A 115,343-nucleotide genomic window follows, 5' to 3' on the forward strand; every position below is an offset into this window, starting at 1 on the left:
CCTCGACCGCATGGGCCCTCATCGCTTCCATCCGAATGATCACCCGGCGAACCGCAACCTATTGCCTTGCTTGAGAAACTTCCGAATCAGGCACTAAGCTGCAATTTTTTTTAGATCAAAATGTTCCAGATTCGATCGGCCGATATCTTCAAGGGAGAGGGCACAGCGTCCTTAGGCTTCGCCATCATATTCCGCCAGACTCACCCGATCAAATAGTGGGCGTGACAGCATTGAAAGCTGGTCGCATTCTCATTTCATGCGATAAAGATTTCAATCGACAGCGCTTTCAGCAAGACCGTTTTGCCCAGTTATCGAGGATTGCCCTTAGCGGCGCTGGACCCGATCTCCTTCCAGCCATTAAAGAGCATGTAGAGGTAATTGAGTTCCAGCTTCAGCGGATACCCAGCAATGGACGCATGGTCGTCCATGTCGCGACCGGCCAGGTGCGGTTCCGTACTAATTAAAGGCCTAGCCAAGCCTGTGTAGACGCCTGCCAGTGCGATATCAATTCTAGTTTTGGTCGAAGGATGTTTCGGCCCAGCAAACTATCGCCAGGTTTGACTTCGTGAAAAGCTCTGCATGTTTGCAGCAGCCCGTTCATTTCGCTGCTTGGCGCGAGTTAAGCCGGGTGCGACGAACGAGGGAACTGGATCAAATGTCGACTTGCATCGCGGGCACAATGCTGCGTCCCGGCGCCCCGTTTGCACCATGATGGTAACGATTTTCGCTGTCGCGATGCAAGTTGGGCAAGAGGGCCAGCCAGTTGGACTGCCTGAATTATCGGGCAGGAAAAGGTATCCTTCGAACGCTATCAAATCGCTAATTTTGCTATCTGCTTCAAGTAGGCGTTGATTTTCCTTCTCAAGGCATGAGTATCGTTCAGCCAATTCGATATGTTCGATTTTTATCTCTGCAAGACTCTCCATAAGTTCTGCTAATTTCATCTTAAAAGTCGCAGCGTCGTATTGGTGCTCTATACCTCGAAGCGCTTTCGCAATTCCAAATGCGTTGTTGATCGCGGTAATCGCCGCAAACGCTTCCATGTCTGCCTCACTGTGAAATCCGGCTTATGCCAACATCTTTTCTCAGGCGCCTGCCTCTAGAGTCCGAGCACTATGGGCGCGTTTAGGCTCAGAGTGCAAGAACTGCGCGTTAAGGCTGCCTGCGCAAAAGTCGATGCTGAATGAGGAGGCTGTAAATGCGTGGCGTCCGAACACGCGACCCAAGGAGCAGTCAGCGCGCTCCGCGTCCTCCTATTCTGCATCTATTGCTACTGTTTATCAGCCGCGCTTTCCGCCTCAGCTGCTGCTTCCTTCGCTCGATCCGCCGCCTCTGCCGCATCATCCGCCGCGTCTCGCGCATCAGGAACGACGTCACGCCAGTTTTCGCTCCTGAACCGTTGGGCCTGACTTTGGGCGTCCGCAGCGGCAGCATGAGCCGACTCTGCGGCATCCTGCGCATCGACTGCCTTGGAGTGCGCCTCTTCCAGTTGCGCACGCAGCGCTTCGTTTTCGCTCTCCAGTTCGGAAACGCGCTCTTCCAGCTCTTGGCGGCTGGGTTCATCGGAACACCCGGCAAGAATCAACAGCAGCCCAGCCGATAGTGCCCGCATAAAAACCCCCATGCCGCCTGCGCGGCCAGCGTCAGGACGCGGGGTTCATTTGGCGCCTGCACGAGCGCCGCGGTGATGGCCTTGGTGGCAGAAGCCCGGTCGTCTTTGGCAAGAAACGCCAGCGCGCGAAGCCGTTGCGAGGCAGCGTCTGACGTGGCGCCGAGATCGGCGAGCGTGCGATCGGGCAAGCCGCGCTGCAAATCGGCCTCGGCCACGAGCTGCGCCATGTCCGCCGGCGCATGGCCTGATTTTGCCAGCTTTTCGAGCGAGGTCGCTGCCGCTTCGCCGTTGCCCAGCGCCAGCGCATTGCGGGCATGCAGTTCCAGCAGCTGGGGATCGTCGGGCGTGGCGGTCATCGCGATCGCCAGATCGCGTTGCGCGGCGGTAAAATCATGCGCGGCATATTCGCGCATGGCCCGCTGGCCGGCAGCCTTGGGATCTTCCCCGCAACCAGACAACAGCGCCGCGCCAAGGCAGAAAATTGCTAGCGAACGTTTCGTATGGGCCATTAACGCTTCCCTCCGCGCTCGCTTCTACGCGTGGTCCATTGCGTTTGTCCTAACCGATTTAGGCGGACGAGGGGGAGCCAGACGATGTTGCAGGGCGCGCTCCATCCCGGCGTAACCGGGCCTGGCCCGCGTCTATGCCGCGCGTGATTTTCGTGAGCACGATCGCGCAATGATGGTGTGGCCTTAGCGCGACTGCAACTGCAGCGCGTGATCGGCGGTTCAGATTAGAAAATCCGCAGCATCGTGCGGTTCATCGCGCCCAGCATCGGCATCAGCCAGCTTCTGGGCATCATTGGCGGCCTTGGCCGCGGCGGTCTTGCCGGCGCGGTCGGCCAGGGCTTGCCAGGCGGCCTGGGAGCGCAGGTATTTGTCGCGCTGGTTGGCCAGGCCGCTGTCGCTGGCAGCCTTGGCGCTGAGGGCAACCTGCCTGAGGTAGAAGTCCTGTACTTCGGACATGGTCTTTTCCTTCGGGCGAGGTTGCCGGTTTGGCGTTCAGCCTACCATCTGGGCGACGATGTCGCGCAGTTGCTGCCGGCTCAACCCACAAAGGGCAGGTTGCGGGCGCTGGGCGCCGCGCGGAGAGGGCAGGGGGTAGGTGGTATGCAGATTGGAAGTAGAGAACGTATATTGCGTATTCATGATAGTCCCGGGCGCCTGTTAGGCGCCTTTTATAATTGTTGGGCGTCTACCGCCGTTTGCGCATGGCGGCCGGGCCGCCAGCAATCTTTTCACGATAGACGATACGGCCCTTGGTAAGGTCGTAGGGGGTCATCTCGACCCGGACGCGGTCGCCCACGATCGAGCGGATGCGGAATTTGCGCATCTTGCCCGCGGTGTAGGCGATGATCCGGTGATCGTTTTCCAGAAGGACGCCGAAGCGTCCATCTGGAAGGATCTCGTCGATTTGGCCTTCAAGGGTCAGGAGATCCTCTTTGGCCATGGGCTTAAACCGACTGAAGGTTGACCGCTGCTTCCTTGCCGCGGCGATCGGTTTCCAGTTCGAAGCGGACGCGCTGGTCCTTGGACAGCGTGGCCATGCCCGAGCGCTCAACGGCGCTGATGTGGACGAAGCTGTCTGCGCCGCCGCCATCGGGGGCGATGAAGCCATAGCCCTTGTCGGTATTGAAGAACTTTACGGTGCCGGTCAGCATGAGTGTTTCCTTTTCACGAAACAGGGGATCCCGCCAGCAACAGCGCTGGCGGAGCTTGTAGCGAGAGAAAGGAAGGATCGGCTTGCCCGTATGAATGACGCGCTTGGCGCCAGGCGTGAGCTTCAAAATCCGTCGCAGGCGACGTTAGCAAAGCAGCATATGGCAAATGGCCGGCGATTTGTCAATGTCGGTGCCACGCCTGGCAAACTACTTGGCGCCTGCCAAGTAATGCCGGCGATTTTGTCGCGGTGCCGGGCTGCATTTCATCGCGAACAGCCCGGCCCACGCCGCTCAGACGATTCGCCTGCCGGTTCAATCGGCCAGCATGCCGGCCAGGCGCGCGGTGATGATCGCCTTGGCATCGCCCATGATGCGGTCCACCAGTTCGGCCACGGTCGGCACGTCGTGGATCAGGCCCTGGACCATGCCGGCGGTCCAGATGCCGTGTTCGGGATCGCCCGAGATCAGCCCCTCGCGCCCGCGCGCGCCCTTTACCAGATGCGCGATTGCCTCGAACGGCTTGCCCTCGCGCTCGATCCGCACGGCTTCTTCGGCCACGCTGTTGCGCGCCACGCGCGCCGTGTTGCGATAGCTGCGGAACAGAAGGGCAGTGGCGCGTTCGTCGTTGGCCACGATCGCCTGCTTGATGCCGTCATGGATCGGCGCTTCCTGCGTGGCGCAGAACCGCGTGCCCATGTTGATGCCTTCGGCGCCCAGGGCCAGCGCGGCAGCCAGGCCGCGCCCATCGCCAAACCCGCCCGAGGCAATGATCGGAATCTTCACCTTGTCGGCTGTGGCGGGAATCAGGATCAGGCCAGGCACGTCGTCCTCGCCAGGATGGCCGGCGCATTCGAAGCCGTCGATCGAAATGGCGTCCACGCCCATGCGCTCGGCCGAAAGCGCGTGGCGCACTGCCGTGCACTTGTGGATCACCTTGACCCCGGCCGCCTTGAATGCGGCGACGTGTTCATCGGGGCGATAGCCGGCGGTTTCCACCGCGGTGATTCCGCTTTCGATGATCGCTTGGCGATATTCGGCATAGGGCGGGGGGGTGATCGCCGGCAGGATCGTCAGGTTCACGCCAAAGGGTTTGTCGGTCATCGTGCGGCAGCGCGCGATTTCCTTGACCAGCGCTTCGGGAGTGGGCTGGGTCAACGCGGTGAGAAAGCCCAGCGCGCCGGCATTGGCCACCGCTGCTACCAGTTCGGCCGTGCCTACCCATTGCATGCCGCCCTGGGCGATCGGGTGTTCCACGCCGAACAGTTCGGTAAAGCGGGTCTTGATCATGGCGGCAGGCAATCCTCTTGGCATGTTTGCCGGGCAATCTGCCAGCCTTCCGGCACCCTTGTCAATTAACCAACCAACTAAAGGGGTGTGTGGAAACGGCGGCGCGCTCGGCCAATAGTCCAATATCGGCATGGCCGGCATCATGGCAGGGCTGGTGCAAACAGATTGTGGAGTGGAGGAGTTATGTCGAAACGCCTGATTGCCCCGGCACTTGCTGCCATGTTCCTGATTGCTGGCAGTGCCCATGCCGCCCCGCCGCCGGCCCCGGCCAGCTGGGCCCGCTGCGCCATATGCCATGACAACACCAAGGGCGGCCCCAACAAGATCGGGCCCAACCTCTATGGCGTGGTGGGCAAGAAAGCCGGCACGCACGCGGCCAACTTCCGCTATTCCGATGGCCTCAAGAAATCGGGCCTGACGTGGAACGCTGCCACGCTCGACAAGTGGATCGAAAACCCCCGCGCGCTGGTGCCGGGCACAATGATGTCGTTCCCCGGCCTGAAGGACCCGGCCAAGCGGGCCGAACTGGTCGGCTATCTCACCAGCCTCAAGTAAACGTCGCCTTTCCGGGTCGCAACCGGACCGGGCCGGGTAGCAAGCCGCTACCCGGCCTTTTTCGTGCGCATCAGTTCAGCGGAAAAAGGGACGGGCAAAAAAAGGCCGGACAGGCCCGGGGAACTGGGCTGTCCGGCCAATGTCCCGGCGCCTGGAGAGCAAGCGCCGGGGCGGTGATGATCGGTACCGGGTAAAGGCCGATCAGAAGAAGAGGATGCCGCCCAGGGCGACCGTGTCGGACTTGGCGCTGTTGCCATTGTGCGCCTGCGCCTTGGCCGAGACATATTCGCCGATCAGGGTGACCCAGCTGGTCAGGCCATAGCGGACCTGGCCGACATAGCTGCTGTTCTTCTTGACCAGCGTGGGCGTGGTGGCAGCGTCGACCGCGTTGGCAAAGTCGAGCCGGCTTTCGCCATAGCTGCCGCCGACCGAGACCTTGCCGAACGTGGCCAGGGCCTGGGCATAGAAGCCGTGGCTGTCGCGGGCATGGCCAAGGCCATCGCTATCGAGCAGGTTGAGCACCGTGGTGCCCAGGCCCTGCGCGGTGTAGTAATAGCCCACGGCCGTAACCGGGCCGACCGTCAGCTTGGCGCCCACGTCGAGGCCCTTGCCGGTATAGCTATAGGCGCTGGCCACGGTATCGTGCTTTTGCGTAATGCCCGAGAGCCACAGGTGCGCGCCCACGGGGCCCAGCTTGCCATCATAGGTCAGCTTGGCCTGGAAGCCGGGGCTGGCGTTCTGTTCGGCCGGGCCGGTGAGCGAGCTCAACGGCTGGAACACGCCAAATGCCGCCTTGAAGCCCGAGAAGCCGGGCGTGGTATAGGTAATCTGCGGCTGGAAATCGGTGTAGATATAGCCCGATCCGATACGGCCCAGCGTGGTGTTGGCGGGCGCCACGTTGCCACCCGGCGCGCCGGACGAGAGCAGCGTGATATCGTTGAGAATGGCGTCAGAGCCGAACAGGCCGATATCGCGGCCGATCTTGATCTCGCCAAAGCCGGCGCGGCCAAACGTGAGATAGGTCTGGCGGAAATCGATGCCCGAGGTGGCGAGCGCGGTGGGCTGGCCGCCGTTGTTGGCGCCCAGCGCGCCCCATGCCGCGCTGTTGATGCCCGGATACATGCCAAAGTGCGCGCCCACATCCCAGCCGCCCTGGTGCGTGGTGGCTTCCACTTTGAGGAAGCCCGGCAGCAGGCCGTTGCGCACCGAAGAGGTGCTGTTGCCGCCGACATTGGCAATGCCACCGGCCACCGCCGTGCGGGCCGAGGGCGACTGTGGATTGTCGTGCACGTAAAAGCCGTTGACCGAGCCCGAGAAGCTGAGCGTTACATCGCCCACTTCCAGGCCGACGCCGCTGGCGGTGCGGCGCACGAAGCGGTCGCTGTCCGGTGCGGCTGCGGCGGCTACCGGTGCCGGTGCCGCGGTAGGTGCCGGCGCGGCATTTTCGGATTCATCTTCGCGCAGCAGCTGCTGGTATTCCTCGTCAGAGAGGATGCCCTTCTCATGCAGTCGCTTGAGCAGCGCGGCCGATGTGCCGGCCATGGCGGGCGCAGCGCCCAACGTCATCCCAAGCGCGGTCGTCGCGACGAGCAAAGCGCGCGCCAGCCCCTTTTTTCCCTTCATTGGTCCATCCCCTGCCATCGTTTTCTTGCCCCAAAGGGCAGGCGGAACGATGCGCCGGGGCGGCCCGCAGCGAAATTGGACTATGGTTCTCGTTCCAAGGAACTACGCAAGTTTGCGGTATAAGATCCTCTCCCACCCCGTGGGGGAGGTGCCAGCCCGCAGGGCTGGCGGAGGGGGCTTGTAGAATTTCGCGCAGAGGCGCTGAGGCGCAGAGAACATAGAATCTCTGCGCCTCAGCGCCTCTGCGCGAACCCCATCTCCGTTTCAGTTGACGGGAAAGGTAAGGGTACTCAATCCCCCACCACGGCTCCCCAAGGCGCCACACCCGCCGGCACCGTGGCAATGGTCTGCCCCGCCATCAGGTCCACCACCGAAACATCGTTCGACAGCCCATTGGCGGTGTAGGCCCGCGTACCATCGGCGTTGAGCGCGAGATGCCACACGCGCTTGCCCACCGGGATCGTGGTCTTGACCGTGTGGCTCGCCACATCGACCAGGGCGATGCGATCGGCACGGCCGAGCGCGACCACGGCGGTCTTGCCATCGGGGGTGAAGCGGATGCCGCAGGGCATGATCTTGTAATCGGCCACGCCGGGGATCGCGAAGTGGATCGTGGCCGTGATCGCGCGCGTCTGCGGATCAGCGATCTGCACCACGCCGCCCACTTCGGCCGCGATCCACAGCTGCTTGCCATCGGCGGTGAATTCCACGTGGCGCGGGCGCTTTTCGGTTTCCATGGTGGAAACCACCGCATGGCTGGCCAGGTCGATCCAGCTGACCGCGTTGTCTTCTTCCGAGGTCACGACCAGCCACTTGCCGTCCGGGCTTTGCGCAATGCCTTCCGGCTCCTTGCCCACCGAAACCTGGAACGCCACGCGGCCGCTGGCGAGATCGATCGCGCTGACGGCGGCATCGTTTTCGTTGGCCACGAACACGGTCTTGCCATCCTGGCTCAGGAAGAACTGTTCCGGATCTTGCCCCGCGCCGATTTCGCGCAGAATCTTGCCGGTCTGTCGGTCGATCACTTTGACCGCGTTGTCGTTGCTCACGCAGACCAGCACGAAGCGCCCGTCCTTTGACAGGGTGATGCCGCGCGGCCGTTCGCCCACTGGCCAGGTGGCAAGGGACTTGCCACTCGCGCCGTCGATCACGCTGATCGAATTGCCGCGTTCGTTGCTGACATAGACGGTCTGCGCCTGCGCGGTGGCGAGCGGCAGCAGGGCGGCAATAGCGGCGAGCGCCGCGCGAGCAGTCAAACGCATGGGGCAGGATCCTCTTCCGTCATATGCACCTTAGGCGGTGCCTGCCCGCCTGGGCATTCGACCAAAGGTCAATTTCTCCCATGGCTTGCATGGTTCATCACCATCCGCAGTGTCACGGAGCTTGCCAAGCCCAAGATTCGTGCCAGACCATAAAACTGGGAAAGGGAATGACGCGATGAAGTTCACCGGACGACTGGCGCTCTGCGCGGCAGCCGGGGTTTTTACCCTTGCCGGCGCCACGCATCTCCTGGCCCACGGCGATGTGACGCCGCAGCCCGTCGATACCACGGCGCTGCCCGATATCCAGCCCAACAACGACACCTGGTTGCAGCACAATCCCTATCGCGGCAATGCCAAGGCGATCGAGATCGGCCATCACGCCTATGCCCAGAACTGCGCGCGCTGCCACGGCATCGATGCCATTTCCGGCGGTATCGCGCCCGATCTGCGTTACCTGGAACTGGGCGATTCCGGCGATGAATGGTTCGTTCAGCGCTATCACCATGGGTCGGTGCGCGACGGCAAGGTCTATATGCCGCCGATGGGCGAGATCCTGGGCCAGAAGGCCGGCTGGGCCATCCGCGCCTGGCTTGAAACCGTGCACGAGGAATAAGCCGGTGGCTGTCACGCGCCGCACCCTGCTGGCTGGCCTTGCCGCTGCTGCCGTCCTGCCCCGCGCGGTGGAGGCAGCCCCTCTGGCCAAGGTCAAGGCCAGCGGCATGCTGCGCGTGGCGATCTACCAGGACAACGCGCCATGGTCGTGGGACGAGGGCGGCCAGATCAAGGGCATTGACGCCGATCTCGGCCGCGCCCTGGCTGCGGCGCTCGGCGTCAAGGCCGATCTGGCAATCTTCCCGGCCGGCGAAAGCGTCGAAGACGATCTGCGCAATGCAGTGTGGCGTGGCGGGCTGCTGGGGTTCCAGGCAGCCGATGTCATGCTGCATGTGCCGTTCGATCCCGCCTTTGCCGCCGCGCAAGACCAGGTGGCGATCGTCGCGCCCTATGCGCGGGAGCGCTTCGGCCTGGCCTGCGCCACCGGCAAGGGCCTGGAATGCGAAGGCATTCCCGTCTCGTTCAAGGGGCACAAACTGGCCGTCGAAGTGGCCACGATCCCTGATTATTACCTGATGGGCCAATTCGGCGGCGCGCTCGCCAAGGATGTGGCACACTATCCCAATGGCGTGTCGGCGGTTTCGGCACTGGTCAAGGGCGATGCCGATGCCGCCATGGCGACCACGGCGCAGCTCGAATACGGGCTCAAAGGCCAGGCCAGCGGCTTTGCCCGGCGCAAGGGGCCCTTGCCGATGATGACCAGCCCCGGCTGGGACGTCGGCATGGCCGTGAAGGAATCAAGCCGCACGCTGGGTGATGCCCTGGAAGAGATCGTGGGCCAGATGCAGAAAGACGGCCGCCTGGCCGCGCTTTGCCAGCCCTATGGCGTGAACTGGCAGGCGCCGCTGGCGGGTTGAGGCCCACCCCTCCGTCAGGCCTACGGCCTGCCACCTCCCCACCATGTGGGGAGGATACGAGATCCTCCCTGGCGCGCAGCGGCGGGGAGGGGGACCGCGCGCGCAGCGCGTGGTGGAGGGGTAATTGTTGCGCAGCAAACCTAGTGCCAAGGTCCAATTGTGGCCCGCGCACGATGGAATAGGTTCCCAGATGTCAGGTGGGCGGGGCAGGGGGCACCGGCCGCAGCAAACCACCATCCGCCCCCCATAATCAGCGCAACGTGATCAGCCCGCACGAGAGGCTGCACGATCAATCGGAGGTGTGATGATGAAGGGATTTTTCAAGGCGACCGCAGCCTGTGTGCTGGCCATCGCCATGGCCGCTCCTGCGCTGGCCGATGGCGCGCCCGCTGCGGGCCCGGGCGATGCCGACCTGATGGCCGATGCCACCACCACGGGCGACGTGCTGACCTATGGCATGGGGCCGCAGGCGCACCGGTTCAGCCCGCTCACGCAGATCAACACCGCCAATGTCGCCAAGATGGTGCCGGCTTTCGCAGCCTCGCTCGGCGGGGAAAAGCAGCGCGGCCAGGAATCGCAGCCGATCGTCTATGACGGCATGATCTATGTCACCGGCTCCTATTCGCGCGTCTTTGCGTTCGATGCGCGCACTGGTGAAAAGCAGTGGGAATACGATGCCCGCCTGCCCGACGGCATCATGCCCTGCTGCGACGTGGTCAACCGCGGCGCGGCAATCTATGGCGACAAGATCATCTTCGGCACGCTGGATGCGCACGTCGTGGCGCTCAACCGCAAGACCGGCAAGGTCATCTGGAACAAGACCGTGGCCGATTACCAGGCCGGCTACAGCCAGACCGCCGCGCCGCTGATCGTCAAGGGCCTGGTCATCACCGGGGTATCGGGCGGTGAATTCGGCGCGGTCGGCGTGGTCGAGGCGCGCGACGTGAACACTGGCGAACTGGTGTGGAGCCGCCCGGTGATCGAAGGCCACATGGGCACTCTGCGTGGCCAGCCCAACGGCATGACCGGCAAGCTCAACGCCACCTGGCCGGGTGACTTGTGGAAGACCGGCGGTGGCGCCACCTGGCTTGGCGGCACCTATGACCCGGAAACCAACCTGATCTTCTTCGGCACCGGCAACCCGGCGCCGTGGAACAGCCACCTGCGCCAGGGTGACAACCTCTACACCGCCTCGACGCTGGCGATTAACCCCGACAACGGCCAGATCGTTTGGCACTATCAGACCACGCCGCACGATGGTTGGGACTTTGACGGCGTGAACGAATTCATTCCGTTCGATGCCACCGTCAACGGCAAGGCGATGAAGCTGGGCGCCAAGGCCGATCGCAACGGCTATTTCTTCGTGCTCGACCGCACCAACGGCAAGTTCATCAGCGCCAGCAAGTTCGTCATGCAGACGACCTGGGCCAACGGCTTCAACGCCAAGACCGGCCGCCCCAACTATATCGACGACAACCGCCCCGGCGCGCCTGACATGGCCGGCGGCAGCGAGGCCAAGGGCAAGACCGTGTTCGCCAGCCCTTCGTTCCTGGGCGGCAAGAACTGGATGCCGATGGCCTATTCCGACCAGACCGGCCTGTTCTACATCCCGTCGAACGACTGGGGCATGGACATCTGGAACACGCCGATCGCCTACAAGAAGGGCGCGGCCTATCTCGGCGCCAGCTTCACGATCAAGCCGATCGCCGAAGATCACATCGGCGCGCTGCGCGCGATGGATCCCAAGACCGGCAAGATCGTGTGGGAATACAAGAACAAGGCCCCGCTGTGGGGTGGGGTGATGAGCACCGCTGGCGGCCTGGTCTTCACGGGCACGCCCGAAGGCTATCTCAAGGCCTTTGACGCCAAGACCGGGCAGGAGCTGTGGAAGTTCAACACCGGCTCGGGCGTGGTCGGCTCGCCGATCACCTGGGAACAGGATGGCGAACAGTATGTCGCCGTGATGTCGGGCTGGGGCGGCGCCGTGCCGCTGTGGGGTGGCGAGGTCGCCAAGACCTTCAAGGAAATCAGCCAGGGCGGCGCGCTCTGGGTGTTCAAGCTGCCCAAGTCATGATGGGTCGGGGCGGAAGCTGGGGGGCTTCCCGCCCCCTGCCCTTCACCGGGGTGCTGGCAACAGCGCCCCGGGCCATCGTGGGGCCCGTTGTGGAAGGCGGCGGGTCCCGCACACCCTTGCGGGTGCGGAGCGCACCTTCCCCCTCTTGCTTTTCCCCGCGGCCGGCCGATAGTGCCGCTATGGCCAACGCCACGCCCGAACGCATCCTGGTTGTCGATGATCACCCGCTGGTGCGGGACGGGCTGCGCAGCCTGCTTGCCGTTACGTTCGAGCATTGCGACATCCTCGAAGCGGCCGGCGTCGAGGAAGCCTGCACGGTGCTCGCCAGTCATGGCGATTGCGATCTGGTCCTGCTCGATCTCAACATGCCCGATGCCACGCGCCTGTCGGGCCTGGTGCAACTGCGCGAAGCATTTCCGATGGTGCCGGTGCTGATGGTCTCGGGCAGCTTTGACCGCGCCCTGGTGCAAGAAGCGCTCTCTGCCGGCGCGGCCGGTTTCCTGCCCAAGTCGATGAAGCGCGATGGCATCGTCAATGCGCTGCACATGGTCATGGCTGGCGAAATCTACATTCCCGATACCGGTCTGGAAGAAACCCCCGCCAGCGCCGAGGAAGCGCAGATCCGCACGCGGATCGACAGCCTCACGCCGCAGCAAAAGGTCGTGCTGCACCATCTCGTGCATGGCCGGCTCAACAAGCAGATCGCGCACGATCTCGATGTCTCGCTCACCACGGTCAAGGCCCACGTCTCGGCCATCCTGCAAAAGCTGGGCGTGTTCAGCCGCACCCAGGCCGTGATCCTGGCCAACCGCGTCCATTTCGATTGACGGCATGCGTGGATTTCCATCACCCCCCGACCCCCTCCTCTGAAGAGGAGGGGGAGTTAAGGCATTGATCTGAAAAGCCCCATCCTCTTTAGAGGAGGGGGTTGGGGGCGGTGCGAAGCCTGAAACTACGGTCGCGCGCAGGGGCTTCGACAAGCTCAGCCCGAACGGATTTCAAAGGTAATTCAAAAACTCCGTTCGCCCTGAGCCTGTCGAAGAGCCTGTCCTGAGCCTGTCGAAGGGCGCCAAACTCCGCCCGATTCAATGCATCATCGTCTGCAAAAGCGCGCGCAGCTGCGCCGGCTTTACCGGCTTGCCCAATAGCGGCAGCTTCTGCCCAGCCAGGCGTTCCTTCAGTTCCTCGCTGCGATCGGCCGAAATGATGATCGCGGGCACGCTGCGGCCCAGGCTGGCGCGCACGTCGTGCACGGCCTGGTCGCCGGTTTCGGCGTGATCGAGGTGAAAGTCGGCAATGATCACGTCGGGCGTTTCGGCGCCCAGCCGGTCGATCGCGGCCGGCCCGCTGCCGGCAACCAAGACCTGGCAACCCCAACCGGTCAACAGCGTTTCCATGCCCAGCTGGATCTGCGTTTCGTTGTCGATTACCAGAATGCGCCGGCCCTGGATGGCGCGATCGCGCACCGGCTTGGCCGTGGTGGGAGCAGTATCGGCCTGGCTTTCGCCCAGGGGCACGGTGATGGCAAAGCACGCGCCCGCGCCCGCGTCCGAGGTCAATTCCAGCGGATGCTGCAGCATGGCCGTGGCGCGGCGCACGATCGCCAGGCCCAGCCCTTTGCCGGGAATGCGGTGGCTGTTGTCGAGCCGGCGGAACTCTTCGAAAATGCGCTCCTGCTGGTCCTTGGGGATGCCTGGGCCGGTATCGGCCACGCTGATCCGCACCTGCCCCGGGGTGGGGCTGTCGGTCGTCACGCGCACGTGCCCGCTGCCGGTATAGCGGATGGCGTTGGACACCAGGTTCTGCAGGATGCGGCGCAGCAGGCGCGCGTCGCTGCGCACCCATACCGGCGCGGTTTCCACGGCAAACGTCAGGCCCGCCGCGTGCGCGGTCGGGGCAAATTCGGTCTGCAAGGTGCCGAGCAGGCCGGCCAGGTTCACGTCGGTGAGGTTGGGGGTGATGGCGCCGGCATCGAGGCGCGAGATTTCGAACAGGGTTTCCAGCAGGTCTTCCACCGAATTGAGCGAGGTGGAGGCCTGGTTGACCAGCGCGCGGGTGGGCAGGGCAAGCCGCCGCTCGGTCAGCGCGGCGATGAACAGCCGCGCGGCATTGAGCGGCTGGAGCAGGTCGTGGCTGGCGGCGGCAAGAAAGCTGGTCTTTGACCGGTTGGCCATTTCCGCGGCGGTCTTGGCCTCCAGCAGCTGCGCCTCGATCGCGCGGCGTTCGGCCACTTCGGATGCCAGGCGGCGGTTAAGCGCGGTCAACTCGGTGGTGCGCTCGGCCACGCGGCGTTCCAGCGTTTCGGCGGTATTCTGCAGGATCTGCCGGGCGGTGGTCGGCTCTGTCACATCCAGGAAGCCCACCACCATGCCGCCCAGCGCCGTAGCGGTGGTGCGCACTTCCCAGATGCGATCGCCCACCGTGGCCAAGCGGTTGCGCACCGTACCCTCGGCCTCGGTGCGCCAGGCCAGCGCGTCGGCCCCGTCCATCGCCAGGGTCTGGGCGCAGAAGCGCACCAGGTCTTCGTGGTTGCCGATCGCCGCGCTCGCGTCGCCGGCCAGGCCCAGCAGGCGTTGCAGGGCGCCGTTCCACGCCGTCAGGCGGCGGCCGGCATCGAACATGCACACGCCTTCCACCAGGTTGTCGAGCAGGGCCTGCAACGCCAGGTTCTGTTCGGCCAGATCGCGGGCACGGGCGCGGGCATCCTCGGCCTTAGCCTCGGTAATGTCGGTATAGATGCCAACGATGCCGCCCTCGCTCGTGCGCAGCTCGTTGATCTGGATCCAGCGCCCATCCGACAGGGCCTGGACATGGCCGCCCGATGCCACGGCATGGCGCGCCAGCCGGTCTGACACCCAGCGATCGGGCGCCGACAGCGCGCCGGCCGGGCGGCGCTGCTGCGCCAGCAGACTGATGATTTCGTGGAACGTGGGATTTTCCGGCAGCAGCTCGGCCACTTCTGGCCAGAAGCCCATGTACGCCTCGTTGAACAGCACCAGGCGATCTTCGGCATCGAACAGGGCAAAGCCCTCGTTGATCGATTCGATCGCATCGCGCAGGCGCGTCTCGGCCGCTTCGGCCGTGGCATGGGCCTGGGCCAGCTTGGCGTTGACCGTGGCAAGCTCGCCCATGGCCTGTTCCAGCGCGCGGGTGCGATCGCGCACCAGTTGCTCCAGCGTGATCGCCCGCTCGAACATCGAAAACGCCGAATGCGACAGGTCGGTCGATCGCTCTACCCGGTCGATCAGCGTGGCGTTGATCTTGCGCAGCTTGCGCAGTTCGCCTTCCAGCCGCGCGATATGCTGCGCGGCATCTTCTGGCGCAGCCGTGGCAAAAGGCGCGCTATCCGTCATCGCCCGATCGCCAGCCCGCTGAACGTCTGGTTGACATGCAGTGCGTGGAATTGTTCGCCGTAGGTGTTGAAGCCCACCACGCCGTTGCGGCGATAGATTTCCGAAATCGGCCGGCCCAGCTGGCGCCGCTCGGCATTGATGCGGTTGAGCACGCAGTCGAACGCGATGATGTGATCGATTTCGCCCACCGCCTCGCGAATTTCCGCCATTGTCGCGTTCAGGCTTTCCAGCTGGTCGACCGGCTCGCCCAAGGTCAGCACGATGCCTTCGTCGATCGCGCAGTAAAAGGTCAGGCTGCCATCAGCGTGGGCGGTCTGCACCGCCCGCACGTGATAATCGCCCCCGGCGCGCACCATCGGCGGGCAGGCGGCAAACAGCGCCATGTCGGGCTTGCGCATGTCGATCCCGCCATAGACCGTGCTGGCCAGGCGCAGGTATTCCTCGGCCGCCGGCTCGGCATTGATCTCGGTCACGCGGCGGGCGCCGGCATCGGCGCCGGTCACCACCATCTTGACCGCGCCGGGCTTGTAGTGCTGGCGGCGGAACACGTGCAACGGCCGCGTGGTCGACACGATCGCCACCACCGCGCCGGCTGCATGAAACATGCCATCGGAATAGATGCCGGTTTCCTTGAACATCAGCCCATCGCCCGATGATCCCCCCACCAGCGGAATTTCGCCCAGCGCATCCTGCACGGTCATCGCCAGCAATTCCTCGCTGTGCGACAGGCCATCGACCAGGAACAGCGCGGCGTGGTTCACCTTGCGGCCCAAGGACTGGATCGAGAGGCGCTCGCTGCCCACTTCCGCGCGCGCCACCAGGTCGCGCACTGCCGCCCGCGCAGCGCTGGCATCAAAGTGCGCCAGATCGTCAAAGCGGTGGCTGACCATGTGGAAACTGTCGGCCGGAAACGCGATCAGGCTGATCGAATCCTCGTCATAGCCGGCCTCGGTCAACTCGCCCGAACTGGTGCAGCCGATCATCGGAAATCGTTCCATCGACCAGCCGCGCGCCGCCCGCGCCAGCATTTCCCGATCGTAGCGGTGGGAACAGAACATCACGGCCCCCGCCAGGTGTTCGGGCGCGATCGTTCGGCTGATCTGGGCAAAGGCCTCGAAAGGATCGGATGCATGGGATGAAGCCACGCCAACCTCGCAGGTGCGAATATCCAAGACCCTCTCCAATCGCCGCTATTGTCTTGTTATCGTTGCCTTCGCGCGCGCAGGGCGGCGATCAAGGCAGGGTCACAATACAATGGTTCGGCCGCTATCGGAAAGGGCGGCGATACAAAAATATGATGGCTTGCTCAGGATTCTCCGCGCGGCGGTGGCCCGCCTTCTTCCAGGGCCAGGGCCTCGGCATCGGTGAACAGCCGCGCATGGCCGAGAAAGCGAACACCTTCGGGCGTTTCCAACGACATGCCGGCGCCGCGCCCCGGCGCGACATCGATGGTAAGCTGGGTGTTCCGCGCATATTCGAACTGCGCCGCGCCGATCCACACCGGCACATCGCCGGCAATATGGCCCAGCAACACGTCCTGCCCGCCCACCTTGAACTCGCCGCGGGGATAGCACATCGGCACCGATCCATCGCAGCAGCCGCCCGACTGGTGGAACATCAGCGGTCCGTGCATGGCCGTCAGCCGGGCAATCCATGCATCGGCTGCCGGCGTTGACGTCACGCGGGGCGGAATATCTGCCATGGCATCGCTGCTCCAAGCCAAGCGGGGCGGGCGCTTGCCGCACCCGCCCCGGAAAATGCGCCCCTGTTGTCCGCCGGGGGCGCCTTTCATCGCGGCGCCTCAGAAGAAGCCGAGCGCCTTGGTGCTGTAGCTGACCAGCAGGTTCTTGGTCTGCTGATAGTGATCGAGCATCATCTTGTGGGTTTCGCGCCCGATGCCCGACTGCTTGTAGCCACCGAAGGCAGCATGGGCAGGATAGAGGTGATAGCAGTTGGTCCACACGCGCCCGGCCTGGATTTCGCGGCCGAAGCGATAGGCGCGGTTGCCGTTGCGGGTCCACACCCCGGCGCCCAGGCCAAACTGTGTGTCGTTGGCAATGGCCAGCGCCTCGGCTTCGTCCTTGAACGTGGTGACGGCCAGCACCGGGCCAAAGATTTCTTCTTGGAACACGCGCATCTTGTTGTGACCTTCCAGGATGGTGGGGGTCACGTAATAGCCATCGGCCAGGTCGCCCGAGAGCGTGGCGCGGCTGCCGCCGGTCAGCACCTTGGCGCCTTCGCCCCGACCGATGTCGATGTACGAGAGGATCTTTTCCATCTGCTCTTGCGAGGCCTGCGCGCCGATCATCGTGGACGGATCGAGCGGGCTGCCCTGGCGGATCTTCTGCACGCGGGCGACGGCGCGTTCCATGAACTTTTCATAGATCGATTCCTGCACCAGCGCGCGCGACGGGCAGGTGCACACTTCGCCCTGGTTCAGGCCGAACATGGCAAAGCCTTCGAGCACCTTGTCGAAATAGTCGTCGTCGGCGTCCATCACGTCGGCAAAGAAGATGTTCGGGCTCTTGCCGCCCAGTTCCAGCGTCACCGGGATCAGGTTTTCGCTGGCATACTGCATGATCAGCCGGCCGGTGGAGGTTTCGCCGGTAAACGCGATCTTGGCGATGCGCTTGCTGGTGGCGAGCGGCTTGCCGGCTTCGATGCCAAAGCCGTTGACGATGTTGAGCGTGCCTTCGGGCAGGATGTCGGCGATCAGTTCGGCAAACACCAGGATCGACATCGGGGTCTGCTCGGCGGGCTTGAGCACCACGCAGTTGCCGGCGGCAAGGGCCGGAGCCAGCTTCCACGCGGCCATCAGCAGCGGGAAATTCCACGGAATGATCTGGCCGACCACGCCCAGCGGTTCGTGATAGTGATAGGCCACGGTGTCGTGGTCGATCTCGCCCAGGGTGCCTTCCTGGCTGCGCACGCAGGCGGCGAAATAGCGGAAGTGGTCGATCGCCAGCGGCACGTCGGCGGCGGTGGTTTCGCGGATCGGCTTGCCGTTGTCGATGGTTTCGACCATCGCCAGCAGGTCAAGGTTGTCCTCCATCCGCTGCGCCACCTTGAGCAGGATATTGGCGCGATCGGCGGGCGAGGTGCGGCCCCAGGCTTCGCGTGCCTTGTGCGCGGCATCAAGCGCCAGTTCGATATCTTCGGCCGTGCCGCGCGCCACCTGGCACACCGGCTTGCCGGTTACGGGCGAGACGTTGTCGAAGTACTGGCCGCGAACCGGCGCGACCCACTTGCCTCCGATGAAGTTGTCGAACTTGGCCTTGATCGGGCTTTGGGCCGAAAACTTGGTCATGGCTTCCTGCAACATGGGGCCTCTCCTTGCATATGCTTTAAGGCGAATGACGTGTGAAACGGTGGCATGCTATGCGACCTGCCACGAAGCCCTGCGGCCCGTTCCGTGTTCTGGCCGAGAATGCGCAAAGGGGCCCCGTTCGGGCAATTGTACCTTGGGTCGAACGGGCGGATGCCGCCGCGGATTCCGCACGGTTGGCCTGTCCGAATTCGGCGTTTTTGTGCGGGGTTCCCGATTGACCGGCGCAACATCGGCGCTAGGGGGCGGATATGGGCGGACACCAACTGCAAAACGACATGACGCTGCACGGTTTTCTGGCGGCTGCGGCGGCGCGCCATCCACAGGCCTGCGCCATCTTCGTGCCGGCCGGCAAGGGCCGCGATATCGACCAGGCGATCAGCTATGCCGATCTCGCCGCGCAAAGCGACATTCTGGCGCACGCGATCCTGGCGCGCCTGCCGGCCGCTGCGCCCGGCGGCGAACTGGTCGTGGCGCTGCACCTGCCGCGCACCTCGCCACTGCTCTATCTGGCGCAACTGGCCGTGCTCAAGGCCGGATGTGCGTTCACCTGCCTCGATCCCTCGTTCCCCGATGGCCGCGTCGTCGATATCCTGGAAGACGCGCAGCCCGCGCTGATCCTGGCCGAACCGGCCGCCCTGGAACGGCTGGCGGGCCTGGCCCATGGCGCCTGCGCGGTGCATGATCCGGCGCAATTGCTGGCCCAAGCGCCTGCTGGCGGTGCGGCTCTGCCCCAGGTCGGCCCGGCGCAGCTGGCCTATCTGATCTATACCTCGGGCACCACGGGCAAACCCAAGGGGGTGATGATCGAGCATCGCCAGATCGCCAATCTGGTCGCGTCCGATCTGGCCGAATTTGCGCTGGGGCCGGGAGACCGAGTGGTCCAGGGCTCGTCGGTCGCCTATGACAGTTCGATCGAGGAAATCTGGCTGGCACTGGCCAGTGGCGCTACGCTGCTGGTGATGGATGATGCGGCCGCGCGGCTGGGGCCAGACATTGTCGCCTGGCTGGCCGATCATCGCGCCAGCGTGTTCTGCCCGCCGCCAACCCTGCTGCGCAGCAGTGGCTGCAGCAATCCCCAGGCGGCGCTGCCTGATCTCAAGCTGCTCTATGTCGGTGGGGAAGCCTTGCCGGCCGATATCGCCGCGCTGTGGGCGCAGGGGCGGCGGCTGGTCAATGGCTATGGCCCGACCGAATGCGCGGTCACCTGTCTGCGCGGCGATATCGTGCCGGGTGGGCCGATCACCATCGGCCGCCCCGTGCCGGGCATGCACGCCTATGTGCTCGACGATGCGCTGGACGATGTGGCTGAGGGCGCGCAGGGCGAGTTGTGCATCGGCGGCGCCGGGGTGGCGCGCGGCTATCGCCATCGCCCCGATCTGACGGCCGAGAAGTTCATCGATCATCCGCGCCACGGGCGGCTCTATCGCACCGGCGACCTGGTGCACCGCGACGAGACCGGCAACCTGTTCTATCACGGGCGCATCGATGCCCAGGTCAAGATCCGCGGCTATCGCGTGGAACTGGGCGAGATCGAGGCGCAGCTTGCCGCACTGCCCGGCGTGCGCGCGGCCGGAGCCACGGTGCAGGATCGCGGCGGCGTGCCCGAACTCGTCGCCTATGTCGTGCCGGTCGATCCCGCCGCACCGCCCCTGGGGGATACGTTGCGCCAGGCGCTGGCCGCCAGCCTGCCGCCCTACATGGTCCCGCGCCAGATCGGCCTGATCGCGGCACTGCCCACCACCGTGGGGGGCAAGCTTGACCGCAAGGCGCTGCCGCCGATGAACCTTGCGGCCCAGCGCAGCGGGCCGGGCCGCGAGGAAGAGGCGCTGGTCCTGCCCGAGGGCGAGCTGGAGGCATTGATCGCCCGCGCGATGGCCGATGTGCTCAAGCGCCCCGATGGCGTTTCGGTCACTGCCGATTTCTTCGAAGGGCTGGGCGGGGATTCGCTCAGCGCGGCGATGCTGGTTACTCTGCTGCGCGAAGACTGGCGCACCGATTGGGTGACGGTCAGCGACATCTATGATGCGCGCACCGTGCGGGCCCTGGCCCTGCGCGCGCCCGAACCGGCCGAAACCATTGCCGATGCGGCGCTGCCGCTGCTGCGCGAAGGCGTGGCGCGCCCGCTGCTGGCGAATCTGGTGCAGGGCGGCTGGCTGGCGATGACGGTGCTGGTGGCGGCCTGGGCTTCCTGGTTCGCCGCGTTCCGCGTGGCGCCGCTGGCCTTTGCGCACCTGGGCCTGGCCACGCTGGTGCTGGTGGCGCCGCTGATCGGCCTGGCCGGGTTCCTGGTCTATCTGCCGGTGTCGGTGGCCTTTGCCGTGGCGGTCAAGTGGCTGGCGATCGGCCGTTATCGCCCGGTGCGCGCGCCGGTGTGGAGCGCCTATTACCTGCGCCACTGGATGGTGATGCAGGCGGTGCGGCTGATCCCCTGGCCGCTGCTGGCCGGGACGGAACTCAACAACGCGATCCTGCGCCTGCTCGGCGCGCGGATTGGGCAGCGCGTGCATATTCACCGCAACGTCGATCTGCGCCGGGGCGGCTGGGATTTGCTCGACCTGGGCGATGATGTCGCGCTGGGGCAGGGCGCCCACCTGGGCCTGGTCGAACTCGATCGCGGCGATATCGTGGTGGCGCCGATCACCCTGGAGACCGGCGCTGCATTGATGGTGCGCGCCGGGGTGGAAGGCCCGGCGCGGATGGGCGCAGGCAGTGTGCTGACAGCGCTTTCCGTGCTCAATGCCGGCGGCACGGTGCCGGCGGGCGAAGTGTGGGACGGCGTACCGGCACAGCGCGTGGGCGTGGCGCCGCCGCCTCCGGTGATCACGCGCGCCGCCACGCGGCTCGGGCCCTGGCGCCATGGCCTGCTGCTGCTTCTCGGGCAGGGGCTGTTCACCGCGCTGGCCGCGCTGCCGGGGGAGTTGCTGCTGCTGGGCTTGTGCCTGGGCGGCGAAGTGAGCGCCAAGGCGATCTGGCACTGGATGGCAGCGCCCTCGCTCGATGGGCGGGTGATTGCGGCGCTGCTCGCCACCACGGTCCTTGCCGTGCCGCTCAACGTCTTCTGGTCGGCAGTCCTGCTGCGCGCGATGGGCCGCGTGCGGCCCGGCGTGATCGACCGCTGGAGCCTTGGCTACATCCGCCTGTGGATCAAGGCCGGCGCGGTCTTTGCCGCCGGAGAATGGCTGTCAGGCACCTTGATGTATAAACATTGGCTGCGCCTGGCGGGCATGAAGCTGGGCGACAAGTGCGAGATCAGCACGATCTTTGACGTCACCCCCGAACTCGTCAGCATCGGCGCGGAAACCTTCTTTGCCGATGGCATCTATCTCGGCGGGGCGGAACTCCGCCAGGGCACGGTGCGGGTCGCGCCGATTCGCCTTGGCCGCAATACCTTCCTGGGCAATCACGCGGTGATCCCGGCGGGCGAGACTTTGCCCGATGACATCCTGATCGGCATTTCCACCGTTGCCGATGCCACCTGCATCGCGCGCGGCCAGTCGCGCTTTGGCCACCCCAGTTTCGATCTGCCGCGCCGCCAGGTGGTGGAGGCCGATCGCAGCGTGACGCACGATCCCTCGCTGATCCGCCAGGCCAATCGCTGGTTTTGGGAACTGGCGCGCTTTTTCCTGCCGGTGGTGCCGCTGGTGCTGGGCGCCCTGTGGTTCGCCGCGATCGGTGCGGCTGCGGCGCGTGGGGCCAGCCTGGCACTGATGACCTGGGTGGTGGTGCCCGGTGCCACGCTGGTCACGATGGTGGCGCTGTGCCTGGTGGTGATGGTCCTCAAGTGGGGCCTGATCGGCCGGGTGCGGCCTGGCCAGCACGCGCTGTGGTCGTGCTGGTGCAGCCGCTGGGATTTCGTCTACGTGGCCTGGGCGCGCTATGCCAATTTCATCCTGCAACAGCTGGAAGGCACGTTCCTGCTGCTGGTCTACCTGCGGCTGATGGGCCTCAAGATCGGGCGCCGCGCCGTGCTCGGGCCGCTGTTTGCCCAAGTCGTTGATCCCGATATGATCGAGATCGGCGATGGCGCCACGGTCCACGCCAATTTCCAGGCCCACACGTTCGAGGATCGCGTGCTCAAGGTGGACAAGGTGCGGATCGGCACCGGCGCCACCGTGCACGCCGGCACCGTGCCGCTCTATGGCGCGGTGATCGATTCGGGCACCCGCGTGCTGGGCGGCAGCGTGGTGATGAAGCACGAACACCTGCGTCCTGGCCTTGCCTATCAGGGCGTTCCAGTGCGCGTGGTTGGCTGAAAACCGCAGAAAACCGGCGCTAAACCAGCGCGCGCTGCCGGGCGCCTATTGCTGGCATGTGTCTGCTTACCTGCCGGGCTGACAGAGTTTGCTGCAAGCGCCCGCTATTTGGCGCGCGAACAACTGCCAATTTGGATGAAATATTACACGAAAAACTGCGCCTCGATGGCCAAATTCAGTTTGCGATCAGTTTGATAACGTAAAAGTTTACCAATTGGAAATTGGCCGCCCGTAACCTCCTGTGCGTGGAGGGCGGATATGGTCGATGATCGTACCAGCAGTGCCAACGCGACATGCCATCGCGCTGCGGCCGGATCGGGCCACGGCGCAACGGCGGCGCGCACGCTCGCTGCCATCTGGCCCGCCGCCGTCCTGATGCTGGCCGGCGTGGCTGGCCTGGCCTGGGCCTCCGTCCCGCCGATCCAGCCGGGTGACCAGGTGGTGGTCATTGCTCCGCCCGGCACTCCACAGATGCAGACTTTGGCCATGGTTGTCGGCGCGCAAGGCGCGCTGGTGGCACCGGGCCGCTTTGCCAATATCGCTATCGCCACGTCCCCCCGTGTGGATTTTCCTGCCGCACTGCGCCGAGAAGGGGCCTGGTTCGTATTCGCTTCGCCACGTTTGGCGGGCTGCCTCGGCGCTGCCAAGGAAGAAACGGCCCTATGACGATCCCCCCATCGCCGCGTTTCGTGCCCACTGCGTTATCCGCTCCCATGGTTGCGGCCGTGCCGCTACCGGCCACTGAACTTGATGACGTGCGCCACCGCTTCGGCCATTTCCTGGTCTATCTGCTGTGGGCGCACGTGCCGCTGCTGGCGGTCGTCGCCTGGCTGGCGGGCCAGTCGCCGATCGGGGCGGGCGTTGCCGGCGGCGTTCTGGCGCTGGCCTACCACCTGATGTGGTGGCGCCACGGCATTGCCCGGTCCACGCGCTATCTTTCCGCCGTGGCGCTGGTGGGAGAGCCGGCGCTGCTGCTGTTCCTGATGCAGGGCCACGCCTGGCAGATGGACATGCACATGTACTTCTTTGCCATGCTGGCGCTGACCATTGCCTGGTGCGACCGCGGCGCCATCCTGATGGCGGCCACGGCCACGGCGCTGCATCACCTCGTGCTGCTCTATGCCTTGCCCTATGCGGTCTTTCCCGGCGAGGGCAACATTGCCCGCGTGCTGCTTCACGCCGTGATCGTTGCATTCCAGACCGCGGTGCTGGTCTGGCTCAGCGACCGGCTGGTCGAATCCGTGCAGCGTGTCACCGCCATGGGCGAGGAAATCCGCGCCAAGAACCTGGCGCTGGAAGAACGCACCCGCGAGGCCGAGGATGCCACGCGCGCCAAGAGCATGTTCCTGGCCAACATGAGCCACGAAATCCGCACGCCGATGAACGCCATCCTGGGCTTTTGCCACCTGGCGCAGCGCACCGCGCTCAATCCCCGGCAACAGGTCTATGTCGCGCGGATTGCCGATGCTGGCGCCTCGCTGCTGCGCCTGATCAACGACATTCTCGATTATTCCAAGAACGAGGCAGGCAAGCTCACGCTTGAGGCGCGGCCGTTCGATGTGCGCGCCACGGTGGAGCACCAGGCCCAGATGCTCAATCTCGATGCAGAGGCCAAGGGTGTGGCGCTGCGCGTTACCGTCGGCCCGCGCGTGCCGCAGATGGTGGTGGGCGATGAACTGCGCTTTGGCCAGGTCTTGCTCAACCTGCTCAGCAATGCGGTCAAGTTCACCGAAAAGGGCGTGGTCATGGTCGGCGTCGATCTGGTGGCGACGGGAGAGGGCACCGTCACCCTGGAATGCACCGTGCGCGATACCGGCATCGGCATGACCGCCGAAGCGCGCGACGCGCTGTTCACCTCGTTCACCCAGGCCGACAGTTCGATGACCCGGCGCTTTGGTGGCACCGGGCTGGGCCTGGCCATCTCGCGCCAGATTGTTGAGCAGATGGGCGGCGGCATCACGGTGGAAAGCACGCCCGGCATGGGCAGCGTGTTTACCTTCCGCGTGGTGATGGGCGATGCCGGCACGCTGGCGCGCGCCGGGCTGCTGCCGCCGCCGGGCCTGGCGGGCCTGCGCGTGCTTGCTGCCGATGACAATGCCGCCTCGCGCCAGATCGTGCACGAATTGTTGACCGGGTGGAGCATGGCGGTCGATCTCGTTGCCTCGGGCGAGGAAGCCCTGGCAGCGATCGATGCAGCGGCCGCCGCCGGGCGTCCGTTCGATCTTGTCCTGCTCGACTGGAAGATGCCGGGCTTGAGCGGGATGGACACGGTCAAGGCCATGCGCACCCGCGTGCCGAATGGGCGCCTGCCGGCAACACTGCTGGTGACGGCCTATGGCGCCGACGAGTTCCTGGGGTCGGTCGATCGCGCCGATGTCGATGCGTTTCTGACCAAGCCGCTGCAACCACGCGCGCTGATCGAAACGCTGTGCGATCTGTTCCCCGAACGGGCCGAACGTGCACCTGCCAAGGGCCTTGCTGCCACGCCTGCGCCGGCCGTAGTGGCAGACGCTGTGGCCGAAGCACCGCGCCTGCCACAGCGCTTGCGCGGCCTGCGCGTGCTTTTGGCGGAAGACAACGAGATCAACCGCGAAATCGCCATGGAACTGCTCGGCGATGCCGGGCTCGAGGTGGACTGCGCTGAAAACGGCCGCATCGCCTGCGCCATGGTGGCGGCGCAGAACGGGGCCTATGCCGCTGTGCTGATGGATGTGCAGATGCCCGAGATGGACGGCATCGAAGCCACCGCGCGCATTCGCCGCACCTGGAAAGCCGATGCCTTGCCGATCATCGCGATGACCGCGCACGCCTATGACGAAGAACGCCAGCGCTGCCTCGATGCCGGCATGAACGATCACATCGCCAAGCCGGTCGATCCCGCGCTGCTGGTGCGCACACTGGAACGCTGGCTGCGCCAGCCCGATGCCGCGCCTGCCGGCGCAGGGGCGGGCCAGGGGGCCGATGCCGCCTGGACCGGCCCTATCGCCAACGATGCTGGAGCCAACGATGCGGCCGGCGCGTCCGAGGCGGTCTTGCCCGATCACCTGCCGCCCTTCGGCATTCCTGCGGCCCTGGCGCGGGTTAATGGCAAGCGCACGCTGTTGCTCAAGCTGATCGGCGATTTCGGCGATATCTATGCCGCCACGCCCGGTGCGCTGACCAGCCTGGTGGACGAAGGCCGCCTGGCCGAGGCGCGGCGCCTGGCCCATTCGCTCAAGGGCGTGGCCGGTTCGCTCGAACTGCCGCAGGTCCAGGCCGTGGCCGCGCGCATCGAGCGCTTGCTGGCCGCCGAACAGACCTTTGGCCTCGACCGCGAGATTGCCCTGCTGGCCCGCGAACTGGCCCCGGCGATCGAGGCGGCGCGCAGCCTGGCGCCACCGCTTCCGGCTCATGTCCCGTCGATCACGGAGGCAGATGGCTCGTGCGCAGATGCCGGCGCCGTTGCCCAGGCGCGCGACGGGCTGATCGATCTGGTGCAGCGGCGCAGCCTGGCGGCGCGGGCTGCCTTTGTCGTCTATGCTGATGCGCTGGGCCTGCCCGAGCCGGCGCGCCAGGGCCATCCGGTGCGCCAGGCGCTGGAACGGCTCGACTATGGCCGCGCGCTGGCCCTGCTCGAAGCAGAAGGCAGCCTTGCCGATGATGCGCCGATACAGGGGGCCGTTGCCTAATGGGCCAGGCGCTTCCCCCCTTGTCGCGGCGCGGTCTGGTGATGATCGTCGACGATGAAATCGCCAATATCGAGATCATCAATGCCGTGCTCGAAGACGAATACGACGTCTGCTTTGCCCTGTCGGGGCAAGAGGCGCTCGATCTGGCGCGCACCGCGCAGCCCGATCTCATCCTGCTCGATGTGCTGATGCCGGGCATGGATGGCTTTGCCGTCTGTGCCGCGCTCAAGCAGGATGCCACGCTGACCGATGTGCCGGTGATCTTCACCACCGGCCTGGGGGACAGCGAGGACGAGATGCGCGGTCTGTCGCTGGGCGCGATCGACTATGTGACCAAGCCGGTGCAGCCGCCGATCCTGCGCGCGCGGGTGGCCAATCATGTTGAACTCAAGCGCCTGCGCGACCAACTGGCGCAGATGGCGGTGACCGATGCGCTCACCGGCTTGTCCAATCGCCGGCACCTGGAACGCACGCTGGAGGTGGAGACCGCGCGGCTGGCGCGGCAGCAGGAATGGCTGTCGGTGGTCATGCTCGATATCGACTTCTTCAAGCAGTTCAACGATGCCTATGGCCACCCGGCCGGCGACCGCTGCATTGCCATGGTCGCCGCCGCGCTCACCCGCGCGGTGCGCCGTGCGACCGATCTTTCGGCCCGCTATGGCGGGGAAGAGTTCGTCTGCGTGCTGCCCGGCGCAGACCTGGCCACGGCCCAATCCGTTGCGGCCGAGATCGGGCGCCAGGTGCGCCAGCTGGGTATTCCGCACGCGCGATCGGGCGTGGATGCGTTCGTCACGGTCAGCATCGGCATCGCCAGTGCGCGCAGCGTCGCCGGGGCCAAGCCGCAGGAGTGGATCGATATGGCCGATGCGCAGCTCTATCGCAGCAAGAGCGAGGGCCGCAATCGCATCACCGCGACCGTGTTCGAACATGGCCTGCCCGGGCATGGTCAACCCGCGGGCAACGATCGCGCGGCCTATCCGACCGCGCAACTTGGCCTTCGCGCCACAGGCTGATCGCCGCGGCGCGGGCGGCGCACTGTCCAGGCCGCGCTTGCCCGCTGCTTTCCCGGCAGGCTGATCTCGTTTCATTGCCCTTTGTCACGGCTGGCAACGCCGGGCGCTTGACAAAGTGAACGTTCACGCGCATGCGTCACCACAGTTGAGAACGTTCACAAGCCGGACGCAAAGCGCCGGGTGAAAACGGGGAGAGGGATCTGATGAGCACACGTTGCCATTCTTTGCGCGCGCGCCTGGTGCTGGGGGCTTCGGTCATGGCCGTGGGCCTGGCAGCCAATCCGGCCTGGGCGCAGGACGCCGCCAGCGCGGCATCGGCCGCCCAGCCGGCCGCCAATCCGCAAGCTGCCACCGAAACGCCGGAAAACGCCATCGTCGTCACCGGCATCCGTGCCAGCCTTTCGGCCGCTGCCAATATCAAGCGCAGCGCCCAGGGCGTGGTCGATGCGATTTCGGCCGAAGACATGGGCAAGTTCCCCGACACCAACCTGGCCGAATCGCTTCAGCGCATCACCGGGGTGTCGATCGACCGTTCCAACGGTGAAGGCTCTACCGTTACCGTTCGTGGCTTTGGCCCCGAATTCAACCTGGTGCTGCTCAACGGCCGGCAGATGCCCACGTCCAGCCTGGGCGATGGCGCCAGCGCGCCGTCGACGCGCAGCTTCGATTTTGCCAACCTGGCGTCCGAAGGCGTGGCTGGGGTCGAAGTCTACAAGTCCGGCCGGGCCACGCTGCCCACCGGCGGCATCGGTTCGACGATCAATATCAAGACCCCGCGCCCGCTCGATCGGCCCGGCCTGCATGGCAGCCTGGCGATCAAGGGCATGATCGATACCTCGCGCAACGAAGGCAGCCCGATCACGCCCGAAGTGTCGGGTATCATCAGCGACACCTTTGCCGATGGCAAGGTGGGCGTGCTGGTCACCGGCGTGTGGCAAAAGCGCAAGGCGAGCAACAACCAGGCCAATGTCGGCTGGCGCGATGGCTATCTGGGCTCGGAAAACAACTGGGGCTCGCTGCCGCAGCAGGGCGATCCGCGCTATGCCAACATCGTCAACCGGCCCGGCCCCAACGATGTCTATCAGGTGCCGCAGAACGCCAGCTATGACATTACCGACATCGATCGCGAGCGCATCAACGGCCAGCTCGTGCTGCAATTGCGCCCCACCGATACGCTGACCGCCACGTTCGACTATACCTATTCCCAGAACACCGTGCGCGCGCGCACCAACAGCGTGGGCATCTGGTTCAACTTCAACGACGTTTCCAGCCAGTGGACCGATGGCCCGGTGGCCGGCCCGGTGTTCTATGCCGAACACTTCGGCGCCAACGAAGGCAAGGACCTGTCGTATAGCGCGGCGCTTACCGAAAACCGCTCGATCAACCGCTCGATCGGCGGCAACCTCAAGTGGGACGGCATCGATCGCCTGACGCTGGAGTTGGACGCGCATCATTCGACGGCCGAATCCAAGCCCAACAATCCCTATGGCACCAGCGTGTCGGTGGGCTCTGCGGTGTTCGGCATCGCCAACCAGAAGATCGATTTTACCCACGATCTGCCGGTCATTTCGGTGGGCATGAACCCGGGCATCGATGCGCTCGATCCGGCCAATATCACGCCCACGGGCAATGCCTTCCGCAACGCCTATTTCCGTGACGAGATCAACGAGGCGCGGCTTTCGGGCCAGTTCAAGTTCGACAGCGGGGTGATCGACAGCCTCGATTTTGGCGCGGACTACACCGAGAACAAGGTGCGTTCGGCCTATGGCTATATCCAGCATGATACCTGGGGTGGCTCGCTGCCGGCCAGCCAGACGCCTGATGACCTGTTCAGCCTGGTTTCGGTGCCGGACAAGTTCAAGGGCGTTTCGGGCGCCAACGATCCCAACATCATCAAGCAGTTCTACAGCTTCAACTTCGAGAAGATGGTGAGCCTGCTCGATAGCAAGAACCAGATCTGCGGCGGCACCGGCAACTGCCTGGCGCCTTACACCGTCGATCGCCGCATCAAGGAACGCACGATCGCGCCTTATGTGCAGCTGAACACCAAGTTCGACCTGCTCGGCCGCGAGGCGCATTTCCGTGCTGGCCTGCGCTATGAAAACACCCGCGTCACCTCGTCGGCGCTGGTGCCGGTGCCCACCGGCACGCAGTGGGTCTCGGCCAACGAATTCGGCCTGATCTATGGCGGTGACAGCGCGTTCACTACCTTTGCCGGCAGCTATGACAACTTCCTGCCCGCGTTCGACTTTGACATGCAGCCCGCGCGCAACGTCAAGTTCCGTGCGTCCTACAGCCACACCATCACCCGGGCCGATTATGCCAGCCTCCAGGGTGGCCGCACGCTGGACCAACTGTTCCGCATCGGCGGTGGCACCGGCAGCCAGGGCAATCCGGGCCTGATGCCCTACAAGTCGAAGAACATCGATGTCAGCCTCGAATGGTATTACGCGCCGACGAGCTATGTCTCGGTGGGCTTCTTCCACAAGGGCGTGTCGAACTTCATCTCGTCGGCCCGCGTCGACAGCCCGGCCTTCGGCCTGACCAACCCGGCCAATGGCCCGCGCTATCAGGCGGCGATTTCCGCGCTGGGCGCTGATGCCAGCACGGCGGCGATCCGCAACTACATCTTCACCCATTACCCTGAAAGCTCGCAGATCACCGGCACCGATGCCACCGGCAATCTGACGGGCAACATCTTTGGCACGCCTCAGGATGCGGCGGTCAATTTCCAGATCGCCACGCCGGTCAATTCCTCGCAGACCGCCACGCTCTATGGCTGGGAATTTGCCATCCAGCACTCGTTCTGGAACACCGGTTTCGGCGCGATCCTGAACTATACGATCGTGCGCGGCGATGCGACCTACGACAACACCAAGCCGTCGAGCGTCACGCAGTTCGCGCTGACCGGCCTGTCTGATAGTGCCAACGCGGTGCTGTTCTATGACAAGCACGGGCTGCAGGCGCGCGTTGCCTACAACTGGCGCGCGCAGTTCCTCTCTGGCACGGGGCCCAACCCCTATTATGTCGAGCCCTATGGCCAGGTCGATGCCAGCGCCAGCTGGGAATTCCGCAAGGGCTTCACCGTCTTTGCCGATGCCATCAACCTGACCAACCAGGGCCGTCGCGGGCACCTGCGGTCTGACAACAACGTGTTCTTCGCCTCCAGCGGCTATGCCCGCTATTCGGCAGGTTTCCGCGTCAACTTCTGACGCGGCCCTCCCCATCCGGCCGGGCGACACTGCCCGTCAGCCCGGCCGGATGGCCCTCTTTTCAACGCACTTGCCTGTGGCAGTGGGCGATGAAACAAGGGGGCAGGATTGGAAGAGCCACAAGAGAGAGGACGCCCGCACCGTGACCAGCAGCAGCAACCACGCCCTGCTCGACAATGCCAGCCATCGCGATCTTGCCGTGGTCACCACCGCCGGGGCGCAATGGGGCGACGGGGTAATGGGATGCCTGGTCGTGCCATCGGAATTTCGCGCAGTTGCGGCGCACTATCCCATAGTGTTCCGCCGCGATGGGCAGACCGGGCGTTTTGCCGCGCTGGCCCTGTTCGGTTTTGACCACGGCGAAAACCTGTTCCTGGCCGGCGACCGCTGGGACGCGGCCTACGTGCCTTTGGCCCACGCCGTGCAGCCGTTCCTGATCGGCCGCACCCGCGATGCCGATGAAGTGCCCCAGGTCCATATCGATCTTGCCCATGCCCGCGTGGGAGCGCCCGGTGGGCAGCGCCTGTTCGATGATGCCGGTGCCCCCACGCCCTATCTTGCCGCCAAGGCAGAGCAACTGGGCGCGCTCGACGCTGGCTGGCGCGCCACGCCGGCGTTTCTCGCCGCGCTCGAACACCATGGCCTGCTCGAACCCTTTACGCTCGATGTGCCCCTGGCCGAAGGCTCCACCCGCAGCCTGGTGGGCTATCACATCATTGCCGAAGATCGCCTGGCCGCGCTCGACGGCGCGGCGCTGGGCGAACTCAACGCCCAGGGCTATCTGCTGCCGATCTACATGGCCGTGGCCGCGCTTGGGCGCTTTGCCGATCTGATGGCGCGCCTTGGCCGTGCCTGAAGGCCTTCCTTGCGTGGCAGAGGTGGCGCTGGCCGATCATGGCGGCGCTCTCGATGCCGTGCTGGCCGCCGCCACAACGCCATGCGTCGTGCGCGGCCTGGCGGCGCATTGGCCGCTGGTGCGGGCCGGGCGCGACAGCGCCACGGCGGCGCGCGCCCACCTTGCCAGCCATGCCCGGCCACGCGCCTTCACCGTGTCGCTGGCCCCGCCGCAAGCCGGCGGGCGCCTGTTCTATGACCAGGCGATGCAGGTCAATTTCCAGACCGTGCAGGAACCGCTCGATGCCATCTGGGCGCGCTTTGCCGCGGCCGAACAGGCGGCAGACGGGCGCGCGATCTACATGGGATCGATCGATATTCCCGGCTGGTTCGAAGGATTGGACGAGGCCAATCCGATGCCGCTGGAGGCAGGGCTGCCGGCTGCACAGAATGCGCTGGCCAGCGTGTGGATCGGCACCGCCAGCCGCGTTGCCGCGCACAACGATTTTCCCCACAACCTGGCGGTCTGCGCCGTGGGGCAGCGGCGCTTTACGCTGTTTCCGCCCGACCAGTTCGCCAATCTCTATCTCGGCCCTTTGGACAACACCCCGGCCGGCCGCGCCGTCAGCATGGTCGATCCCGATGCGCCCGATCTGCTGCGCCATCCCGGCTATGCCACCGCGCTGGCCCATGCCCAGGTGGCCGATCTGGCGCCGGGCGATGCACTGTTCATTCCCAGTGGCTGGTATCACGCGGTCGATGCGCTGGCGCCGTTCAACATGCTGGTCAACTATTGGTGGCGCGACACGCCGCGCTGGCTGGGCCAGCCGCAAGACGCGCTGATCCATGCGATCCTGGCCATCCGCGATCTGCCAGCGGCAGAGCGCGCGCAGTGGCACGCCCTGTTCGATCACTATGCCTTTTCCGGTGGAGAGGCCGCGCGGGCTCATCTGCCGCCCGCCGGGCAGGGCATTCTCGCCCCGCTCGATGCCGCTGCCGCCGGGCGCATCCGTGCCTTCCTGCTCAGGAGCCTCAGCCGATGACCGATAGACCCTTGCGTATCGTCGTGGCCGGTGGCGGCACCGCCGGATGGATGACCGCCGCCGCGCTGGCGCGTACGCTGGGCCCGGTCGCCATCGTCACCCTGGTGGAAAGCGAGGCGATCGGCACGGTGGGCGTGGGCGAAAGCACGATTCCGCCGCTGGTCGCCTACAACCGCCTGCTCAATATTGCCGAGGCCGATTTCATGCGTGCCACCTCGGCCACGTTCAAGCTGGGCATCGCGTTCGAAAACTGGAAGGCGCCGGGCGAAAGCTATTTCCATTCGTTTGGCGGCACCGGGCGCGATCACTGGAGCGCCGGGTTCCAGCATTTCTGGCTGCACGGGCTCTCGCGCGGGCATGCCGCCCCCTATGGCGACTATTGCCTGGAACTGATGGCGGCCCAGGCCGGGCGCTTTGCTCATTTGCCCGATGGGCGGATGAACTATGCCTATCAGCTCGATTCCGGGCGCTATGCCGCGTTCCTGCGCCGCCTGGCCGAGGGCGACGGCGCCACCCGGATCGAAGGACGCATCGCCCGTGTCGAACTGGACGGCGACAGCGGGGAAATCGCTGCGCTGCACCTGGACGGTGATCGCCGCGTGGACGGCGATCTCTTTGTCGATTGCACCGGTTTCCGCGCGCTGCTGATCGAAGGCGCGCTGCACGCCGGCTTTGACGATTGGACGCATTGGCTGCCATGCGATCGCGCCATCGCCGTGCAAACCGCCAGTGTGCGCCCGCCCGTGCCCTATACCCGCGCCATTGCCCACGATGCCGGCTGGCAATGGCGCATCCCGTTGCAGCATCGCCAGGGCAACGGCATCGTCTGGTGCAGCCGCTATCTCGATGAAGACCAGGCGCTCGACCGCCTGCTGTCGAGCGTGGAAGGGCAGGTCCTGACCGAGCCCAACCGCATCCGCTTCACCACCGGGGCACGGCGCCGGCAGTGGGTGAAGAACTGCGTGGCGGTGGGCCTGTCGGGCGGGTTCATGGAGCCGCTCGAATCCACCTCGATCCACCTGATCCAGCGCGCGGTGCTGCGCCTGTTGCGGCTGCTGCCCGTGGCCGCGCGGCCCGATCCAGCCGATATTGCCGAATTCAACGAACAGCAGTGGGCCGACATGGTCCAGATCCGCGATTTCCTGATCCTGCACTACAAGGCCACCGAGCGGCGCGACAGCCCGTTCTGGCGCCACTGCGCGGGGATGGAGGTGCCGGAAAGCCTGTCGCATCGGATGGATCTGTTCGCCCGCACCGGCCGGGTGTTCCGCAAGAATGAGGAACTGTTCGCCGAAAACAGCTGGGTGCAGGTGATGATGGGGCAGGGCATCACGCCGGCCGCCTATCATCCCGTCGCGGCCAAGCTGCGCGATGATGAACTGGAACGGCTGCTTGCTAGCCTCCGCCGCGAAGTGGCCGATACCGTACAGGGCCTGCCCGGGCACGCCGCCTATGTCGATCACTATTGCGGCGCGCGCACCGGGGCTGCTGCATGAGCCTGGCGCTTGTCCTGCTGGCCGCCGGTGCTGCCGCCACCACGCCGGCAAACGCCGCACCATTGCCACCGGGGCCCGGCTGGCACCTGGTCTGGGCTGACGAGTTTAACGGCACCGGCATCGATCCCACGCGCTGGACGCTGGCTGATGATTGCTGGGGCGGCGGCAACCAGGAACGGCAGTGCTATACGCCGCGCGCCAGCAATGCCCATGTCGCCCACGGCCAACTGGTGATTACCGCGCGCAAGGAAGCCTGGCGCGGCCCCACCTATCCGCAAGACTTGCGCGACAGCGCGGAAAAGGCGGCGGCGCGGGCTGAAAAGCCGTTCACCTCGGCCCGGCTCAGCACCAAGGGCAAGGCGGCGTGGCGCTATGGCCGGGTGGAAGTCCGCGCCAAGCTGCCTGGCGGGCAGGGCAGTTGGCCGGCAATCTGGATGCTGCCGGCCCACGATCGCTATGGCCACTGGGCCGCCTCGGGCGAGATCGACATTCTGGAAACCGTCAACCTCGGCGTGCCTTGCGCAGGCTGTACCTCAGGGCGCGAAGACCATGCCCTGGGCACGATCCATTTCGGCGGCGTGCCCCCGGCCAATCGCCATGTCGGATCGGAAACCCCGATCCCGGCCCCGGTCGATGGCTATCATGTCTATGCCGTGGATTGGGCGCCGGGCGCCATCACCTGGAGCATCGACGGCGTGCCCTATGAAACCCGCCATGCCGGCGAATGGTCCACCACCGGCAGCGCCGATCCCCTGGCGCCGTTCGATCAGCCGTTCTACCTCGTGCTCAACCTTGCCATTGGCGGCGGCCTGCCCGAAAGCCGCAACGGCGGCGGGGTGGACAGCAGCGGCTTTCCGCGCACGATGATGGTGGATTGGGTTCATGTCTGGCAAAGCGATGCCGCTGCGGCTGCCCCCGCCGCCGCGCAGTAAAGGATAGCAGCAGGATGGCGCGCCGCCGTCAGACCGTGACGATCAAGCATGTCGCCGCCGATGCCGGGGTCTCGCTGCAGACCGTCAGCCGGGTGATCAACAACGAACCCAACGTGCGCCCCGAAATGCAGGAGCGCGTGCGCGAGGCGATTGCCCGCCTGGGCTATGTCCCCTCGATCGCGGCCCAGCGGATGAGCGGCTCGCGCTCGTACCTGATCCTGGCGCTCAACGATCGCACGCGCACCATCGCCGATTGGCGCGCACGCCAGGGCAGCGACTGGGTGGACCAGATGCTGCTGGGCGGCATGCTCAAGTGTGCCGAACACGGCTATCGCATGATCTTCGAACTGGTCGATACCCACAACGACCATGTCGAGCGCGAACTGCTGGCCGCGATCGCCGCGTTGCAGCCCGATGGCGTGGTCCTGACCCCGCCCCATTCCGACAACCCGCTGATCGTGGGCGTGCTGACGCGCCAGGGCATCCCGTTTGCGCGCATCGGTTCGCTGGGGCAGGGCGGGGGTATCCCGTTGATCATGGATGACGAAGGTTCGGCACGAAAGGCCACGCAGGCGCTGATCGATCTGGGCCATCGCCGTATCGGCTTCATCGCCGGCGACGCGGAATACAGCCTCAGCCATTGGCGCGTGGAAGGTTGGCGCGCGGCGATGGCCGAGGCCGGCCTGCCCACGCAGGGCCTTTTGGCGCAAAGCGATTTCAGCTTTGCCATGGGCGCACAGGCGGCGCGCGACCTGCTGGGCCAGGCGCAGGCGCCCACCGCGATCATCGCCAGCAACGACCAGACCGCGCTGGCCAGCCTTGATGTCGCCCATGCGCTGGGCCTGGCCGTGCCCGATGACCTCTCGCTGATCAGCTTCGACAATACCCCGGTGGTGCGCTTTGCCCGTCCGGCGTTGAGCGCGGTGGATCAACCGGTGGCGGAGACCGTGGCGCGCGCGGTCGATCTGATCATCGCCGCGCAGCGCGATGGCACGGTGCCCGATGGCCCGGTGGTCGTGCCCGCAGGCCTGGTGATGCGCGAATCCGTGGCGGTGGCGCCGCGTGGCTGAGGCGGCCATCCCGGTGGCCGGCCAACACCCCGGCCCGGGCCACGGCGATTGGCCGTTCCTGCTGTGTTATGCCTTGGCCTGGGCCGGGGCAGTGGCCGGCTATGGCCCGCTACTCACGCTGCTGCTGCCGCTGCGCGTGGCAGAGCTGGCCGGGCCAGCTGCCGTGCCGTGGCTCGCCACGCTGACGTTCATCGGCGCGGTCTCGGCCAGCCTCACCAATATCGCCTGGGGCTGGGCCAGCGATCGCACCGCCAATCGCCGGGGCTGGGTGGCGGCCGGGTTGGTGCTGTCGTGCGCGTTGCTGCTGGCCATGCCGCTGGCGACCACGCTGCCGGCGCTGATCATGGTCGTGGTGGCGTGGCAGGCGGCGCTCAACATGGTGCTGGGTCCGTTGGCCGCCTGGGCGGGCGATTGTGTGCCCGATCGCCACAAGGGCGTGCTCGGTGGCCTGCTCGCCTTTGCCCCGGCGTGGTCGGGCACGATGGGTGCGCTGGTCACCTTGCCCGGCCTCCATGCCGGGCCGGGCGTGGGGTTTGCCACGCGGGTAAGCGTGCTGGCGGTGATCGTTGCCCTGTCCATCCTGCCGCTGCTGCTGATCAGCCCACGAATGACCCCACTGCCGGAACCGGCGCCGCTGCCCGATCCTGGCGCGCCGCCGCGTGCGCTGCCGGTGCGGCGCATGTGGCTGGCGCGGCTGCTGGTGCAACTGGCCGAAGCCACGCTGTTTGCTTTCATTGCCTATTGGTTCCTGGCGATCGATCCCACCATGCATGCGGCCACCATGGCGCGCATCTATGGCCTGCTGCTGGCGCTGTCGGTGCCGCTGGCGCTGGTGGTCGGGCATTGGGCCGATCGCCGCGCCCGTCCCTGGCGTCCGCTGGCCGCGCTGGCGGGCCTGGTCGCAGTGGGGCTGGTGATCATGGCCCTGGCGCCGGGCAGGGCAGTGGCGCTGGCCGGCTATGCCCTGTTCGCCCTGGCTATGGCCGTGTTCCTGGCGCTCCATGCGGGGCAGACGCTGCGCGTACTGCCCCGGCCGGATCGGCGCGGACGCGATCTTGGGCTGTTCAACCTGACCAACACGTTTCCCTCGCTGATCGTGCCGTGGCTGGCGGTGGGCCTGGTGCCCACGCTCGGCTTTGGCGCGCTGTTCCTGGTCCTGGCGGCTTGCGCTGGGCTGGCGGCACTTTTGCTGCTGTCCATCCGCCAGGCCTGAAGCACCACACAAGCAGTTGATCTGGCCGGCCTGCCGTGTCAGAAACCGAAATTGAGAACGTTCACAAGCAATCTGCCCGAGAGGATAAGACATGACCCTGCGCCGCCTGTTGCTGGCCGCATCCGGCCTGATGGCCCTGACCCAGCCGGTGCTGGCTGCCGATGGCCCGGGCGCGGCCCAGGCCGACCGCGCCACGGCCCATCCCGCGCAATGGCCCGCTGCGCACAGCCCGGCCGCGATCACCGATCCGGCGACAGAGGCGCAGATCACCGCGCTTATGGCGCGGATGACGCTGGCGCAAAAGGTTGGTCAGATGATCCAGGCTGATATCAGCGCGATCACCCCGGCCGATCTGCAGCGCTATCCGCTCGGCTCGATCCTCGCTGGCGGGAACAGCGGGCCTTATGGCAACGAGCGTGCGGGCGGGGCCGACTGGGCGCGCCTGGTGGGCGAATATCGCGCCGCCTCGGCCAAGTCCGGGGCGGGCATCCCGATCATCTTCGGCGTCGATGCCGTCCATGGGCACAGCAATTTGCCCGGCGCCACGATCTTTCCACACAACATCGGCCTGGGCGCGATGCACGATCCTGCCCTCGTGCAGAAGATCGGCGCCGCCACCGCCGCCGAAATCGCCGCCACCGGCATCGAATGGACGTTTGCCCCCACGCTCGCCGTGCCGCAGGATCTGCGCTGGGGCCGCAGCTATGAAGGTTATGCCGCCGATCCCGCACTGGTTGCGGCCTATGCCCGGGCGATGGTGCTGGGCCTGCAAGGCCCGCTGCATGCCGGGCAGGCGGTGGACGCCACCCATGTGGCGGCCACGGCCAAGCACTTCCTGGCCGATGGCGGCACGTTCGAGGGCAAGGACCAGGGCGACGCGCGCATCACCGAGGCGCAACTGGTGGCCACCCATGCCCAGGGCTATCCCGCCGCGATCGATGCCGGCGCGCTCACCGTCATGGCCAGCTTTTCCAGCTGGAACGGGGTGAAGAACCACGGCAACCGCTCGCTGCTGACCGGCGTGCTCAAGGGCCGCATGGGCTTTGGCGGGTTCGTGGTCGGCGATTGGAACGGCCATGGCCAGGTCGAAGGCTGCACCGTCACGGCCTGCGCGGCCAGCTTCAACGCCGGGCTGGACATGGCGATGGCGCCCGACAGCTGGAAGGGCCTGTTCGACAGTACCCTGGCCCAGGCCCAGCAGGGCACGATTTCGCAGGCGCGCATCGATGATGCCGTGCGCCGCATCCTGCGCGTCAAGTTCAAGCTCGGCCTGATGGGCCCGGCGCCGGTGGCGCGCGGCGATGCCGCCGGGCTGGGCGCCCCCGCGCATCCTGCCATCGCGCGCGAGGCGGTGGCCAAGTCTTTGGTGCTGCTTAAGAACAATGGTGGGCTGCTGCCCCTCAAGCCCGGGGCGCGGGTTCTGGTGGCAGGGCCAGGGGCAGACAGCATGGCGATGCAGGCCGGCGGCTGGACCATCACCTGGCAGGGCACCGATACCACGGCGGCCGATTTCCCCCACGGGCAGACCATCGGCCGCGCCCTGGCCGATGCGCTGGGGCAGGCCGGTGGCCAGGCCACGCTGGCGCCCGATGGCCAGTTTACGCAAAAGCCCGATGTCGCCGTGGTCGTCTATGGCGAGGCGCCCTACGCCGAATTCCAGGGGGACGTGGCCAACCTCGCGTTCCGGCCGCGCAATGGCGAGGATGCGCTGATCGCCCGCCTCAAGGCGCAAGGCATTCCGGTAGTTTCGGTATTCCTGTCCGGTCGGCCGCTGTTTGCCGGGCCGCTGATCAACGCCTCTGACGCGTTTGTCGCGGCCTGGCTGCCGGGCACCCAGGGCGCCGGCGTGGCCGATGTGCTGGTCGCCGGGCGCGATGGCAAGCCGGCGCGCGATTTTGCCGGCACGCTGCCGTTTCCCTGGCCCGCCGATGCCCGTTCGCCGGTGACCAAGCCGCTGTTTCCGGCAGGCTTTGGCCTGACCTATGCCCATCCCGCGCCGCTGGGCCGGGTGAACGAAGATCCGCGCGTCGATCTTTCGGCCGCGGCCAGCGACAACCTGTGGTTCAACCGCGGACAGGCGCCATCGCCCTGGCACCTCGGGCTCGACAATGCCGTCACTTCGCGCTCGATTGATCTGACGGCGCAGGAAGACGCGCGCCAGTTCACCTGGGCCGCGCCCGGTGCCCTGGCGATCGACGGTCCGCCGGTCGATCTCACCCGCCAGGCCGACGAAGGCTTTGAAGTTCGGCTCGATTGGCGAATCGATGCGCTGCCGGCCGGGCCGATCAAGGTTTCCGTTGGCACGGGCAGCCTGGATGTGGCATCGCTCCTGCGTCTTGCGCCGCAGGGGGCCGTCACCCAGACACGAATTCCGTTGCGCTGTTTTGCTCAGGTCGGGGCCGATCTCAAGAAGGTTGGAACGCCGCTTCGCATCACGGCGCCGCAGGGATTTGTCGTGACGCTCCGCAATGCGCGCGTCGAGGCAACTGGAAGCGTCGCTGCCTGTCCGACCCAAGGATAAAGCAGCGTTAGGAGAGAAATCACAATGGCCCTTGCCCCCGATCTTGCTGCGGGCACCCATCCCGATGGCCCCGACGGAGCCGCCCATATCGATGCCCCGCAGCTGCAGGTCTTCGTCATTGGGCTGTTCTTCATCTTCGGCGGGATCACGTCGCTCAACGACGTGATCATTCCCAAGCTCAAGGAGCTTTTCACGCTGAACTACACCCAGGCCATGCTGGTGCAGTTCTGCTTCTTTACCGCTTATGCCGTGATCGGCATTCCCGGTGCCCGCCTGGTCAAGCGCATCGGCTATATGCGCGGCGCGGTGGTCGGCCTCTTGACGATGATGGCCGGCTGCCTGCTGTTCATCCCCGCCTCGCAAAGCGCCACCTATGGCGTGTTCCTGCTGGCGCTGTTCGTGCTGGCGAGCGGCGTGGTGGTGGTCCAGGTCGTGGCCAACCCGCTGATTTCGCTGCTCGGGCCCGCACGCACGGCTTCCAGCCGGTTGACCTTTGCGCAAGGTTTCAATTCGCTGGGCACCACGCTGTTTCCCTGGTTCGGCGCCGCGCTGATCCTGGGCAGCCTGGCCAAGGTTTCGGCCGCCGATCTCACGGGCCCGGCGCTCGATGCCTATCGCACGGCGGAAAGCGGCGCGATCGTGAAGGGCTATATCGGCCTGGCCGTCGCCCTTGCCGTGGTTGCTGCCGTGGTGTGGTCGTTCCGCAACCGCCTGCCGGCTGAAAAGCATGCCGAAAGCGCCGGCCTTGCCGGGCTCGACCTGCTCAAGCGTCCGCGCTTCGGCTTTGGCGCGCTGTGCATCTTCCTCTATGTCGGTGCCGAAGTCTCGATCGGCTCGCTGATCGTCAACTATCTGCGCCAGGCGCATGTCATGGGCTTGGAAGAAGCTGCCGCCGGTAAGCTGATCAGCGTCTACTGGGGCGGGGCGATGATCGGCCGCTTCATCGGCTCGGCCGTGCTGCGCAAGGTTTCGCCGGGCAAGGCGCTCGCCTGCAACGCTATCCTTGCCATCGCGTTGATAGCGCTGTCTACCCACACCAACGGCCTGCTTTCGGGCTACAGCCTGCTTGCCATCGGCTTGATGAACTCGATCATGTTCCCCACGATCTTCAGCCTCGCCTGCGAAAAGCTGGGATCGCGCGCGGCCGATGGTTCGGGCATCATCAACGTGGCGATCTTTGGTGGCGCGGTGCTGCCGCTGCTGACCGGCGGCGTTGCCGACGTGACGCACAGCCTGGCGCTGGCCCTGGTCATTCCGGCGGTCTGCTATGCCGTGATCGCCAGCTATGGCTGGTATGCGCGGCGCCCGGTGGCGTGATCGCGCCAGCCTGACAAACCTGCCAGTTGCATGCACTGCCAAGGGGCGCGACCATCAGGTCGTGCCCCTTTTTTTGCACAACCGATGCGACCAAAAAGGCATTTGTGCCGCTACCGGCGCTGGGCCATGGTGCCCGCCAAACAGAAACACCGCGTTTAGATGCGGGAGCAGGAGCGCCCTTGATGTCTCAGGCTTTTGCCCTGACCGAAGACCAGCTTGCCATCCAGGACATGACACGCCGGTTCACCGCCGATGAGATTACCCCCCATGCCGCGCGCTGGGATGAAGAGCATATTTTCCCGCGCGAGGTGATCCGCGCCACTGGCGAACTGGGCCTGGGCGGCATCTATGTGTCCGAAGCCGGCGGCGGGGTGGGCCTCGGCCGCCTCGAAGCGGCCCTGGTGTTCGAGGCGATGTCCTATGGCTGCCCCACCACGGCCGCGTTCCTGTCGATCCACAACATGGCCGCCTGGATGCTCGACAGCTATGGGCCAGACGCGCTCAAGGCCCAGCACCTGCCCGGCCTCCTGGCGATGGACAAGTTGGGCTCCTATTGCCTGACCGAGCCTGGCTCCGGGTCCGATGCCGCAGCGCTCGCCACCACGGCGCGGCGCGATGGCGATGATTATGTGATCAATGGAACGAAGCAGTTCATTTCCGGCAGCGGGGTGAACGATATCTACCTGATCATGGTGCGCACCGGTGAGGACGGCCCGCGCGGCATTTCTTGCGTGCTGGTGGAAAAGGACACACCGGGCCTTTCCTTCGGCGCACCCGAACGCAAGCTGGGCTGGAATGCCTCGCCCACCGCGCAGGTGATCCTGGAAAACGTGCGCGTGCCGGTCACCAACCGTTTGGGCGCGGAGGGCGAAGGCTTCCGCATCGCCATGGCCGGGCTCGACGGCGGGCGGCTCAATATCGGTGCCTGCTCGCTGGGCGGGGCGCAGCGCTGCCTGGATGAAGCCATCGCTTATGTGAAGGAACGCCGCCAATTCGGCCGCGCCGTGGCCGAATTCCAGAATACCCAGTTCGTGCTGGCCGACATGGCCACCGAACTGGAAGCCGCACGCGCGCTGCTCTATCTGGCCGCAGCTAAGGTTACCGCCGGCGCGCCCGACAAGACGCGCTTTTCCGCCATGGCCAAGCGCTTTGCCACCGATACCGGCTCGGCCGTGGTCGATCGCGCGCTGCAACTGTTTGGCGGCTATGGCTATCTGCGCGATTACCCGATCGAGCGGTTCTGGCGCGACCTGCGCGTGCACCGCATCCTGGAAGGAACCAACGAAGTCATGCGCCTGATCGTCGGCCGGGACCTGCTGCAATGACCCCTGATGTGATCGTGCGCCGCGATGGCGCGGCCGGCATCCTCTCGCTCAACCGCCCGCGCGCCATCCATGCGCTGACCCTGCCGATGGTCAGGGCGATGACCGATGCCTTGCTCGCCTGGCAGGATGATCCGGCGATCACCGCTGTGATTATCGATCATGCCGTCGCCCCCGATGGCGATCCCAAGCTGTCGCGCGGGTTCTGTGCCGGGGGCGACATCGCCCTGCTGCGCGGCTCTGCGCTGGAAGACGGCGGCGCGGCGGGGCGTGATTTCTTCTTTCACGAATACCGCCTTAACCACCTGCTGTTCACCTATGCCAAGCCGGTGGTGGCTTTCATGGATGGCATCACCATGGGCGGGGGCGTGGGCATCTCGCAGCCGGCGCGCTGGCGTGTGGCCACGGCCAAGACGCGGCTGGCCATGCCCGAAACCGGGATCGGCCTGTTTCCTGACGTGGGCGGTGGCTGGTATCTGTCGCGCCTGGAAGGGCGGCTGGGCCAATACCTGGCGCTGACCGGGGCGCGGCTCGATGGCGCGGAATGCCTGTGGGCCGGGCTTGCCACGCACTATCTGGATGACAGCGCGCTGGCGAAGGCTAAGGCGCAGATCGCCGCTGGCGAGAGCGTTGGCGCTGCGCTCGATGCGCTGTCGGCCACGCCCGGGCCGGCGCCGATTGCGGCCCATGCCGACGATATCGCGCGCCATTTCATCCATGACAGCCTGGCTGACACGCTGGCTTCGCTGGCCCGCGATCCCGGCAGTTTCGCCCAGGCGACGCTGGCCACACTCGCCACGCGGTCGCCGTTTTCCTGCGCGGTCTCGCTGCTGCAGCTCGCCACCAGCCTGGCCCTGCCCGATTTTGCCGCGAACATGGCGATGGAATACCGCATCGGCGGCCGCATGATCGTGCGGCCCGATTTTGCCGAGGGCGTGCGCGCGGTGATCGTTGACAAGGACAATGCCCCGCGCTGGAACCCGGCCAGCGCCGCTGACGTGGCGCCCGCCGAACTCGACGCGATCTTTGCGCCCCTGCCGCATCAAGAGGAATGGACCCCGCTATGAGCTTTGAAACGATCCTGGTCGAAACCCAGGGGCCGGTCACGCTAATCACGCTCAACCGCCCGCAGGCCCTCAATGCGTTGAGCAGCCAGGTTCTGGCCGATCTGATCGCTGCCTTCGCCGCGTTCGAGGCCGACCCGGCTCAGCGCTGCGCGGTGCTGACCGGCAGCGGCGACAAGGCCTTTGCCGCCGGCGCCGATATCAAGGAAATGGCCGACAAGCCGGCAGCGGCTTTCTATGCCGAAGACTTTTTCGAAGGCTGGACGAGCAAGCTGGTCAAGGCCACGCGCAAGCCGTGGATCGCGGCGGTCAACGGCTTTGCCCTGGGCGGCGGTTGCGAACTGGCGATGATGGCCGATTTCATCATCGCCAGCGACAATGCCAAGTTCGGCCAGCCGGAAATCAAGCTGGGTGTGGCACCGGGCATGGGCGGTTCGCAGCGCCTGGCCCGCGCCGTGGGCAAGGCTAAGGCGATGGACATGTGCCTGACCGGGCGCATGATGGACGCGGCCGAGGCTGAACGCGGCGGCCTGGTTAGCCGCGTGGTGCCCCATGCCGATCTCATGGCCGAAGCGCTCAAGACTGCGCAGGCGATTGCCGGCATGCCCCCGCTGGCGGCGATGATGAACAAGGAAATGGTCAACCTGGCGTTCGAAACCACGCTCGACCAGGGTCTCCTGGCCGAACGCCGCATGTTCCAGGTGCTCACCGCCACGCAGGACAAGGCCGAAGGCATGGCTGCCTTCGTGGAAAAGCGTCCTGCCAACTGGCAGGGCCGCTGAACCTAACGAAACCATAACGGGAGAGGCTGCCATGGCGGCAATTGCATTCATTGGCCTGGGCAACATGGGCGGCGGCATGGCCGCCAACCTGGCAAAGGCCGGGCACGCCGTGCGCGCGTTCGATCTTTCGGCGCCCGCGCTGGCCGCCGCGCAGGACGCGGGCTGCACGCCCTGTTCCACCGTGGCCGATGCCGTGACCGGCGCCGATGTGGTGGTGACGATGCTGCCCAACGGGGCGATCGTGGGTGACGTGATCGAAAACCAGGTGATCGGCACGGCGCCTGCCGGCGCGCTGCTGATCGATTGCTCCACCATCGATGTCGCCACCGCGCGCCGCCTGGCCGAGGTGGCCAGCGCGGCAGGCCATCCGATTGTCGATGCGCCGGTTTCGGGCGGCATCGCGGCGGCGCGGGGCGGCACGCTGACTTTCATGGTCGGCGGCACCGACCAGGCCTTTGCCGCCGCGCAGCCGATCCTGGCGGCAATGGGCAAGGCGGTGGTCCATGCCGGGGCGGACGGAGCAGGGCAGGCGGCCAAGATCTGCAACAACATGCTGCTGGGCGCGACCATGGTGGCGACGTGCGAAAGCTTCCGCCTAGCCGAGCGGCTGGGGCTGGACCTGCAGACCTTTTACGACATCGCGTCAAAGGCTTCGGGCCAGTCGTGGTCGATGACCAGCTATTGCCCGGTGCCGGGCGTGGGGCCGCAGACCCCGGCGGACAATGACTACCAGGGCGGCTTTGCCACGGCGCTGATGCTCAAGGACCTGCGCCTGGCGATGGGCGCAGCACAGGAAGCCGGCGCGCCGGTGCCGATGGGGCACCTGGCGGAAAAGCTCTATGCCGCCTTTGCCGCCGATGGCCATGACGACCGCGATTTTTCGGCGATCATCAAGACGCTTTGACTGGCGGCCAGGGGGCTTGATCGCCACCACCCCCAACCCCCTCCTCTAAAGAGGAGGGGGCTTTCAAATCAGCATCTTAATTCCCCCTCCTCTTTAGAGGAGGGGGTCGGGGGGTGGTGGAAGGCATGCCCGACCGCCGATCAACCCGCCGGCAAGGTCACCTTGGCCTGGGGTGCATCGCGCAGGCGCAGATGCAGGGCGCCATCGGCCGGGCGGGGCACTTTCAGGCTCGATCCGGTAAAGCCGGGCTGCACTGTTGCCGCGCGGGTGAAATCGCCATCGGCGCCCACGGCATCAAGCAGGAACAGGTTGCGCCCGGTCAGCGTGCAGGGCAGCGAGCCGCCACTGTCGCAGGCAAAGCCGGTGATGCGCGGCAGGCGCGCCAGCGTGGCAAGCGGCTGCCATGCACCCAACTGGCCATCGGCCTTGACCAGGCGATAGCGCAGCGGGCCAAAGCTGGCCGCCGGCAGATCGCTGGCGCGCATCGTGGCGACCAGCACCGTGGGGTCGGTGGCCATCAGGCCCTTGGCCGTGGTCAGGCGCAACCCGCTCTGGCTGCCGGCCGGGGCCACCTCGATCGCATCGCCGCTGCCCAGCACGGTATTGGCGCCAGCGCGCACCGAGAAAACCAGCTCGGCGTCTTCGGGCAGCAGGTCGTCAGAGGCAAAGCGCAGGGGCCGCGTGCCGGGTGGCACGGGCGCGGCGTTGACCGTGCGACTGATCAGGTCGATGCGCGGCCGCGCGGGGCCGATCTTGATCGACACGGTCTGGGTGCGGCCATCGTCCAGCTTGATCTGTGCCTTGGCCGCCGTGCCGGCGTCACCGGCGCGGGTGTTGCCGCTCGTCGCCAGATGCAGGCGGTCGATCCGCCCGTCGCGCACCAGGCCATCGGGGCGGAACTCAACATCGCCCAGCGTCAGCGCCACCACCTGTTCCAGGCGCTGGCCGGTGATCATCGCCTCGCTGTCGCCGGCGCGGATATCGACCGAATCGATCCGGCTGCTTTCCGCCCGCGCGCGCAGCGTGACATTGGCGGGCGTGCCCAGGCTCTGCTGGTGAATGTCCAGGCGCACTTCGCCGGTTTCACCCTCGGCCAAGGGCACGGTGACGGCCAGGTGCGTGGCATCGATCGCGCGATAGGTCACGCTGCGGCCGGTGGCGCTATTGCCGATGCGCAGGCTGACATCATCGACGCAGCCCGGTGCAGCGCCCTCCAGGATCACTTCGTTGTCGCGCCCGGCCACCAGCGGCCCGGTGGCATTGGCAGCGCGCGACCAGGCCCCGCCATCGGGGCGTTGCACCACGTAATCGGGCCCGTCGAACGTGTCGAAGCCCCAGCGGCCGTGCATGTGCATGGTCAGCGTGGCACCCGGCGGCAGGCTATCGGCGACCACGGCATAGCCGCCAAGGTCTGCCCGCGGGGCCAGGGGGTATTCGCGCGTCGATCCGTCGGTGGCGGTCACTTTCACCGCCATGTCGTGGGCAAAGCCGGTGGCAAAGACCAGCGGTGCTCCTTCCACCGGCAGGACCAGGGCATTGCCCGGCGCGCAGATCGGCCCCTTGGTGGGATTGCGCAACTGCGGCGGGCTGTCTGCCCCGATCGCCGGCATGGCCATGACCATCACCGACTTGGGCTTGTTGAACGAGGGCGCGCTGTTGAGCTTGAGCGAGGCGGTCTCACCCTTGAGTTCGGACAGCGTCGGCAGATAGTTGAACTGCGGGTTGCTGAACGCGCCGAACAGCTTGGCCAGATCGCGCACCACGCCGATATAGGGGCTGTAGAGGCCGGCACCGCCCTGCTGCGTGGTGCTGAGCGAGAGCGCCAGCGTGGTCGGCGCGCCGGTCAGCGTATCGGTCAGCGAATTGGTGTGGATGTCGCTGAGCACCAGGGTGTCCCGATCTTCCACCAGGCACGAGGCCTGCTGGTCCACCACCTTGGTCAGGCATTCCTCGTTCAGCTTGATCGACAGGCTGCGCGCCAGTGTCGGCGCCATGCGCTGAAGGTCTTCGGGGTGGGTGGCATTGTCGCCGTTGATCGCGTTGATGAAAGCGATCAGGCGCGCATGATCGAGCGAGGCCTGGTTGAGATCCTGGCTGGCGCGCACGAACTCACCCGGCTTGCCGCGCACCGCATCCACCAGCGTGCCTTGCGCACCGCTGGTTTCCGGCACGATCAGCACCACCATCTGGCGCGCGCCCTTGGGCACGGTCAGGTTGAGCGAATGCTCGTTCGCCTTGTCCTTCCACGTGCGCGCCACGCCGATCCATTCGCGTGGCGGCGGGTTGGTGGCGCCGCGCAGGAACGCCGAAACCACCATCAGGTGCGCGCCCTGGTCACCGGGCAGCGCGGCCGAGATGCGCAGGGTATCGCCTTCGGCCAGGCTGGGCACGCTGCTGATCGGCAGGTCCTGGCCATTGCGGGTGACCATCACCTTGATGTCCGGCCCGATCAGCTCAAAGCGGGAATCGGCGGCCCTGGCGCCGTTCATCGGCACGGCAGCGGCCAAACCGGCCAGTGCCAGTGCCGAAGCGGCAGTGCGGAAACGAGAAAGGCCCGGTGCAAAGGATCTGGCAAACATCATCTGCGATTGTGTCCGCTGTGCCATGAAGGTCAAGGAATTATGGTCCGGTCCACTGCCCATCGCAGCGGATCTGCGCTGAACGGGGGATGAGCCAGGTTTCGGCCATCTGCTGCCCACGCCCGCCGCCGCCGGCACCGGCCTGCCCGGCAAAGGCCAGCGCCAGGCGGCCCTGTGCGGTCAAGACAGGCGGTATCGCCACCTCGACAAAGGCGGGATTGCTGGGGCGCTGCCGGGGCGGCAGGATCATCTGCCCGTTGGCATAGACCGCCATCGTCCGCCAGTAATCCTCGCCCGCCCAGGTTAAGCGCAGGCACCAGGCGCGCCCGCGCGGCAGGCGATAGGCCAGCCGCAGCGGATTTTCATAGAGCGTTTCGGCATAGGTCAGCGTCGCCAGCGGCCAGCCATCGGCCGGCAGGTGGTCGGCCACGCCCACGATGCTGCTGTGGCGGCCCTGCGGATCGGCCAGTTCGCCCCACCCGCGCAGCAGGTGCGGCTGCGCGCCGGGCATGCCCAGGTCATCATAGAGCGCGCCGTGGCGCCGGTCGGCGCGGTCGGCCAGGGCGATGAGTGCAGTCTGCCGCGCCGCTTCGCCGGGGGCGGCCATGGCACTGGCCAGGCGCGGCAGCAGCGCGGCGCGATCGGTCAGATCGGCCATGGCGCGATCGAGGTTGGCGCCGCGCTCCCAGTTGGAGGCGCCATAGCGCGGTACGCTCAATTGCATGCGCGCCTTGTCCCACAGCCGCGCTGCCAGGGCTTCGAGCTGGTGATAGAGCGCCAGGGTGGCGCGTGGTTCCGGCCGATCGAGCGCGGCGCGCGCGCGGGCCACGGCTTGCGCGCTGCCCGTGATGGCGGCCCGGGCCAGCGCCGCGCGGGCGGCGCGATCAGCCGCTTGCGCCGCGGCCCAGCGCCGGGCGACCAGCGCATCATAGACCGCGCGATAGCGATAGAGATCGATCCGCCAATCGGCCCATGGCGCCGGGTGCAGCGCGCGCGTGGCCCCCAGCGTGGCGGCAATGCCGGGGTTGCGTGCTGGATCGCCGCGCCAGTTCTGCTCCAGCGCCTGGGGCAGGGTGGCAAAGCGATCATCGCCGATGAAGCGGCGGGCATGGGCGAGGGCAATGGCACGCGTGCTGGCATGGGGGTTCCACGCCAGGGCCAGCCACTGCGCCAGGTTCCAATCGTCGTTCACCCCTTCGGAATAGGCGATGAACCCGCGCGTGCCGGGCGCCTGATCGGCAAAGGCGGCAGCCATCGCGCGCGGGCGCGGGTTCACCGGTTCGCGCCCTTCGGTCAGGGCAAAGGCCGGGTGCCAGCGTTGCAGCGGCAACTGCGCGTGCATGGCATGGGCGGTGTCGGGATAAAGTTCCAGCGGCACCACCCCGGCAAACAGCGCGCGGTGAGCGGCAATCGGGCTGCGCGTCTGCGGCCCGACGAACACGCCGGAAAGCCAGGTTGGGCGCTGGCGCACTTGCGCCACGAAGGCGTCAAACCCGGCGGCATCGAACCCTTGCGACGATACCAGCATTTCGGCGGCCGGAAAGCGCGCGTGCAGCGGCGCAGCGAGCTGCCCCAGCACGGCAAACAGTGGCGCGGGCGCGGTATGGCCAGGGTCGCCGCCGGGGAAATAGACCGCATCCAGCGCGGGAAAATCCGCCAGCAGCGCGGCAAAGTCTGCCTGTTCGGCGGCGACATCGCCCGGCCGCGTGTAATCGCGCAGCAGCGGATAATAGAGCGCCACCTGCAGCCCCAGCGCGTGGGCTGCGCGCGCCGTGGCCAGGATCGCCGTGCGGGCCGGCACCGGGGCAAGGGGGGATGCGGCGGCATCGTCAGAAACCGGCGCCACCAGCTGCACGCGGTTGGCACCCATCAGCGCCAGGTCTTCCACCTGGCGCGCCAGCATCGCTGGGGTCCAGGCGTCAAAGCTGTTGTTCTTGGCGCGAATGCCGATCTGGTCACCGCGCACGGCCATGGCCGGGGCGCTGTGCACCGGCCCGGTCAGCGTGAGCCGCGTCCCGCGCAGATGGCCCAGTACCCAGCCAGCGGCATAGGCGGCGCTGCGGGGCTGGCCTACGGCGATGGCGATGGTGCGGCCATGCTGTTCCAGCACAAAGCCTTCACCCAGCGCGGGTCTGGTGATGAATTGCAGGGTCAGCGGGCAGGCGGGCGCGGGATCGATCCCACGCTCGTGCAGGCGCCGCGCCAGCAGGTCTGCCCCGGCGCGGGCCGGGGCATCGGACTGGATGCAGGCGCCGGCAAGATCGGGCGCCGCCAGCGCCGCCGCCGGCCCAGCCAGGGCCAGGGCCGGCACCAGCAGGGCCCGCACCACGCGTGCCGGCAGCGGCATCAGGCCGAAGCCTGGGGCCGGTCTGCCGGGGCACGGGCAAAGCTCTTGTCCGGCTCTGCCTGCATGTGGAACACCAATGTGCCGCCGGCCGCCAGTTCGGCATGGCGCAGCCATGATCGCGTCAGCGGCTGGCCGTTCCATTCCACCTTGCCGTAATAAGGGCGATCCGGCCCCTGGCCGCGCGCTTCGATCACCAGTTCGCGGCCCCCGCCCACGCGCACCCGCGCGCTGTCGAACAGCGGGCTGCCCAGCACATAGACCGCACTGACCGGATCGACCGGATAGAAGCCGAGCGCCGAGAGGATGAACCACGCGCTCATCTGCCCGCAATCGTCATTGCCGATGATGCCATCGGGCTTGGCGGTGTACATCGTCGTCAGCAAGCGGCGCACCAGCCGTTGCGTCTTCCAGTGCGTGCCGCACCAGGCATAGAGATAGGCGACATGGTGCGAGGGTTCGTTGCCATGGGCATATTGGCCGAGCATGCCCGAGATATCGGGCGGCGCGCCCTTGGGCAGGGTGGAGGGTGCGGAAAACAGCGCGTCGAGCTTGGCCTCGAACGCGGCGTCGCCGCCCATCGCCGCCATCAGGCCGGGCACGTCATGCTGGTTGAGGAAGGTGGCCTGCCAGCCGTTGCTTTCGGTATAGTCGCGCCACTTGGACGAATGGCCCAGCTGCACCGGGTCATAGGGGCTGGTCCAAGTGCCATCAGCCAGGCGCGGGCGGGCAAAGCCCACACTGGCATCGAACACGTTGCGCCAGTTGCCGCTGCGCTTTTCCAGGTGGGCGGCATCCTGCGTGGCGCCGGCCGCGCGCGCGATCTTGGCGGCGGCGTAATCGTCATAGCTGTATTCCAGCGTGCGGCTGACGCTTTCGAACACCAGGTCTGCCGGCACATAGCCCAGCTGATCGTAGAACGGGATGCCCAGCGAATTGTCGAGCGTGGGCGTGGTGAAATCCAGCGCGCGGCGGCGGATGCCCGGCCAGGCGGCGGCATAATCGGCGGGGATGCCCTTGGCCATCGCCTCGGCCAGCACCGGCACGGCGTGCCAGCCGATCATGCAGCCGGTTTCCACGCCCTGCAGCGGCCAGACCGGCGGGCCATAGGGGCTTTGCAGCGTCTGGCGGATGAGATCGGCCATCATCACCGCAGCATGATCGGGGCGGATCAGCGTCTGCAACGGATGGAACGCGCGATAGGTATCCCACAGCGAATAGGCGCTATAGGCCGCCTCGCCTTTCGCCAGGGTGTGCACCTGGCGATCGAGGCCGATCGTGCGCCCATCCACGTCGCTCAGCAGCGTGGGGCCCAGCGCGGCGTGGTATTGCGCGGTGGCCATGATGGTCTGCTGCGCCGGGGTGCCGCCGCGCACCGTGATGCGCGCCAGTTCGCCATCCCAGGCGGCCTGGGCGGCGCGGGCATAGGTGTCGAAATCGAAATGTGGCGCTTCGGCCGCCAGGTTGGCGCGGGCGCCGGCCACGTCCACCGCCGAAATGCCGGTGCGGATCACGATCGGCGCGCTGCCGGCGTCGGGGAACCAGGCCACGGCCTTGAGCCGCTTGCCGCTGATGGCATGGGTGGCGCCTGCCACGGCGGCAGGGGCCGGGGCGTTGTCGTCGCCATAGAAATCGACGCGTGACGGCGCGCGCGAAAACTGCATCGCGAAAAAGATCTCGCGCCCCTTGGCCCAGCGCCACACCCGGCGCCGGCCCACCAGCGTGCCATCGGGCAGCCATTCCAGCGCAGCGGCATCGATCAGCGGCGGATAGTCGGAACTGTCGAGCACCAGGTGCGACAGGTCGATCAGCACATGGCCTTCGCCCACTGGAAAGGCATGGCGCTGCACGCCGGTGCGCAAGGTGGCGGTCAGTTCGCTGGTCACGCCGTTTTCCAGCGCCACGCGGTAATAGCCGGGCCGCGCTTCTTCCTGGGTATAGCGCAGGCGATAGCCGGGCGCGGCAGGGTTCTGCTTGGCCGGATCGAGTGGGCCGGGATCGAGCCGCACCGGCCCGCGCGCCGGCAGCACCAGCACGTCGAGCATGTCACCAATGCCGGTGCCCGACAGATGGGTGTGCGAAAAGCCCAGCAGCGAGGGATCGCCGTGGTGATAGCCCGAACAGGTATCCCAGCGCGCGGTGTCGGTATCCGGGCTCACCTGCACCATGCCGAATGGCATGCTGGCGCCGGGGAAAGTGTGGCCATCGCCCCCCGTGCCGATGAACAGATCGGGCTGTCCTGCCGTGGTGCGCCCAGGGCTGCGGCGCGTGGCGGCCAGGGCTGGCGTTCCGGCGGCGGCAGCCAGGGCCATGTGGCAAGAGGCGCGAAGAAGACTGCGGCGGGCAAGTGCGATCATGGCTGGCTCCTGGCTGGGCGGTGCCGTCTGGACATGACAACGCCTGCCGGAGCGGTGCATCCGGCAGGCATTGCGGTTGGCGCATGGCAAGGGAGGAAACATGCCATGCGCCGATAGGGTTTGCCGTGTCCGCTCAATAGGCGAACTGCAGGGTAGCGGCAAACACGCGACCGTTCTTGTAGAAGGCGGTCGGCGCGTTCTTGGTGCCGCTGTAGGAGTAGTAGGTGGAGTCCAGCAGGTTCTGGGCATTGGCCTGAACCGTCAGGTTTTCGGTGATCTTGTACCCGATTGAGGCGTCGAGCTGGTGATAGCCAGCGGTCTTGTCCACCGAGTTCAGACGGCCGATCCCGGTGAAGTAGTCGCTGCGCCAGTTCCAGCTGATGCGGGCCTGGAAACCGTCCTTTTCGAAGTACGGGATCACGTTGACCGTGTGCTTCGAAAGGTAGGGCAGGTTGACCACGTTGCCGTCGCTATCCACGCCGCTCTTGGCATCGGCATAGGTATAGTTGGTCAGGATGCCAAAGCCGCCCCAGATCGGCGTCTGGAAACCGACCGACACGCCGTTGACCGTGGCGTTGGTGGCGTTGACCGGCAGGGTGACCTGGTATTCCACCGGCGTGGTGCCACCGAGCGGGGTAAGCATCTGCGACACGGTCTTGGTCACGATGTACGAGCTGATCTGGCGGCGGAAGTATTCCACCGACAGCAGCGAGCCGGGACCGAAATACCATTCGCCAGACAGTTCGTAGTTGGTCGACTGATAGGGATTGAGATCCGGGTTGCCGCCAGCCGCGGTGAAGTTGGTGTCATTGCGGCTGAACGCACCAGCCAGCTGGGCATAGCGCGGACGGGCGATCACTTCGGCCACGGCACCGCGCAGCTTGAAATTATCGCTGATATCCCACGACACGTTCAGGCTGGGCAGGAACTTGAGATAGTCCTTGTTGCTGACGATCGGGGTATAGGTCGAGCCGTTGTCGGTCGAGTTGAAGTAGTTCGACCGGTCGCTGGTATAGACCATGCGATACCCGCCCGAGCCGTGGATCGGGCCGCTGCCGAAGTCCAGCTGGACATAGGCATTGGCAACCTTTTCCCGCACGCTGAACGTCGAACCCTTGTCGATCCCGGTGTCGACATAGAGGCCGTTGTTGAGCGCATCGACCACGCCCTGTTCGGTCAGCGTGGCGAACTGGTTGGCGTTGCCATTGTCGTTGAGGCCGTTGAACAGGCCGCCGGGCGTGAGGTGGGTGGTGAAATCGGTGAGCGAGATCGGGTTGGTGTAGAACACCTTGGAGCCGGTCACGGTCAGCGCGTTCTGGTGCGTAGAGGCCTTGATGCCCATGCGCACGTCCTTGAAGAACGCGTCGCTCACCTCCCACTTGCCGTCCAGCTGGGCGTAGAACTCTTCGTCCTTCTGGCGCGAATGGGCGATGCCGCCGATCTGGTAGCCGTTGATGGTGGTGCCGTCGGGCAGCTTCTGCGACGAGGTGGAGAAGCGACCCCACTGGCTCGCGTCGGTCGGCGCGGTGTTGTAGTTCACGCTGGTCGACGTGCCGGTGTAATCGAAGGTGTAGCCACCGTTCGAATAGAGCGACATCAGGTATTCGGGGTTGGTGCCGCCGGTCGCCTTGCTCCAGCCGCCGTTGCCCGACAGGGTGAAGCGATCGCTGACATGCCAGGTGCCCGCCAGGTTATAGCTGTCGTTGGTCACCTTGGTCTTGCGATAGTTCATGTCCAGCTCCGCCTGGGTGCTGGTGCCATTGGCCATCGTTGCCGAGCTGATCAGGCCGTTCGACAGCGTGACTGCCGAAATGTTGCCCGGGTTGTAGTTCGGATAGATGAATTCTGACTGCGAGAAGTTGTTGTAGGTGCCCTGGATGTGCATGCCCGTGGCGATCAGCTCGAAATCGCTGGTGGGTGCATATTGCACGGCAAACTGGCCGCCGATGCGCTGGCGCGTCTGCTTGAAATAGGCGTGGTTGATGCCGGCCGGATAACGGGCATTGGCCAGGTCCTGCGTCGTGCCGCCGTTGATGGCGAGCGCCGAGTTCTTCGGCACGTAGTTGCCGTTGCCGTCGGTCAGCAGGTCGCCGTTGGCGTCCTTTTGCAGGAAGTCCTTGCCGGTGGAGTAGCCGAAGTATTCGATCCCGGCGCGGGCCAGCGAATCCTTGTCATAGGTGCCGGCCACCATGATGCCGAAGGTTTCGTCCTTGTTCTTCCAGCTGTAAAGCAGCGAGCCGCGCGGGTTGGCGATCTTGGAGCGATCGTTGTAGTTCACGCCGATCGAACCGTTCAGCGAATTCGCCTTCATGTCGAGCGGCTTGCGCGTGCGCACCAGCACCGTGCCGCCCAGCGCGCCTTCATCGATCCACGGTTCGGGCGACTTATAGACTTCCACGCGCGAAATCACTTCGGGCGCGAGCAGCGAATAGTTGAACGTGCGCCCGGTCACGTCGCCGGGGTTGCCACCCCAGTCGGCCGAGGCGATCGAGTGCCCGTCGATCAGGATGCGGTTGAGCGCCGGGTCGGTGCCCTGGATCGACACGCGTTCACCGATGCCGAACTGGTGGTCCACCGACACGCCCGGAATGTGCGAGAGCGATTCGGCCACGTTGCGATCGGGGAACTTGCCCACGCCTTCGGCGGTGATCACGTCCATCACGGCAATCGCGCTGCGCTTCACGTCGATCGCGTTCTTGAGCGAGGCGCGAATGCCGGACACGACAATCGCCTGGCCCGGATCGCTGCCCTGATCGGCGGAATCGGCGGCGGCGCTGTTGGGCGCTGTGGCCTGGGCATCCTGCGCGATGGCTGGCGACGACACGATCGTGGCAAAGGTGCTTGCCAGCAATGCTGCACGAAAGAATGACATGTTTTAACCCTCAATCCCGCCCGTATCCCGGGCACGAATGTGTTGAACCCTGAAACGGTGTTGCTTACCCCTCGCGGCTGTTTCCTGGATGTGGTCTGTAACCAATCTAAGTCCAACCGCCACGCAATATGTCACTTAAATGAAACCGGCTGTCCACCAAAACTTGGCCTGACACATCCGCCAACAGAATGAAACAATGTGAAAAAATATACGAAATCCGCCGTTTTCCGGTCTTTTTGCGGGTTGAGGGGTGCGGCATATTGGCCGCAGTCCCAAAAAAATTTACACGGGTTTGGTAGGGACCAAAACAAAGCCACATCGCGCAAAGGTGATTCGCTGGTGCGGTGGACCGCAAAAGGAGCAGGCCAATGAATGCCGATCAGCCCATGAAGAAGGCCGGCCGCGATGCTTGAAGTGTGCGTGGAAGACGGTGCCGGCATGGCTGCGGCGCTGGCCGGTGGCGCGGATCGGCTGGAACTGTGCGTGGCGCTGGACCTGGGTGGGCTGACGCCGCCATCGTCCCTGCTCGATCTTGCAGCGCGCCAGCCCTTGCCGGTCCATGCCCTGTCGCGCCCGCGCCCTGGTGATTTTGCCTACAACGCCCGTGATTGTGCGCTGGTGCAGGCCGATCTAGCCGAATTTGCCAAGGCTGGCCTTGCCGGTGCGGTGATCGGTTGCGGCGGGCGGCAGGGGCTGGATCGCGGGGCGCTGGCCGAATGGGTCGACCATGCCCGCGCGCTGGGCGAGGCACGCGGGCGGCCGCTGTCGCTTACGCTGCACCGCGTGTTCGATCTGCTCGACGATCCGTTCGCCGGCCTGGAAATCGCGGTGGAACTGGGCTTTGACCGCATTCTGACCTCGGCCGGCGCGGTGCGCGCGGGTGATGGCGTGGCGCGCTTTGCCGCGCTGGTGAAAGCGGCCAGCGGGCGCATCACGATCATGGCCGGCGGGGGCCTGGAACCGGCCGCCGTGGCCGCCTTGCGCGCGGCCGGCGTGCACGAATTCCACGCCTCGTGCCGCAGCCCGGTGCCCAAGGCCTGCGTCGATGCGCGGTTGATCGACCTTGGCTTCCAGGCCGGGCGTGGGCGCCAGACCGATGTGTCGCGTGTGGCCGCCTTCGTTGCCGCCACAAGCTGAAATGGTATTGAAAAGGAATTGAAATTTCAGGGAGTCAGGTCCACCGGCCCGGCAATTCCTGACACGCTCCCGTCCCGCGCCGCCACGATCACCACCAGTTCGCGCGGGCCGGCACCAGCGGGCAGGGCCAGGGTGAGGGGGGCGGGCGCCGGGCTGGTCTTGCGGCTCAGCAGCGCCCCGTCCAGCCATACCTCGGCCGTGCCGGCCAGGCTGGCAAAACGCAGGCTGCCGCCGCGCGCCGCCACCGCGCGCCACGGGGTGATCGTGGCGCGATAGAGATGCCACTGCTCGCCGCTGCCGGCCGCCGGGGTGGCCACCTCGCTGCTGCCCACGCTGTCCCAAGAATTGTTGTCGCCCGCCGCGGGAGCCAGGCGCGGGTCGGGCCGAGCGGGCAGGGCGGGGGAGCGCAGCCAGCGATCCAGGCGTTGCCGTGGCGCTTCGGCCGCCACCGTTGGCGCGGCGCTTCTGTCCTCGCGGCCCACCACCAGCCGCGCCGGGGCCAGGCCGGGCGCGCTGGCTTCCAGTACCAGCGGGGCAAGGCCCGCATCCCCCTGCACGATCGCCTGGGCCAGGCCATTGAACAGGCTGCGCGCGGTGCCTTTCTCGCTTTCGTGGCTGTTGGGATCGCCATTGCCCAGCCCGATGATTGCCCCGCCGCGCACGGACAGATGCACCATGTCCTGCGCCACCGGCACATGGCGGCCACGCGCATCGGTGGCATCAATGGTGATCGCCAGGGCATCATCGCCTTCGCTACCCAGCGCGCGGCGCGCGGGGGTCAGCCGCAGGGCCTTGGCCGGGCCAGCGGTCTCGTGCACCATGCGGGCCACCACCTTGCCGCTGTCGATCGCCAGGGCTTCCAGCCGGCCGGGGGCATAGGGGATGTGCAGCGTGTGCCCCATGATGCGATCGGCCTGGGCAATGCGGGCGACGGTGCGCCCGTTCAGCCGCACTTCCAAGCTCGGCGCATTGGTGATCGCCAGCATCTCTATCGGCTGGCCTTCGCGGCCCGGCCAGGTCCAGTGCGGATCGATCCACACCATCGGCGCGCTATCCAGCCACTGCGCCTGGCGGATGCCGAACGCGGTCTTGGGAAAGCCGCACAGGTCCATGATGCCGAAAAAGCTGCCCACGCTGGGCCAGGCATAGGGCGTGGGCTCGCCATGGTAATCCAGCCCGGTCCAGACAAAGCCGCCGGCCACAAACGGCCGCGCCGCGATTGCCTGCCAGGATTGGCGGTGGGTGGCGCCCCAGCCGGCGGCTTCCTTGTCCAGCGCGGTGATCACGTGGGCCTGCGGATCGCTGGCAAAGGCGCCGCGCGTGCCATAGGCGCTGGTGTCTTCGCTGCTCAGCATCGGCTGGTCGGGATGCAGCGCGTGATAGCGATCGTAATCGCCCTGGTAATAGTTGAAGCCCATGAGGTCGACCGCCTGGCCGACGTTTTCGGGATTGAAGAAGCCGCCACTCATCGCCGCGGTCACCGGGCGGTCCGGGTCGAGCCGGCGCACGGCGGCGCGCAGGCGGCGCACCATTTCCTTGCCGGCATGGGTGCCCTGCATCGGTTCTTCGTTGAACACCGACCATGCGAACACGCATGGATGGTTGCGGTCGCGCCGCACCAGCCATTCCAGCTGCGCCAGATAATCGGGCGCGGGGTTGAACAGGCGGTTTTCGGCCATGACCAGAAAACCCAGCCGGTCGCACCAGTCCATCACTTCGGGCGCGCAGGCGCCATGCGTCATGCGAATGGCATTGCAGCCCAGTTGCTTGAGGCGCTGCAACCGCCACAGCACCAAGGCATCGGGCACGGCCACGCCCACCCCGGCATGGTCCTGGTGCAGGCACACGCCCTTGATCTTGGTGGCGACGCCATTGAGCAGCAGGCCGCGCGCCGGATCGAACACCACCGCACGAAAACCGATCGCCACGCTGCGGCGGTCGATCACCACGCCATCGCGTTCCACTTCCACCAGCAGATCGTGCAGCACCGGATCATCGGGCGACCAGAGCGCCACCGCGCCATCAGGCCGCAGCGTGATCTGCGCCTTGCCCTGGTCCAGTCCAGCCACTTGCGCCGTGGCACTGCCCTGGCACAGCAGGCGTCCATCGCCATCGCGCACACTGACGCGCACCACGGCACTGGCCGGTGCGTCGGCGATATTGCCCAGCGTCACGCTGACCGGCACCGTCCAACGGCCATCGGCCTGGCGCACCGGATGGCCATGCACGCCCTGTTCGGCAATGTGCAGCGGCGGGCGGGTTACCAGCCAGGCATGGCGATAGATCCCCGCGCCTTCATACCACCAGCCCTCGCGCACGGTGGCATCGGCGCGTACCGCGATCCAGTTGAGGTCGTCGCCATAGCGGGCAAACGGGGTCAGATCGATCGTCACCCCGGTATAGCCCGACCAGGAGTGCGCCACCTCGCTGCCGTTGACCCACACCGTGGCGTGGCTGGCAATGCCGTCAAAGCGCAGCTCGATCTTCTGCCCTTCCAGCGCCGGGTCGAGCCGGATCAGGCGGCGATACCAGCCGATCCCGCGCGGGCGATAGCCTTGCGAGACATTGGCAGCGGGATCGAAGCCCTGCGCGCTGGCCCAATCGTGCGGCAGCGTAACCGCCTGCCAGTCTGACGCATCGAAATCGAGCGCGGCCGGCCCACCGGCGTTGCCGGCCTTGACCGACAGATAAGTGGCATTGTGATCGGCCGGCACGGGAAAGGGGATGTCGCCCTCGTGAAACAGCCATCCCTGGTCGAGTGACTGGCGCCCCGGCTCTGTTGCCGGAAGGCGCGGCGCGGCGCCGGGCAGGGGGGCTGGCATGCGCAAGCCGCCAGGCATCATGTCCGTCGGGGCGATCAGCAGTGCCGCGCCGCTGTTTGCGCTGGGCAGGGCCATCGCGCTGCCGCCCCAGCCCAGCCGCATGGCCATGGCCCAGCCCGCTGCGCCTTTCAGCAGGGCGCGGCGCGATGCCAGCGTGGCGGCGCGCGGCAAGGCATTGTCGGCTGGCGGCATGGCGGTATCCTGGCTTGCGGCGTAACGTCCGAAAGGATTTACATTGGTAATGTCTTTCCGGCAACGTCTGCGCGCCACTTCGCGCAGCGGCCGGCAAGCTGCGGCTTCACGATTGCCGCTTTTTTGCAGCGAGCAACACAATACCTGTTGTCGCATTGGATATATTTTGGTTACCTCTCTGCCCAAGGGTAGAGACAAGCAGGCGCGAGGGAATCAGGCATGATGGTGGCAGGATCGAACGGGCGGGGATCGCGCGCCCGCGCTGGAATGGCGGCGCTGGCTCTGGGCCTGGCGCTGGCAGTTTCGCCCGTTGCCCTCGCCGCGCCCAGCCACGGTCCCTCCGCCCTGCCGCTGGTGCCTTGGCCCGCCCAGGTGGTGCCGGGCAAGGGCGCGCTCGTGCTCGCCAATGGCGCCACGCTGGCCGTGCCGCCGGGCGATACTGCGGCCAAGGCGGCCGCCACTCTGCTCGCCGCGCGTCTTTCTGCGCAGCATGGCCTGTCGCTGCGCGTGGTCGAAGGCGATCAGGGCACCGTGCGCTTCGTGCGCGGCGGCAAGGCGGGTGACGAGGCCTATGCCCTTGCCGTCTCAGCCAGCGGAGCGGTGATTACCGCCTCGGGCGATCGCGGGCTGCTCTATGGCGCGATGAGCCTCGAACAACTCGCCGGCGTGCCGGGCAAGAGCGGCGCTGCGGTGCGCGTGCCGGCTCTGGCCGTGACCGATGCGCCGCGCTTTGCCTGGCGCGGGCTGATGATCGATACCGCGCGCCATTTCCAGCCGATCGAATCCATCCGCGCGGTGATCGACGGCATGGTGGCGGTCAAGCTCAACGTGCTGCACCTGCACCTGACCGACGACCAGGGCTGGCGCTTTGAAGTGAAGAAGTATCCGCGCCTGACGCAAGTGGGCGCCTGGCGTACCCAGCCTGATACGGGGCAGGGGGCCGGTGCCGACAAGGGTGCGCGCAGTGGCGGGTTCTATACCCAGGCGGAACTGCGCGATCTGGTGGCCTATGCCGCCGCGCGCGGCATCACCGTGGTGCCCGAAATCGACTTGCCCGGCCATGCCCAGGCGTTGGTCGCGGCCTATCCCGAACTCGGCGTTCTGGGTGGCACGCCGCCGGTGTCGGGGGACTGGGGCGTCAATCCCTATTTGTTCAACCCTGGCCCGCAGGGCATGGCCTTCGTCAAGGACGTGCTCGATGAACTGATGGCGGTGTTCCCGTCCACGTTCATCCACCTCGGCGGTGACGAGGCGGTGAAGGACCAGTGGGAGCGCGCGCCGCAGGTGCAGGCGCAGATGCGCGCCCTGGGCATCAAAACCGAGAATGGCCTGCAAAGCTGGATGATCGATCAGTTGGGCAGCTATCTGGCGCAGCATGGCCGCCGCCTGATCGGTTGGGACGAGATCCTCGAAGGAGGCCTGCCGCCTTCGGCCTCGGTGATGAGCTGGCGGGGCGAGGCCGGCGCGGTCGATGCGGCCAATGCCGGGCACGATGTCGTACTCAGCCCGGCGCCCAATCTCTATCTCGACAATCTCCAGTCCGATCGCGGTGACGCGCCTCCGGGCCGCATCGCGATCCAGACGCTGGAGGCGGTCTATCACTATGATCCCATGCCCAAGGGGATCGATGCGCAAAAGGCCGCCCATGTGTTGGGCGCGCAGGCCAATGCCTGGGCGGAATACATCGTCACGCCCTGGCAGATGCAGCACAAGATTTTTCCGCGCATCGGCGCGCTGGCGGAAAGCGTGTGGAGCAATCCGGCTCAGGCCAAGGATTATCCCGGCTTCCTCGCCCGGCTCGATCCGCAGATGCGCCGCTGGCGCCAGGCCGGGCTGGAAGTGGCCGACAGCGCCCTGGCGGTCGATTTCAAGATCGCCGGCACGCGCAGTGCCGCGCTCGATGCCAAGCGCCTGACCGTGGCCCTTGCCACCCAGGCCCCCTATGGCACGATCCGTTACACGCTGGATGGAAAGGCGCCCACGGCCCGCTCGCGCGCCTATGCCGCGCCGCTGGCCGTGGCGCCGGGCACGGTGATCATGGCCGCCGATTTTGCCGCCGATGGCGCCGCGCTGTCTGCCCCGCGCCGGTTCGATGCCACGCGCGATACGCTGCTGACCACGGCCAACAGCGCGCTGTCGGCCTGCCCGCGCGGCGCGCTGGGGCTGCGTGTTCCGCTGAATGCCGATGCCACGGCCAATGGGCCGGCGTTCAACGTCAATATCTTTGATGCCTGCGTGGCCGATGACCATGCGCCGCTGGCCCATGCCAAGGCGATCACCGTCAAGGTGGCGCGCCTGCCGCGCAACTATGGCCTGGCGCACGATCAGCACGCGGTGATCGCGCGCTATGCCACCAGTCCGTTTGGCGAACTGGTGGTGTCGGCCGGCTGCCGCGCCGCGGAAAAGGCGGCAAACGATCAGCAGAAGGAACACGATCCCATGCCCGGCGCGCGGGTGCTGGCCACCTGGCCGCTGCCCGATCCGGCCAAGGCGCCGCAGCAGTTTGCGCTCGACGCCGATCTGCCGCAGCTGGGCCTGGCGGATGAAAGCGACGTCTGCTTCCAGTTCACCGCTTCGCCGGCCGGGCCGTTCTACACGGTGGAGCAGGTGCAGTGGCATGAAACCCCGCGCGGGGGCGCCAAGTGAGGCGGCTGGTCACGCTGGCTGCCCTGGCGCTGGCCGGGGTGGCGCCAGCCGCGCTGGCCGCGCCGGAAAGCCAGTCGCTCGATACCGGCTGGCAGGCGCGCATCGCTCCTGACGACGGTGCGGCAAAAGCCCATCCCCGCGAAGCGCAGTGGTTTGGCGTGCCCGTGCCCGGCACCGTGCAACAGGCCCTGGTTGAACAGCACCGCGTGCCTGATCCGTTCATCGGCACCAACGAAGGCGCGATCCAGTGGGCGGGCCTGGCCGGTTGGGACATGCGCCGCACGCTGAATGTGACGCCGGCGATGCTCGCCCACGGCCATCTCGATCTGGTGTTCGACGGGATCGACACCTTCGCCACGGTCAGCGTCAACGGGCATGACGTGCTCACGGCCGACAATGCCCACCGCACCTGGCGCGTGCCAGTGCGCGCGCTGCTCCATGCCGGCGCCAACGAAATCCTGGTGCGCTTTGCCTCGCCCATTCGCGCATTGCAGCCGATGGTGCTCAAGCAAGCGCATCCGCTGCCGGCCGAATACGATTCCGCCTTTGGTGACGAGCCCAAGGGCGTGCAGACCTCTGCCTATATCCGCAAGCCCAAGTACCAGTATGGCTGGGACTGGGGTCCGCGCATCGTCAACATCGGGCTGTGGCACGGCGTGCGGCTGGAAGGCTGGGACGGCGCGCGGATCGGCGCGATGGATGTGCAGCAGGATGCCGTGGGCAGCGCGCAGGCGCGGCTGACCGCGCGCCTGGCGGTAGAGGCCGATGCCACCGCGCCGCTCACCGTCGAACTGGCAGTGACCGCGCCCGATGGTACGGCGCTGCCGCCGGTCACGCGCAGCGTGTCGGTCGATGCCGGCAACAACACGATCACCGTGCCACTGACCATCGTTGCGCCGCAGCGCTGGTGGCCGGTGGGCATGGGCGCACAGCCGCTCTACCAGGTATCGGCGCGCATCATCGATGGGGCCGGGCAGGGGCAGGCCGCGCAGCGCACTGTGGGCCTGCGCACGGTCGAACTGATCCGTGGCAATGGCGCGTTCGGCTTCAAGATCAACGGCGTGCCGGTCTTTGCCAAGGGCGCCAACCTGATCCCGTTCGACAGCTTCCCCTCGCGCGTCACCGCCGCAACGATGGAACACATGCTCGCCGATGCCAAGGCGGCCAACATGAACATGATCCGTGTGTGGGGCGGCGGCACTTATCTCGACGATGCGTTCTATGCTGCGGCCGATCGCATGGGCCTGATGATCTGGCAGGATTTCATGTTCGGCGGCGCCGTGCCGCCACCCGATCCGGCCTATCGCGCCAGTGTTGCCGCCGAGGCAGACGATCAGCTGGCGCGGCTGGGCAGCCACCCTTCGATCGTGGTGTGGACCGGCGGCAACGAAGTGCTCTCGGGCTGGGCCAACTGGTCTGACCGCAAGGATTTCAAGAAAGCAGTGGGCCCTGACGAGCAGGAGCGCATTGCCACGGCAATGACCGTGCTGTTCGACCGCGTGCTGCGCGATGCCGTTGCCGCGCACAGCCCGCAAACGCCGTATTGGCCGGGCTCGCCCTCGACCGATTATGAAGGCCCGGTCGATACCGATGCCGCTGGCGATCGCCATTTCTGGGATGTCTGGTCCGGCTCCAAGCCGGTGGAGAACTACCAGGACAGCTGCCCGCGCTTCATGTCGGAATACGGCTTCCAGGCGATGCCGGTCATGGCCACGATCGCCGGTTTTGCCGGGCCGAACGTGTCAGACCCGCAAAGCGCGGTGATGAAGGCGCACCAGAAGTTCCTGGCCGGCGAAGGCAATAGCCGACTGCAATTCTATCTCGATGCCCGGCTGCGCGCGCCACAGGGCAGCGGCCCGGCGCGGCTGGCGGATTTCGATTACCTTACCCAGGTCAACCAGATGCAGGCGATCGATATGGCCGCGCGCCACCATCGCGCCTGTGCCCCGGTCACCATGGGTTCGCTCTATTGGCAGTTGAACGATGTCTGGCCGGCGATTTCGTGGTCGAGCATCGATTATGCCGGGCGGTGGAAGCTGCTGCACTATGCCGCGCGGCGGTTCTTTGCGCCGCAGACCGTGGTGGCCGAGCACAAGGGCGCGGCGACGCGCGTGGCGCTGGTCTCTGACGCGCAAGGCCCGCTCGCGGCGCACTGGCGTCTGACCGGGCGCGCCATGGACGGCACCACGCTGGGCACCGCGCAAGGCGATGTGCAACTGGTCGCCAATGGCGTGACCGAGGCGGCCGAAGTGCCCGATGCTACGGTCTTTGGCAGCGCGGCGCCCGGCGCGGCCTATGCCGTGGCCGAACTGCTGGTCGCTGGCCAGCCGGTCGCGCGCCAGATCGTGGAGCGCGCCGTGCCCAAGGCCATGGCCTATCCCGACCCCGGTTTGTCGGTCGTCTGGCATGGGCGCCAGGTGACGGTTTCCGCGCGCAACCTGGCGCGCGCCGTGATGCTCGATTTCGGCACGCTGGATGCAGCCGCCGATGACAATGGCTTTGACCTGCTGCCCGGGGAAAGCCGCACTCTTACCATTGCCGGCCCTGCGCCGGTGGCCGCCCTGCGCCGCGCGCTGGTGCTGCGTACTCTGGCCGGGAGCCACTGATGCGTTTGTTGCCCGTTTCCTCTGCCCTGGCGTCGGTCATGGCGCTGGCCCTGGCTGCGCCGCTGGCCCATGCCGATCCGGTGGAGCAGCAAGTGGCCGCCGCGATCAAGGGCGTGAGCCTGGAACGCAAGGCGGCGCAGTTGCAAAGCACGGCGCCGGCCGATCCGGGCCTGGGCCTGCCGGCCTATGACTGGTGGAACGAAGGGCTGCACGGCCTGGCGCGCAACGGCGTGGCCACCGTGTTTCCCCAGGCCATCGGCCTGGCCGCCACCTGGGACCCGGCGCTGATGGAGCGGGTCGGCACGGTGGTGTCGACCGAGGCGCGGGCGCGGTTCAATGCGCAGCCGGCCAGCGCCGATCGCCGCATCTACCAGGGCCTCACCATCTGGTCGCCCAATATCAATATCTTCCGCGATCCGCGCTGGGGCCGGGGCCAGGAAACCTATGGCGAAGACCCGCTGCTGACCGGCAGCCTGGCGGTGGGCTTCATCCACGGCTTGCAGGGACCCGATCTGGCCCATCCGCGCGTCATCGCCACGGCCAAGCACCTAGCCGTCCATTCCGGGCCTGAAGCCGGGCGCGACAGCTTCGATGTCGATCCCAGCCCGCAGGATCTGGAATGGACCTATCTGCCGCAATTCCGCATGGCCGTAACCCAGGGTCATGCGTTGTCGCTGATGTGTGCCTACAATTCCCTTGCCGGCATGCCGGCCTGCGCCAACGATGCGCTGCTCAACCAGCGCGTGCGCAAGGACTGGGGCTTTACCGGCTTTGTCGTGTCGGATTGCGATGCCATCGGCAATATCTGGCAGTTCCACCACCATGCCTATGACGCGGCAGAGGCATCGGCCGCAGCAATCCGGGGCGGCACCGATTTCAACTGCGGCACGGCCTATTCCGCCTTGCCCGAAGCGGTGCGGCGCGGCCTGGTGAGCGAGGCCGAGGTTGATCGCGCGCTGGTGCGTTCGCTCAGCGCGCGCGCACGGCTGGGCATTGCTTTCAACCAGCCCGATCCCTGGCGCGCGATCAAGCCCGATCAGGTCGATACGGCCGATGACCGCGCCCTGGCCTTGGAAGCGGCGCGCAAGGCGATGGTTCTGGTGCAGAACAACGGCGGCGTCCTGCCGCTGAAACCGGGGGTGAAGCTGGCGGTGATCGGCGCCAATGCCGATGACCTGGGCGTGCTCGAGGCCAATTACCATGGCACCGCCGCCGCACCTGTCACCCCGCTGGAAGGGCTACGCGCGCGCTTTGGCGCCGATCACGTGGTCTATGCGCAAGGCTCGGTCCTGGCCGAAGGCGCGCCAGTGGTGCTGCCCGAAACCGCGCTTGCTGCCGATGGCAAGCCGGGGCTGGCGGCCGAATACCGCGATGCTGCCGGCAAGCTGGTGCTCGCCCGCCAGGATCGCCGCATCGATTTCAACCTCACCCGCGCCGCGCCAGCGGGCCTTGATCCAGCGCGGTTCAGCGCGCGCTGGCAAGGCATGCTGGTCCCGCCGGGGCCGGGCGCCTGGCGCCTGGCGATCGATGCGCCGCAATGCTGGAAGGATTGCCACCGCCACGATGACGTGGCGCTGTGGCTGGGCGGCAAGCAGTTGCACGCCGGCCCGCTGGGCAAGGCGCGCGTGGAATTTGCGCTGACCAGCGATGGCACGCCGCAGCCGATCCGGCTGGAGCTGGAACACTATGGGGACGATGAAGGCCTGCGCCTGATGTGGGTGCCGCCTGCCGGCGCGGAAGAGGCCAAGGCCCTGGCCGTAGCCAAGGACGCCGATGTGATCGTGGCGGTGCTGGGCTTGTCCCCCGATCTCGAGGGCGAGGCGCTGCAGGTGCAGGTGCCCGGCTTTATCGGCGGCGATCGGTCAGAGATCGAACTGCCCGAGCCGCAGGCGAGGCAGCTGGCAAACTTGCGCGCCACGGGCAAGCCGGTGGTCGCCGTGCTGGCCACCGGCAGTGCCATCGCCATGGATGAAAGCCTGGCCGATGCCGTGCTGGTGGCGTGGTATCCGGGCCAGGCCGGCGGCACGGCGCTCGCCGATATCCTGTCGGGCGCCAGCAATCCTTCGGGGCGGCTGCCGGTCACGTTCTATCGCCACACCACCGATCTGCCCGCCTTCGTCGACTATGGCATGAAAGAGCGGACCTATCGCTTTTTCACCGGCAAGCCGCTGTGGGGCTTTGGCCATGGCCTGTCCTACACCCGCTTTGCCTATGCCAACCCGGCCGTGAAGGCGGCCGATACGAAGAGCCCGGTCACCCTCTCGGTGCGTCTTGCCAACCAGGGCAACCGCGCCGGCGAAGACGTGGTGCAGGCCTATGTCGTGCCGCCGATCCCCGCGCACGAGGCCGTGCTGACCGAGCCCGTGCTGCAACATCAGCTGGCCGGTTTCGCCCGTGTTAACCTGGCGCCGGGCAAGATGCAGACGGTGACGCTGACGCTCGATCCGCGCAGCCTGTCGGTGGTGGACCGCCGGGGCACCCGCCGGGTTCTTCCCGGCACGTACAAGGCGTGGATTGGCGATGGCCAGCCGGGAGACGGGCCGGGCACCTGGGTGGAATTCACCCTGGCCGGCCAAGCGCAGGAGATGCCGAAGTGACCAAAGCCACCACCCCCCATGCCGCAGCGCTGGATCGCCGCTCGCTGGTCAAGGGTGCGGCGGCGCTGGCCACGGCCGGCTTCGTGGCCAGCCAGCCGGCGCGCGGTGCCGTGGCGGCGCAGGCCATTCCGCCGATCGCCGCGCCGCCCACGCCCGCCGCCCAGGCGCCTGCCGCCCCCGCCCCTGGCACGGCAACGGCCCCGCTGGGCTTTGCGGCCCGCCCGCCCAAAGTGCAGCGCCGCTTCACCAGCCCGGCGGTGGAGGAAGAGATCGCGCGCGTTTCGGCGATGATCGCCGATCCCAAGCTGCGCGCGATGTTTGCGGCCTGCTATCCCAACACGCTCGATACCACGGTGGAACTGGGCCTGGTCGATGGCCGGGTCGATGCCTTTGTCATCACCGGCGATATCCCCTGCATGTGGCTGCGCGACAGCAGCGCGCAGCTGCTGTCCTACATCCACCTCGTGCGCAAGGACGCGCACCTCGCCACGCTGTTTCGCGGCGCCATTGCCCGCCAGGCGCGTTCGGTCCTGCTCGATCCCTATGCCAATGCGTTCATGCGCGATGCCACGGCCAAGACCAACCTGCCCTGGGCCCTGGAAGACCAGACGCAGATGAAAACCGGCGTGGCCGAACGCAAGTGGGAGGTCGATTCGCTGTGCTGGCCGATGCGCCTCGCCTATCGCTATTGGCAGGCCAGCGGCGATACGGCCCCGTTCGACAACATCTGGGTTTCGGCGCAGCAGGCGATCGTGCGCACGTTCCGTGAACAGCAGCGCAAGGACGGGCGCGGCCCCTACAGCTTCCGCCGCACCAGCGATCGGCCCACCGAAACGCTCGGCCTTGATGGCTATGGCGCGCCGACGCGGCCGGTCGGGCTGATCCACAGCGGCTTCCGCCCGTCTGACGATGCCTGCATCTATCCGTTCCTGATCCCGTCCAACCACTTTGCCGTCACCACCTTGCGCGAGATGGCGCTCGTCGCCGAAGGCGCGGCGGGCAATGCCGCGCTCGCGGCCGATGCGCGCGCGCTGGCCGATGAAGTGGCTGTTGCGCTCGCCAAGTGGGGCACCATGCGCCTGCCCGATGGGCGGCAGGTCTGGGCCTATGAAGTCGATGGCTTTGGCAACGCGGTGTTCATGGACGATGCCAACGTGCCCTCGCTGCTCGGCCTGGCCTATACCGGCTGTGTCACCGCCGATGATCCGCTGTGGCAGGCCACGGCGGCGGCCTGCTGGTCAGACGCCAATCCCTATTTCTTCAAGGGCTCGGCGATCGAGGGGATCGGCGGCCCGCATGTCGGCCTGGGCCAGGTTTGGCCGATGAGCCTGATCGTGCGCGCCATGTCGTCCAGCGATCCGGCGGTGATCGCGCCGCTGCTGCGCCAGCTGCGCGATACCGACGCTGGCACCGGCTTCATGCACGAGGCGGTCGATTGCAACAATCCGGCCCAGTTCACCCGCAGCTGGTTTGCCTGGGCCAATGGCCTGTTCGGCGAAATGATCGTGGGCCTGGCCGATCGCCTGCCGGCGGTCCTCGCCAACCCGCTCTGACCTTTCGCGCGGCGCCGCGTGCGCCGCGCCTTTCCCCAAGGATTGCCCATGGACCTGTCCCGCCGTCGCTTTCTGTCGCGCTCTGCTGCTGCAGGCGCGGTTGCCCCCACGCTGGCCGCTGCGCCGACCCTGGCTGCCACCCCGGCGGCCACGGCACCCGCACCCTGGGGCGCCACGCCGTCGCCGCGCCAGTGGAAGTGGCACCAGCGCGGCATGTATGCCTTCGTCCATTTCTCCATGAACACCTTCACCGGCAAGGAATGGGGCTATGGCGATGAAAAGCCGGAATGGTTCAACCCCACCGATTTCAGTGCCGACCAGATCGTGCTGGCCGCCAAGTCTGCCGGGATGACTGGGGTGATCCTTACCGCCAAGCATCACGATGGCTTCTGCCTGTGGCAGACGCAGCTGACCGAGCATTCGATCCGCAACAGCCCCTACAAGGGCGGCAAGGGTGATATCGTTGCCGAAATGGGCGAGGCGGCCCGCCGCCATGGCTTGTCCTATGGCCTCTATCTGTCGCCGTGGGACCGCAACCACCCGGAATATGGCCGGCCCGCCTATGTCGATTACTACCGCGCGCAACTGACCGAGCTGTGCACCCGCTATGGCAAGCTGTTCGAGGTGTGGTTCGACGGCGCCAACGGCGGCGATGGCTATTACGGTGGCGCGCGCGAAACCCGGCACATCGATGCCCCGCGCTATTACAACTGGCCGTCGATCATCGCTCTGGTTCACCAGATGCAGCCCGATGCCTGCACGTTCGATCCGCTCGGCGCCGATATCCGCTGGGTGGGCAATGAAGATGGCGTGGCCGGCGATCCCTGCTGGCCGACCATGCCCAACAAGCCCTATGAACAGGATGTCGGCAATTCCGGCCTGCGCGGCGGCGAAATCTGGTGGCCGGCCGAAACCGACGTGTCGATCCGCCCCGGCTGGTTCTATCACCCAGATGAAGACACCAAGGTGAAAAGCCCCGAACGCCTGGTGCGCCTGTTCGACGAATCGGTGGGGCGCGGCACCAATCTCAACCTCAACCTGCCGCCCGACCAGCGCGGGCGCCTCGCTGATCATGACGTGGCGGTGCTCGCCTCGTTCGGCGATGCCATGCGCGCCACCTTTGCCCGCGATCTGGCCAAGGGCGCGGTGGCCCATGCCAGCGCGGTGCGCGGTCCCCGCTTTGCCCCGGCCGCCGTGCTCGATGGCCGGGCCGAAACCTATTGGTCCACGCCCGATCGCGTGCACACCCCCACGCTCACGCTCGATCTGGCGCCGGGGACGCGGTTCGATGTGGTGCGCGTGGCCGAATACCTGCCGCTCGGCGTGCGCGTCACCCGCTTTGCCATCGAGGCCGAAATCGGCGGGCAGTGGCAGCGCCTGGCGGAAAAGGAATGCATCGGCGCGCAACGCGTGGTGCGCCTGCCCGCGCCGATTGCGCCCCGCCGCGTGCGCCTGGTGATCCTCGATGCCCCGGCGTGCCCCGCCATCCGCGAGTTTGCCCTGTTCAAAAGCGTGGCGCCGGTGCCGGTGGCCGCGCCTGCGCCGCGCAGCAGCGATGTGCTCAGCACGCTGGGCTGGCGCGTGGTCGATGCCAGCGCGCCGGGCGCGCAGGCGCTGCTCGATGGCGAGGTCGAAACGCTGTGGACTCAGCCGGTGCCCACCGCCGGCCACCCGGCCACGGTCACGCTCGATATCGGCCGTGCCGTCACGCTGGGCGGTTTCAGCCTGACCCCGCCGCGCCACCTGGCACCCGATGCCACGCCGCCGCGCGGCTATCGTGTAGAGACCAGCCTGGACGGGCAGGCCTGGCAGGCCCAGGGCGAGGGCGAGTTTTCCAATATCGCCTATGCCCTGGCGACGCAGCGCATCGGTTTTGCCGCCCCGGTCCAGGCACGCTATCTGCGCCTGGCCTTTGCCCAGCCGGCGCTGCCCGATCGCGCGGTGCTGGCGATCGCCGGGGTCGGTGGGTTCAGCGGCGCCTTGCCCCGCTGACCGGCTCGATCGGCGTCTGTTGCCACAATATGCGTTCGGCGCCGTCGGGATCGTTCTCGACGGTGCTGACGCGGTCGAACACCATGGTGGCGCGGGTGGTGGCGTCAAAGCGCGGCCAGGCCGGCATGCCCGATGACGCTGGCGCGCCACCTTTGACAAAGGCCACCATCGCCTCGTGCCAGGCTTCGGCAATCGGCTGGTCCGCCGCCGAAAGGCCGAACATCTGCGCCATCGATGGCAGTGTCACGTGGTCAAACGTCAGCGGCAGGTCGAGCACGTGGGGGCTGTGTCCCTTGTAGGGGCCGCCCGGCGCCGGCCAGGCCAGGCGATAGCGCCACACCGGCGCGCCGCGTGCGGCATGGGCCTCGGCCAGGCGCAGCGTGGGCATGCCATATTCCTCGGCCGTCAGCAGGCGCCAGTGGCGCTGGGCGTCGGTCCATTCGGGAAAGGCGCGGGCATAGGCGCGGTTGAGCGCGGTCATCCGCGGCATCGGCTCGGTCGATACGCTTTGCGACCAGATCGGCCGGCTGGCCTGCACCTCGTTCAGGAACAGGCGGCTTTCGTTGGCATTCGATCCGGTCAGCAGCGGCACGCGTGGCGCGCGCCCCTCGATCACGCGGGCCAGCGGCGCCTGGGGCAGGAATGCGCCATCGACCGTCGGCCGGAATGGCAGGCCCTGTGGCCAGCCCTTGCGCGCGGCGACTTGCGCTTCGACCAGCACGGGAAAAGGCGCCACCAGCAACCGCTCCACCCCGCCCAGCCGCGCCACCACGGCATTGGCAAAGATCGCGGCGGTGGCAGGAATATGCACGGTCTGCGCCCCGCCGCTGAACACCATGGCGCGGGCATAGAGCCCGTCGGCCGCCGGCGTGCCGAGCAGTGCGCAGACATTGCGCGCGCCCGATGATTCGCCCGCCAGCGTCACCGCGCGCGGGTTGCCGCCGAACGCGGCGATATTGTCCTGCACCCAGCGCAGGCCCAGCACCAGGTCACGCAGGCCATTGTTGCCGCTGCCGGCATAGGCGCGGCCCAGCAGGTGGCCCAGTTCCATGAAGCCCAGCGCGCCCAGGCGATAGTTCAGCGTCACGCAGACCACGCCATGCGCGGCAAAGCGGTTGCCGGCGATCACCTCCCACCCGCTCCATCCGGTTTCGTTGCTGCCGCCGTGCACGAAGACCATCACTGGATAGCGCCCCGGTGCCGCCGGCGCCCAGATGTTGAGCTGAAGGCAATCTTCCGCCTGGACGGCGGGCAGCGGGTCCATTCCGGCCGGCTGCGGCGCGGCGCGCGCCGGGCGGGTGGCATCCCATTCGCCTTGCCAGGGCCGGGCCGAGCGCGGCGCGGCAAAGCGGGCGGCGGTGCCATAGGGGATCCCGGTGAACACGCGCATGCCATCGGCCATGCGGCCACGCACCACGCCGCTGCGGGTGGTCACGCGCAGGGTGTCGCGGGCGGCATGCGCCACTTGGGGCAGGGCCAGCGTGGCGGCCATGCCGCCCAGCGCCCGGCGCCGCGTCATCAGGGGCATGCGTCGATCAATCCCTTGTTCGTTCAGGCTATCATGCCTCTTACCCGAAAGGATCGGAAACGTTCCACCCCGGCCGGCGCAGGCGCGCCCGCTTTTGCCTGCCCTTGCCCCATGCGCAAGGGGCAGGGCGAGGTTTTGCCTAGCGCGCCCAGGCGAGCTTGAACCGCATGCCCCAGACCAGGGCAGAGCGCAGCGCCGGATTCCAGCCAGGGTGGATCACATATTGCAGTTCCGGTTGCAGGGTCAGCCAGCGCGCCACTGGCCGCGCCGCGGTCAGCTCCAGCGCGGTTTCATGGGCCCGCGCCACCACGGCATCGGGCAGCAGCGCGACCCGCGCGCGGCTGCCGAGCCGGGCATGGGCCATGGCCACGCCCAATTGCCAGGCGCCCGCCTCGCGCACCACGCCGGTGCCAAGATAGCAGCTGATCGGATTGCTGCGCGCATCCGCCAGTCCCAGCCGAACCCAGCCGTGCCAGCGCGGTGCCAGCAGCCCTTCGATCAATACATAGCCGCCCTGCGAGTGGGCGCTGTGCCCTGCATCGTCCACGCGCGGCAGCGGCCGGGTATAGCGCCACAGCCCCACTTGCACTTCGCCCTGGCCCAGCGGGAACTCCACCTCGCCGATCAGCAGCGCGCCGGTCGTGCCGGGCAGGCGCAGGGCCGGCGCATGGTCGTTGGCCACGCTGCCGGCCTGCGCGTCGAACGCGCCCAGGCGCAGCGTGGTTTTGCCCGCGGTGCTGGCGGTAACCAGCGCCCCGCTTACCGTCATGGGAAAGATGCCGGGGCCGTTGGGGCCGCTTTGCGCCAGTTCGGCGCCAGTGCCGTGGCTGGCGTGGACGAACAGGGCGCCCACGCTCTGCACGTCGAACTCGGTGTTCACATCGATCAGGCCCACTTTGGTCGCGATCGCCAGCGGTGCGGCATTGTCGCTCGCCTGCCAGCGCACCCAGGCTTCATACAGGTGATGGCGCCCTGGCGCCTGGATGCTGCTGATGCCCTGCGCATCGCCCACCCACGAATCGGAAAAGACCGGCCCATGCACGGCGATCATGTCGATATGCGCGGTCAGCCGCGACACACCCAGCGCGCCGCCATCCACGTCCACCCAGGCATCGGCCCGCGCCGCCAGCCCGCCGCCGCGCGCCACACCGCCATCGGCAACATCCAGGGCATCGGCCACATAGCTGGCGCCCAGGCCGATCAGCCGCGCCGGTGGCGTATCTGCTGCCCAAGCCGTCTGCGGCAGGGCCAGCATCAGGCCAAGCAGCGCGGTGGCGCGGGACAGCCGGTGGCGCCTGGGCCGCGCCGGGGGAAGGGATCTGCACATGCCGCACAGTCTGCGGCATTGCCGGCCAAGCCTGGATGGATGCCGGGCTGCGCAGAAACGCGCATCGCGGCAATGCGGAAGGCGGCATTAAGCTGCCGTTGACCGGCAAGCCCATGCCGCCACCACAACAGCCGCTGCCGCCCCGCTGAAAATTTCAGCCTGCTGAAGTGTTGCAACCCTGCATCAGATCTTGTCAAAGAATAGGTATGCACTTTTGGGCTAGCACGTCTGGCTTGAGCCGCTATGATGACAAGGCATAAGACGGGACAAGCCCGGCGCGGCGGTGGGAGAGGACGCCGTAAAAAATCCCTGCGCCGGGTGAACCTGCCATCAAGCCGCGATTGCCATATAGTGGCGCGAAAATCGGGCTTTTTACGCAAAATCTACGGTTTACCGCACGCCCCGCGCTTCATGCTTCGGGGCGTTTGCGCTGTGCGAATCGGCGCCGCGTCGACCGTGCCAATCGCGTCAGGCCATATGCCAGCGCCCCCGTCACTGCCCGGCCCGTTGGGGGCACCGTGCAGTGGCGGGGGCGCGGCAAACGCGGCGCTAACCGGCGGGCTTAGGCCGTGGCCAGCACCGGGCGATTGGCGATGAGGTTGTCCACCACCGAAGGATCGGCCAGCGTGGAGGTATCGCCCAGCGAGCCCAGGTCATTCTCGGCGATCTTGCGCAGGATGCGGCGCATGATCTTGCCCGAACGCGTCTTGGGCAGGCCGGGGGCGAACTGGATCACGTCGGGCGTGGCGATCGGGCCGATCTCGTGCCGCACCCAGGCCACCAGTTCGCGGCGCAGCGCCTCGTCGGGCTCCACCTCGGCATTGCAGGTGACATAGGCATAGATGCCCTGGCCCTTGATCGCGTGGGGCATGCCCACCACGGCGGCTTCGGCCACCTTGGCATGGGCCACCAGCGCGCTTTCGATCTCGGCCGTGCCCATGCGATGGCCCGATACGTTGATCACGTCGTCGATGCGGCCGGTGATCCAGTAATAGCCATCCTCATCGCGGCGGCAGCCGTCGCCGGTGAAGTACCAGCCCTTGAACGTGGTGAAATAGGTCTGGAAAAAGCGCTCGTGATCGCCCCACACCGTGCGCATCTGGCCCGGCCAGCTATCGCCGATCACCAGGCAGCCGTCGGTGGCGCCGTCCAGTACCTGGCCATCGTTGTCGAGCAGGGCGGGCTGCACGCCGAACATCGGCTTGCTGGCAGAGCCCGGCTTCAATGCCGTGGCGCCGGGCAGGGGGGTGATCATCGCGCCGCCGGTCTCGGTCTGCCACCAGGTGTCGACAATCGGGCAGCGGCCTTCACCCACCACCTTGTGATACCATTCCCAGGCTTCGGGGTTGATCGGCTCGCCCACCGAACCCAGCAGGCGCAGCGACTTGCGGCTGGTCTTGTGCACCCAGTCATCGCCCTCGCGCATCAGGGCGCGTAGGGCAGTGGGGGCGCCATAGAAGATTTCCACGCCGAACTTGTCCACCACCTGCCAGAACCGGCTGGGATCGGGAAAGTTGGGCACGCCTTCGAACATCACCGTGGTGGCGCCATTGGCCAGCGGGCCATAGACGACATAGGAATGGCCGGTGACCCAGCCGATATCGGCCGCGCACCAATAGATTTGGCCCGGGCGATAGTCGAACACGTACTGGTGCGTCATCGCGGCCCACACGGCATAGCCGCCGGTGGTGTGCAGCACGCCCTTGGGCTTGCCGGTGGAGCCGGAGGTATAGAGGATGAACAGCGGATCTTCCGCGTTCATTTCCACCGGCGCGCAATCCGCGCTCTGCTCTGCCACGGCCTGTGCCCAGGGCAGATCGCGGCCTTCCTGCATTGGCACATCGGCGCCGGTGCGGGCCAGGACCACTACGGTATCGACCGCAGGGCAATGCGTCAGCGCTTCGTCGACGTTCTTCTTGAGCGGCACGCGCTTGCCGCCGCGCAGGCCTTCATCGGCGGTCAGCACCACGCGGCTGTCGCAATCCTCGATCCGCCCGGCCAGAGCATCGGGCGAAAAGCCGGCAAAGACGATCGAATGGATCGCGCCGATCCGCGCGCAGGCCAGCATCGCCATGGCGGCTTCGGGCACCATCGGCAGGTAGATCGTCACCCGGTCACCGGCCTTGACCCCGCGCGCCTTGAGCAGGTTGGCCAGGCGGCACACATCGGCGTGCAGTTCGCGATAGGTGATCGCGCGCGATGCATCGGTCGGGCTGTCGGGCTCCCACAGGATCGCCACGGTATCGCCGCGCTCTGCCAGGTGGCGATCGAGGCAATTGGCCGAAAGGTTGAGCGTGCCGTCCTCGAACCAGCGAATGCCGAAATCTTCCTCGTGGAAACTCGTGTTCTTCACTTTGGTGAACGGCTTGATCCAGTCGATCCGCTGCGCTTCCTCCGCCCAGAACGCATCGGGTTCCTCTACCGAGCGACGGTGCATTTCCAGATAGCGCGCTTCGTCGATCAGGGCGTTCTGGGCCCAGTCGGCGGGAACGGGATAAATGGCTTCGGCCATATGCGGAACCCTCTCGATGTGTTTGTCGTGCGCTGTGCGGGCGACGTGATGCTTGCCTCACGCTAGCCGCTTGGGCGCCTCTGTGCCAGTTGGATATAAGTCTACCATGCCGCAGGCGCGAGATGGCCGGGCGCGCTTGCACGCACGTGCCGTGTGCCGGGTGTCGCAACATCGAAACAATCCGCCGCGCATCTCCCAAATGGAAGGTGCGCAGGCAGCGTCCATGCGTGCACCACTTAGCCCAAGGCCTGTGGGGATCGCAGGCCAAGGAGGATCATGATGACGCTTTCCCGCCGCAATGCCCTGGGTGCGATCGGTGCCGGCCTGCCGCTGGCGGCTGCGGCCACGCGCGCGCTGGCTGCCCCCGTGGTGCCGCCCGCGCCCTTGCCGGTGCCGGCGGGCGTGGCCGGCCACGAACCATCGGCCCCGCCGCTGCCACCGGGCGGCGTGCCGCCGATCTATGACAAGGTCGGCCTGGAATGGGTGATGGATATCCTGCCGTTCTGTTCGCAGCCCGAATACATGGGCAGCGCCCAGGACCAGGTGGCGTCAGACGGCTATCGCAACGATGTCTGGCCGATCATCGGCGGCGTGTTCCAGGGCCGGGGGATCAAGGGAACGGTGATCCCCGGCGGCGGCGATTTCCCGGTGGTGCGCCCCGATGGCGTGGTGGTGGTCGATGCGCTCTATCGCCTGAAAACCGATGATGGGCAGCAGATCATCATCCACAACAAGGGCCTGGGCTATACCGAGCAGAAGTATCGCCTGCTGCCGACCTTCGAAGTGCCGGGCGCCAAGTATGCCTGGCTGCGCGAATCCGTGTTCGTCGCCACGCTGACCTTTCCCATTCCGCCATCGATCAAGGCGCCCGATTTCGGCCCCAATGCCAATGGCCGTCTGATCCAGGTTTTCCGTATGACCTAAGGCGAAAGGCACTCCCGCTGCGATGCCAGAGGCGCTAGGCACAGACCATGCTCGTCCGCTCGCTTCTGCTCGCCGCGCTTTGCGCCTCTGCCACTCCCGCGCTGGCGCAAGCGGCACCGGATAGCACCGTCCCAGACAGCACCGTTTATGTGCGCGCCGGGCGCCTGATCGATCCGGAAAGCGGCCAGGTTCTGACCGGCCGCCTGATCCGGGTGGAGCAGGGCCGGGTGGCAGCGATCACTGCCGATGGCCCCGGCGCGGCGGCGATCCCGGCAGGCGCGCGGGTGATCGACTGGAGCGGCTATACCGTGCTGCCCGGCCTGATCGACATGCACGTGCACCTGGCTGACATGGACCAGTCGGAAAACGTCGCCGAACCGCTGCTGCATTCGGCCATGGAAATTGCCTATGTCGGCGCGCGCAATGCCCGCACCACGCTGATGGCCGGCTTCACCACGGTGCACAATTGCGGCAATTTTCGCGCCTATGCCGATGTGGAACTGCGCAATGCGATCAACCGCGGCGATGTGATCGGCCCGCGCATCAGCGCGGTGGGCGCCTATGTGACGATTCCCGGCGGCGGCGGCGAAGTGACCGGCTTTGCCCCCGATGTCGAAGTGCCGGCCGACATGCGCGCCGGCGTGGTGGCCGATGCCGCCGATACCACGCGCAAGGTCAACGCGCTGTTCCAGCATGGCGCGGATTCGATCAAGCTGATCGCGACGGGTGCGGTGCTCGCCCAGGGGACGGAGCCGGGCCAGCAGGAACTGAGCGAGGACGAGATGCGCGCTGCCGTCACCGTGGCCAAGGCACGCGGATCGTGGGTTACCGCCCATGCCCACGGTGCCACCGGCATCAAGGCGGCCATGCGCGCCGGGGTCGAGGCGATCGAGCATGCCAGCCTGATCGATGACGAGGGCATTGCCATGGCCAAGGCCAAGGGCGTGTGGCTCGACATGGATATCTACGATGGCGACTATATCGCCGACTATGGCCGGGCCCACCACTGGCCGGCCGACATGCTGCGCAAGAACGACGATACCACGCAGGCCCAGCGCGATGGCTTTGCCAAGGCGGTCAAGGCCGGGGTCAAGCTGTCGTTCGGCACCGATGCCGGGGTCTATCCCCACGGCCTCAACGCTCGCCAGTTCAAGTACATGGTCCGCTATGGCATGACCCCGATGCAGGCGATCCAGGCCGCCACCACGGTTTCGGCCGATCTGCTCGGCTGGAGCAAGGACGTGGGCGCGCTGTCGCCCGGCCACTATGCCGACATGATCGCGGTCAAGGGTGATCCCCTGGCCGACATTTCGGTGCTGGAGCATGTCGATCACGTGATCAAGGGCGGCGATGTGGTGAAGTGAGCGCGCGGCTTCCACCACCCCCCGACCCGTTCCTCTAAAGAGTAGGGGGGAGGAATTACAATATCTTATACCCCCTCCTCTTCAGAGGAGGGGGTTTGGGGGTGGTGGAAACCTGGCCCCAAGCTATGCTTGGACAGACGCTGCCCAAGTCTCTATTCCAGCGGCCGATTCCTTCCCCCCAATGGAACAAAGCCCAGCATGAGCGACCAATCCGACAAGCCCGCCGGCCCCGCCCTCGATCGCCGCAGCCTTTTGGCCGGGCTTGCCATTACCGGCGCTGCCGCCGGGGTTGATGCCGCGGCTGCCGCCCCGCGCGCCGGGGCCGGAAGCCGCGCCAAGGTTGATGCCGCGCTGCGCGCCAAGATCGATACGGTCGTGGTGATCTATGCCGAAAACCGCAGCTTCAACAATCTCTTCCCCGATTTTCCGGGGCTGCAGCAGCCGCTTTCCGCCGTGCCGGCCGAGCGGGCCCGGCAGCGCGATCGCGATGGCCGCGTGCTCGAAACCCTGCCCAAGGTCTGGGAAGGCATGGTGCCTGACAAGCAGGTGGTGGAGCACGCCGAGTTCCATATCGACGAAGACGCCATCACCGGCCTGCCCAATGCGCCCTTTGCGCTCAAGACGCCCGAAGGCGATCCGCTGCCCCATGGCGTGGTGACGCGTGACCTGATCCACAGCTTCTACAACAACCAGTGGCAGATCAACGGCGGGCGCAACGATGGCTTCGTCGCTTGGGGCGATAGCGGCGCTTTGGTCATGGGCCATTATGGCGATGTGCGGGCCAACCTGCGGCTGTGGCAGGTGGCGCGCGAATTCACCCTATGCGACAATTTCTTCATGGGCGCTTTCGGCGGCTCGTTCCTCAACCACCAATACCTGGTTGCCGCCACGCCGCCCTATTACCCGGACGCTGACAAGAGCCCGGCGAAAGACCGCGTGGTCAAGCTTGATCCGGCCTACAGCGATCCGCCGCGCCCGCTGCTCAAGCCCGGTACGCCAGCCAGCGCGATGGATGGCCCGGTGCGCTTTGTTGCCGATTCGATCACGCCCGATCACCGCGCGGTCAACACCATGCTGCCGCCCTATCTGCCCACCTACCAGGCCGATCCGGCCCGGCCGGGGATGGCCCTGGTCACTTCGCAGACCCTGCCGCCGCAGACCCATGCCCATATCGGCGATCGGCTGACCGAAGCCGGCGTGGAGTGGGCGTGGTACGCCGGTGGCTGGGACGAGGCGATGGCAGGGCGCGCCAATAGCGCGGCGTTTCCCTCCCGCCCCAATTTCCAGCCGCATCACCAGCCGCTCAACTATTTCGCCAACCTGGCGCCGGGCACGGCGGCGCGCGAACGCCATCTGCGCGATGGCGGCATGGGCGAAACCGCGCGCACCAACCTGTTTCTGGCCGATGCCGCGGCGGGCAAGCTGCCGGCCGTCACGTTCTACAAGCCGCAGGGCAACCTCAACATGCACGCCGGCTATTCCGACGTGGATGCCGGCGATCGCCATATCGCCGGGGTTGTCGATGCGCTGCGCCGCTCGCCGCAGTGGGACAAGATGCTGGTTATCATCACCTTCGATGAAAACGGCGGCTGGTGGGACCATGTCGCTCCGCCCAAGGGCGATCGCTGGGGGCCGGGGACGCGTATTCCCGCGCTGATCGTCTCGCCCCACGCGCGGCGCGGCCACGTCGATCACACTGTCTATGATACCGGCTCGATCGCGCGCTTCCTGGTGCGGCGCTTTGGCCTCAAGACCCTGCCGGGCCTGGTCGAGCGGGACAAGGCGATGATCGCCGCAGGCGGACCGCCGCCGGGCGACCTGACCGGCGCGCTGATCGTCTGATCAGCGCTGCCGGCGCCGCGCCGCTCAGGCGGCGGTGTCGGTCTGCGCGGCCTGCGGTGCTGGGCTGGGCGTTGGCGTGGGCTGCGGCGCGGCTTGCGCCGGGGCCTGGCCGGCAGGGGCTGCCACCGGCGGCAAGGGCTGCGGCGCGGGCAGCACCATCGCGGCGGTTTCCAACTGGTCCAGCGCATGCTGCGCAGCCACCCAGTCGCGGGCGTGGGCCAGCCATTCGGTGGCGGCATCCTTGCCCGGCATGCGCTCCACGTCGCTGATCGCAGCGTCGACGCGGCCACCGGCCAGCGCCAGGCGGGCATGATCGGCCCGCGCCTCGGGCGTGGCGTTGGGGCCTTCGTCGTGGCGGATCACGAACAGGCCGGCGATCTGGCCCGAAATCCAGTCCCAGGTATTGCCGCGCGGGGTCTTGCCCATCAGCTGCGGCTCGATCCCCGCCAGCTCTTCCGACAGGTTGCCCAGCGTGACCGGGTGGGCGGCGGCGGCTATCACGCGGTCCACCGCGCCCGGCTGGCTGGCGCCAAAGCGCACGCGCAGCTGATTTTCCAGGATGCCCAGCGGCTGGCCGCGCTCGATGGCGCGGCGCGCGGCAAAGGCCACCAGCAGCGCTTCGGCGCGGCTGGCCTGGCCGGCGGCGGCATTGGCCTGCTGGTTCAGTTCGGCCAGGCGCTGCTCCAGCGCGGAAACCTTGGCCGATGTGCTGGCGAGCACGGCATCGCTCGCCGCGCTGCTGGCAGCGGCCACGACCGCTTCGGAGGCGACGGCGGCGGGTACATCGCCACTGGAACTGGCCATCGGGCCCAGGTCAAGCCGCAGCCAGCCTTCGCGCGCGGCGAGCCAGGCGCCTGCGCCGCCCAGGGCGAGGATCACGATCAGCACCAACCCCACCAGCAACCGTCCCCCGCCACGGCGGCGCGGCGGATTTGTTTGTGCGTATGGCGTATCCTGCATCAATCTTTTTCGCTTGTTCGTGGCCCCGAAGTCACAGGTTCTGGCACATTTGCCGGGCCAGCGCCAGCAATGGTTGATCGCGCCGCATTGCGGAAATTTCAACGGCTTGCCAGCCGGTGCCGGCCATCTGCGCGATTCGCGGGGCGAGGCAGGCCAGGCCCACATGGCCGCGCGCCAGGCCCAGCCGGCCGCACTCCTCGGCAAAATGGCGCGCCGCTTCGCCCGAATGCAGCGCCACCACGCAAGGGCTGCGCAGCATGTCCTGCGCGGCCGGCGCCAGGGGCAACGGCTGCGCGGCATAGAGCGTGAGGGTATCCACCGCCACGCCCTCGGGCAGGGCGAGCGGCACCGGGTCGGCGCCCGACAGCCGCAGATAGCGCCCCGGCGCCAAGCCCCGCGCCACGTCGGCCAAGCCGCCTTCGCCGGTTTGTGCCACGGCAAAGCCGGCGCCTTGCGCTTCGCGCGCGGTTTCCGCGCCAACGGCCAGCACCGGCAGGGCGCGAAGGGCGGCCAGGTCTGGCCCGCCCAGGCGAAAGAGATTGGCGCTGCCCGCCAGGATCGCGGCATAGCCGGCCGGATCGGGCGCTTGCCACGCCACCGCCTGCATCGCAAACAGCGGCGCGCCCAGTGCCGCCAGGCCCAGCGCCTGGGCAGCGGCCACGCTCGCGGCATTGCCGGGCTGCGGCCGCAGGACCAGCAGCGGGCGCATCAGCCGCCGTGGAAAAAGGCGGCGATGCCCTCGGGCGCGCTGGCCAGCAGGCGGCGGGCGAGTTCGAGCGGCGTGGCGGTGTCGCTGGCGGCGAAGCGCGCGCTGTCTTCCACGCGCAGCGCGCCATCGGGGCTGAACAGCGCGGCGCGCAGCACCAGGTCATCGCCCTCGGCCGTGGTCAGCACCGCGATCGGGCTGTGGCACGTGCCGCCAAGGCCGGTCAGCAGCGCGCGTTCGGCGCGGATCGCGGCATGGGTCGGGCCATGGTCGATCGCGGCGAGCAGCGCGCGCACGTCCTCGCGCGCGGCCAGGCATTCGATGCCGATCGCGCCTTGCGCCGGGGCGGGCAACCATTCCTCAGCCGGCAGCACATGGCCCACGCCGGTTTCGCCCAGGCGTTGCAACCCCGCCGCCGCCAGCAGCGTGACATCAGCCTCACCCACCTGCAGCTTGGCGAGGCGCGTGGCGACGTTGCCGCGAAACGACACGATTTCCAGATCAGGCCGGGCGTGCAGCATCTGCGCGGCGCGGCGCGGCGCGCTGGTGCCCACCTTGGCGCCGGGCGGGATGGCGGCGATGCTGGCCGCGCCTACCAAAACATCGCGCACATCGGCGCGTGGCAGCACGGCAGCGATTGTGATCTCGTCAGGGCGGATGGTTTCCACATCCTTCATCGAATGGACCGCGAAATCGATCTCGCCGTGCAGCAGCGCCGCGTCGAGTTCCTTGGTCCACAGCGCCTTGCCGCCGATTTCGGCCAGCGGGCGATCCTGGATGCGATCGCCACTGGCCACCTGCGGGCACAGCTCCACCGCGCTTTCGGGCCAGCCGTGCGCCGCGCACAGCCGCGCGCGGGTTTCCTCGGCCTGGGCCATGGCCAGCGGCGAGCGGCGGGTGCCAAGGCGCAATGGTTTGTCAGGCGCCTGCGACGGGTTGTGAGACGGGTTGATCATGCGTGGCTTGCCGTAAACGGGATTATCTCTAAGGGAAAGCTCCGCATGGCCCTGATCCTTGGCATAGAATCCTCGTGTGACGAAACCGCCGTTGCCGTTATCGACGGCAGCGCCACCACGCTTGCCGCCCGTATCGTGGCCCAGCGCATCGCCTCGCAGGATGACGCGCATCGGCCCTATGGTGGGGTTGTGCCCGAAATTGCTGCCCGTGCCCATGCCGATGTTATCGCCCCGATGGTGGCGGCCACGCTGGCCGATTCCGGCCTCACCCTGGACGACATGGACGCCATTGCCGCCACGGCCGGGCCGGGCCTGATCGGCGGGGTCATGGTCGGGCTGGTGACGGGCAAGGCGCTGGCCATGGCCAGTGGCAAGCCACTGATCGGCATCAATCATCTTGAAGGCCACGCGCTCTCACCGCGGCTGGCTGAGCCCACCTTGGCCTATCCCTATTGCCTGCTGCTGGTCTCGGGCGGGCATTGCCAGATCCTGGAAGTCATGGGACTGGGCCGCTATCGCCGCCTGGCGACGACGATCGATGATGCGCTGGGCGAGGCGTTCGACAAGACGGCCAAGGTGCTTGGCCTGGGCTATCCCGGTGGCCCGGCGGTGGAGCGCCTGGCGCGCGAGGGCGATCCCCGCGCTGTGCCGCTGCCGCGCCCGCTGGTGGGCAGTGGCGAACCGCATTTCTCGTTTGCCGGCCTGAAAAGCGCGGTGCTGCGCGCCCGCGATTCGGGCGCCTTTGCGCCGGCCGATCTGGCGGCCTCGTTTCAGCAGGCGGCGATCGATTGCGTGATCGATCGCACGCGCGGCGCCCTGGCGCAGTGCGTGCCGGGGATGACCGCGCTGGTCGTGGCCGGCGGGGTTGCTGCCAATGCCGCCTTGCGCGCGGCGCTCGAAGGGCTGGCCGCGCAGGCCGGCCTGCCGCTGGTAGCGCCGCCGGTAAAGCTGTGCACCGACAATGCCGCAATGATCGGCTGGGCGGGGGCAGAACGCTTTGCCCTCGGGCAAGCCGATCCGCTCGACCTGCCGGCCCGGCCGCGCTGGCCGCTTGACGATAATGCCGCCCCCGTGCGCGGCGCCGGGGTCAAGGCATGAGCGGCGGTCCTGCCACCGCGCCAGCGATTGGCGTGATCGGCGCGGGCGCCTGGGGCACGGCCCTGGCGCAGATGCTGGCCAGCGACGGGCGCCCCGTGGCGCTGTGGGCGCGCGAGCAAAGCCTGGTCGCCATGATCAACCGCGAGCGGCGCAATCCCACCTACCTGCCCGGCGCCGAACTGGCCGAAACGATCACCGCTACCAGCGATCTGGCCGCCATGGCCACGCTGCCGGTGCTGCTGTGGGTTACCCCCGCGCAATTCCTGGGCCAGGTGCTGTCTGGCCTGCCCGATTATGCCGGCGATCTGGTGCTGTGCGCCAAGGGGATTGAGGCGGGCAGCGGCCGGCTGATGGCCGAAGTGGCGCATGCTGCGGCGCCTGCCGCGCACGTCGCGGTACTCTCTGGCCCGACGTTTGCCCACGAGGTAGCCGCCGGCCTGCCCACGGCGGTGACGCTGGCCTGTTCCGGCGGCGAAGCGCAGTGGCAGCGCCTGGCCCCGGCCGTGGCGCGGCCCACGTTCCGCCCCTATTATTCGGCCGATGTGATCGGTGCCGAAATCGGCGGCGCGGTCAAGAACGTGCTGGCGATCGCTTGTGGCGTGGTCGATGGGCTCGGCCTGGGGCAGAATGCCCGTGCCGCGCTGATCAGCCGCGGCTTTGCCGAAATGCAGCGCTTTGGCCTGGCCATGGGTGCGCAGGCCGAAACGTTGGCCGGGCTATCCGGGCTGGGCGATCTCGTGCTGACCTGTTCATCGGCATCGAGCCGGAATTTTTCGCTGGGCAAGGCGTTGGGCGAGGGCCAAAGCGCGTCTGAGGCGTTGTCAGGCCGCAACACCGTGGCCGAAGGGGCGTATACCGCGCCCGTGCTCGCCGATCTTGCCCGCCAGAAGGGAATTGCCATGCCGCTCGTCGATGCGGTCGTTACCCTGGTGCGTGGCCATGCGCCTGCCCGGGATGTCGTCGCCAGCCTGCTGGCGCGGCCCTTGCGTGCGGAACGCCCGCTTGGCTGATCCGGCTCTTCCCGCAAACCCGACCGACGCGCAGGCCGAACAGGCCGATATCGCCGCGTTGGCCAAGGGGGGGCGGACCAATTTCTTTGGATTCGTGCTGCGCCTGGCGGCCAGCGTGCCGTTCCTGTTCATCGCCGGGCGCCTCTATGGCGCGGCTACGCTCGGGCGCTATGCCTCGGCCACGCTGGTGGTGGAACTGGCGGCGCAGCTCGCCACGCTCGGGCAAAAGCGCGGCCTGGCCCAGCAACTGGCCAAGGAAGATCGTGCCAGTGCCACCACCGTGGCTGATGCCCTGCTGCTGACTACGCTGGTGTCGGTGCTGTGCGGGCTGCTGCTGTGGCTGGTGCCGATCATGATGTTCCCGAGCGGGGACTATACCCCGGTGGAACGCCTGCTGCCCATGGCGATCCTGCCGCGCGCGCTGGGCGACGTGGCATTGGCCGCGCTGGCCTATCGCTTTGACGTGGGTGCCACCGTGCGCGCCCGCGCCGTGGTGGAACCGTGGACGCAATCGCTGGCCGCCGGTGGCCTGTGGCTGGCCGGCGCCTGGTGGCTGCCACTGCGCGAAAGCGGGCTGATCCTGGCCTATGCCGCCGCGATGCTGGCGGCGATGATCACTGCTTTCGTGCCCCTGGTCAAAAGCTATGGTCTGCCGCGCCAGTGGGCGCCGCGCCCGGGCGCCTTGCTGCGCCTGGCCAACCGCAACCTGCCGCTGGCCGGGGCCGACGCGGTGGAATGGGGCACGCGCAAGCTTGACCTGTTCATCCTCGGCACGTTTGCGCCGGCCGCCGTGGTCGGCATCTATTACGTGGCGCAGCAGGTCACCACGCTGCCGCAAAAGCTCAAGACCAGTTTCGAGCCGATCCTGGGCCCGGTGATCACCCGCAACCTGCGCGAGAACAACCTGGGCGCGATCGCCCGGCAGGTGTGCCAGGTGGGCTTCTGGATCACCGCCGCGCAAGCCGGCATCGCCCTGGCGCTGGGTCTGCCGGGCAAGGGCGTGATGGGCCTGTTCGGGCCGAATTTCGTGGCCGGCACTGGCTCGCTCGCGCTGCTGCTGGCGGCCGAAGTGGTGGCCGCGCCTGCCGTGGTGAGCGAGGCGGCGCTGATCTATGTCGCGCGGCTGCGCAACTGGTGGATCAGCCTGGGCACGATCGCGCTGCAGGCCGGGCTGACCGTGGGCCTGATCGTGGCCGCGCGCGAACTGGGCTATGACGGCACGGTAGAGGCGATGGGCGCCGCGCTGGCCCTGGTCATTTCACTGGGCCTTGCCTCGCTGCTCAAGTCGCGGTTGCTGGGCAGCATCCTGGGCCAGAAGATCAGCAACTGGCGCTGGGCGCTGCTGTGGGCGGCAGTGCCGGCGGTGGGCATGGGCATGCTGGCGCGCCTGCTGCCGGAATGGATCGAGGTCAGCCTGGGCATTCCGGCGATCCTGGGCGTCTATGGCCTGGTGATCTGGCGGCGCGGCTTTGGCCCGGAAGACCGGGTGCTGTTCCGCAAGCACAAGAACTAGCTTTCCCGACTTGCCGGCCGTTCACGGCCGAGTGATGCAATCCTCCCCGCTTGGCGGGGAGGTGGCAGGCCGCAGGCCTGTCGGAGGGGCCAATTCTAACGGAACGTCGTCGTTCTATTGTTTCGACAGGGCGCGGGCAATCGCCACAAAATCGCCCACGTCCAGCGTTTCGGCGCGGCGGGCAGGGTCGATGCCCAGCGTTTCCAGCGCAGCGAGCGCGCCGGGCACGCCCTTGAGCGACTGCCGCAGCATCTTGCGGCGCTGCCCAAACGCCGCCTCGGTCACGCGTTCGAGCATGCGGGCCGAAACCCCCTCAGGCATAGTGGCGGGGGTCACGTGCACCACGGCCGACATCACCTTGGGCGGCGGGGTGAACGCGCTGCGGTGCACTTTCATGGCAATGCGCGGCGCGGCGCGCCATTGCGACAGGATCGCCAGCCGGCCATAGGCATCGCTGGCGGCGGCAGCGACGATGCGCTCTGCCACTTCCAGCTGGAACATCAGCGTCAGTGAGAGCCAGGCCGGCGGCCAATCCTGGCCCGAAAGCCAGCCGGTAAACAGCATCGTGCCGACATTGTAGGGCAGGTTGGCGATCACGTGCCACGGCGCGTCGAACAGGGTGGCGGGATCGATCTTGGTGGCGTCCCCCTCGATCACGCGCAACTGGCCGGGAAAGGCCTCTGCCAATTCGGCCAGGGCCGGCAGGCAGCGCTTGTCCATCTCGATCGCGGTGACATTGGCGCCGGCGCGGAGCAGGGCACGGGTCAGGCCGCCGGGGCCGGGGCCCACTTCCAGCACGTTGGCGCCCTTGAGCTTGCCGGGAATGGCGGCAATGCGCGCCAGCAACTGCTCATCAAACAGGAAGTTCTGCCCGAGGGCCTTGGACGCGAGCAACCCATGGCGGTTGACCACATCGCGCAACGGCGGAAGATCGGGCAGGCTCATGCTCCGGCCGCAGCGCGGCGCACGGCGCATTCCCCAGCCATGCGGATCGCCGCGATCATCGCGCCCGGGCGCGCCTGGCGGCTGCCGGCGATGCCAAAGGCGGTGCCGTGATCGGGTGAGGTGCGGATGATCGGCAGCCCCAGCGTGACATTGACGCCATCGTCGAAATCCAGCGCCTTCAACGGGATCAGCGCCTGATCGTGATACATGCAGATCGCCACGTCATAGGTCGTGCGGGCCTGGGCATGGAACATCGTGTCGGCCGGCAGCGGCCCGTGCGCGGCAATGCCGGCGGCCTGGAGCGCGGCAACGGCGGGGGCGATATAGCTGTGGTCCTCGTGCCCCATGCGGCCCTCTTCGCCGGCGTGGGGGTTGAGCCCGGCCACGGCCAGGCGCGGATGGGTGATGCCGAAATCGCGCACCAGCGCCCGCGCGGTGATCGCGCTGCGCCGCGTGATCAGCTCGGCCGTGATCATGCCAGGCACGGCGTGCAGCGGCACATGAACCGTGACCGGCACGACCTTGAGCGAAGGGCCGGCCAGCATCATCACCGCGTCTTCGGGCGCCACGCCGCTGGCCTGGCCGACGAATTCGGTTTGGCCGGGATGGTTGAAACCCACGCTGGCCAGCCGGCTTTTTGAAACCGGTGCAGTGACCAGGGCCGAGGTTTCGCCCGCCACGGTCAATTGCGTGGCCGCGTCGAGCGACTCGAGCGCCAGCATGGCACCCTCGTCACTTGGCTGGCCGGGAGTATAGGCAGCATCACCCAAATCGAGCACCGGCAATGCTGAGCCAAACACGGCTGCCGCCTCTTCCAGGCTGCCCACGGCGCGCACCGGCACGTCGAGCCCGCGATGGCGCGCGGCCTGGTCCAGCACGCGGCGGCTGCCCACGGCCACGAACGGCTCCAGCTGCGCCATGCCGCGCAAGATCCACGCGGCCGCGATCAGTTCGGGGCCGATGCCGGCAGGATCACCCTGGGAGATGGCGATGGGGTTCATGGGCTGGCGCTATCGGGCTTTGCGGGTGGAGGGGTGGGATGTTGCGGGTTTCACTTGGCCTCCACCACCCCCCGACCCCCTCCTCTAAAGAGGAGGGGGAGAGCCGGAACCCCCTCCTCTTTAGAGGAGGGGGTTGGGGGTGGTGGCGGCAAGCACCTTAGTTATACTCGATCACCGCATCGCGGCGCAGGTCGCGCAGATAGGTCTGGGCGCGCTTGTTCACGCGGTCGTCTTCCATCTGCGACTGCATTTCTTCAAAGCTCGGGCCATCGGCCACCTTGGGATCGTCGCGGCCGCACAGCACCAGCACGCGCACGCCATCTTCGATCGATCCGAACGGCGGGGTCGCCTCGCCGATCGAGAGCTTGAGCATCGAATCCTGCAGCGCGGCCGGCAGGTCGCGCGCCTTGACCTGGTCGTTGGTGACGACCGATGCGCCGATGCCAGCTGCGGCGGCATCGACCTGGCCGCAGCCGTGGATGGTCTTGACGGTGGCGGCAAAGGTGGCGGCCTTGGCCGCAGCATCCTTTTCCGTGGTGCCCTTGGGGAAACTGAGCGACATCTGCTTGAGGCTGAGGATCGCGTCGCGCGGGTCGGCGGTCAGCACCTGGCGCTTGTCGATCAGGTAGAGGATCGAATAGCCGCCAGGGATTTCCACCGGTCCAGCGAGCTGGCCCGGCTGCATCGAGGTGGCGACGTTGGCCAGATCCTGCGGCAGCTGGGCCAGGCGAATCCAGCCAAGGTCACCACCCACCGCAGCGGTGGAGGCTTCGGAATACTGCCGCGCATAGGCGACGAAGCTGCCGCCCTTCTTGAGCTGGTCAACGATCTGGTTGGCGTTGGCCATGACCTGCTGGCGGTTGGTATCATTGGCCGAAAGATAGATTTCGCCGATGCGGTATTCCTCGGTGCCCTTGGCCGCCTTGAGGCGGTCCATCATTTCGCGCACTTCGCCGTCAGACACGTTGATGAACGGCTGGACGTTGCGGCGCAGCAGGCGCTGCCACGACAGTTCACCACGGATCTGCCGCTTGAGCGAGGCCGCCGAAGAGCCGATCGAGGTCAGGTACTTGTCGAGCGCGGCCGGGTTCTGGCCGAAGTTCTGCTGGGCCACGCGCTCATAGGTCTGGTTGACCTCGTCATCGTCAACGTCGACGCCGGCCGACTTGGCCTCTTGAATCTGCAGCGTTTCGTCGATCAGGTTGCGCAGCACCTGCAGGCGCAGGCGCTCCTGTTCCTCGGCCGAAACCTTGCCGCCATTGGCATTGACGATCAGCGCCAGGCGCTGGTCGATATCGGTGCCGGTGAGGATTTCGCCGTTCACGATCGCGGTGGCGCGGCGCACGTTGGGATCGCTCTTGCCGAAGATCTGCACGTTGGCGGGAATGTTGAGCTGGCCCGAGGCATCGGGCGCGCCGCCTGCGGTTTGCGCCTGGGCCACGCTGCCGGCCACCGGCAGGGCGGCCGTGGCGGCAAGACCCAGCGCCAGGGCGGCCCGGCCGCACCAGTGACCCATACGAATATCACGGCGCATCTGGAACTGGGGCAGCCGGGTGATGGACTTCATGGCGATCCGAACTTCCTGTCAGGCAACATGCGAATTGGGCTGCATGCGAAATGGTGCGTCGATCCCGGGCCTGCATTGCCCCGGCTTAACCCACGCTGAGTGGCGGCAAGCGGCCGGGAATGCAACGCCGGAATTGGCCGGTTGGGGGAAAACTTTGCGGGAAACGTGGCCAAAGGCGGGATTTGGCGGGCCTAATCAGCCCGCCCGCACCTGGGTCATCGCCTGCTCATAGCGGCTGTTCATCTCTTGCCCGCGATAGCGCGAATATTCGCATGCCGCGAGCGCTGCGGCGGGCGGGAAGATCACCTGGCTGTTGCGGTAATCATCGGGCATCAGCGCCAGCGCCGCCTGGTTGGGCGTGGGATAGCGGATGGTGCGGGCAATGTCGGCCCCGGCCTTGGCGCCCAGCACGAAATCGATGAAGGCATAGGCCAGATCGGGATTGGGCGCATTGCGGGGAATGCACAGCCCGTCGCTCGCGAGGATGCCGCCTTGGCGCGGCACGACGAACGCCAGGTCGGGATCGTCGCGCATCACCTGCGCGATATCGCCATTGTATTCGATCACCAGGTCAACATCGCCTGCCAGCAGCAGATCCTGGCCATTGTCGTCATGAAACGCGGCGATATTGGGCTTTTGCTTGAGCAGCATGGCCTTGACCTGGGCGATCACGGCGGGATCGTTGGTATTGGCCGGGTGGCCCAGGTATTTCGCGCCGATCTCGAACAGCTCGCTCGCTTCGGCGAGCAGGGCGATGCGCCCCTTGTAGCGATCGGAATCGAGCACCCATTTCCAGCTGTCGGGCACGCCATCGACCTTGGACTTGCGATAGCCGATGCCGGTGACGATCCAGGTATAGGGCACCGAGACGCGACGGCCGGGATCGAACGGCGGGTTGAGGAACTGGGGCGCGATGTTCTTGAGGTTGGGGATTTTGGCGTGGTCCAGCTCGGTCAACATGCCGGCCGCGTGCATGCGTTCGACAAAGTCGTTCGAGGGCACGATCACGTCATAGCCCTGGTTGCCGCTGCGCAGCTTGGCAAAGAGTTCATCGTTGTTGGCAAACAGGCTGATGTTCATGCCAGCGCCAGCCGCCTTGGTGAAATCGGCCACGGTGTTTTTGCCGATGTAGGTATCCCAGGTGTAGAGATTGAGCGACCGCGCCGGCTTGCCGCGCGAACAGGCGCCCAGCGCGCCGGTAAACGACAGGCCGATGCCGGCAAGGCCAGCCTGGCGCAGGAACATGCGGCGCGAATGGACCATCTTCGTTCAATTTCCGATATGGCGGTGTGGAACGGCGCCGGGATGGCGCCCGATCACGCTTTGAGCAAGAGGTGATCGCGTTCCCATGACGAGATCACCTCGTCATAGGCGGCCAGTTCGTTGAGCTTGATCTCGTAGAATGCCTTGATGAACTGCTCGCCCAGCAGATCGATCACCGGCTGGCAATCGATCATCTGCTTGAGCGCGGCATCGAGATTGCGCGGCAGGGTGCGCTCCTCGTCATAGGCGTTGCGGGTCATCAGCGGCAGCGGCTCGATCTTTTCCTGCAGGCCGATATAGCCGCAGGCCAGCGTGGCGGCGATGGCGATATAGGGATTGGCATCGGCGCCGGGCAGGCGGTTTTCGATGCGTGTGCTGCGCGGGCCGCTGACGGGAATGCGCAGGCCGCAGCTGCGGTTGTCGAGGCCCCATTGCACGTTGATCGGCGCGCTGTGGGCCGGGCGGATGCGGCGGAAGGAATTGACGTTGGGCGCAAACAGCGGGACGACCTGCGGCAGGTAGCGTTGCAGCCCGCCGACGAACCAGCGGAATTCCGGGGTCAGCCCGGCCTGCGTGCCGAACAGGTTGTTGCCGCCTGCGTCCACCGCCGAAATGTGCAGGTGCATGGCGCTGCCCGGCTGGCTTTCCATCGGCTTGGCCATGAACGTGGCATAGACCCCGTGCTTGAGCGCGACCTGGCGCACGATGCGCTTGAAGATCACCACCTGGTCGCACAGCGCGACGGGATCACCGTGGTTGAAATTGATTTCCAGCTGCGCCGTGCCGCCTTCGTGGATCATGGTATCGAGCTGGAGCGAGGCGATTTCCGAATTGTCGTAGATTTCCTCGATGATGTCTTCGTATTCGGTCACCGATTCCAGGCCATAGGGCTGGGGCGAGCTTTCCGCCCGGCCCGAGCGCCCGCGCGGCGGCTGGATCGGCAGATCGGGATCGGAATTGACCTCGGTGAGGTAGAATTCCAGTTCGGGCGCCACGACCATCTGCCAGCCCATCGCGGCATATTTGGCCAGCATGCGCTTGAGCACGTGGCGCGGCGCCACTTCAAACGCGCTGCCATCGCGGTGCAGGGCATCGGCCACGACAAAGGCTGTGGGGGTGCGAAAGCCCGGTGCCACGCAGATCGAATTGATATCGGGCAGCAGCGTCACATCGGGATCGCGATAGAGGAAATCGTCCTCGTCGGTATCGGCGTAGTCACCGGTGATGGTGACGGAAAACACCGAGGAAGGCAGGCGCAGGCTCATGTTGCCGACCGAGGCGATGAACTTGTCGGCCGGCCACACCTTGCCGCGCACCACGCCGTTGATATCGGGGACGAGGCACTCGACCTCGCTGATGCGTTTTTCGCGGATCCATTCGGCAAAGGCTTCGGTCATGGGATCACTCGCTTGGAAGAAGGGGTTCAGAGACGGTCGCGCAGGGCAAAGAAAGTCATCGCGGCGGCCATGGTCGGCCAGCGCAGCAAGGTGCCTCCGGGAAAGCGGGGCGTGGGCAGGCGGCGTACCAGATCGAGCGCGGGCGCGGGCAGCCCGGCCATGGTCGCGCCGATTTCGCCACCCAGCCACGGCGCCAGCACCACGCCAAGACCGGAAAACCCGCTGAGCGACCACAGGCCGGGCATGACCTGCGCGGCATGGGGCAGACGATGCGGGGTGATCGACAGCGTGCCGCCCCAGGCATGGTCGATCGCCACATCGGCCAGTTGCGGAAAGACCCGCAGCATATGCGGCCGCACGAACGCGGCGATATCGGCCGGCAGCCGCCAGGAATAGCGTTCGCCCCCGCCAAACAGCAGGCGGTGATCGGGCGTGATACGGAAATAATAGACCACGAAGCGCGAATCCGAGACCGCCTGGCCGCCAGCGATCAGGGCTGCCGCCCGCTCTGGCCCGAGGGGCGCGGTGGTGGCGATGAAGTTGTTGATCGGCAGGACATGGGCATCGACCGCCGGCACCAGGCCCGTGCCATAGCCGCCCGTCGCCACCAGCACCTGGCCCGCGCGCACCGTGCCGCCGGGCGTGGTCACGCGCCAGGCAGGCCGCGTGCCTGCCGGGCCATCGGGCGCAATGCCGGTGCAACGGCTGTAGGGATGGATCACTGCCCCCGCCGCGCGGGCAGCGCGCGCCATGGCGAGCGCCAGCTTGAGCGGGTGAAGATGGCCGCCGGCCATATCCAGGCTGCCGCCGTGATAGACCTGGCTGTCGACCATGGCGCGAATGTCGTCACGACCGAGCGGGGTGAGCGCGTGGTGGCCATAGGCCTCTTGCAGAAAGCGCACCTCGGCATGGGTCTGCGCCACCAGGCCGGGCTTGTGATCGGCGTGGATCAGCCCGGCGCGAAAATCGCAACGGTCGGGATCGTGCGCGATCAGCCGGTCGAGGTGGTCGCGCGCATGGCGGGCCATGGCCCACATTTCGCGCGCACCGTCGCTGCCGAGGTGGCGCGCCAGCCAGTGCTGGTCCTTGTTCCAGCCAAGGTGGACCTGGCCGCCATTGCGGCCCGAGGCGCCCCAGCCGACAGGCCCGCTGTCCAGCAGAACGACCGATCGCCCGGCCTCTGCCAGCCGCAATGCGGCACCCAGACCTGTGTAGCCCCCGCCGATGATGCAGGCATCGGCCTGCACATCCTGGTCCAGCGCCGTGCCGGCAAAGGCCATGGGCGCGGTGGCGGCGTAATAGGACGGCGGATAGGCCCGCACATCCTCGCCGGTTGGTCCTGCCCGCTCGATGGATCGAGGCGTCAACATTGCCTGTGGTTCTACCCCATGCGGCAAGGGGCGACAAGCGAACGCGCTGGGGGTTTGGCTGCCAGGCCGGTGCATGCCATGCACCGGCCTAGCGCGCCGAATCTTACGGCGCAGCGTCAGCCAGGGTGGCGCCATCCCAGTGTTCATCGGCCTTGCCATCGACAAAGCGCCACATGTCGAACCAGGTGGTGGTATAGGTCTTGCCCGGATTCTTGGGGTCCTTGAGCGTGCGCACCATGCTCACGACCACGCGATCGCCCTCGGCCGTGACCGCGGCGACCGGGGTCGCCATGTGCGCCGGGCATGCCTTGGGCTGCACCTTGACCACCTGGGTGAAGAAATGGACCACGGTATCGCGGCCCGAGGGCACCATCGGGTTGTGCTGGTGATAGGCCGGGGTAAGGTATTGATCCGCCTTGTCCCAATGCCCGCATTCCAAAAGGTCTTTGACGATATGGAGTGCGGCCTGCTTGTTGCGGTTGAGCACTGGATCGGGGCTGGTGAACAGGCTTTCGGGATCGGGCACCGCCACCACCGCTTCCTGCGCGTGAACGGGCGTTGGCAGACTGGCCAGGGGCACGGCGGCCAGCGGCAGGGCGAAAAGGCCGGCGGCGGTCAGGGCATGGCGTAGCATCGTTGGCTCCCTCCTTACGAAAACGGCGTTACAGCGGCAGGCCCAGCCGGGGGCCGATCCAGACCATCAGGCTGTAGAGCGCAATGGTCAGCGCGCAACCAGCCAGCAGCGCCGACCAGAACCCGGCGCCGTGGCGCAGCAGGGCCGGGATCAGCAGGAACATCGGCAGCGAGGGCAGCACATACCAGAACGTGGCCCCGGCATGGGCCGCCATGTTTTCGGCATCGGGGCGATCGTGCCACAGCCAGATCATGCCAATCACCGACACCAGGGGCAGCGACGCGATCAGTGCGCCAAAACCGGGATAGCGCTTGGCAAGGGTGGAGGCGGTGGCGATCAGCACGCCGGAAATGGCGGCCTTGAGAGCAAGCTGCAACATGGTGCGCCGGTGTTACGGCAGCCACGCTTCGTTGCCTAGCGCTGCTTGGCCAAATGGGGTGCTGGCAAGCGGCGAGGATGGGTGGGTAGCTGCTGCATGCGCGATGACGGCAGCCAAGGTGCAAGTTATCAAGCTGGACCCCTGTGAGTTCACAAACGAAGTGCAACACCTCAGACAGGTGCTGCCATGTCGAGATACACCCAGCTTTCGCTTGAGGAGCGATGCTCGATTGCCCGGCTTCGCGAAGCCAGGCAATCGATCCGGCAAATCGCTGCAGCTCTGGATCGCCAGCCGTCGACGATCGCCCGCGAACTGAAGCGCAACACCGGCAACCGGATCGGCTACCAGCCCGCCTATGCCCAGGCACAGACCTCAGCCCGGCGCTGGAGCGGAAGCCGGCTCGAACGCGACGACGATTTGCGGGATGCCGTGCTGGATCGCCTTGCCGCCGGCTGGTCGCCCGAACAGATCGCCGGACGCCTCGCGCGCGAGGAAGGGCGCAGGGTCATCTGCCACGAGACCATCTACCGCTTCGTCTATGCCCAACTCAAACGTACCAACGACACCAAATGGCGCCTGTACCTGCCTCGCGCCAAGATCAAACGCGGCTGGCGCACCAAGGGTGGTTGGCCGCGATCCCAAGGAAAATGCTCGATCCATGACCGACCGGACGACATCGCATCACGCCACATCCCTGGCCACTGGGAGGCCGACTGCATGCTCTTCCGAACGCCAGGCCCCGCGTTCCTGATCGCTCACGAACGTCACTCGCGCATCACCCTGGCCATCCCCCAGTCACGCCTGAGCGCACAAACCGTCGCCGACTGTCTCGCCGATCTGCTCAAACCACTCGCGCCGCACCTGCGCCGGTCCATCACCTTCGACAACGGCGCAGAGTTCTACCGCCACCACCAGCTGACCAGCCAACTCGGCATCCAAACCTACTTCTGCGATCCGCGAGCACCATGGCAAAAGGGCGGCATCGAAAACGCCATCGGGCGCCTCCGACGCGCCCTGCCCACAAAAATCGACCCAACCGCGTTGCCCACTCAGCAACTCGATGCCATCCTCGCCAACTACAATAACACACCCAGAAAATGCCTCGGCTTCAAAACACCAGCCGAAACCTTCCAAACGTTGCACTTCGGATGTGAATCCACACCCGGATCAAGTCCGGGGTGACGATAAGTACATATATTCTCTCAAATTCCTCGTCACCCCGGACTTGATCCGGGGTCCAGCTGTTCTGTTTGTGCAAAACGCCAGCATGGCCGCAAGTGGGCGATTGCCGACATATTTGGCTCGCGCAGAGGCGCTCTTAAATCTCTGCGCCTCAGCGCCTCTGCGCGAAACACTTTTTCCTATATCGTTGATAGAAATATAAATCTCTATCTACTCATGCCGCCCAACACCGCGATCAGCCCAGCAGTATGACCGGGGCCTTGGTGTTCCAGCTCAGCCACACGGCCTCGCCCACGGGCAGGGCGGAGACGAGCGAGCGTTCGCCGTTGGCGCGGGCCACCTTGAAGGTTGCGCCGCTGGCGGTTTCCACATCGTAGAGCGTCTGGCTGCCGAGGTAGGCGGAGCGCACGATCGTGCCGGCCACCACGTTGGCCTGTGGGCAGGCATCGGGGCCGGCCGGGCGGCCTTCGCTGGCCGGAGTCATCGTGATCTTTTCCGGGCGGATGCCGGCCCACACTGGGGTGTCGGGCGCGCCGGTGACGCCGTGGCTGACGAAGATCGGTACTTCGAGACCAGGTGCGGTCACTGCGGCGTGATCCCGCTCGTCGACGCTGAGGCGGCCTTCGAACATGTTGATGGTGCCGATGAAATCAGCCACGAACCGGTTTGCGGGGTATTCATAGAGATCGCCCGGCACGGCCACCTGTTGCAGGCGGCCCCGGTTCATCAGCGCGCAGCGGCTGGCCATGGCCAGCGCTTCGTCCTGATCGTGGGTGACCATCACGAACGTGACGCCGACATCGTGCTGGATCTGCGCCAGTTCGGCGCGCATCGCATCGCGCAGCTTGGCATCGAGCGCGGACAGCGGCTCGTCCAGCAGCAGCACCTTGGGCTTTTTCACCAGGGCGCGGGCGAGGGCAACGCGCTGGCGCTGGCCACCCGAGAGCTGATCGGGCTTGCGGTGGCCAAATTCGTCGAGCTTTACCAGGCGCAGCGCCTCGGCCACGCGGGCGTCGCGCTCGTCCTTGGCGACGCGATCGATCTTGAGGCCATAGGCGACGTTGTCGGCCACGGTGAGGTGCGGGAACACGGCGTAGGACTGGAACACCATGTTGACCGGGCGGCGGTTGGGCGGGGTGGTGCTCATGTCCACGCCGTCGATCAGGATGCGCCCTTCGGTGGGGGTTTCCAGGCCCGCCAGCATGCGCAGCAGCGTGGTCTTGCCGCAGCCCGATGGGCCGAGCAGCGAGAAGAATTCGCCGCGTTGGATATCGAGGCTGACATCGTCCACCGCGATGAACGAGCCGAACCGCTTGGTCACGTTCTCGAACTGGATGAGAGGCTGGGTCATGGGAAAGTCCTGTGTGAAATCAGTGGCCCTGGGCCAGGTCGCGACCCTGCAGCTTCATGCCGATGGCGGTGAGCGCGATGGTGATGAGCATCAGCACGGTCGAGGCGGCGTTGACCTCGGGCGTGACGGAGAAGCGCACCATCGAATAGATCTTGACCGGGAAGGTCACCGTGTTTGGCCCCGAGGTGAAGAAGGTGATCACGAAATCATCGAGGCTGAGCGTGAAGGCGAGTAGCCCGCCCGAGATCAGCGCCGGGCGCACATGGGGCAGCAGCACATCCCACAGCGCGCGCAATTCGCTGGCGCCCAGATCGCGTGCGGCCTCTTCCATCTCGCGGTTGAAGCTGGCGAGGCGCGCGCGGACCACCACGGCGACGAAGGGGAAGCTGAACGTGATATGGGCAATGATGATCGCGCCCAGATCGAACGGCCAGACCAGATCGCGCGGCCAGGGCACGATCTGCCCGAAGAACACCAGCATCGCCACGCCCATGCAGATTTCAGGCACCACGATCGGCAGGGTTACCGCGCCATCGAACAGGCCCTTGCCGGGAAAGCGGAAGCGCCACAGCGCGATCGCGGTCAGGGCGCCGAGCACCACGCTGAACAGCATCGAGATGAACGCGATGGTCAGCGAATTGGTGAAGGCATCGATCAGCGCGGAATCGTTCCACATCGTGCCATACCAATCGAGCGTGAAGCCCTCCCAGCGGATGGTGCGGCGGCTGTCGTTGAAGCTGAACACCACCAGGCTGGCCAGCGGCAGGTAGAGGAACAGGATCACCGCGCCCACCCACAGGCGCAGCGGCCAACGGCGGCTGTATTCGAGCGGGCCCGGTTTGGCATCGAGCGGCTTGGGGGCAGTGGCCATCAGGCGTCTCCCTGCGGGCGGGCGCGGGCGGCGCGGCGATCCTGGATCGCGCGCAGGCCCATGGCCAGGAGCGTGAGATACATCAGCATGAACGAAAGCGCAGCGCCGAACGGCCAGTCGTTGGCACGCTTGAACTGCCGCTCGATCACGCTGGCGATCATCTGGCTGTCAGGCCCGCCGAGCAGATCGGGCGTGAGGTAGGAGCCGAGCGCGGGAATGAACGTGAGCATGATTGCCGAGAGGATGCCCGGCTTGGCGATCGGCACGATGACCTTGAAGATCGTGGCGATGTGCCCGGCGCCCAGATCGAGGCTGGCCTCGATCAGCGAGCGATCCATGCGATCGAGCGTGGAATAGAGCGGCAGGATGATGAAGGGCAGGTGGACATAGACCAGGCCGACGATCACCGCGAAGTTGGTGTGCAGCATCTCGACCGGGCCAAACCCGAACAGACCGAACATGTCGTTGATATAGCCCTCGGTGCGCATCACCGCCATCAGGGCATAGGTGCGGACCAGCAGGTTGGTCCAGAACGGCAGCATGATGCCCAGCAGCAGCAGGATCTTGCCGCGATCGCTGGCAAAGGTCATCGCCAGGGCATAGGGAAAGCCGATCACCAGGCACACCGCCGTGGTCACCCCGGCAAAGACCAGCGACTTAGCAAAGATCAGCAGATAGACCGGATCGAATACGCGCACGTAGTTGTCGAGCGTGCCGGTGACGGCCACTTCGGTCAGTCCCAGGGTGCGGCCAAAGCTGTAGGCCCAGATCACGCTGAGCGGAACGACGAAGAACAGGGTGATCCAGGCGGCCGGCGCGGTCAGCACGGCCCAGAAGGCGCGCCTGCTGGTGTTCGATGCGCTGCTCATCGCCGGGCGGTTCCCATGGTTCGTGGCCTCATGCGTCCTGGCCTCATCGGTGGCAATTCCCCAGTTTGCGCGGCCCCGCGAAGGGCCGCCGGGCGCCGCGGGCACACGCCAAGACGGCGCCCGAAGCGGGTGGTTGAACATGCCTGCCTGCGTGACGCCCGTTTTTTGGTGTGCGTCGGGTTTATGCTATTGCGGGGTAACCCCGTTATCTGCGATCACACTTATGCGCGGGAACCGGCCCGGTCAATCGCAAATCGCTGTGGCGCGAATGTGCCCGCCCGCGCCGGCGTTCGTCAACCACCGCGCAGCACCTGGCCCAGCCGGGCAAAGAACCAGGCCGAGGCCGGGTTGCGATCGGCATCCCATTCCGGGTGCCATTGCACCGCCAGCACCTGCGCCGCGCCGACTTGCGCCGAAAAGGCCTCTACCAGTCCATCGGGTGCCACCGCTTCCACCGTCAAGCCCTGGCCCAGCGTGGCCACGGCCTGGTAATGCACGGAATTGACGGTGATCGCATCGCCCAGCGCGGTGGCCAGGATGCCGCCGGGCGTCAGGCTGACCGGGTGGGTCTGGGCAAACATCTCTTCCAGGCTGGCGCCATCGGGGGCGTGGTGCCTGACCGGCCCATCGCTGGGCAGGGTTTGCAGCGTGCCGCCGAACGCCACGTTGAGTTCCTGGAAACCCCGGCAGATGCCGAACACCGGCTTGCCGGCGCGCAGCATGGCATCGCCCAGCGCCAGCGTGGTGGTATCGCGCGCGGGATCGAACGGCCCGTCACCGGCGCTGGCGCCATAGCGCCACGGCTCCATGTTGGACGGGCTGCCGGTGAGCAGCAGGCCATCGAGCCGGCCGGCGAGCGCGGCCCAGTCGGTCAGGCCGGGCAGGGCCGGGACCAGCACCACATCGCAATCGGCGTGGGCGGCGGGCGCGCGCAGATAGCGGTCGATTACGCCATGCACCGGTTCTGGCCCGCCGCTTCGCAGGCAGCACGATACGCCCAGCAGCGGCCGCGTCATGCCGGCAGCACTCCGAGCGAGGACAGCGTGGGCGTGGAAATGGTGACGGACTTCATGTCGGCATACTTGAACAGCGCGTGCAGGCTGCGGTCGCGGCCAAAGCCGGATTGCTTGAACCCGCCGAAGGGCATGGTGATGTCGCACGCGTCCCAGCCGTTGACCCAGACCAGGCCAGCGCGCAGGCGCCGGGCAAAGGCGTGGGCGATATCGATCGAACCGGTCCACAGGCCCGAGGCGAGGCCATATTCGGTGTCGTTGGCAAGGGCGAGCGCCTCTTCGGGCGTATCGAAGGGCACCACCGCCAGCACCGGGCCGAACACCTCTTCCTGGGCCAGGCTGCTGGCGTTGCTGACGGTATCGAACACCGTGGGATCGAGGTAGAACCCGCCGGTTTCGGCGCGCGCGCGGCTGCCGCCCAGGCGCAGCGCGGCGCCTTCCTGCTGCGCGCGGGCGATGCGGGTGAGCACGCCTTCCAGCTGCTTTTCACTGATCACCGCGCCCAGTTGCGTCGCCGGGTCGAGCGGATCGCCCGGGCGGATGGTGCGGGCCACGGCCAGTACCTTTTCGACGAATTCCGCGTGGATCGAACGCTGCACCAAGAGCCGCGATCCGGCGGTGCAGACCTGGCCCTGGTTGTAGAAAATGCCCCACGCCGCCGCTGCTGCCGCGCGATCGAGATCGGGATAATCGGCAAAGACGATATGCGGGCTCTTGCCACCCAGTTCCAGGCTGACGCGCTTCAGGTTGCTGTCGGCCGAATAGCGCATGAGCTGGCGGCCGACCGGGCCCGAGCCGGTGAACGTGATCATGTCCACGTCGCGGTGGAGGGCGAGGGCCGCGCCCGCGTCCTGGCCGGTGCCGGTGACGACATTAAGCACGCCATCGGGAATGCCGGCCTCCAGCGCCAGTTCGGCAAAGCGCAGTGCGGTGAGCGAGGACAGTTCCGATGGCTTGACCACCATCGAATTGCCCATGGCGATGGCCGGGGCGATTTTCCACATGGCCATGAGCAGGGGGAAGTTCCACGGCACGATCGCGCCGATCACGCCCAGCGGATCGTGCACGGCATAGCTGAACTTGTCGGGGCCGGTGGGGCCAACCTCGCCATGGATCTTGTCGATCGCCTCGGCATAGAAGCGCAGCGTGCCGAGCGCGAGCGGCACGTCGACATTGCGGGTGTCGCTGATCGGCTTGCCCGAATCGATGGTTTCGAGAACGGCGAATTCTTCGGCCGCAGCCTCCAGCTTGTCGGCCAGCGTCAGCATCAGCTTCTTGCGCTGGGCTGGCTTCATGTCGCGCCACTGCCCGCTTTCAAAGCGGCGGCGGGCGGCGGCCACGGCGCGGTCGATATCGCTGGCATCGCCCGCCGGCAGGGTGCCGATGACCTGGCCAGTGCCGGGGTTGACGGTGTCCAGCGTGGCGCCCGACGCGGCCGCAACGCTGGCGCCGCCGATCACGTGGTGGGCCGGCAGGCGGCTGGGCAGGGTGGGCGGGGCACTGGTCATCGTCTGGTTCATCCGGCTGGTGCAATGTGTGATCACTAATAGCCATTGTGGCCCGTGGTGCAAGGTCTGGCAGCCATGGCTTCTGTGTATTTCCCGGCGTCGAAAGAGCGGTTGTGGGCGGAAAAGCGCGTGGCAATCCGACGATCCGGGCTGGACAGCGCGGCGGGCTTTTTATATGTGATCACACCATGACACAAGAAACCGCCTCGTCCTTTGCCGCCTGGCTTGCCGCCCATCCCGAAGTGACCCGAGTGGAAGCCTTTCTCACCGACGTGAACGGTGCGCCCAAGGGCAAATGGCTGGTGCGCGACAAGGCCGTGGCCCTGGCGGCCAAGGGCCTGCCGATGCCGCTTTCGGTCTTTGCCCTCGATGCCTGGGGCTGTGACGTGGCGGGCGCAGGCCTGGCGTTTGGCACGGGCGATCCCGATGGGCTGTGCTGGCCGGTGGCCGGGCGCTGGAGCAAGGCGCCGTGGCTGGGCGAGGATAGCGCGCAGGTGTTCCTGGGCATGGTCGACAAGGATGGCGGCCCCGTGGTGGCCGATCCGCGCGGGATGTTGCAGGCCCTGCTGGCGCGCTATGCCGCGCGGGGGTTGACCCCGGTGGTGGCGACCGAACTGGAGTTCTACCTCTATCGCCTGGAAAACGGCGTGCCGGTGCCGCCCGATGGCAATCTGCGCCGCAACGACACGCTCTCGACCACGGCGCTGTCTGCCCATGCCGCACTGTTCGACGAGATCATGGCGCTGGCCCACGCCATGGGCATTCCCGCCGACGCGGTGATCAGCGAGGCGGGGCCGGGGCAATACGAACTGAACCTGCTGCACCGCGCCGATGCACTGGCCGCGGCCGACGATACCGTGCTGATGAAGCGCATCGTGCGCGCGCTGGCGGCGCACCACGGGCTGGGCGCGACGTTCATGGCCAAGCCCTATGGCGATTGTTCGGGCAGCGGCATGCATATCCATGCCAGCCTCAACGATGCAGCGGGCAAGAACGTGCTGGCCAAGCCCGAGGGCGGCCCGGCCGACATGCTGCTGCACGCAGTGGCCGGCCTCTTGGCGGCGATGCCCGAAACGATGCTGGCGTTTGCGCCCAACTACAACTCGTTCCGCCGTTTCCGGCCCGATGCCCATGCGCCGGTCTCGGCCAGCTGGGGCATCGATGACCGCTCGGCCGCGGTGCGGGTGATCGTGGGCGATGCCAAGGCCACGCGGATCGAGCATCGCATTTCCGGGGCTGACGTGAACCCACACGTGGCCATGGCGGCGATGCTGGGTGCGATGCTGCAGGGGATCGAGGACGCGGTGATGCCGCCTCCGGCGCAAGACCCGCTGCATCCCGGCGCCGGCGCGCCGCTGCCGGTGGAATGGGGCGCCGCGCAGGCTGCCTTTGCCGCCTCTGAACGCGCGGCCGGCATGTTCGGCGCGCGCTTCCGCGATATCTTCCTGGCGTGCAAGCAGCAGGACCGCGCCGCGTTCCTGGGCCAGATCGACCGGTTTGAATACGATACCTACCTGGGATTGCTGTGATGGACATGGCGGTGCCGGGCCTGCACCAGGCGGCGCCCTATGCCGGGATGCCCACCTGGTATGCCGCCAGCGCCAACCCGGCGCCGCAGCGGCCGGTATTGCAGGGCGCGGAGCGAGCCACGGTCTGCGTGATCGGGGCCGGGTTCACCGGGCTTTCGGTGGCGCTGGAACTGGCCGAAAAGGGCATCGACGTGATCGTGCTCGAAAGCGAGCGTGTGGGCTGGGGCGCATCGGGCCGCAATGGCGGCCAGCTGATCAACGGCTATTCGCGCGGGCTTGACGTGCTGGAAGCGCGGCACGGGCCAGCCGTGGCGCGCGCACTGGGCGCAGTGGCGCTGGAAGGCGCCGCGATCATCCGCGACCGCGTCGCGCGCTATGGCATTGCCTGCGATCTGGTCGATGGCGGGCTGGGCGTGGCGCTGAATGCAAAGCAGATGCGCGCGCTGGAGGACGAGCAGCGGGTCTGGGCCGCGCATGGCCATGCCGGGATCACCGTGCTCGACCGCGAGGCCCTGCGCGGCCATGTCCAGAGCGATCGCTATGTCGGCGGCATTCTCGATCCGCTGCGCGGCCATTTCCACCCGCTGAACTATCTGCTGGGCGAAGCCGCCGCGTTCGAGCAGCTGGGCGGTCGCCTGTTCGAACACAGCCGCGTGACGCACGTGGATGACAGCGGCCCGCGCCCGCGCGTGGTCACCGCGCAAGGGGAGGTGACCGCCGATACCCTGGTGGTGTGCGGCAATGCCTATCTCGGCAAGACGCTGCCCCGGCTATCGGGGCAGATCATGCCGGTATCGAGCCAGGTTGTGACGACCGAGCCGCTGGGCGATCTGGCCGCGCAGCTCTTGCCCAGCAATGCCTGCGTGGAGGATGCCAATTACATCCTCGACTATTTCCGCCGCACGGCCGACGGGCGCCTGCTCTATGGCGGCGGCATCGTCTATGGCGGGCAGGACCCGGCCAGCGTGGAAGCCAAGATCCGTCCCGGCCTGATCAAGACCTTTCCGCAGCTCAAGGACGTGAAGCTGGAGTTTGCCTGGAGCGGCACCTTTGCCATGACGCTGAGCCGCATGCCGCAGATCGGCCGGCTTTCACCCAAGGTGTTCTATTCGCATGGTGACAGCGGCCACGGCGTGACGACCACGCAATTGCTGGGCCGCCTGCTGGGCGAGGCGATCGCCGGGCAGCATGCGCGCTTTGACGTGTTTGCCGAGCTGCCGCACCCGCCCTTTCCCGGCGGGCAGCGCTTTCGTGCGCCGCTCTCCACCCTGGGATCGCTGTGGTACACGCTGCGCGATCGGCTGGGGGTGTGAGCCGCGCATATGGCCGGCATTGTGCCTGAATCGATGCCTCATCCATGGCTGAATCGATGGACCTTTGCGGGTCGATCGTGCACAATCGCTTGGTTGGTGGCGGTCCTGTCCGGCCGAGCGCCTTCGATCCCACGTTACGATCCCGCTGCCACTCCGTGGCCGGGATATCCGCGATCAACACCTGAAGGACGGTCGATAATGCGTCGTATCCCCCTGTTCGTTTCTGCCCTGGTGGGCCTGGCCGCAGCCGTGACGGCGCCTGTGGCCCATGCCCAGAATGCCGCTGCCGGGGCCGCCATGTTCAAGCAGCAGTGCCAGATGTGCCATGTCAACACCGCCGGCGCCAAGGGCTTTGCCGCGCCCAACCTGTGGGGCGTGGTCGGGCGCCAGGCCGGTTCCACCGCGTTTGCCTATTCCACCGCGCTCAAGAATTCGGGCAAGACCTGGGATCCCAAGACGCTCGACACCTTCCTGACCGCGCCGGGCAAGCTGGTGCCGGGCACGCGCATGGTCGTGGCCATTCCCGATGCCAAGAAGCGCGCTGACGTGATCGCCTATCTCAAGACCCTGCACTGATGCCCGCGATGGCGTAAGATGCGCCCCATCATCGTCACCCCGGGCTTGACCCGAGGTCCCGCTGCCCTTTGGGGCTGGATGAGCAAAAAGCGGGATCCCGGATCAAGTCCGGGATGACGACGAGGGAGCGAACGCCAGACCACGCCCATTAGACCGGAGCACCGCATATGCCCGTTTCGCTGACAATCGATGGCAAGCAACGCACCCTGGCCGTGGCGGAAGACATGCCGCTGCTGTGGGCCTTGCGTGATATCGCCGGGGTGACCGGGGTGAAATTCGGTTGTGGGGCGGGCCTGTGTGGCGCGTGCAGCGTGCTGGTGGACGGGCAGCGCCTGTTCGCCTGCCAGACACCCGTGGCCGATGTGGCCGGCAAGGCTGTCACCACGATCGAGGGACTGACTGGCCAGCCGCTGGGGCAGGCCCTGGCAGCCGCTTGGGAAGAGCTGGACGTGGTGCAGTGCGGCTATTGCCAGCCGGGGCAGATCGTGGCCGCCGCCGCGCTGCTCAAGGCCAATCCCAAGCCCGATGATGCCGCCATCGATGAAGGGATGAGCGGCAATATCTGCCGTTGCGGCACCTATAACCGCATCCGCGCCGCGATCCATCGCGCCGCCGATACGATCAAGGCATGAGGGGGGGAAGACCGATGACCACGCCGATCGCCACCCCGTCACGCCGCGCGTTCCTGGCCGGATCGGCCGTGCTGGCCAGCGCCCTGGTGGTGCCGCTGCACCGCGCGTTGAGCAGCGTGCCCGCCGGCCAGTTGGCGGCCAATGGCTATCTGGCGGTGCTGCCCGATGGCGCCGTTTCGCTTGCCCTGCCCAAGACCGAAATGGGCCAGGGCATCATGACCGCGCTGACCATGCTGGTGGCCGAGGAACTGGGCCTGGCGCCCAGCGCGGTCAAGGTGTCGATCCCGCCGGCCGACCGCGCCCGCTTTGCGCCGATCGATACTACCACGGGTGGCTCTACGTCGATCCGCGAGCTGTGGAAGCCGCTGCGCCAGGCCGCTGCCAATGCGCGCGCCGCGCTGGTGGATGCGGCGGCGCGGCAGTGGAAAGTCATGCCCGATGGCCTGACTCTGGCCGATGGCGCGGTGGTAAATCCGGCATCGGGCAAGCGGCTGGGCTTCGCCGCGCTGGTCGCCGATGCCGCCGCGCATGTGCCCACCGACGCCACGCCCACGCCGCGATCTGCCTGGAAAGTGATCGGCAAGGATACCCGCCGGCTCGATTCGGCGGACAAGGTGCGCGGCACCGCGCAGTTCGGCATCGATGTGAAAGTGCCGGGCATGAAGATTGCCACGCTGGCGCAATCGCCGGTGTTCGGCGGCAAGCTGGCCAGCCACAACGCCGCAGCGGCCAAAGCCGTGCCCGGCGTGGCAGACGTGATCGCGCTGGACGACTGCCTGTTCGTGACGGCTGACAGCCTGTGGACGGCCAAGAAGGGCCTCGAGGCCGCCGCGCCGACCTGGAACGAGGGCGCCAATGCCGGGCTGGACCAGGCCCAGGTCGTGGCCGCGCTCGATGCCGCCGTGGCCAAGCCGGGCGTGACGGCCAAGGCCGAGGGCGATCTGGCCCAGGCCCGTGCCGGCGCCGCCAAGACCGTGGAAGCGCTCTATCACCAGCCGTTCCTGGCCCATGCCACGATGGAGCCGGGCAATTGCACCGCCCATGTCACGCCGCAGGGCGTCCAGGTGTGGACCGGAACGCAAGTGCCCAGCGATTGCCGCGCGGCTGCTGCCCGCGTGCTGGGCCTGGGCGAAGACAAAGTGCAGGTGCACAACTTCCTGATGGGCGGCGGCTTTGGCCGGCGGCTGGAAACCGACATGGTGGAGCGCACGGTCAGCCTGGCGGCCAAGGTGCCCTATCCGGTCAAGCTGGTGTGGACGCGCGAGGAGGATATCCAGCACGACATGGTGCGCCCGGCCTATGCCGACCGCATCAGCGCCAGCCTGGACCAGGCGGGCAAGGTTGCCGCGTGGGAGCATCGCATCGCCGGATCGGCCGTGATGGCGCGCTTTCTCGGCGACAAGTTCAACGGGGTGGACGATGACGCCGTGGATGGCGCGATCGCCCCGCTCTACCCGGCCAAGGCGCGGCTGGTTACGTTCAAGCAGGTGGAAAGCGCCATGCCCACCGGCTGGTGGCGCGGCGTTGGCGGCCTGCGCAACACGTTTGTGATCGAAAGCTTTGCCGACGAACTGGCGCTGGCCGCGGGGCAAGACCCGCTGGCCTGGCGCCTGGCGCAGATCACCGATCCGCGCGCACGGGCGGTGCTGCAAAAGGCCGCCGCCGAGGCTGGCTGGGGCAAGGCGCTGCCCAAGGGCGAAGGGCTGGGCCTGGCCGTGCTGCATATCTGGGACACCTGCCTGGCGGCGGTGGCCCATGTGAAGGTCGATGCGCAAAAGCAGATCCTGGTGCCGCAGGTGACCGTGGCGGTGGATTGCGGCCCGGCGATCAACCCCCTGGGGGTGAAGGCGCAGATCGAAGGCGGGGTGACCTTTGCCCTGTCGGCCGCGCTCTATGGCGGGGTGACGCTGGAAAAGGGCCGTATCGCCCAGTCCAACTACAACGACGTGCGCCCGCTGCGCATGAACGAGGCGCCGCGCGTGATCACCCACGTGATGCCGACGGACAACGCGCCGGGCGGCATGGGCGAACCGCCCGCGGCGGTGATCGCCCCGGCGGTGGCCAATGCGCTGTTTGCCGCCACGGGCAAGCGGGTGCGGCAGGTGCCGTTGCAGGCCGGGTTCGAGGCGGCCTGAGCCGACAGGCTTGCGTGGGGCCCCGGATCAAGTCCGGGGCGACGAAAAGGGTATTGGGCTATTCATCGTCACCCCGGACTTGATCCGGGGTCCCGCTTTCTCTGCTTTACCAGCCGCCGCCGAGCGCCAGGAACAGGTTGACCTGGTCGTTGGCCAGTTCCACGCGCGAATTGAGCACGGCGGCTTCGGCGCCGATCACGCCCTGGCGGCCACCAATGTCGCTGGTGATGGCAGCGCGGCCGGCCTCGCGCAGGCGGCGGGCTTGGTCGGACGCGGTGCGGGCAGAGGCCAGCGCTTCATCCAGCGCGGCATGGCGATCATGGTTTTCGGCATAGGTGGCGAGTGCCGTTTCGGTTTCGCGCAAGGCGCCGAGCACCACGCCATCGAAATGCGCGAGCGCGGCATCGGCACTGGCATCGGCGGCCTTGACCCGCGCGCGGGCGCCGGCGCCAGGGATCGACCAGTGCAGCAGCCCGCCGATCGACCAGCGATTGGCTGCCGGCAGCCCCAGATCCTTGACGAAACCGGTGGAACCAGCGGACAGGCCGATGCCGATCGAGGGATAGAGATCGGCCGTGGCCACGCCGATGCGCGCAGTGGCCCCGGCCAGTTGCCGCTCTGCCGCGCGCACATCGGGGCGGCGGCGCAGCAGGGCCGCGCCATCGCCCACCGGCAGCGGCGTTTTCATCTCGGGCACGCTGCGGCAGCTTTCCGCCTCGCGCGGGTAATCGGCCGGCACTTTGCCGGTCAGCGCGGCCAGGCGATAGAGCGCGGCCCGCGCGGCGGCGCGATAGATGGGCAGAGCGGCCTGCGCCTGGGCCAGGCGGCCTTGCGCGGCGGTAACATCGGGAGCGGCGCTGCGCCCGGCCGAGACCAGGCGGCGGTTGATATCGACCAGATGCCCTTGCAGGGTGATCGCGCGCTGCGCCAGGTCTTCGGCGGCGTGGGCGGCACACACGCCGACATAGGCCCGCGCCACATCGGCCGCGACGGTGACCTTGACCGCATCCTGCGTGGCGGCGATCGCTTCCTCATCGGCACGGGCGGCCTCAATCTGGCGGCGGATGCGGCCGAACAGATCGATCTGATAGCTCATTTCCGCGCCCACATCGCCGATATCGGCAACCGGCAGCTGCTCGTTCTGCAGATAGGACTGCCCCGACAGGCGCGCGTGCTGCGCCCCGGCCGAAACCCCGAAATCCACTTCCTTGCCACCTTCGGCCACAGCCGTAACGGCGCGCGCGCGGGCTAGGTTGGCAGCGGCCACGCGCAGATCGGTATTGGCGGCCAGCGCCTGTTCTTCCAGCCCATCGAGCACGGGATCATCATAGAGATGCCACCAGCGCGCCGGCAGCTGATCGGCCGTGGTCAGCGCGGCGGGGGCAGACTGGAATGCGCCCTGTGCCGCCGGGCGGGTGATCGCTGCATCCTTGGGCACATGGTAATCGGGGCCAACCGCCTTGCAGCCGGCCAGTGCCAGCATGGCCGAACCGATCAGGAAAAGGCGCTTCACCGGGCGTTCTCCTGCTTGTCGGGCGCGAGGGTGACCGAGGCGGTGCGCCCGGCGATCAGCGCGACATTGGCCGGGCGTTCATCCAGGGCGATGCGCACCGGCACGCGCTGGGGCAGGCGCACCCAGGAAAAGCTGGGGTTGATCGAGGGCAGCATCGAGGCGCTGCCAGTGCGATCGTGATCCTCGATCGCCATCGCGATCGAGGTGACATGGCCCTTGAGCAGGCGATCCTCACCCATCAGGCGCACGGTGGCGCGCTGACCAACGTGGACATGGGCCAGCTTGGTTTCCTCGAAATAGCCCTCGATGCGCAGCGAGCTGTTGTCGACCAGCGCCATCACCGCCTTGCCCGGCGCGACATAGTTGCCCGGGCGCAGCGTCTGGTCGGAAATCGTGCCATCGACCGGCGCGCGCACGGTGGCGCGATCGAGGTTGAGCCGGGCCATCTCGCGCTGGCTTTGCGCGGTTTCCAGCATGACCTGGGCAGCGGCGACCTGGGCCTGGGCATCGGCCACCTTGGTCTCGCTCTGCTGCGTCACTTCCAGCGGCACCAGATCACCCAAGCCACGGTTGCGCGCCGCCTCGCGCTGCGCCTCGGCCAGGGCGACGCGGGCGCGGGTGATCCCGGTGCGGGCCTGGGCGATGGCATCGTCGGCCTGGCGCACGGCCAGGGCATAGCGCGCGGTATCGATCTGGAACAGCACGTCACCCTTGTGCACCGGCTGGTCGTTGACCACGGCGACCTGGGTGACCAGGCCCTGCACATCGGGTGCCACCTGCACCACATCGGCGCGCACGCGGCCATCGCGCGTCCACGGGTCGGCCTGGTAATGCAGCCACAGCGAACGCGCGCCGATGGCCGCGACGATGACGATGGCGCCGGTCACGCCGATCTGGACGGTCTTGCGAAAGGTGGGGGAAGCGAGCAGCGACATCAGAGCCATCCATTGATCAACTGGGGAAAGCGCACGAGCAGCGCCCAGAATGCCACGAACATGGCAGTATCGAACAAGACCGGGTGCCAGACCCAGCGATAGAAACGCAGCGCCACCAGCACGCGGTGCACGATCAGCGCCAGGATCAGCGCGACCGTGGCGGTGACCGGCGCCGAAGCCACGAAGACTTCGCCGAACATGTATTCGGAAAAAGCAGGCGTCGGCGGGTTCATGCCAGTGGCTCCACCACGGCGGGGGCTGCTGCCAGGGGCAGGACCGGGCCGGGGCTATTGGGGAAAAGATTGCGGCGCAGGGCGATCAGCGCGGCGATGGCATGGGGCGCATCGGGCGCATCGGGGTGGCCAAAGGGCAGCGGCGGCGGACGCACCGGGCCGCCTTCCTTGAGAATCAGGCGCAGCGCGCGATCGATGCGGTGCTGCAGCCGGGCGTCGGCCGGGGGCGGGGCATCGGGGCGCCAGGCACGGAAATAGCGGGCCGCCTCGCGCAGCAGGCTGGCCAGCGCGCGCTGCTGGCGCAGCGGCGCGGCGGCGCGAGCGTGCTGGATCGCCACCAGGTTGATCGCCAGGCGTACCTCGCGCAGCGCGGCCTGCGCCGCCAGCGAGCCGGCGGGATCAGCGCCCAGGCGCTGCGTCAGCAGGGCGGTCTGGTCGATCACCCGGCCCAGCGCCACGGCCGGATCGGGCGGCGTGGCGGTGGTCGACAGCCGCACCAGATCGCGTTGCAGCGCGCGCAGCAGGCGGGCGATCGCCACGTCGGTACCCAGGTTGCGCAGGCCGGCGGTGAACCCTGCGGCCAGGACCACGGCCAGGACCTGGCCGATGTTGCTGTTCACAAAGCGTTCGAAATCGGGGTGGAAGCTTTCCTGGATGGCCAGCGCGCTGCAGAACCCCATGGCCATGGCAGTGGCCTGGCCACCCAGGCGCGGATGGGGAATGAACGCGGCGATTGCCAGCAGGGTGGGCGCCATGACCAGTGCCAGCGCCGTGAAATCGTGCACATAGGGCAGCACTTCGAACAGGTAGATGCCCGCCAGCGGCACGCCCGCGCAGATCGCCACGCCAAAGCGCAGGATGACCGGGATGGGATTGTCCATCGCGGCAAACAGGCAGCAGAACACCGCCGTCATCGCCGCCGCGCCCGCGCCATCTGCCCAGCCGGAATAGATCCACAGCGCGCAGCAGGCGATCACGGCCACTGACGCGGCGATGCCCGCCATCAAGGCATGGCCCAGATCCTGGTGCAGGCGCAGCGCGGCGCGCGGGCTGCGCAACGAGGCGGGCAGCGGCTGGCGTGGATCACGCAGGTGGTCGAGCGCCTGGCGGCAATCGGCCAGCAGCGTCACCACCTGGGCCAGGCGCACGCGATAGCTGGTTGCCAGCAGATCGTGCCAGGATTGCGGGCGTATGCTTTCGGGCACGGCGATCGCCGGGCGATCGAGCGCGGGGCAACCCGCCGCGATCCAGGCGCGGGTGGCGGCCTGGGCGCTTTCCAGATCGGGATCGGCGCAGGCATCTTCGGTGGCGATGGCGCTGCGCCGGTCCGACAGGCCCGAGAGCAGCGGCAGCAGCACGAGCATGCGTTCGAGCAGCGCGCGCAGCGTGCCGGTCATCTCGCGCCAGTGCGAGGTATCATAGGGCACGTGAATGGCCATCAGCGCGCAATCGACCACATCGACGGCCAGTTGCTGCTGTTCGCGCGGGGCACGGCGCGGGGCGCCGCCATCATCGGCGCTGCGCACGCAATCGGCGAGCCAGGCTTCGGCATCGCCCAGCCAGCGTTCCAGCCGCGCACCCAGCGGCGCGGCCACCGATTGCGGCAGGAACAGGCTGTGGGTGAGGGTGGCGGCAACGATCCCCAGCGTGATTTCGGTAACGCGCGCGACTGCCGTATCGAACACGGCATAGGGCTGGTTGACCGAAGGAAAGGCGATGATCGCCGCGGTATAGCCGGCGAGCATCAGGGTATAGGACCGTGCCGAGCGATCGAGCAGCGACACGGTGAGACAGCCCCCCACCCACAGCGCCAGCACGGTGGAGAGGATCATCGGCGTATCGACTAGCACCGGCACCACGGCCACGGCAAAGACCGCGCCGACAAACGTGCCGATCACGCGGTAGATCGCCTTGGAGCGGGTGGCCCCGGCCAGCGGATTGGAGACGATGAACGCGGTGGTCATCGCCCAGAACGGGAACGGCAGCCCGACCCACAGCCCGATCCACAGCGCCAGGAACCCCGCTGCCACGGTCTTGGCCGAGAACAGCAGGGGTTGCACCCAGGCTTTGGGAAACGGAAACATGGGATCGGGCTGCTTTCGTTCAGGCCGCTTGCAACTGGCGCAGCAGGATGCGCGCCACCGCTTCAGAGCTGGCCGGGTTCTGCCCGGTTACCAGGTTGCCGTCTTCCAGCGTGAACACGCCCCAATCCGGGCCCTTGCGATAGTCGCCGCCCTGCGCCTTGAATTCATCCTCGATCAGGAAAGGCACGACCTGGGTCAGGCCCACGGCCTCTTCCTCGCTGTTGGAAAAGCCGGTGACGGGGCGGCCGGCCACGATCGGGCGGCCATCGGCGCCCTTGACGTGGCGCAGCGCGCCGGGGGCGTGGCAGACCAGGCCGAGCGGCTTGCCGGCGCGATCGAAGGCTTCGATCAGGGCGATGGACACCGGGCTTTCCGCCAGATCCCACAGCGGGCCGTGGCCGCCGGGATAGAACACTGCGTCAAAGCCGGCGGCATCGAAATCGGCCAGCGGCGTGGTGTGGGCCAGCGCCTGCTGCGCGGCAGTATCGGCGCGGAAACGCTCGGTGGCAGGCGTCTGGGCATCGGGTTCATCGCTGCGCGGATCGAGCGGGGGCTGCCCGCCGGCGGGCGAGGCCAGGACGATATCGGCCCCGGCATCCTTGAACACGTAATAGGGCGCGGCAAACTCTTCCAGCCAGAAGCCGGTCTTGTGGCCAGTATTGCCAAGTTCGTCGTGCGAGGTCAGGACCATAAGAATCTTCATGGATTTGCTCCAGAGCGGCTGGCCGATCGAGGCGATCATGCCAGCGAAAGATGGACAGGGACATTCCCCATGATCGCCCGGCTATAAGGGCAGGCCCCATGGGCGGCCTCCATCAACGCACGAGCGCGTTTTGGATCCATGCCGGGCAAGGATACCGCCAGCGTGATGCCCAAGCCAAAGCCGCCTTCGGGGCGGGGCGCAAGGCCCACCGTGGCGGTAACCCTGGCATCGCCGGGAAGCGGCGGATGATTCTGATTCTTCAGCGTTTTCATCGTGCTGAGGAAACACGCGGCATAGCCTGCGGCAAACAGCTGTTCGGGATTGTTGCCATGGCCACGGCCGCCCAGTTCGGCGGGAAGATCAAGCCAGGCATGCAGCGTGCCATCGCTGGTCGCAACCTGGCCTTCGCGGCCACCATGCGCGCTGGCGCTGGCCTGATAGAGGCAATCGGTGAGCATGGACGGGTCTCTCAAGCGGCAGAACCGGGGCATTGGCCGTTGGCACAGGGCATCTAGGCGCGAACGCGACGACGCGCCAAGAAGCGTTGTAGCCAACATCCATAAAATTCCTTATGGATTGCGCCATGTCGCTCAACCGCCTGCGCGCCTTTGTCGAAGTCTATCGCCAGCGCTCGTTCACCACGGCTGCGCGCAACCTGGGATTGACCCAGCCGGCCATTTCCCAGCAGATCGCCAGCCTGGAAGAGACCATCGGCCGGCCGCTGTTCGAACGGCACGGGCGCGGGGTGGTGCCCACTGGCACAGCCGATGAGCTGGCATCGGACATTGGAGACCGGCTGGACCAGGCCGAGGCGGCGCTGGCGCAGGCCCGCGCGCGATCGGCCTTGCTGGCGGGATCGATCCAGATCGTCGGGCATCCCGATTTCCTGTCGGAAGTGGTGGCGCCGCAGTTGGGCACGCTGCTGGAAAGCGGCATTCGCGTGCGCCTGCATGGGGGCACGCGGGGCGAGATCGAGCGCATGCTGATCCATGGCGAGGCAGACCTGGGCGTTTCGGGCTTTCCCGCCGCCGACCGCCGCCTGCGCGGGGAGCATTTGCGCGACGAGGCGACCCGCGCGGTGGCAGCGCCTGCCGTGGTGGCACGGCTGCGTGCGGCGCTGGCCGCGGGGACCGATCTTGCCACGTTCCTGGCCGGGCTGCCGCTGCTGTCCTACGGCCTCGATTACCCGCTGATCGACAACTGGCTGCGCCACAATGGCCTGAACCCCGAACTGACCACGCCGGCGATGGTCGGGCTGGACGTGCGCAGCCTGCGCGGCCTGCTGATGGGCGGGCACGGCTGGACGGTCCTGCCCGAATATCTGTGCCGCGCGCATCTCGAAGCCGGCGACCTTGCCGATATTCCAGGCACCGCCGCCGGGCAGGATCACCTGAGCTATCACCTGCTGTGGTCGCCCGCCGCGCTGCGCCAGCCGCGCGTGGCCCACGTGCGCCATGCGCTGATCTGGCGGCTTTACCAGCAATAGGCGCTTGTCATCGCGGGTGATTGCGCCATGATGCTGCGATCACAGCGGTCATGGCGGGGGCACCATGTTGACGATCCACAGCGACGACCATCGCCTGCATCACGGCGCGGGCGAATTCTATCGCGGGCGGATCGTGCCCTGCTTTGAAATGCCGGCGCGGGTGGAGCAGATCCTGGCCAGCGTGGCCGGGCGCGGGCTGGGTCCGGTGGTGGCGCCGGTGCGGCACGGGCGCGCGCCGGTGGAGCGGGTGCACGCGGCCGACTATGTCAATTTCCTGGCCAGCGCCTGGGACGAATGGTGCGCGCTGGGCGAAACCGGCGATGCCTTGCCCTATGCCTGGCCGGCGCGTGACCTGCGCGCAGACCGCGTGCCCGATCACATCGATGGCAAGCTGGGGTTCTACAGCATCGATGCCGCCGTGCCGATCACGGCTGGCACGTGGGCGGCGGTTCAGGCCAGCGCAGACTGCGCGCTCACCGGCGCGGCGGCGGTCTTGGGTGGAGAGCGCGCCGCCTTTGCCCTGTGCCGCCCGCCCGGCCACCACGCGGGC

84 protein-coding genes and 2 pseudogenes (1 of these 86 running past the window's edge) are annotated in these 115,343 nt (G+C 67.0%); 43 read left to right on the forward strand and 43 right to left on the reverse strand.

All coding sequences use genetic code 11. From position 1 onward, the window contains the following. Nucleotides 1–98 precede the first annotated feature (98 nt). Nucleotides 99–281, forward strand: a pseudogene (locus C8K14_RS23225) (DUF5615 family PIN-like protein); the annotation flags it as partial. Between the two features lie 264 nt (nt 282–545). Here C8K14_RS23225 and C8K14_RS22370 read toward each other — a convergent pair. From C8K14_RS22370 to C8K14_RS11035, 7 genes are all read right to left on the reverse strand, one after another. Next, entirely contained in the window at nt 546–1,043 is a 498-nt protein-coding gene (locus C8K14_RS22370) for a hypothetical protein (protein ID WP_133726796.1), read from the reverse strand. A gap of 227 nt (nt 1,044–1,270) precedes the next feature. After that, nucleotides 1,271–1,612, reverse strand: a complete 342-nt coding sequence (locus C8K14_RS11010; protein WP_158271896.1) for a hypothetical protein — start codon at nt 1,610–1,612, stop codon at nt 1,271–1,273. Then, nucleotides 1,582–2,121, reverse strand: coding sequence for a hypothetical protein (locus tag C8K14_RS11015; RefSeq protein WP_108350156.1), 540 nt, complete (start codon nt 2,119–2,121; stop codon nt 1,582–1,584). Before C8K14_RS11015 ends, C8K14_RS11010 begins: the two co-directional genes overlap by 31 nt. Nucleotides 2,122–2,340: 219 nt before the next feature. Continuing rightward, on the reverse strand, nt 2,341–2,577 hold the full coding sequence (locus tag C8K14_RS11020; protein ID WP_107716714.1) for a hypothetical protein: 237 nt from the start codon (nt 2,575–2,577) through the stop codon (nt 2,341–2,343). A 229-nt stretch (nt 2,578–2,806) separates the two neighbouring features. Then, nucleotides 2,807–3,061: a translation initiation factor IF-1 gene (gene infA / locus C8K14_RS11025; RefSeq protein WP_022676633.1), complete on the reverse strand. Its 255-nt coding sequence runs from the start codon at nt 3,059–3,061 to the stop codon at nt 2,807–2,809. A gap of 4 nt (nt 3,062–3,065) precedes the next feature. Beyond that, entirely contained in the window at nt 3,066–3,272 is a 207-nt protein-coding gene (locus C8K14_RS11030; protein ID WP_028657943.1) for a cold-shock protein, read from the reverse strand. A 312-nt stretch (nt 3,273–3,584) separates the two neighbouring features. Further along, nucleotides 3,585–4,559, reverse strand: a complete 975-nt coding sequence (locus tag C8K14_RS11035; protein ID WP_107716715.1) for a nitronate monooxygenase family protein — start codon at nt 4,557–4,559, stop codon at nt 3,585–3,587. Between the two features lie 183 nt (nt 4,560–4,742). Here C8K14_RS11035 and C8K14_RS11040 point away from each other — a divergent pair, with 183 nt between their 5' ends. After that, nucleotides 4,743–5,114, forward strand: coding sequence for a cytochrome c family protein (locus tag C8K14_RS11040; RefSeq protein WP_107716716.1), 372 nt, complete (start codon nt 4,743–4,745; stop codon nt 5,112–5,114). A 201-nt stretch (nt 5,115–5,315) separates the two neighbouring features. On the opposite strand, the gene C8K14_RS11045 is transcribed toward C8K14_RS11040, so the two are convergent. Together C8K14_RS11045 and C8K14_RS11050 are read right to left on the reverse strand one after the other, a co-directional pair. Beyond that, entirely contained in the window at nt 5,316–6,737 is a 1,422-nt protein-coding gene (locus C8K14_RS11045; RefSeq protein WP_369974050.1) for a porin, read from the reverse strand. A 290-nt stretch (nt 6,738–7,027) separates the two neighbouring features. Then, nucleotides 7,028–8,008, reverse strand: a pseudogene (locus C8K14_RS11050) (PQQ-dependent catabolism-associated beta-propeller protein); the annotation flags it as partial. A 166-nt stretch (nt 8,009–8,174) separates the two neighbouring features. Here C8K14_RS11050 and pedF point away from each other — a divergent pair. From pedF to C8K14_RS11070, 4 genes are all read left to right on the forward strand, one after another. Beyond that, nucleotides 8,175–8,612, forward strand: a complete 438-nt coding sequence (pedF, locus tag C8K14_RS11055) for a cytochrome c-550 PedF (protein ID WP_022676627.1) — start codon at nt 8,175–8,177, stop codon at nt 8,610–8,612. 4 nt (nt 8,613–8,616) lie between these two features. Continuing rightward, nucleotides 8,617–9,468: an ABC transporter substrate-binding protein gene (locus C8K14_RS11060; protein WP_233251036.1), complete on the forward strand. Its 852-nt coding sequence runs from the start codon at nt 8,617–8,619 to the stop codon at nt 9,466–9,468. 307 nt (nt 9,469–9,775) lie between these two features. Beyond that, a complete protein-coding gene (locus C8K14_RS11065) occupies nt 9,776–11,542 on the forward strand; it encodes a methanol/ethanol family PQQ-dependent dehydrogenase (protein WP_028657938.1) in 1,767 nt (588 codons plus the stop codon). A gap of 179 nt (nt 11,543–11,721) precedes the next feature. Then, nucleotides 11,722–12,369 (forward strand): response regulator transcription factor, encoded by a 648-nt coding sequence (locus C8K14_RS11070; protein WP_022676625.1) that lies wholly within the window; start codon nt 11,722–11,724, stop codon nt 12,367–12,369. Between the two features lie 258 nt (nt 12,370–12,627). Here the strand turns inward: C8K14_RS11070 and C8K14_RS11075 are convergent, their stop codons facing one another. The 4 genes from C8K14_RS11075 to adh all read right to left on the reverse strand — a co-directional run bounded on the left by C8K14_RS11075 (nt 12,628) and on the right by adh (nt 18,217). Beyond that, nucleotides 12,628–14,895 (reverse strand): NahK/ErcS family hybrid sensor histidine kinase/response regulator, encoded by a 2,268-nt coding sequence (locus tag C8K14_RS11075; RefSeq protein WP_107716718.1) that lies wholly within the window; start codon nt 14,893–14,895, stop codon nt 12,628–12,630. Further along, a complete protein-coding gene (locus tag C8K14_RS11080; RefSeq protein WP_054130815.1) occupies nt 14,892–16,067 on the reverse strand; it encodes an FIST N-terminal domain-containing protein in 1,176 nt (391 codons plus the stop codon). The genes C8K14_RS11075 and C8K14_RS11080 overlap by 4 nt, the downstream gene beginning before the upstream one ends. A gap of 134 nt (nt 16,068–16,201) precedes the next feature. Next, entirely contained in the window at nt 16,202–16,597 is a 396-nt protein-coding gene (locus tag C8K14_RS11085) for a DUF779 domain-containing protein (protein WP_054130935.1), read from the reverse strand. A gap of 99 nt (nt 16,598–16,696) precedes the next feature. Continuing rightward, complete coding sequence (gene adh / locus C8K14_RS11090; RefSeq protein ID WP_054130814.1) at nt 16,697–18,217, reverse strand: aldehyde dehydrogenase; 1,521 nt, start codon at nt 18,215–18,217, stop codon at nt 16,697–16,699. 254 nt (nt 18,218–18,471) lie between these two features. Here adh and C8K14_RS11095 point away from each other — a divergent pair, with 254 nt between their 5' ends. The 17 genes from C8K14_RS11095 (at nt 18,472) to mmsB (ending at nt 44,867) form a co-directional block, all read left to right on the forward strand. Beyond that, a complete protein-coding gene (locus C8K14_RS11095; RefSeq protein ID WP_107716719.1) occupies nt 18,472–22,476 on the forward strand; it encodes a non-ribosomal peptide synthetase in 4,005 nt (1,334 codons plus the stop codon). A gap of 258 nt (nt 22,477–22,734) precedes the next feature. Then, nucleotides 22,735–23,142, forward strand: a complete 408-nt coding sequence (locus tag C8K14_RS11100; protein ID WP_107716720.1) for a hypothetical protein — start codon at nt 22,735–22,737, stop codon at nt 23,140–23,142. 47 nt (nt 23,143–23,189) lie between these two features. Next, nucleotides 23,190–26,144, forward strand: a complete 2,955-nt coding sequence (locus tag C8K14_RS11105) for a hybrid sensor histidine kinase/response regulator (RefSeq protein ID WP_107716721.1) — start codon at nt 23,190–23,192, stop codon at nt 26,142–26,144. A 20-nt stretch (nt 26,145–26,164) separates the two neighbouring features. Continuing rightward, the gene (locus C8K14_RS11110) at nt 26,165–27,157 is read left to right on the forward strand and encodes a diguanylate cyclase (RefSeq protein ID WP_231627541.1); all 993 of its coding nucleotides are present in this window, start codon (nt 26,165–26,167) and stop codon (nt 27,155–27,157) included. A 203-nt stretch (nt 27,158–27,360) separates the two neighbouring features. After that, nucleotides 27,361–30,369, forward strand: a complete 3,009-nt coding sequence (locus tag C8K14_RS11115; protein WP_233251037.1) for a TonB-dependent receptor — start codon at nt 27,361–27,363, stop codon at nt 30,367–30,369. Nucleotides 30,370–30,511: 142 nt separating this feature from the next. Further along, the gene (locus tag C8K14_RS11120) at nt 30,512–31,225 is read left to right on the forward strand and encodes a SapC family protein (RefSeq protein WP_233251038.1); all 714 of its coding nucleotides are present in this window, start codon (nt 30,512–30,514) and stop codon (nt 31,223–31,225) included. Continuing rightward, nucleotides 31,218–32,246: a cupin-like domain-containing protein gene (locus C8K14_RS11125; protein WP_233251039.1), complete on the forward strand. Its 1,029-nt coding sequence runs from the start codon at nt 31,218–31,220 to the stop codon at nt 32,244–32,246. The genes C8K14_RS11120 and C8K14_RS11125 overlap by 8 nt, the downstream gene beginning before the upstream one ends. Next, nucleotides 32,243–33,742: a tryptophan halogenase family protein gene (locus tag C8K14_RS11130; RefSeq protein ID WP_107716724.1), complete on the forward strand. Its 1,500-nt coding sequence runs from the start codon at nt 32,243–32,245 to the stop codon at nt 33,740–33,742. Before C8K14_RS11125 ends, C8K14_RS11130 begins: the two co-directional genes overlap by 4 nt. Continuing rightward, nucleotides 33,739–34,674, forward strand: a complete 936-nt coding sequence (locus C8K14_RS11135) for a family 16 glycosylhydrolase (protein WP_107716725.1) — start codon at nt 33,739–33,741, stop codon at nt 34,672–34,674. The genes C8K14_RS11130 and C8K14_RS11135 overlap by 4 nt, the downstream gene beginning before the upstream one ends. 14 nt (nt 34,675–34,688) lie before the next feature. Then, nucleotides 34,689–35,744 (forward strand): LacI family DNA-binding transcriptional regulator, encoded by a 1,056-nt coding sequence (locus C8K14_RS11140; RefSeq protein ID WP_062787211.1) that lies wholly within the window; start codon nt 34,689–34,691, stop codon nt 35,742–35,744. Then, entirely contained in the window at nt 35,737–36,957 is a 1,221-nt protein-coding gene (locus C8K14_RS11145) for an MFS transporter (protein WP_233251040.1), read from the forward strand. The genes C8K14_RS11140 and C8K14_RS11145 overlap by 8 nt, the downstream gene beginning before the upstream one ends. Nucleotides 36,958–37,048: 91 nt before the next feature. Further along, entirely contained in the window at nt 37,049–39,478 is a 2,430-nt protein-coding gene (locus tag C8K14_RS11150; RefSeq protein ID WP_107716726.1) for a glycoside hydrolase family 3 protein, read from the forward strand. A 24-nt stretch (nt 39,479–39,502) separates the two neighbouring features. Continuing rightward, on the forward strand, nt 39,503–40,795 hold the full coding sequence (locus C8K14_RS11155; protein ID WP_022674925.1) for a sugar MFS transporter: 1,293 nt from the start codon (nt 39,503–39,505) through the stop codon (nt 40,793–40,795). 182 nt (nt 40,796–40,977) lie between these two features. Then, the gene (locus C8K14_RS11160) at nt 40,978–42,120 is read left to right on the forward strand and encodes an acyl-CoA dehydrogenase family protein (protein ID WP_107716727.1); all 1,143 of its coding nucleotides are present in this window, start codon (nt 40,978–40,980) and stop codon (nt 42,118–42,120) included. Further along, a complete protein-coding gene (locus C8K14_RS11165) occupies nt 42,117–43,184 on the forward strand; it encodes an enoyl-CoA hydratase/isomerase family protein (RefSeq protein ID WP_107716728.1) in 1,068 nt (355 codons plus the stop codon). The genes C8K14_RS11160 and C8K14_RS11165 overlap by 4 nt, the downstream gene beginning before the upstream one ends. Further along, complete coding sequence (locus C8K14_RS11170) at nt 43,181–43,963, forward strand: enoyl-CoA hydratase-related protein (protein ID WP_022674928.1); 783 nt, start codon at nt 43,181–43,183, stop codon at nt 43,961–43,963. Before C8K14_RS11165 ends, C8K14_RS11170 begins: the two co-directional genes overlap by 4 nt. Nucleotides 43,964–43,994: 31 nt before the next feature. Beyond that, nucleotides 43,995–44,867, forward strand: coding sequence for a 3-hydroxyisobutyrate dehydrogenase (gene mmsB, locus C8K14_RS11175; protein WP_107716729.1), 873 nt, complete (start codon nt 43,995–43,997; stop codon nt 44,865–44,867). A 140-nt stretch (nt 44,868–45,007) separates the two neighbouring features. On the opposite strand, the gene C8K14_RS11180 is transcribed toward mmsB, so the two are convergent. The 4 genes from C8K14_RS11180 to C8K14_RS11195 form a co-directional block, all read right to left on the reverse strand. Next, a complete protein-coding gene (locus C8K14_RS11180; protein WP_082349773.1) occupies nt 45,008–47,446 on the reverse strand; it encodes a hypothetical protein in 2,439 nt (812 codons plus the stop codon). A gap of 40 nt (nt 47,447–47,486) precedes the next feature. After that, nucleotides 47,487–49,793 (reverse strand): hypothetical protein, encoded by a 2,307-nt coding sequence (locus C8K14_RS11185; RefSeq protein WP_107716730.1) that lies wholly within the window; start codon nt 49,791–49,793, stop codon nt 47,487–47,489. Continuing rightward, the gene (locus C8K14_RS11190; RefSeq protein WP_107716731.1) at nt 49,793–52,147 is read right to left on the reverse strand and encodes a GH92 family glycosyl hydrolase; all 2,355 of its coding nucleotides are present in this window, start codon (nt 52,145–52,147) and stop codon (nt 49,793–49,795) included. Before C8K14_RS11190 ends, C8K14_RS11185 begins: the two co-directional genes overlap by 1 nt. 133 nt (nt 52,148–52,280) lie before the next feature. After that, nucleotides 52,281–55,019: a TonB-dependent receptor gene (locus C8K14_RS11195; RefSeq protein ID WP_107716732.1), complete on the reverse strand. Its 2,739-nt coding sequence runs from the start codon at nt 55,017–55,019 to the stop codon at nt 52,281–52,283. A gap of 405 nt (nt 55,020–55,424) precedes the next feature. Between C8K14_RS11195 and C8K14_RS11200 the strand changes: the two genes are divergently transcribed. Continuing rightward, the gene (locus C8K14_RS11200) at nt 55,425–56,156 is read left to right on the forward strand and encodes a copper homeostasis protein CutC (RefSeq protein ID WP_107716733.1); all 732 of its coding nucleotides are present in this window, start codon (nt 55,425–55,427) and stop codon (nt 56,154–56,156) included. A 26-nt stretch (nt 56,157–56,182) separates the two neighbouring features. Here the strand turns inward: C8K14_RS11200 and galA are convergent, their stop codons facing one another. After that, on the reverse strand, nt 56,183–59,170 hold the full coding sequence (gene galA / locus C8K14_RS11205; protein WP_233251041.1) for a beta-galactosidase GalA: 2,988 nt from the start codon (nt 59,168–59,170) through the stop codon (nt 56,183–56,185). Between the two features lie 219 nt (nt 59,171–59,389). On the opposite strand from galA, the gene C8K14_RS11210 reads away from it, so the two are divergent. The 5 genes from C8K14_RS11210 to C8K14_RS11230 all read left to right on the forward strand — a co-directional run bounded on the left by C8K14_RS11210 (nt 59,390) and on the right by C8K14_RS11230 (nt 70,564). Continuing rightward, nucleotides 59,390–61,816 (forward strand): beta-N-acetylhexosaminidase, encoded by a 2,427-nt coding sequence (locus tag C8K14_RS11210; protein ID WP_233251042.1) that lies wholly within the window; start codon nt 59,390–59,392, stop codon nt 61,814–61,816. Next, the gene (locus C8K14_RS11215) at nt 61,813–64,422 is read left to right on the forward strand and encodes a glycoside hydrolase family 2 protein (protein ID WP_107716734.1); all 2,610 of its coding nucleotides are present in this window, start codon (nt 61,813–61,815) and stop codon (nt 64,420–64,422) included. The genes C8K14_RS11210 and C8K14_RS11215 overlap by 4 nt, the downstream gene beginning before the upstream one ends. Further along, entirely contained in the window at nt 64,422–67,019 is a 2,598-nt protein-coding gene (locus tag C8K14_RS11220) for a glycoside hydrolase family 3 C-terminal domain-containing protein (protein WP_369974051.1), read from the forward strand. The genes C8K14_RS11215 and C8K14_RS11220 overlap by 1 nt, the downstream gene beginning before the upstream one ends. Before the next feature lie 134 nt (nt 67,020–67,153). Beyond that, nucleotides 67,154–68,572 carry a glycoside hydrolase family 125 protein gene (locus C8K14_RS11225; protein ID WP_369974053.1) on the forward strand — a complete coding sequence of 473 codons (1,419 nt, stop codon included), beginning with the start codon at nt 67,154–67,156 and terminating at the stop codon, nt 68,570–68,572. A 48-nt stretch (nt 68,573–68,620) separates the two neighbouring features. Continuing rightward, the gene (locus C8K14_RS11230) at nt 68,621–70,564 is read left to right on the forward strand and encodes an alpha-L-fucosidase (RefSeq protein WP_107716736.1); all 1,944 of its coding nucleotides are present in this window, start codon (nt 68,621–68,623) and stop codon (nt 70,562–70,564) included. Here C8K14_RS11230 and C8K14_RS11235 read toward each other — a convergent pair. From C8K14_RS11235 to acs, 3 genes are all read right to left on the reverse strand, one after another. Continuing rightward, nucleotides 70,542–72,092, reverse strand: coding sequence for a carboxylesterase/lipase family protein (locus C8K14_RS11235; protein ID WP_107716737.1), 1,551 nt, complete (start codon nt 72,090–72,092; stop codon nt 70,542–70,544). The two genes, C8K14_RS11230 and C8K14_RS11235, sit on opposite strands and share 23 nt — an antisense overlap. A 139-nt stretch (nt 72,093–72,231) precedes the next feature. Next, nucleotides 72,232–73,419: a carbohydrate porin gene (locus tag C8K14_RS11240; RefSeq protein WP_133726797.1), complete on the reverse strand. Its 1,188-nt coding sequence runs from the start codon at nt 73,417–73,419 to the stop codon at nt 72,232–72,234. 562 nt (nt 73,420–73,981) lie between these two features. After that, the gene (gene acs / locus C8K14_RS11245) at nt 73,982–75,931 is read right to left on the reverse strand and encodes an acetate--CoA ligase (protein ID WP_054130790.1); all 1,950 of its coding nucleotides are present in this window, start codon (nt 75,929–75,931) and stop codon (nt 73,982–73,984) included. A 276-nt stretch (nt 75,932–76,207) separates the two neighbouring features. Between acs and C8K14_RS11250 the strand changes: the two genes are divergently transcribed. The 3 genes from C8K14_RS11250 to acpA all read left to right on the forward strand — a co-directional run bounded on the left by C8K14_RS11250 (nt 76,208) and on the right by acpA (nt 80,061). After that, nucleotides 76,208–76,855: a DUF3237 family protein gene (locus tag C8K14_RS11250; RefSeq protein WP_107716739.1), complete on the forward strand. Its 648-nt coding sequence runs from the start codon at nt 76,208–76,210 to the stop codon at nt 76,853–76,855. 47 nt (nt 76,856–76,902) lie between these two features. Further along, nucleotides 76,903–78,219, forward strand: a complete 1,317-nt coding sequence (locus C8K14_RS11255) for an amidohydrolase family protein (protein WP_107716740.1) — start codon at nt 76,903–76,905, stop codon at nt 78,217–78,219. A gap of 198 nt (nt 78,220–78,417) precedes the next feature. Further along, nucleotides 78,418–80,061: an acid phosphatase gene (gene acpA, locus C8K14_RS11260; protein ID WP_054130787.1), complete on the forward strand. Its 1,644-nt coding sequence runs from the start codon at nt 78,418–78,420 to the stop codon at nt 80,059–80,061. 24 nt (nt 80,062–80,085) lie between these two features. On the opposite strand, the gene C8K14_RS11265 is transcribed toward acpA, so the two are convergent. The 3 genes from C8K14_RS11265 to hemC form a co-directional block, all read right to left on the reverse strand. After that, nucleotides 80,086–80,958, reverse strand: coding sequence for a hypothetical protein (locus C8K14_RS11265; protein ID WP_231627536.1), 873 nt, complete (start codon nt 80,956–80,958; stop codon nt 80,086–80,088). A 94-nt stretch (nt 80,959–81,052) separates the two neighbouring features. Further along, the gene (locus C8K14_RS11270; protein ID WP_054130786.1) at nt 81,053–81,730 is read right to left on the reverse strand and encodes a uroporphyrinogen-III synthase; all 678 of its coding nucleotides are present in this window, start codon (nt 81,728–81,730) and stop codon (nt 81,053–81,055) included. Next, on the reverse strand, nt 81,730–82,683 hold the full coding sequence (hemC, locus tag C8K14_RS11275; protein WP_082349736.1) for a hydroxymethylbilane synthase: 954 nt from the start codon (nt 82,681–82,683) through the stop codon (nt 81,730–81,732). The genes C8K14_RS11270 and hemC overlap by 1 nt, the downstream gene beginning before the upstream one ends. A 45-nt stretch (nt 82,684–82,728) precedes the next feature. On the opposite strand from hemC, the gene tsaD reads away from it, so the two are divergent. From tsaD to C8K14_RS11290, 3 genes are read left to right on the forward strand one after another with little or no spacing between them, the layout of a single operon-like run. Then, on the forward strand, nt 82,729–83,781 hold the full coding sequence (gene tsaD / locus C8K14_RS11280) for a tRNA (adenosine(37)-N6)-threonylcarbamoyltransferase complex transferase subunit TsaD (RefSeq protein WP_054130785.1): 1,053 nt from the start codon (nt 82,729–82,731) through the stop codon (nt 83,779–83,781). Beyond that, nucleotides 83,778–84,791 (forward strand): NAD(P)H-dependent glycerol-3-phosphate dehydrogenase, encoded by a 1,014-nt coding sequence (locus tag C8K14_RS11285; RefSeq protein WP_107716741.1) that lies wholly within the window; start codon nt 83,778–83,780, stop codon nt 84,789–84,791. The genes tsaD and C8K14_RS11285 overlap by 4 nt, the downstream gene beginning before the upstream one ends. Continuing rightward, a complete protein-coding gene (locus tag C8K14_RS11290; protein ID WP_233251043.1) occupies nt 84,784–86,304 on the forward strand; it encodes a lipopolysaccharide biosynthesis protein in 1,521 nt (506 codons plus the stop codon). Before C8K14_RS11285 ends, C8K14_RS11290 begins: the two co-directional genes overlap by 8 nt. A 114-nt stretch (nt 86,305–86,418) precedes the next feature. On the opposite strand, the gene rsmA is transcribed toward C8K14_RS11290, so the two are convergent. The 8 genes from rsmA to C8K14_RS11330 all read right to left on the reverse strand — a co-directional run bounded on the left by rsmA (nt 86,419) and on the right by C8K14_RS11330 (nt 94,860). Continuing rightward, complete coding sequence (rsmA, locus tag C8K14_RS11295; protein WP_107716804.1) at nt 86,419–87,249, reverse strand: 16S rRNA (adenine(1518)-N(6)/adenine(1519)-N(6))-dimethyltransferase RsmA; 831 nt, start codon at nt 87,247–87,249, stop codon at nt 86,419–86,421. Then, nucleotides 87,246–88,250 (reverse strand): 4-hydroxythreonine-4-phosphate dehydrogenase PdxA, encoded by a 1,005-nt coding sequence (gene pdxA, locus C8K14_RS11300; RefSeq protein ID WP_107716742.1) that lies wholly within the window; start codon nt 88,248–88,250, stop codon nt 87,246–87,248. The genes rsmA and pdxA overlap by 4 nt, the downstream gene beginning before the upstream one ends. Nucleotides 88,251–88,407: 157 nt before the next feature. Then, on the reverse strand, nt 88,408–89,766 hold the full coding sequence (locus C8K14_RS11305; protein WP_107716805.1) for a peptidylprolyl isomerase: 1,359 nt from the start codon (nt 89,764–89,766) through the stop codon (nt 88,408–88,410). A 246-nt stretch (nt 89,767–90,012) separates the two neighbouring features. Further along, a complete protein-coding gene (locus C8K14_RS11310) occupies nt 90,013–91,080 on the reverse strand; it encodes a spermidine/putrescine ABC transporter substrate-binding protein (protein ID WP_107716743.1) in 1,068 nt (355 codons plus the stop codon). Nucleotides 91,081–91,133: 53 nt separating this feature from the next. Next, the gene (locus C8K14_RS11315; RefSeq protein WP_107716744.1) at nt 91,134–92,477 is read right to left on the reverse strand and encodes a glutamine synthetase family protein; all 1,344 of its coding nucleotides are present in this window, start codon (nt 92,475–92,477) and stop codon (nt 91,134–91,136) included. 26 nt (nt 92,478–92,503) lie between these two features. Continuing rightward, nucleotides 92,504–93,847 carry an FAD-binding oxidoreductase gene (locus C8K14_RS11320; RefSeq protein WP_107716745.1) on the reverse strand — a complete coding sequence of 448 codons (1,344 nt, stop codon included), beginning with the start codon at nt 93,845–93,847 and terminating at the stop codon, nt 92,504–92,506. Between the two features lie 103 nt (nt 93,848–93,950). Continuing rightward, the gene (locus C8K14_RS11325; RefSeq protein WP_022678248.1) at nt 93,951–94,481 is read right to left on the reverse strand and encodes a nuclear transport factor 2 family protein; all 531 of its coding nucleotides are present in this window, start codon (nt 94,479–94,481) and stop codon (nt 93,951–93,953) included. Nucleotides 94,482–94,509: 28 nt separating this feature from the next. Further along, the gene (locus C8K14_RS11330; RefSeq protein WP_022678247.1) at nt 94,510–94,860 is read right to left on the reverse strand and encodes a DUF3147 family protein; all 351 of its coding nucleotides are present in this window, start codon (nt 94,858–94,860) and stop codon (nt 94,510–94,512) included. Nucleotides 94,861–95,046: 186 nt separating this feature from the next. Here C8K14_RS11330 and C8K14_RS11335 point away from each other — a divergent pair, with 186 nt between their 5' ends. After that, nucleotides 95,047–96,042, forward strand: coding sequence for an IS30 family transposase (locus C8K14_RS11335; protein WP_107716746.1), 996 nt, complete (start codon nt 95,047–95,049; stop codon nt 96,040–96,042). Nucleotides 96,043–96,277: 235 nt separating this feature from the next. Here C8K14_RS11335 and C8K14_RS11340 read toward each other — a convergent pair whose 3' ends face one another. From C8K14_RS11340 to C8K14_RS11360, 5 genes are all read right to left on the reverse strand, one after another. Next, the gene (locus tag C8K14_RS11340) at nt 96,278–97,393 is read right to left on the reverse strand and encodes an ABC transporter ATP-binding protein (RefSeq protein ID WP_107716747.1); all 1,116 of its coding nucleotides are present in this window, start codon (nt 97,391–97,393) and stop codon (nt 96,278–96,280) included. A 19-nt stretch (nt 97,394–97,412) separates the two neighbouring features. Then, a complete protein-coding gene (locus C8K14_RS11345) occupies nt 97,413–98,264 on the reverse strand; it encodes an ABC transporter permease (RefSeq protein WP_054130777.1) in 852 nt (283 codons plus the stop codon). Then, entirely contained in the window at nt 98,264–99,133 is an 870-nt protein-coding gene (locus tag C8K14_RS11350; RefSeq protein WP_028658376.1) for an ABC transporter permease, read from the reverse strand. The genes C8K14_RS11345 and C8K14_RS11350 overlap by 1 nt, the downstream gene beginning before the upstream one ends. 293 nt (nt 99,134–99,426) lie before the next feature. Next, the gene (locus C8K14_RS11355) at nt 99,427–100,149 is read right to left on the reverse strand and encodes a gamma-glutamyl-gamma-aminobutyrate hydrolase family protein (RefSeq protein WP_107716748.1); all 723 of its coding nucleotides are present in this window, start codon (nt 100,147–100,149) and stop codon (nt 99,427–99,429) included. Further along, entirely contained in the window at nt 100,146–101,654 is a 1,509-nt protein-coding gene (locus C8K14_RS11360) for an aldehyde dehydrogenase (RefSeq protein WP_084391062.1), read from the reverse strand. The genes C8K14_RS11355 and C8K14_RS11360 overlap by 4 nt, the downstream gene beginning before the upstream one ends. Nucleotides 101,655–101,842: 188 nt before the next feature. Between C8K14_RS11360 and C8K14_RS11365 the strand changes: the two genes are divergently transcribed. From C8K14_RS11365 to C8K14_RS11385, 5 genes are all read left to right on the forward strand, one after another. After that, nucleotides 101,843–103,183, forward strand: coding sequence for a glutamine synthetase family protein (locus C8K14_RS11365; RefSeq protein WP_022678240.1), 1,341 nt, complete (start codon nt 101,843–101,845; stop codon nt 103,181–103,183). Further along, nucleotides 103,183–104,496 (forward strand): FAD-binding oxidoreductase, encoded by a 1,314-nt coding sequence (locus C8K14_RS11370; RefSeq protein ID WP_233251044.1) that lies wholly within the window; start codon nt 103,183–103,185, stop codon nt 104,494–104,496. Before C8K14_RS11365 ends, C8K14_RS11370 begins: the two co-directional genes overlap by 1 nt. A 198-nt stretch (nt 104,497–104,694) precedes the next feature. Further along, on the forward strand, nt 104,695–105,072 hold the full coding sequence (locus tag C8K14_RS11375) for a cytochrome c family protein (protein ID WP_054130773.1): 378 nt from the start codon (nt 104,695–104,697) through the stop codon (nt 105,070–105,072). A 167-nt stretch (nt 105,073–105,239) separates the two neighbouring features. Then, a complete protein-coding gene (locus C8K14_RS11380; RefSeq protein ID WP_054130772.1) occupies nt 105,240–105,704 on the forward strand; it encodes a (2Fe-2S)-binding protein in 465 nt (154 codons plus the stop codon). A gap of 14 nt (nt 105,705–105,718) precedes the next feature. Next, on the forward strand, nt 105,719–107,839 hold the full coding sequence (locus C8K14_RS11385) for a molybdopterin cofactor-binding domain-containing protein (protein ID WP_233251045.1): 2,121 nt from the start codon (nt 105,719–105,721) through the stop codon (nt 107,837–107,839). A 106-nt stretch (nt 107,840–107,945) separates the two neighbouring features. On the opposite strand, the gene C8K14_RS11390 is transcribed toward C8K14_RS11385, so the two are convergent. Genes C8K14_RS11390 through C8K14_RS11415 form a run of 6 tightly spaced genes read right to left on the reverse strand, consistent with a single transcriptional unit; the run spans nt 107,946 to nt 113,765 of the window. After that, nucleotides 107,946–109,352: an efflux transporter outer membrane subunit gene (locus C8K14_RS11390; RefSeq protein ID WP_233251046.1), complete on the reverse strand. Its 1,407-nt coding sequence runs from the start codon at nt 109,350–109,352 to the stop codon at nt 107,946–107,948. Further along, on the reverse strand, nt 109,349–110,287 hold the full coding sequence (locus C8K14_RS11395; protein ID WP_107716749.1) for an HlyD family secretion protein: 939 nt from the start codon (nt 110,285–110,287) through the stop codon (nt 109,349–109,351). Before C8K14_RS11395 ends, C8K14_RS11390 begins: the two co-directional genes overlap by 4 nt. Next, entirely contained in the window at nt 110,287–110,520 is a 234-nt protein-coding gene (locus C8K14_RS11400; RefSeq protein ID WP_231627534.1) for a DUF1656 domain-containing protein, read from the reverse strand. Before C8K14_RS11400 ends, C8K14_RS11395 begins: the two co-directional genes overlap by 1 nt. Then, complete coding sequence (locus C8K14_RS11405; protein ID WP_107716750.1) at nt 110,517–112,604, reverse strand: FUSC family protein; 2,088 nt, start codon at nt 112,602–112,604, stop codon at nt 110,517–110,519. Before C8K14_RS11405 ends, C8K14_RS11400 begins: the two co-directional genes overlap by 4 nt. Before the next feature lie 19 nt (nt 112,605–112,623). Then, on the reverse strand, nt 112,624–113,307 hold the full coding sequence (locus C8K14_RS11410; protein WP_107716809.1) for a type 1 glutamine amidotransferase domain-containing protein: 684 nt from the start codon (nt 113,305–113,307) through the stop codon (nt 112,624–112,626). Nucleotides 113,308–113,342: 35 nt separating this feature from the next. Beyond that, complete coding sequence (locus tag C8K14_RS11415) at nt 113,343–113,765, reverse strand: organic hydroperoxide resistance protein (RefSeq protein WP_062787296.1); 423 nt, start codon at nt 113,763–113,765, stop codon at nt 113,343–113,345. A gap of 125 nt (nt 113,766–113,890) precedes the next feature. Between C8K14_RS11415 and C8K14_RS11420 the strand changes: the two genes are divergently transcribed. Both C8K14_RS11420 and C8K14_RS11425 read left to right on the forward strand, forming a co-directional pair. Beyond that, nucleotides 113,891–114,793, forward strand: a complete 903-nt coding sequence (locus tag C8K14_RS11420; RefSeq protein WP_062787298.1) for a LysR family transcriptional regulator — start codon at nt 113,891–113,893, stop codon at nt 114,791–114,793. Between the two features lie 64 nt (nt 114,794–114,857). Beyond that, nucleotides 114,858–115,343: the 5' portion of a histone deacetylase family protein gene (locus tag C8K14_RS11425; RefSeq protein WP_107716751.1), read on the forward strand. Its footprint extends 546 nt past the window's final position; only the first 486 of its 1,032 coding nucleotides appear in the window; it begins with the start codon at nt 114,858–114,860; the stop codon falls past the right edge of the window.

This window comes from Novosphingobium sp. GV079 (assembly GCF_003058045.1).
In the GTDB taxonomy this organism is placed as follows: domain Bacteria; phylum Pseudomonadota; class Alphaproteobacteria; order Sphingomonadales; family Sphingomonadaceae; genus Novosphingobium; species Novosphingobium capsulatum.

Excerpts from the sequence above, each read along its gene's own strand:
- C8K14_RS22370 (WP_133726796.1), bottom strand. The coding sequence starts at position 1,043 with ATGGAAGCGTTTGCGGCGATTACCGCGATCAACAACGCATTTGGAATT.
- C8K14_RS11010 (WP_158271896.1), bottom strand. The coding sequence starts at position 1,612 with ATGCGGGCACTATCGGCTGGGCTGCTGTTGATTCTTGCCGGGTGTTCC.
- C8K14_RS11015 (WP_108350156.1), bottom strand. The coding sequence starts at position 2,121 with ATGGCCCATACGAAACGTTCGCTAGCAATTTTCTGCCTTGGCGCGGCG.
- C8K14_RS11020 (WP_107716714.1), bottom strand. The coding sequence starts at position 2,577 with ATGTCCGAAGTACAGGACTTCTACCTCAGGCAGGTTGCCCTCAGCGCC.
- infA (WP_022676633.1), bottom strand. The coding sequence starts at position 3,061 with ATGGCCAAAGAGGATCTCCTGACCCTTGAAGGCCAAATCGACGAGATC.
- C8K14_RS11030 (WP_028657943.1), bottom strand. The coding sequence starts at position 3,272 with ATGCTGACCGGCACCGTAAAGTTCTTCAATACCGACAAGGGCTATGGC.
- C8K14_RS11035 (WP_107716715.1), bottom strand. The coding sequence starts at position 4,559 with ATGATCAAGACCCGCTTTACCGAACTGTTCGGCGTGGAACACCCGATC.
- C8K14_RS11040 (WP_107716716.1), top strand. The coding sequence starts at position 4,743 with ATGTCGAAACGCCTGATTGCCCCGGCACTTGCTGCCATGTTCCTGATT.
- C8K14_RS11045 (WP_369974050.1), bottom strand. The coding sequence starts at position 6,737 with ATGAAGGGAAAAAAGGGGCTGGCGCGCGCTTTGCTCGTCGCGACGACC.
- pedF (WP_022676627.1), top strand. The coding sequence starts at position 8,175 with ATGAAGTTCACCGGACGACTGGCGCTCTGCGCGGCAGCCGGGGTTTTT.
- C8K14_RS11065 (WP_028657938.1), top strand. The coding sequence starts at position 9,776 with ATGAAGGGATTTTTCAAGGCGACCGCAGCCTGTGTGCTGGCCATCGCC.
- C8K14_RS11070 (WP_022676625.1), top strand. The coding sequence starts at position 11,722 with ATGGCCAACGCCACGCCCGAACGCATCCTGGTTGTCGATGATCACCCG.
- C8K14_RS11075 (WP_107716718.1), bottom strand. The coding sequence starts at position 14,895 with ATGACGGATAGCGCGCCTTTTGCCACGGCTGCGCCAGAAGATGCCGCG.
- C8K14_RS11085 (WP_054130935.1), bottom strand. The coding sequence starts at position 16,597 with ATGGCAGATATTCCGCCCCGCGTGACGTCAACGCCGGCAGCCGATGCA.
- adh (WP_054130814.1), bottom strand. The coding sequence starts at position 18,217 with ATGTTGCAGGAAGCCATGACCAAGTTTTCGGCCCAAAGCCCGATCAAG.
- C8K14_RS11095 (WP_107716719.1), top strand. The coding sequence starts at position 18,472 with ATGGGCGGACACCAACTGCAAAACGACATGACGCTGCACGGTTTTCTG.
- C8K14_RS11100 (WP_107716720.1), top strand. The coding sequence starts at position 22,735 with ATGGTCGATGATCGTACCAGCAGTGCCAACGCGACATGCCATCGCGCT.
- C8K14_RS11105 (WP_107716721.1), top strand. The coding sequence starts at position 23,190 with ATGGTTGCGGCCGTGCCGCTACCGGCCACTGAACTTGATGACGTGCGC.
- C8K14_RS11115 (WP_233251037.1), top strand. The coding sequence starts at position 27,361 with ATGAGCACACGTTGCCATTCTTTGCGCGCGCGCCTGGTGCTGGGGGCT.
- C8K14_RS11130 (WP_107716724.1), top strand. The coding sequence starts at position 32,243 with ATGACCGATAGACCCTTGCGTATCGTCGTGGCCGGTGGCGGCACCGCC.
- C8K14_RS11135 (WP_107716725.1), top strand. The coding sequence starts at position 33,739 with ATGAGCCTGGCGCTTGTCCTGCTGGCCGCCGGTGCTGCCGCCACCACG.
- C8K14_RS11140 (WP_062787211.1), top strand. The coding sequence starts at position 34,689 with ATGGCGCGCCGCCGTCAGACCGTGACGATCAAGCATGTCGCCGCCGAT.
- C8K14_RS11150 (WP_107716726.1), top strand. The coding sequence starts at position 37,049 with ATGACCCTGCGCCGCCTGTTGCTGGCCGCATCCGGCCTGATGGCCCTG.
- C8K14_RS11155 (WP_022674925.1), top strand. The coding sequence starts at position 39,503 with ATGGCCCTTGCCCCCGATCTTGCTGCGGGCACCCATCCCGATGGCCCC.
- C8K14_RS11160 (WP_107716727.1), top strand. The coding sequence starts at position 40,978 with ATGTCTCAGGCTTTTGCCCTGACCGAAGACCAGCTTGCCATCCAGGAC.
- C8K14_RS11165 (WP_107716728.1), top strand. The coding sequence starts at position 42,117 with ATGACCCCTGATGTGATCGTGCGCCGCGATGGCGCGGCCGGCATCCTC.
- C8K14_RS11170 (WP_022674928.1), top strand. The coding sequence starts at position 43,181 with ATGAGCTTTGAAACGATCCTGGTCGAAACCCAGGGGCCGGTCACGCTA.
- mmsB (WP_107716729.1), top strand. The coding sequence starts at position 43,995 with ATGGCGGCAATTGCATTCATTGGCCTGGGCAACATGGGCGGCGGCATG.
- C8K14_RS11180 (WP_082349773.1), bottom strand. The coding sequence starts at position 47,446 with ATGTTTGCCAGATCCTTTGCACCGGGCCTTTCTCGTTTCCGCACTGCC.
- C8K14_RS11185 (WP_107716730.1), bottom strand. The coding sequence starts at position 49,793 with ATGCCGCTGCCGGCACGCGTGGTGCGGGCCCTGCTGGTGCCGGCCCTG.
- C8K14_RS11190 (WP_107716731.1), bottom strand. The coding sequence starts at position 52,147 with ATGATCGCACTTGCCCGCCGCAGTCTTCTTCGCGCCTCTTGCCACATG.
- C8K14_RS11195 (WP_107716732.1), bottom strand. The coding sequence starts at position 55,019 with ATGTCATTCTTTCGTGCAGCATTGCTGGCAAGCACCTTTGCCACGATC.
- C8K14_RS11200 (WP_107716733.1), top strand. The coding sequence starts at position 55,425 with ATGCTTGAAGTGTGCGTGGAAGACGGTGCCGGCATGGCTGCGGCGCTG.
- galA (WP_233251041.1), bottom strand. The coding sequence starts at position 59,170 with ATGCCGCCAGCCGACAATGCCTTGCCGCGCGCCGCCACGCTGGCATCG.
- C8K14_RS11210 (WP_233251042.1), top strand. The coding sequence starts at position 59,390 with ATGATGGTGGCAGGATCGAACGGGCGGGGATCGCGCGCCCGCGCTGGA.
- C8K14_RS11220 (WP_369974051.1), top strand. The coding sequence starts at position 64,422 with ATGCGTTTGTTGCCCGTTTCCTCTGCCCTGGCGTCGGTCATGGCGCTG.
- C8K14_RS11230 (WP_107716736.1), top strand. The coding sequence starts at position 68,621 with ATGGACCTGTCCCGCCGTCGCTTTCTGTCGCGCTCTGCTGCTGCAGGC.
- C8K14_RS11235 (WP_107716737.1), bottom strand. The coding sequence starts at position 72,092 with ATGCCCCTGATGACGCGGCGCCGGGCGCTGGGCGGCATGGCCGCCACG.
- C8K14_RS11240 (WP_133726797.1), bottom strand. The coding sequence starts at position 73,419 with ATGTGCAGATCCCTTCCCCCGGCGCGGCCCAGGCGCCACCGGCTGTCC.
- acs (WP_054130790.1), bottom strand. The coding sequence starts at position 75,931 with ATGGCCGAAGCCATTTATCCCGTTCCCGCCGACTGGGCCCAGAACGCC.
- C8K14_RS11250 (WP_107716739.1), top strand. The coding sequence starts at position 76,208 with ATGATGACGCTTTCCCGCCGCAATGCCCTGGGTGCGATCGGTGCCGGC.
- C8K14_RS11255 (WP_107716740.1), top strand. The coding sequence starts at position 76,903 with ATGCTCGTCCGCTCGCTTCTGCTCGCCGCGCTTTGCGCCTCTGCCACT.
- acpA (WP_054130787.1), top strand. The coding sequence starts at position 78,418 with ATGAGCGACCAATCCGACAAGCCCGCCGGCCCCGCCCTCGATCGCCGC.
- C8K14_RS11270 (WP_054130786.1), bottom strand. The coding sequence starts at position 81,730 with ATGCGCCCGCTGCTGGTCCTGCGGCCGCAGCCCGGCAATGCCGCGAGC.
- hemC (WP_082349736.1), bottom strand. The coding sequence starts at position 82,683 with ATGATCAACCCGTCTCACAACCCGTCGCAGGCGCCTGACAAACCATTG.
- tsaD (WP_054130785.1), top strand. The coding sequence starts at position 82,729 with ATGGCCCTGATCCTTGGCATAGAATCCTCGTGTGACGAAACCGCCGTT.
- C8K14_RS11285 (WP_107716741.1), top strand. The coding sequence starts at position 83,778 with ATGAGCGGCGGTCCTGCCACCGCGCCAGCGATTGGCGTGATCGGCGCG.
- rsmA (WP_107716804.1), bottom strand. The coding sequence starts at position 87,249 with ATGAGCCTGCCCGATCTTCCGCCGTTGCGCGATGTGGTCAACCGCCAT.
- pdxA (WP_107716742.1), bottom strand. The coding sequence starts at position 88,250 with ATGAACCCCATCGCCATCTCCCAGGGTGATCCTGCCGGCATCGGCCCC.
- C8K14_RS11305 (WP_107716805.1), bottom strand. The coding sequence starts at position 89,766 with ATGGGTCACTGGTGCGGCCGGGCCGCCCTGGCGCTGGGTCTTGCCGCC.
- C8K14_RS11310 (WP_107716743.1), bottom strand. The coding sequence starts at position 91,080 with ATGGTCCATTCGCGCCGCATGTTCCTGCGCCAGGCTGGCCTTGCCGGC.
- C8K14_RS11315 (WP_107716744.1), bottom strand. The coding sequence starts at position 92,477 with ATGACCGAAGCCTTTGCCGAATGGATCCGCGAAAAACGCATCAGCGAG.
- C8K14_RS11320 (WP_107716745.1), bottom strand. The coding sequence starts at position 93,847 with ATGTTGACGCCTCGATCCATCGAGCGGGCAGGACCAACCGGCGAGGAT.
- C8K14_RS11325 (WP_022678248.1), bottom strand. The coding sequence starts at position 94,481 with ATGCTACGCCATGCCCTGACCGCCGCCGGCCTTTTCGCCCTGCCGCTG.
- C8K14_RS11330 (WP_022678247.1), bottom strand. The coding sequence starts at position 94,860 with ATGTTGCAGCTTGCTCTCAAGGCCGCCATTTCCGGCGTGCTGATCGCC.
- C8K14_RS11335 (WP_107716746.1), top strand. The coding sequence starts at position 95,047 with ATGTCGAGATACACCCAGCTTTCGCTTGAGGAGCGATGCTCGATTGCC.
- C8K14_RS11340 (WP_107716747.1), bottom strand. The coding sequence starts at position 97,393 with ATGACCCAGCCTCTCATCCAGTTCGAGAACGTGACCAAGCGGTTCGGC.
- C8K14_RS11345 (WP_054130777.1), bottom strand. The coding sequence starts at position 98,264 with ATGGCCACTGCCCCCAAGCCGCTCGATGCCAAACCGGGCCCGCTCGAA.
- C8K14_RS11350 (WP_028658376.1), bottom strand. The coding sequence starts at position 99,133 with ATGAGCAGCGCATCGAACACCAGCAGGCGCGCCTTCTGGGCCGTGCTG.
- C8K14_RS11355 (WP_107716748.1), bottom strand. The coding sequence starts at position 100,149 with ATGACGCGGCCGCTGCTGGGCGTATCGTGCTGCCTGCGAAGCGGCGGG.
- C8K14_RS11360 (WP_084391062.1), bottom strand. The coding sequence starts at position 101,654 with ATGACCAGTGCCCCGCCCACCCTGCCCAGCCGCCTGCCGGCCCACCAC.
- C8K14_RS11365 (WP_022678240.1), top strand. The coding sequence starts at position 101,843 with ATGACACAAGAAACCGCCTCGTCCTTTGCCGCCTGGCTTGCCGCCCAT.
- C8K14_RS11370 (WP_233251044.1), top strand. The coding sequence starts at position 103,183 with ATGGACATGGCGGTGCCGGGCCTGCACCAGGCGGCGCCCTATGCCGGG.
- C8K14_RS11375 (WP_054130773.1), top strand. The coding sequence starts at position 104,695 with ATGCGTCGTATCCCCCTGTTCGTTTCTGCCCTGGTGGGCCTGGCCGCA.
- C8K14_RS11380 (WP_054130772.1), top strand. The coding sequence starts at position 105,240 with ATGCCCGTTTCGCTGACAATCGATGGCAAGCAACGCACCCTGGCCGTG.
- C8K14_RS11385 (WP_233251045.1), top strand. The coding sequence starts at position 105,719 with ATGACCACGCCGATCGCCACCCCGTCACGCCGCGCGTTCCTGGCCGGA.
- C8K14_RS11395 (WP_107716749.1), bottom strand. The coding sequence starts at position 110,287 with ATGTCGCTGCTCGCTTCCCCCACCTTTCGCAAGACCGTCCAGATCGGC.
- C8K14_RS11400 (WP_231627534.1), bottom strand. The coding sequence starts at position 110,520 with ATGAACCCGCCGACGCCTGCTTTTTCCGAATACATGTTCGGCGAAGTC.
- C8K14_RS11405 (WP_107716750.1), bottom strand. The coding sequence starts at position 112,604 with ATGTTTCCGTTTCCCAAAGCCTGGGTGCAACCCCTGCTGTTCTCGGCC.
- C8K14_RS11410 (WP_107716809.1), bottom strand. The coding sequence starts at position 113,307 with ATGAAGATTCTTATGGTCCTGACCTCGCACGACGAACTTGGCAATACT.
- C8K14_RS11415 (WP_062787296.1), bottom strand. The coding sequence starts at position 113,765 with ATGCTCACCGATTGCCTCTATCAGGCCAGCGCCAGCGCGCATGGTGGC.
- C8K14_RS11420 (WP_062787298.1), top strand. The coding sequence starts at position 113,891 with ATGTCGCTCAACCGCCTGCGCGCCTTTGTCGAAGTCTATCGCCAGCGC.